The sequence below is a fragment of the Streptomyces sp. NPDC032472 genome, assembly GCF_040636955.1.
GTDB lineage: Bacteria > Actinomycetota > Actinomycetes > Streptomycetales > Streptomycetaceae > Streptomyces.
In genome coordinates this window covers 57,672-173,014 of the sequence record NZ_JBEZVK010000001.1, presented here as the reverse complement: position 1 = coordinate 173,014, position 115,343 = coordinate 57,672, and the positions used below count along the sequence as shown (strand labels likewise).

General features: G+C 72.9%; 98 protein-coding genes, 2 pseudogenes and 2 riboswitches (2 of these 102 cut by a window edge). Of the genes and pseudogenes, 41 read left to right on the top strand and 59 right to left on the bottom strand.

Annotation, left to right across the window (positions count from 1 at the left end; translation table 11 throughout):
* Positions 1-484 carry the 3' portion of a nitroreductase family protein gene (locus AB0F11_RS00720; protein ID WP_362166660.1) on the top strand. Its footprint begins 218 nt before the window's first position, so the window shows 484 of its 702 coding nt (coding positions 219-702); its start codon lies off the left edge, out of view; it ends in the stop codon at positions 482-484.
* Positions 485-560: 76 nt separating this feature from the next.
* Entirely contained in the window at positions 561-1,487 is a 927-nt protein-coding gene (locus AB0F11_RS00715; protein WP_362166658.1) for a zinc-binding dehydrogenase, read from the top strand.
* Positions 1,488-1,569: 82 nt separating this feature from the next.
* Here AB0F11_RS00715 and pruA read toward each other — a convergent pair whose 3' ends face one another.
* Together pruA and AB0F11_RS00705 are read right to left on the bottom strand one after the other, a co-directional pair.
* Positions 1,570-3,201: an L-glutamate gamma-semialdehyde dehydrogenase gene (gene pruA / locus AB0F11_RS00710; RefSeq protein ID WP_362166655.1), complete on the bottom strand. Its 1,632-nt coding sequence runs from the start codon at positions 3,199-3,201 to the stop codon at positions 1,570-1,572.
* A gap of 20 nt (positions 3,202-3,221) precedes the next feature.
* The gene (locus AB0F11_RS00705; protein ID WP_361913887.1) at positions 3,222-4,148 is read right to left on the bottom strand and encodes a proline dehydrogenase family protein; all 927 of its coding nucleotides are present in this window, start codon (positions 4,146-4,148) and stop codon (positions 3,222-3,224) included.
* A gap of 197 nt (positions 4,149-4,345) precedes the next feature.
* Here AB0F11_RS00705 and AB0F11_RS00700 point away from each other — a divergent pair, with 197 nt between their 5' ends.
* On the top strand, positions 4,346-5,752 hold the full coding sequence (locus AB0F11_RS00700) for a helix-turn-helix domain-containing protein (RefSeq protein ID WP_362166652.1): 1,407 nt from the start codon (positions 4,346-4,348) through the stop codon (positions 5,750-5,752).
* A 45-nt stretch (positions 5,753-5,797) separates the two neighbouring features.
* Here AB0F11_RS00700 and AB0F11_RS00695 read toward each other — a convergent pair whose 3' ends face one another.
* A complete protein-coding gene (locus AB0F11_RS00695) occupies positions 5,798-6,376 on the bottom strand; it encodes a TetR/AcrR family transcriptional regulator (RefSeq protein WP_362166650.1) in 579 nt (192 codons plus the stop codon).
* Positions 6,377-6,466: 90 nt separating this feature from the next.
* Here AB0F11_RS00695 and AB0F11_RS00690 point away from each other — a divergent pair, with 90 nt between their 5' ends.
* Positions 6,467-8,032 carry an MFS transporter gene (locus tag AB0F11_RS00690; protein WP_362166649.1) on the top strand — a complete coding sequence of 522 codons (1,566 nt, stop codon included), beginning with the start codon at positions 6,467-6,469 and terminating at the stop codon, positions 8,030-8,032.
* Between the two features lie 116 nt (positions 8,033-8,148).
* On the opposite strand, the gene serA is transcribed toward AB0F11_RS00690, so the two are convergent.
* The 6 genes from serA to AB0F11_RS00660 all read right to left on the bottom strand — a co-directional run bounded on the left by serA (position 8,149) and on the right by AB0F11_RS00660 (position 17,945).
* Positions 8,149-9,741, bottom strand: a complete 1,593-nt coding sequence (gene serA, locus AB0F11_RS00685; RefSeq protein WP_362166647.1) for a phosphoglycerate dehydrogenase — start codon at positions 9,739-9,741, stop codon at positions 8,149-8,151.
* Between the two features lie 273 nt (positions 9,742-10,014).
* On the bottom strand, positions 10,015-11,016 hold the full coding sequence (gene ilvC / locus AB0F11_RS00680; RefSeq protein ID WP_362166645.1) for a ketol-acid reductoisomerase: 1,002 nt from the start codon (positions 11,014-11,016) through the stop codon (positions 10,015-10,017).
* 114 nt (positions 11,017-11,130) lie between these two features.
* The gene (ilvN, locus tag AB0F11_RS00675) at positions 11,131-11,655 is read right to left on the bottom strand and encodes an acetolactate synthase small subunit (protein ID WP_114054307.1); all 525 of its coding nucleotides are present in this window, start codon (positions 11,653-11,655) and stop codon (positions 11,131-11,133) included.
* Positions 11,656-11,686: 31 nt separating this feature from the next.
* A complete protein-coding gene (locus AB0F11_RS00670) occupies positions 11,687-13,573 on the bottom strand; it encodes an acetolactate synthase large subunit (RefSeq protein WP_361913906.1) in 1,887 nt (628 codons plus the stop codon).
* A gap of 204 nt (positions 13,574-13,777) precedes the next feature.
* Positions 13,778-16,621 (bottom strand): EAL domain-containing protein, encoded by a 2,844-nt coding sequence (locus AB0F11_RS00665; protein ID WP_362166804.1) that lies wholly within the window; start codon positions 16,619-16,621, stop codon positions 13,778-13,780.
* Between the two features lie 376 nt (positions 16,622-16,997).
* Positions 16,998-17,945: a 2-hydroxyacid dehydrogenase gene (locus tag AB0F11_RS00660; RefSeq protein ID WP_362166642.1), complete on the bottom strand. Its 948-nt coding sequence runs from the start codon at positions 17,943-17,945 to the stop codon at positions 16,998-17,000.
* A gap of 74 nt (positions 17,946-18,019) precedes the next feature.
* Between AB0F11_RS00660 and AB0F11_RS00655 the strand changes: the two genes are divergently transcribed.
* From AB0F11_RS00655 to AB0F11_RS00645, 3 genes are all read left to right on the top strand, one after another.
* Positions 18,020-19,027: an aldo/keto reductase gene (locus AB0F11_RS00655; protein ID WP_362166802.1), complete on the top strand. Its 1,008-nt coding sequence runs from the start codon at positions 18,020-18,022 to the stop codon at positions 19,025-19,027.
* 256 nt (positions 19,028-19,283) lie between these two features.
* Positions 19,284-20,429: a PQQ-dependent sugar dehydrogenase gene (locus AB0F11_RS00650; RefSeq protein ID WP_362166800.1), complete on the top strand. Its 1,146-nt coding sequence runs from the start codon at positions 19,284-19,286 to the stop codon at positions 20,427-20,429.
* A 41-nt stretch (positions 20,430-20,470) separates the two neighbouring features.
* Positions 20,471-20,650 (top strand): DUF6191 domain-containing protein, encoded by a 180-nt coding sequence (locus tag AB0F11_RS00645; RefSeq protein ID WP_362166640.1) that lies wholly within the window; start codon positions 20,471-20,473, stop codon positions 20,648-20,650.
* Here AB0F11_RS00645 and AB0F11_RS00640 read toward each other — a convergent pair.
* The 6 genes from AB0F11_RS00640 to AB0F11_RS00615 form a co-directional block, all read right to left on the bottom strand.
* Complete coding sequence (locus AB0F11_RS00640) at positions 20,613-23,669, bottom strand: AAA family ATPase (protein WP_362166798.1); 3,057 nt, start codon at positions 23,667-23,669, stop codon at positions 20,613-20,615. The two genes, AB0F11_RS00645 and AB0F11_RS00640, sit on opposite strands and share 38 nt — an antisense overlap.
* A gap of 80 nt (positions 23,670-23,749) precedes the next feature.
* Entirely contained in the window at positions 23,750-23,917 is a 168-nt protein-coding gene (locus AB0F11_RS00635; RefSeq protein ID WP_362166638.1) for a hypothetical protein, read from the bottom strand.
* Between the two features lie 169 nt (positions 23,918-24,086).
* Positions 24,087-24,737, bottom strand: a complete 651-nt coding sequence (locus AB0F11_RS00630; protein WP_362166636.1) for a hypothetical protein — start codon at positions 24,735-24,737, stop codon at positions 24,087-24,089.
* 178 nt (positions 24,738-24,915) lie between these two features.
* Entirely contained in the window at positions 24,916-25,464 is a 549-nt protein-coding gene (locus AB0F11_RS00625; protein ID WP_362166634.1) for a GNAT family protein, read from the bottom strand.
* Between the two features lie 55 nt (positions 25,465-25,519).
* On the bottom strand, positions 25,520-27,769 hold the full coding sequence (locus tag AB0F11_RS00620) for an MMPL family transporter (RefSeq protein WP_362166632.1): 2,250 nt from the start codon (positions 27,767-27,769) through the stop codon (positions 25,520-25,522).
* Positions 27,770-27,946: 177 nt separating this feature from the next.
* Positions 27,947-28,342 carry a signal peptidase I gene (locus AB0F11_RS00615; protein ID WP_362166630.1) on the bottom strand — a complete coding sequence of 132 codons (396 nt, stop codon included), beginning with the start codon at positions 28,340-28,342 and terminating at the stop codon, positions 27,947-27,949.
* A gap of 55 nt (positions 28,343-28,397) precedes the next feature.
* Between AB0F11_RS00615 and AB0F11_RS00610 the strand changes: the two genes are divergently transcribed.
* The 4 genes from AB0F11_RS00610 to AB0F11_RS00595 all read left to right on the top strand — a co-directional run bounded on the left by AB0F11_RS00610 (position 28,398) and on the right by AB0F11_RS00595 (position 32,683).
* Complete coding sequence (locus AB0F11_RS00610) at positions 28,398-29,213, top strand: GNAT family N-acetyltransferase (RefSeq protein WP_362166628.1); 816 nt, start codon at positions 28,398-28,400, stop codon at positions 29,211-29,213.
* Between the two features lie 90 nt (positions 29,214-29,303).
* Entirely contained in the window at positions 29,304-29,804 is a 501-nt protein-coding gene (locus AB0F11_RS00605; protein ID WP_362166626.1) for a DinB family protein, read from the top strand.
* A 66-nt stretch (positions 29,805-29,870) separates the two neighbouring features.
* Positions 29,871-32,066, top strand: coding sequence for a penicillin acylase family protein (locus tag AB0F11_RS00600; RefSeq protein ID WP_362166624.1), 2,196 nt, complete (start codon positions 29,871-29,873; stop codon positions 32,064-32,066).
* A complete protein-coding gene (locus tag AB0F11_RS00595) occupies positions 32,063-32,683 on the top strand; it encodes a GNAT family N-acetyltransferase (protein ID WP_362166622.1) in 621 nt (206 codons plus the stop codon). Before AB0F11_RS00600 ends, AB0F11_RS00595 begins: the two co-directional genes overlap by 4 nt.
* Before the next feature lie 111 nt (positions 32,684-32,794).
* Here AB0F11_RS00595 and AB0F11_RS00590 read toward each other — a convergent pair.
* From AB0F11_RS00590 to AB0F11_RS00530, 13 genes and pseudogenes are all read right to left on the bottom strand, one after another.
* Positions 32,795-33,170, bottom strand: a pseudogene (locus AB0F11_RS00590) (type II toxin-antitoxin system VapC family toxin).
* Positions 33,170-33,412 carry a type II toxin-antitoxin system prevent-host-death family antitoxin gene (locus AB0F11_RS00585; protein ID WP_362166621.1) on the bottom strand — a complete coding sequence of 81 codons (243 nt, stop codon included), beginning with the start codon at positions 33,410-33,412 and terminating at the stop codon, positions 33,170-33,172. Before AB0F11_RS00585 ends, AB0F11_RS00590 begins: the two are co-directional and overlap by 1 nt.
* A gap of 158 nt (positions 33,413-33,570) precedes the next feature.
* Complete coding sequence (gatB, locus tag AB0F11_RS00580) at positions 33,571-35,082, bottom strand: Asp-tRNA(Asn)/Glu-tRNA(Gln) amidotransferase subunit GatB (protein ID WP_362166619.1); 1,512 nt, start codon at positions 35,080-35,082, stop codon at positions 33,571-33,573.
* 15 nt (positions 35,083-35,097) lie between these two features.
* Positions 35,098-35,337 carry a hypothetical protein gene (locus AB0F11_RS00575; RefSeq protein ID WP_361918659.1) on the bottom strand — a complete coding sequence of 80 codons (240 nt, stop codon included), beginning with the start codon at positions 35,335-35,337 and terminating at the stop codon, positions 35,098-35,100.
* Entirely contained in the window at positions 35,334-36,839 is a 1,506-nt protein-coding gene (gatA, locus tag AB0F11_RS00570; protein ID WP_362166795.1) for an Asp-tRNA(Asn)/Glu-tRNA(Gln) amidotransferase subunit GatA, read from the bottom strand. Before gatA ends, AB0F11_RS00575 begins: the two co-directional genes overlap by 4 nt.
* A complete protein-coding gene (gatC, locus tag AB0F11_RS00565) occupies positions 36,839-37,135 on the bottom strand; it encodes an Asp-tRNA(Asn)/Glu-tRNA(Gln) amidotransferase subunit GatC (protein ID WP_114054294.1) in 297 nt (98 codons plus the stop codon). The genes gatA and gatC overlap by 1 nt, the downstream gene beginning before the upstream one ends.
* Before the next feature lie 147 nt (positions 37,136-37,282).
* The gene (locus tag AB0F11_RS00560) at positions 37,283-39,319 is read right to left on the bottom strand and encodes a bifunctional diguanylate cyclase/phosphodiesterase (protein ID WP_362166793.1); all 2,037 of its coding nucleotides are present in this window, start codon (positions 39,317-39,319) and stop codon (positions 37,283-37,285) included.
* A gap of 542 nt (positions 39,320-39,861) precedes the next feature.
* Positions 39,862-42,063 (bottom strand): NAD-dependent DNA ligase LigA, encoded by a 2,202-nt coding sequence (gene ligA / locus AB0F11_RS00555; RefSeq protein ID WP_362166617.1) that lies wholly within the window; start codon positions 42,061-42,063, stop codon positions 39,862-39,864.
* A 31-nt stretch (positions 42,064-42,094) separates the two neighbouring features.
* Positions 42,095-43,078 carry a methionine synthase gene (locus AB0F11_RS00550; RefSeq protein ID WP_362166615.1) on the bottom strand — a complete coding sequence of 328 codons (984 nt, stop codon included), beginning with the start codon at positions 43,076-43,078 and terminating at the stop codon, positions 42,095-42,097.
* Entirely contained in the window at positions 43,075-43,764 is a 690-nt protein-coding gene (locus AB0F11_RS00545; RefSeq protein WP_362166613.1) for an SDR family oxidoreductase, read from the bottom strand. The genes AB0F11_RS00550 and AB0F11_RS00545 overlap by 4 nt, the downstream gene beginning before the upstream one ends.
* A 73-nt stretch (positions 43,765-43,837) precedes the next feature.
* The gene (locus tag AB0F11_RS00540) at positions 43,838-44,803 is read right to left on the bottom strand and encodes a hypothetical protein (protein WP_362166610.1); all 966 of its coding nucleotides are present in this window, start codon (positions 44,801-44,803) and stop codon (positions 43,838-43,840) included.
* Positions 44,800-45,147, bottom strand: coding sequence for a DUF1330 domain-containing protein (locus AB0F11_RS00535; RefSeq protein WP_362166608.1), 348 nt, complete (start codon positions 45,145-45,147; stop codon positions 44,800-44,802). The genes AB0F11_RS00540 and AB0F11_RS00535 overlap by 4 nt, the downstream gene beginning before the upstream one ends.
* A gap of 83 nt (positions 45,148-45,230) precedes the next feature.
* Complete coding sequence (locus AB0F11_RS00530) at positions 45,231-46,211, bottom strand: helix-turn-helix domain-containing protein (protein WP_362166606.1); 981 nt, start codon at positions 46,209-46,211, stop codon at positions 45,231-45,233.
* A gap of 124 nt (positions 46,212-46,335) precedes the next feature.
* Between AB0F11_RS00530 and AB0F11_RS00525 the strand changes: the two genes are divergently transcribed.
* Entirely contained in the window at positions 46,336-47,268 is a 933-nt protein-coding gene (locus tag AB0F11_RS00525) for an NADP-dependent oxidoreductase (RefSeq protein WP_362166604.1), read from the top strand.
* Between the two features lie 58 nt (positions 47,269-47,326).
* Here AB0F11_RS00525 and mnmA read toward each other — a convergent pair whose 3' ends face one another.
* A complete protein-coding gene (gene mnmA / locus AB0F11_RS00520) occupies positions 47,327-48,469 on the bottom strand; it encodes a tRNA 2-thiouridine(34) synthase MnmA (RefSeq protein WP_362166602.1) in 1,143 nt (380 codons plus the stop codon).
* Between the two features lie 68 nt (positions 48,470-48,537).
* Between mnmA and AB0F11_RS00515 the strand changes: the two genes are divergently transcribed.
* The gene (locus AB0F11_RS00515) at positions 48,538-49,239 is read left to right on the top strand and encodes an N-acetylmuramoyl-L-alanine amidase (RefSeq protein ID WP_362166600.1); all 702 of its coding nucleotides are present in this window, start codon (positions 48,538-48,540) and stop codon (positions 49,237-49,239) included.
* Between the two features lie 83 nt (positions 49,240-49,322).
* Positions 49,323-50,060, top strand: coding sequence for a hypothetical protein (locus AB0F11_RS00510; protein ID WP_362166598.1), 738 nt, complete (start codon positions 49,323-49,325; stop codon positions 50,058-50,060).
* Here AB0F11_RS00510 and AB0F11_RS00505 read toward each other — a convergent pair.
* From AB0F11_RS00505 to AB0F11_RS00455, 11 genes are all read right to left on the bottom strand, one after another.
* Positions 50,057-51,220, bottom strand: coding sequence for a cysteine desulfurase family protein (locus tag AB0F11_RS00505; protein ID WP_362166596.1), 1,164 nt, complete (start codon positions 51,218-51,220; stop codon positions 50,057-50,059). The genes AB0F11_RS00510 and AB0F11_RS00505 overlap by 4 nt on opposite strands.
* 157 nt (positions 51,221-51,377) lie before the next feature.
* A complete protein-coding gene (locus AB0F11_RS00500) occupies positions 51,378-52,235 on the bottom strand; it encodes a thioesterase family protein (protein WP_362166595.1) in 858 nt (285 codons plus the stop codon).
* Positions 52,236-52,293: 58 nt separating this feature from the next.
* Positions 52,294-52,950, bottom strand: coding sequence for a trimeric intracellular cation channel family protein (locus tag AB0F11_RS00495; protein ID WP_362166593.1), 657 nt, complete (start codon positions 52,948-52,950; stop codon positions 52,294-52,296).
* 606 nt (positions 52,951-53,556) lie between these two features.
* Positions 53,557-54,690, bottom strand: coding sequence for a dipeptide ABC transporter ATP-binding protein (locus AB0F11_RS00490; RefSeq protein WP_362166590.1), 1,134 nt, complete (start codon positions 54,688-54,690; stop codon positions 53,557-53,559).
* A gap of 5 nt (positions 54,691-54,695) precedes the next feature.
* A complete protein-coding gene (locus AB0F11_RS00485; protein ID WP_362166789.1) occupies positions 54,696-55,721 on the bottom strand; it encodes an ABC transporter ATP-binding protein in 1,026 nt (341 codons plus the stop codon).
* A 92-nt stretch (positions 55,722-55,813) separates the two neighbouring features.
* A complete protein-coding gene (locus tag AB0F11_RS00480) occupies positions 55,814-56,815 on the bottom strand; it encodes an ABC transporter permease (RefSeq protein ID WP_362166587.1) in 1,002 nt (333 codons plus the stop codon).
* 140 nt (positions 56,816-56,955) lie between these two features.
* The gene (locus AB0F11_RS00475; protein WP_362166585.1) at positions 56,956-58,716 is read right to left on the bottom strand and encodes an ABC transporter substrate-binding protein; all 1,761 of its coding nucleotides are present in this window, start codon (positions 58,714-58,716) and stop codon (positions 56,956-56,958) included.
* 41 nt (positions 58,717-58,757) lie between these two features.
* Entirely contained in the window at positions 58,758-59,750 is a 993-nt protein-coding gene (locus AB0F11_RS00470; protein ID WP_362166584.1) for an ABC transporter permease, read from the bottom strand.
* A gap of 584 nt (positions 59,751-60,334) precedes the next feature.
* Entirely contained in the window at positions 60,335-61,075 is a 741-nt protein-coding gene (locus AB0F11_RS00465) for an enhanced serine sensitivity protein SseB C-terminal domain-containing protein (RefSeq protein WP_362166582.1), read from the bottom strand.
* Between the two features lie 82 nt (positions 61,076-61,157).
* On the bottom strand, positions 61,158-61,892 hold the full coding sequence (locus AB0F11_RS00460) for an enhanced serine sensitivity protein SseB (RefSeq protein WP_362166786.1): 735 nt from the start codon (positions 61,890-61,892) through the stop codon (positions 61,158-61,160).
* A gap of 101 nt (positions 61,893-61,993) precedes the next feature.
* The gene (locus AB0F11_RS00455; protein ID WP_362166784.1) at positions 61,994-62,638 is read right to left on the bottom strand and encodes an AAA family ATPase; all 645 of its coding nucleotides are present in this window, start codon (positions 62,636-62,638) and stop codon (positions 61,994-61,996) included.
* A gap of 285 nt (positions 62,639-62,923) precedes the next feature.
* Positions 62,924-63,027, top strand: a riboswitch (glycine riboswitch).
* Positions 63,028-63,199: 172 nt separating this feature from the next.
* Here AB0F11_RS00455 and gcvT point away from each other — a divergent pair.
* From gcvT to AB0F11_RS00420, 7 genes are all read left to right on the top strand, one after another.
* Positions 63,200-64,315, top strand: a complete 1,116-nt coding sequence (gene gcvT / locus AB0F11_RS00450; protein ID WP_362166580.1) for a glycine cleavage system aminomethyltransferase GcvT — start codon at positions 63,200-63,202, stop codon at positions 64,313-64,315.
* Between the two features lie 80 nt (positions 64,316-64,395).
* The gene (gcvH, locus tag AB0F11_RS00445; RefSeq protein ID WP_362166577.1) at positions 64,396-64,776 is read left to right on the top strand and encodes a glycine cleavage system protein GcvH; all 381 of its coding nucleotides are present in this window, start codon (positions 64,396-64,398) and stop codon (positions 64,774-64,776) included.
* 16 nt (positions 64,777-64,792) lie between these two features.
* Positions 64,793-66,049 (top strand): serine hydroxymethyltransferase, encoded by a 1,257-nt coding sequence (gene glyA, locus AB0F11_RS00440; protein ID WP_362166575.1) that lies wholly within the window; start codon positions 64,793-64,795, stop codon positions 66,047-66,049.
* A gap of 291 nt (positions 66,050-66,340) precedes the next feature.
* Positions 66,341-67,723, top strand: coding sequence for an L-serine ammonia-lyase (locus tag AB0F11_RS00435; RefSeq protein ID WP_362166573.1), 1,383 nt, complete (start codon positions 66,341-66,343; stop codon positions 67,721-67,723).
* Between the two features lie 302 nt (positions 67,724-68,025).
* On the top strand, positions 68,026-68,337 hold the full coding sequence (locus AB0F11_RS00430) for a hypothetical protein (protein ID WP_362166570.1): 312 nt from the start codon (positions 68,026-68,028) through the stop codon (positions 68,335-68,337).
* Positions 68,338-68,540: 203 nt separating this feature from the next.
* The gene (locus AB0F11_RS00425) at positions 68,541-68,948 is read left to right on the top strand and encodes an SsgA family sporulation/cell division regulator (protein ID WP_362166568.1); all 408 of its coding nucleotides are present in this window, start codon (positions 68,541-68,543) and stop codon (positions 68,946-68,948) included.
* A gap of 94 nt (positions 68,949-69,042) precedes the next feature.
* The gene (locus tag AB0F11_RS00420) at positions 69,043-69,576 is read left to right on the top strand and encodes a hypothetical protein (protein ID WP_362166566.1); all 534 of its coding nucleotides are present in this window, start codon (positions 69,043-69,045) and stop codon (positions 69,574-69,576) included.
* A gap of 178 nt (positions 69,577-69,754) precedes the next feature.
* On the opposite strand, the gene AB0F11_RS00415 is transcribed toward AB0F11_RS00420, so the two are convergent.
* Positions 69,755-70,468 (bottom strand): flavodoxin family protein, encoded by a 714-nt coding sequence (locus AB0F11_RS00415; RefSeq protein ID WP_362166565.1) that lies wholly within the window; start codon positions 70,466-70,468, stop codon positions 69,755-69,757.
* Between the two features lie 229 nt (positions 70,469-70,697).
* A riboswitch (cobalamin riboswitch) is annotated at positions 70,698-70,917 on the top strand.
* Positions 70,918-70,944: 27 nt separating this feature from the next.
* Between AB0F11_RS00415 and AB0F11_RS00410 the strand changes: the two genes are divergently transcribed.
* From AB0F11_RS00410 to AB0F11_RS00390, 5 genes are all read left to right on the top strand, one after another.
* A complete protein-coding gene (locus AB0F11_RS00410) occupies positions 70,945-71,640 on the top strand; it encodes an energy-coupling factor ABC transporter permease (protein ID WP_362166563.1) in 696 nt (231 codons plus the stop codon).
* 5 nt (positions 71,641-71,645) lie between these two features.
* On the top strand, positions 71,646-72,011 hold the full coding sequence (locus AB0F11_RS00405) for an energy-coupling factor ABC transporter substrate-binding protein (protein ID WP_362166560.1): 366 nt from the start codon (positions 71,646-71,648) through the stop codon (positions 72,009-72,011).
* A gap of 3 nt (positions 72,012-72,014) precedes the next feature.
* The gene (gene cbiQ / locus AB0F11_RS00400) at positions 72,015-72,764 is read left to right on the top strand and encodes a cobalt ECF transporter T component CbiQ (protein ID WP_362166558.1); all 750 of its coding nucleotides are present in this window, start codon (positions 72,015-72,017) and stop codon (positions 72,762-72,764) included.
* A gap of 5 nt (positions 72,765-72,769) precedes the next feature.
* Positions 72,770-73,582, top strand: coding sequence for an ATP-binding cassette domain-containing protein (locus tag AB0F11_RS00395; protein WP_362166781.1), 813 nt, complete (start codon positions 72,770-72,772; stop codon positions 73,580-73,582).
* A gap of 86 nt (positions 73,583-73,668) precedes the next feature.
* Positions 73,669-74,244, top strand: coding sequence for a PadR family transcriptional regulator (locus AB0F11_RS00390; protein WP_362166556.1), 576 nt, complete (start codon positions 73,669-73,671; stop codon positions 74,242-74,244).
* A gap of 118 nt (positions 74,245-74,362) precedes the next feature.
* Here the strand turns inward: AB0F11_RS00390 and AB0F11_RS00385 are convergent, their stop codons facing one another.
* A complete protein-coding gene (locus AB0F11_RS00385; protein ID WP_361907957.1) occupies positions 74,363-74,575 on the bottom strand; it encodes an EF-hand domain-containing protein in 213 nt (70 codons plus the stop codon).
* Positions 74,576-74,830: 255 nt separating this feature from the next.
* Between AB0F11_RS00385 and AB0F11_RS00380 the strand changes: the two genes are divergently transcribed.
* Both AB0F11_RS00380 and AB0F11_RS00375 read left to right on the top strand, forming a co-directional pair.
* A complete protein-coding gene (locus tag AB0F11_RS00380; RefSeq protein WP_362166554.1) occupies positions 74,831-75,613 on the top strand; it encodes a tRNA-dependent cyclodipeptide synthase in 783 nt (260 codons plus the stop codon).
* Positions 75,594-76,568, top strand: a pseudogene (locus AB0F11_RS00375) (cytochrome P450); the annotation flags it as partial. The gene AB0F11_RS00380 and the pseudogene AB0F11_RS00375, both read left to right, overlap by 20 nt.
* 229 nt (positions 76,569-76,797) lie before the next feature.
* On the opposite strand, the gene AB0F11_RS00370 reads toward AB0F11_RS00375, so the two are convergent.
* From AB0F11_RS00370 to AB0F11_RS00340, 7 genes are all read right to left on the bottom strand, one after another.
* Complete coding sequence (locus AB0F11_RS00370; protein ID WP_362166551.1) at positions 76,798-77,997, bottom strand: hypothetical protein; 1,200 nt, start codon at positions 77,995-77,997, stop codon at positions 76,798-76,800.
* Complete coding sequence (locus tag AB0F11_RS00365; RefSeq protein ID WP_362166549.1) at positions 77,994-78,788, bottom strand: polysaccharide deacetylase family protein; 795 nt, start codon at positions 78,786-78,788, stop codon at positions 77,994-77,996. The genes AB0F11_RS00370 and AB0F11_RS00365 overlap by 4 nt, the downstream gene beginning before the upstream one ends.
* 374 nt (positions 78,789-79,162) lie before the next feature.
* Positions 79,163-79,771 (bottom strand): ATP-binding protein, encoded by a 609-nt coding sequence (locus AB0F11_RS00360; RefSeq protein WP_362166547.1) that lies wholly within the window; start codon positions 79,769-79,771, stop codon positions 79,163-79,165.
* Positions 79,772-79,915: 144 nt separating this feature from the next.
* A complete protein-coding gene (locus AB0F11_RS00355) occupies positions 79,916-80,683 on the bottom strand; it encodes an enoyl-CoA hydratase-related protein (RefSeq protein WP_362166545.1) in 768 nt (255 codons plus the stop codon).
* Positions 80,684-80,792: 109 nt separating this feature from the next.
* Positions 80,793-82,019 (bottom strand): Ig-like domain-containing protein, encoded by a 1,227-nt coding sequence (locus AB0F11_RS00350; protein WP_362166778.1) that lies wholly within the window; start codon positions 82,017-82,019, stop codon positions 80,793-80,795.
* A 172-nt stretch (positions 82,020-82,191) separates the two neighbouring features.
* On the bottom strand, positions 82,192-83,706 hold the full coding sequence (locus tag AB0F11_RS00345; protein ID WP_362166543.1) for a SpaA isopeptide-forming pilin-related protein: 1,515 nt from the start codon (positions 83,704-83,706) through the stop codon (positions 82,192-82,194).
* 175 nt (positions 83,707-83,881) lie between these two features.
* A complete protein-coding gene (locus tag AB0F11_RS00340) occupies positions 83,882-85,078 on the bottom strand; it encodes an Ig-like domain-containing protein (protein WP_362166541.1) in 1,197 nt (398 codons plus the stop codon).
* A gap of 205 nt (positions 85,079-85,283) precedes the next feature.
* On the opposite strand from AB0F11_RS00340, the gene glgX reads away from it, so the two are divergent.
* The gene (gene glgX, locus AB0F11_RS00335; RefSeq protein WP_362166539.1) at positions 85,284-87,668 is read left to right on the top strand and encodes a glycogen debranching protein GlgX; all 2,385 of its coding nucleotides are present in this window, start codon (positions 85,284-85,286) and stop codon (positions 87,666-87,668) included.
* A gap of 72 nt (positions 87,669-87,740) precedes the next feature.
* On the opposite strand, the gene AB0F11_RS00330 is transcribed toward glgX, so the two are convergent.
* Complete coding sequence (locus AB0F11_RS00330; RefSeq protein ID WP_362166537.1) at positions 87,741-88,244, bottom strand: MarR family transcriptional regulator; 504 nt, start codon at positions 88,242-88,244, stop codon at positions 87,741-87,743.
* Positions 88,245-88,315: 71 nt separating this feature from the next.
* On the opposite strand from AB0F11_RS00330, the gene AB0F11_RS00325 reads away from it, so the two are divergent.
* Positions 88,316-89,515 carry an MFS transporter gene (locus AB0F11_RS00325; protein ID WP_362166535.1) on the top strand — a complete coding sequence of 400 codons (1,200 nt, stop codon included), beginning with the start codon at positions 88,316-88,318 and terminating at the stop codon, positions 89,513-89,515.
* A gap of 64 nt (positions 89,516-89,579) precedes the next feature.
* Entirely contained in the window at positions 89,580-90,302 is a 723-nt protein-coding gene (locus tag AB0F11_RS00320) for a CDP-alcohol phosphatidyltransferase family protein (RefSeq protein WP_362166532.1), read from the top strand.
* Here AB0F11_RS00320 and AB0F11_RS00315 read toward each other — a convergent pair.
* The gene (locus AB0F11_RS00315) at positions 90,283-90,768 is read right to left on the bottom strand and encodes an adenylyltransferase/cytidyltransferase family protein (RefSeq protein ID WP_362166530.1); all 486 of its coding nucleotides are present in this window, start codon (positions 90,766-90,768) and stop codon (positions 90,283-90,285) included. The two genes, AB0F11_RS00320 and AB0F11_RS00315, sit on opposite strands and share 20 nt — an antisense overlap.
* A gap of 172 nt (positions 90,769-90,940) precedes the next feature.
* On the opposite strand from AB0F11_RS00315, the gene AB0F11_RS00310 reads away from it, so the two are divergent.
* The 4 genes from AB0F11_RS00310 (at position 90,941) to AB0F11_RS00295 (ending at position 95,628) form a co-directional block, all read left to right on the top strand.
* Entirely contained in the window at positions 90,941-92,146 is a 1,206-nt protein-coding gene (locus AB0F11_RS00310; RefSeq protein WP_362166776.1) for a glycosyltransferase, read from the top strand.
* Positions 92,143-93,897, top strand: a complete 1,755-nt coding sequence (locus AB0F11_RS00305) for a lipopolysaccharide biosynthesis protein (RefSeq protein ID WP_362166528.1) — start codon at positions 92,143-92,145, stop codon at positions 93,895-93,897. The genes AB0F11_RS00310 and AB0F11_RS00305 overlap by 4 nt, the downstream gene beginning before the upstream one ends.
* On the top strand, positions 93,894-95,105 hold the full coding sequence (locus AB0F11_RS00300; RefSeq protein WP_362166526.1) for a hypothetical protein: 1,212 nt from the start codon (positions 93,894-93,896) through the stop codon (positions 95,103-95,105). Before AB0F11_RS00305 ends, AB0F11_RS00300 begins: the two co-directional genes overlap by 4 nt.
* Positions 95,106-95,289: 184 nt before the next feature.
* A complete protein-coding gene (locus tag AB0F11_RS00295) occupies positions 95,290-95,628 on the top strand; it encodes a hypothetical protein (protein ID WP_362166524.1) in 339 nt (112 codons plus the stop codon).
* Between the two features lie 162 nt (positions 95,629-95,790).
* On the opposite strand, the gene AB0F11_RS00290 is transcribed toward AB0F11_RS00295, so the two are convergent.
* Entirely contained in the window at positions 95,791-97,263 is a 1,473-nt protein-coding gene (locus tag AB0F11_RS00290; protein ID WP_362166773.1) for a hypothetical protein, read from the bottom strand.
* A gap of 206 nt (positions 97,264-97,469) precedes the next feature.
* Here AB0F11_RS00290 and AB0F11_RS00285 point away from each other — a divergent pair, with 206 nt between their 5' ends.
* The 3 genes from AB0F11_RS00285 to AB0F11_RS00275 are packed head-to-tail and all read left to right on the top strand — an operon-like array spanning position 97,470 to position 99,773.
* The gene (locus AB0F11_RS00285) at positions 97,470-97,952 is read left to right on the top strand and encodes a putative colanic acid biosynthesis acetyltransferase (protein WP_362166771.1); all 483 of its coding nucleotides are present in this window, start codon (positions 97,470-97,472) and stop codon (positions 97,950-97,952) included.
* Positions 97,949-99,070, top strand: a complete 1,122-nt coding sequence (locus AB0F11_RS00280) for a glycosyltransferase (RefSeq protein WP_362166522.1) — start codon at positions 97,949-97,951, stop codon at positions 99,068-99,070. The genes AB0F11_RS00285 and AB0F11_RS00280 overlap by 4 nt, the downstream gene beginning before the upstream one ends.
* A 37-nt stretch (positions 99,071-99,107) precedes the next feature.
* Complete coding sequence (locus tag AB0F11_RS00275) at positions 99,108-99,773, top strand: hypothetical protein (protein WP_362166520.1); 666 nt, start codon at positions 99,108-99,110, stop codon at positions 99,771-99,773.
* A gap of 250 nt (positions 99,774-100,023) precedes the next feature.
* On the opposite strand, the gene AB0F11_RS00270 is transcribed toward AB0F11_RS00275, so the two are convergent.
* The 3 genes from AB0F11_RS00270 to gmd form a co-directional block, all read right to left on the bottom strand.
* On the bottom strand, positions 100,024-100,695 hold the full coding sequence (locus AB0F11_RS00270; RefSeq protein ID WP_362166518.1) for a hypothetical protein: 672 nt from the start codon (positions 100,693-100,695) through the stop codon (positions 100,024-100,026).
* A gap of 90 nt (positions 100,696-100,785) precedes the next feature.
* Complete coding sequence (locus tag AB0F11_RS00265) at positions 100,786-103,563, bottom strand: LamG-like jellyroll fold domain-containing protein (protein ID WP_362166516.1); 2,778 nt, start codon at positions 103,561-103,563, stop codon at positions 100,786-100,788.
* 218 nt (positions 103,564-103,781) lie between these two features.
* Positions 103,782-104,795 (bottom strand): GDP-mannose 4,6-dehydratase, encoded by a 1,014-nt coding sequence (gene gmd / locus AB0F11_RS00260; RefSeq protein WP_362166514.1) that lies wholly within the window; start codon positions 104,793-104,795, stop codon positions 103,782-103,784.
* 218 nt (positions 104,796-105,013) lie between these two features.
* Here gmd and AB0F11_RS00255 point away from each other — a divergent pair, with 218 nt between their 5' ends.
* Positions 105,014-105,958 carry a GDP-L-fucose synthase gene (locus AB0F11_RS00255; protein ID WP_362166512.1) on the top strand — a complete coding sequence of 315 codons (945 nt, stop codon included), beginning with the start codon at positions 105,014-105,016 and terminating at the stop codon, positions 105,956-105,958.
* A gap of 31 nt (positions 105,959-105,989) precedes the next feature.
* Here the strand turns inward: AB0F11_RS00255 and AB0F11_RS00250 are convergent, their stop codons facing one another.
* Positions 105,990-107,468, bottom strand: coding sequence for a sugar transferase (locus AB0F11_RS00250; protein ID WP_362166510.1), 1,479 nt, complete (start codon positions 107,466-107,468; stop codon positions 105,990-105,992).
* A 383-nt stretch (positions 107,469-107,851) separates the two neighbouring features.
* On the opposite strand from AB0F11_RS00250, the gene AB0F11_RS00245 reads away from it, so the two are divergent.
* Entirely contained in the window at positions 107,852-110,119 is a 2,268-nt protein-coding gene (locus AB0F11_RS00245; protein ID WP_362166508.1) for a M4 family metallopeptidase, read from the top strand.
* Positions 110,120-110,219: 100 nt separating this feature from the next.
* Here the strand turns inward: AB0F11_RS00245 and AB0F11_RS00240 are convergent, their stop codons facing one another.
* Together AB0F11_RS00240 and AB0F11_RS00235 are read right to left on the bottom strand one after the other, a co-directional pair.
* Complete coding sequence (locus tag AB0F11_RS00240; RefSeq protein ID WP_362166506.1) at positions 110,220-111,293, bottom strand: hypothetical protein; 1,074 nt, start codon at positions 111,291-111,293, stop codon at positions 110,220-110,222.
* A gap of 182 nt (positions 111,294-111,475) precedes the next feature.
* Positions 111,476-113,020: an MFS transporter gene (locus AB0F11_RS00235; RefSeq protein WP_362166504.1), complete on the bottom strand. Its 1,545-nt coding sequence runs from the start codon at positions 113,018-113,020 to the stop codon at positions 111,476-111,478.
* A 109-nt stretch (positions 113,021-113,129) separates the two neighbouring features.
* On the opposite strand from AB0F11_RS00235, the gene AB0F11_RS00230 reads away from it, so the two are divergent.
* A complete protein-coding gene (locus AB0F11_RS00230; protein WP_362166502.1) occupies positions 113,130-114,209 on the top strand; it encodes an AsnC family transcriptional regulator in 1,080 nt (359 codons plus the stop codon).
* 60 nt (positions 114,210-114,269) lie between these two features.
* Here the strand turns inward: AB0F11_RS00230 and glgP are convergent, their stop codons facing one another.
* Positions 114,270-115,343, bottom strand: partial view of an alpha-glucan family phosphorylase gene (gene glgP, locus AB0F11_RS00225; protein WP_362166499.1) — the end only. It continues 1,581 nt past the right edge of the window; the window shows 1,074 of its 2,655 coding nt (coding positions 1,582-2,655); its start codon lies off the right edge, out of view; the stop codon is at positions 114,270-114,272.

Sequence of the window (115,343 nt, the reverse complement as noted above, 5' to 3'; positions counted from 1 at the left end):
CGGGGCGCACCAGCAGCCGTGGACGTTCGTCCTGGTCAAGGACCCCGCCGTACGGCAGCAGATCCGGGCCGCGGCCGAGCAGGAGGAGGAGATCTCCTACGACGGCCGGCTGGGCGACGAGTGGCTCCAGGCCCTGCGCCCCCTCGGCACGGACGCGGTCAAGGCCCACCTCACCGACGCCCCGGCCCTGATCGTCGTCTTCCAGCAGCGGTACTGGCTGGGGCCCGACGGCACGAAGCGCAAGCACTACTACGTCGACGAGTCCGTCGGCATCGCGGTCGGCATGCTCCTGACCGCCCTGCACCTGTCCGGCCTGGCCGCCCTGATCCACACTCCGAGCCCGATGCGCTTCCTCTCCCACGTCCTCGGCCGCCCGCAGAACGAGAAGGCCTTCGCCGTCATCCCGGTCGGCTACCCGTCCGACGACTGCGAGGTCCCCGCCCTGGTCCGCAAGTCCCTGGACCAGGTCATGGTCGAGGTGTGACTTCGGGCCCCTCGGGCCGATGTGCCGCCCGCCTATCCTCGGAGGCGACCAAGATCGCCGAACAGGGGAGGTTGCCGTGCTGCGCATCCGGTACGAGGTGCCCGGCGGGCCCGAGGTGTTGTTCGCGGAGGACGTGGCGGTGCCCGTGCCGGGGCCCGGGGAGGTGCTCGTCGCCGTCGAGGCCGTCGGGGTCACGCTGCCCGTCGTGCGCAAGGTGCGGGAGGGCGGCGAGGCGATACCGCTCGGCGGGGAGGTCGCCGGGACCGTCGCCGCGCTCGGGGAGGGTGTGGCCGGCCTCGCCGTAGGGGACCGCGTCACCGGACTGTGCTTCGGGCACGGCTACGCCGAGTACGCGCTGCTCGCCGCGCCGTTCGTCTCGCCCGTGCCCGAGGGGGCCGGCGCCGTGGAGGCCGTCGCCCTGGTGCGCAGCGGGCTCGTCGCCCGCGGCGCCGTGGCGGCCGGGCGGATCCGGCCCGGCGAGTCGGTGCTGGTCACGGCCGCCGCGAGCGGGGTCGGCAGCCTCGCCGTGCAGCTTGCCCGGGCCGAGGGGGCGGGGCGCGTGGTCGCCGCCGTCTCCAGCCGGGACAAGGCGGACTTCGTGCGGGGCCTCGGCGCGGACGAGGTCGTGGTGTATGCCGAGACCGAGGGCTGGGGCGCGCCCTACGACGTCGTCCTCGACGGGGTCGGCGGCGAGCTGCTCGGCCCCGCCGTGCGGGCCCTGGCCACCGGCGGCCGGCTGGTGGCGTACAGCTCGGGCGGCGGCACCGTGGAGGCGTACGAGCTGCTGGTGCGCGGCGCCTCGGTGATCGGCTTCCAGATCCGGGCCGTCGCACAGGGCCGGCCCGAGGAGTACGAGGCCTGGCGGCGCGGGCTGTGGGAGGCCTACGCGGCGGGGACGCTGAGGCCCGCCGTGCACGGGGAGATCCCGCTCGCGGAAGCCGCCCGGGCGCACCGGCTGGTCGAGGAGCGGCGCAACCTCGGCAAGGTGGTCCTGGTGGTCTGAGCCCGCCGGGCCCGGCGCAATGGAGACCGCCCCCGCTCCGGGCTTGGGGGTACCGGAGCGGGGGCGGGGTTCGGCGGGGCGGTCAGCCCATGTGCGGGTAGCCGTACTCGGTCGGCGGGACCAGCGTCTCCTTGATGGAGCGCGTCGAGACCCAGCGGGTCAGGTTGCTGGCGGCGCCGGCCTTGTCGTTGGTGCCCGAGGCGCGGCCGCCGCCGAAGGGCTGCTGGCCGACGACGGCGCCGGTGGACTTGTCGTTGATGTAGAAGTTGCCCGCGGCGAAGCGGAGCTTGTCCATCGCGTGCGCGGCCGCGTAGCGGTCGCCGGCGATGACCGAGCCGGTCAGGGCGTAGGCCGAGACGGACTCCATCTGCGCGAGCATCTCGTCGAACTTCTCGTCCTCGTAGACGTGCACGGCGAGGATCGGGCCGAAGTACTCGGTCGTGAAGACCTCGTTCTCCGGGTCGGTGCACTCGATGACGGTGGGGCGCACGAAGTAGCCCTCGGAGTCGTCGTACGTGCCGCCGGCGACGATGGTGCAGGTCGGGTCGGCCTTGGCGCGGTCGATCGCGGCCTTGTTCTTGGCGAAGGAGCGCTCGTCGATGACGGCGCCGATGAAGTTGGTCAGGTCGCGGACGTCACCCATGGCGATGCCGTCGACCTCGGCCGCGAACTGCTCCTTGAAGCCGTCGTTCCAGATGGAGGCCGGAACGTAGGCGCGGGAGGACGCCGAGCACTTCTGGCCCTGGAACTCGAAGGAGCCGCGGGTCAGGGCGGTCTTCAGGACGGCGCGGTCCGCGGAGGGGTGCGCGACGACGAAGTCCTTGCCGCCGGTCTCGCCGACCAGGCGCGGGTAGGACTTGTACTTCTCGATGTTGTTGCCGACCGTCTTCCACAGGTACTGGAAGGTCTTGGTCGAGCCGGTGAAGTGGATGCCGGCGAGCTCGGGGTGGTTCAGGGCCACCTCGGAGACGGCGATGCCGTCGCCCGTCACCAGGTTGATGACGCCCTTGGGCAGGCCGGCCTCCTCCAGGAGCTCCATGAGGAGGACCGCGGAGTGGGTCTGCGTCGGGGACGGCTTCCAGACGACCACGTTGCCCATGAGGGCGGGGGCGGTCGGCAGGTTGCCGGCGATGGCGGTGAAGTTGAACGGGGTGATCGCGTAGACGAAGCCCTCGAGCGGGCGGTGGTCGCTGCGGTTCCACACGCCGGCGGAGTTCGCGACCGGCTGCTCGGCCAGGATCTGGCGGGCGAAGTGGACGTTGAAGCGCCAGAAGTCGACGAGCTCGCACGGGGTGTCGATCTCGGCCTGCTGGGCGGTCTTCGACTGGCCGAGCATGGTGGAGGCGGCCAGCTTCTCGCGCCACGGGCCGGCGAGCAGCTCTGCGGCGCGCAGGATGATCGCGGCGCGGTCGTCGAAGGACATGGCGCGCCAGGCGGGGGCGGCGGCCAGGGCGGCGTCGACCGCCTCCTGGGCGTCGGCCTGCGTGGCGTTGGCGTAGGTGCCGATCACCGACTTGTGGTCGTGCGGCTGGACCACGTCGAAACGCTCGCCGCCGCCCATCCGCTTGACGCCGTTGATCGTCATCGGCAGGTCGATCGGGTTCTCGGACAGCAGCTTGAGCTGCGCCTCGAGACGCGCGCGCTCGGCGCTGCCGGGGGCGTACGAGTGGACCGGCTCGTTGACCGGGGCGGGGACCTGGGTCACAGCATCCATGGGGAAGGTAACTCCTTGACCTAGTTCTTGGTGATCATCGAGCGGAGGAAGAAGAGCAGGTTCGCGGGCTTCTCCGCGAGGCGGCGCATGAAGTAGCCGTACCAGTCGGTTCCGTACGCGGTGTAGACGCGCATGCGGTGGCCCTCGGCGGCGAGGCGCAGGTGCTCCTCGCTGCGGATGCCGTACAGCATCTGGAACTCGTACTCGTCGAGCTTGCGCCCGGCCTTGCGGGCGAGCTCCTGCCCGATGGCGATCAGGCGCGGGTCGTGGGACCCGATCATCGGGTAGCCCTCGCCCTCCATCAGGACCTTCAGGATGCGGACGTAGGCCTTGTCGATCTCGCCCTTGTCCTGGTACGCGACCTCGGCGGGCTCCTTGTAGGCGCCCTTGACGATGCGGACGCGGCTGCCGGCGGCGGCCAGGCGCCGGGCGTCGGCCTCGGTGCGGAAGAGGTACGCCTGGATCACGCAGCCGGTCTGCGGGAAGTCGCGGCGCAGCTCCTCGTGGATGGCGAACATCGAGTCGAGGGTGGTGTGGTCCTCGGCGTCGAGGGTGACGGTGGTGCCGATGGCGGCGGCAGCCTCGACGACCGGGCGGACGTTGGCGAGGGCGAGCTCGTGGCCGCCCTCCAGCGCCTGGCCGAACATCGACAGCTTGACCGACATCTCGGCCTTCTCGCCCAGGCCCAGGTCCTTCAGGCGCCCGATCAGCTCGAGGTAGGCGTCGCGGGCGGCGTGGGACTGCTCCACGGTGGTGATGTCCTCGCCCACCACGTCGAGGGTGACCTCCAGGCCCTTGGCCGCGAGGTCCTCGACGATCGGGATGACCTGGTCGACCGTCTCGCCGGGGATGAAGCGGGTCACCACGGGCTTGGTCACCGGGGCGGCAGAGACGATTCGGCGCATCTTGTCGCTGCGCGAGGCGGCGAGGATCGCGGGACCCAGCACGGGGACCTCCAACAGGTGGCAGAAGCAGGCATACGGTCCACGCGGGGGTGGGCGGGGCCGTAAGGAAAACGCATGTAAAACCACCGTGAAATTTAAGGATGGCCCCGATCCTCTGCCATCGACAGCTGTCACGCATCCGTGTCCCGGATCTCATACATGTGTCTGAAGACCGGGTTTCCGGGTGGGAGAATGACCGGGTGAAGGGCGATTACCAGGACCTCGTGGACGAGATCTCGGCGCTGCTCGGCGCCCCGGCGACGCTGGAGAACCGGGACTTCCGGCTGATCGCCTTCGGCGCGCACGACAGCGACGACGACCTCGCCATGGACCCGGTGCGCACCCGCTCGATCCTGACCCGGCAGTCGACGGCCGCGGTGCGGGCCTGGTTCGAGGGCTTCGGCATCGCGCGGGCCACCGGCCCGGTACGGATCCCGGCGGCGCCCGACGCGGGGGTGTTCCGGGGGCGGCTGTGCCTGCCGGTGCGCTACCGCGGGATCGTGCACGGCTACGTGTGGCTGCTGGACCAGGAGCCCGGCCCGGGGCCGGAGGCGCTGGCCGCGGCGATGGAGGTGGCCGACCGGATCGGGGTGCTGCTGGCGCAGGAGGCGAAGGCGGGGGCCGACCTGTCGCGGGAGTTCCTCACGGCGCTCACGGCCGGGCGGGGCTGGCAGCAGGACATGGCGGTGGCCTCGCTGCGGGCGGCGCTGGGCCCGGCGGCCTCGGACGGGCTGCACGCGGTGGTGTGCGTGGCGCCGTGGACCGGGGAAGCTCCCGCGTCGGTGCCGGGTGCGGCGGCGGTGTGCGTGGTTCCGGGGGCGGGGCGCGGCGGCGGCTCCGGGTCGGGTGGCGCCGGCGCTTCCGGGGGCGACGGGCCGGGCGGCCCCGGGGCGCCCGACGGGCCGGGCGGCGCGGGCGGCGTGGGCGGCGGGGCGGCGGCCCTCGCGCTGCTGGTCAGGCTCCGCTCGGCGGACGTCCTCACCCCGGCCGAGACCCTGGCGGCCCGGCTGCTCGCGGCGGGAGGCGGCGCGGGATCCGGCGCAGCCCCCGGGCCGGGGCCGGGCTCGGGCTCCCGTACGGCGTCCGGGTCGGCGGCGACCGCTGCGGCGGGCGCGGGCTCCCGTACGGCGTCCGGGTCGGCGGCCGCCACGACGGCCCGGGCGGCGTCCCGGCCGGCAGCAGCGCGGGCGGCCGCGGGGATCGCCGAGCCGGGCCGGGGGCTCGCCCACCTCGGCGGCGCCTGGGCCCAGGCAACGGCGGCGGCGCGAGCCGCGGCGGCCCAGCCGCGGCTCGGCCCGGTGGCCCGCTGGTCGGCGATCGGCCCGTACCGGATGCTGTCGGCGCTGGCGGCCGTAGACCCGGCGCAGGACCCGGCGGCGCGCGCCCTGCTGGCCCCCGCCCAGCGGGAACTGGCCCGCACGGCCGAGGTCTTCCTGGACTGCGCGGGCCAGGCGGGCCGCGCGGCGGCGGCTCTGGGCATCCACCGGCAGACCCTGTACTACCGGCTGGCCCGGGTGGAGCAGCTGACCGGCCTGGACCTCGACGAGGGCGAGGACCGCCTGCTGCTCCACATGGCCCTCAAGGCGGCCCGCCTGCACGGAGGCTGACGGCCGCGGCGGCCGGACGGCCCCGGTCCCGCGGCGGTACGACCCTCAGCCCTCGTTCCTGCGCACTCCCTCGGCGATGCGCCGCAGGCCCTCGGTCAGCTCCTCGGCCGTGACCGCCCCTTCGGGGTTGGACAGCCACTGCGCCATCACGCCGGTCAGGAGGGCCTGGTACAGCCCGCCGAGGGTGCGGACGTCGCGCTCGTCGAGCTCCTCCTCCGGGATGCCGGTGAACAGCGAGGCCAGCCCCCGGCGTCCCTCCGGCTCCGCGGCGAGCAGCATCTCCCGCAACTGCGGCAGCCGGTCCCGGTCGAGGACGATCTCCATGCTGGCCGCCCACATGGGCGCCGACTCCGCCTGACGGCTGATCACGCCCTCCCAGACCGACCGGAACCGCTCCAGCGAGCCTCCCTCTCCCGTGACCTCCGGCCTGAAGGCGTCGCCCCATTCCCGGGCCAGCTCCACGTAGGCCTGCGTCAGCAGGGCGTCCTTCGAGCCGTAGTGATAGCCGATCGAGGCCAGGTTCGCGCCCGAGGCGGCCACGACGTCCCGCGCGGTCGTGCGCGCGAAACCCTTTTCGACCAGGCACTTCTTGGCGCCTTCGAGCAGATCTTCACGGTGTCCCATGCCCGACACAGTATCAAGACGACCGTCACAGACAACAGTTCCATACGAACGTCCTAGACAATCGTTTATGACGCCTGTACATTGCTGCCCATGACGAACTCCGCCGCTCGCCCCGCAGGCCGCCGGGAATGGATCGCCTTCACCGTTCTCCTGCTGCCCCTGCTCCTGGTCTCGATGGACGTCTCCGTCCTCTACTTCGCCATCCCGGCAATCACCCGGGAGCTCGACCCGAGCGCCACCCAGCAGCTCTGGATCTTCGACAGCTACGCCTTCGCCCTCTCCGGGCTGCTCATCACGATGGGCTCGCTCGGCGACCGCATCGGCCGCCGCAGGCTGCTGCTGATCGGAGCGGCCGCCTTCGGCCTCGCCTCCACGCTCGCCGCCTACGCCCCGAGCGCCGAACTGCTCATCCTCGCCCGCGTCGTGCTCGGCATCGGCGGCGCGACCCTGATGCCCTCCACGCTGGGCCTGGTCCGCAACCTCTTCCGGGACGACCGGCAGCGCGGCAAGGCGATCGCCATCTGGTCCGCCGCCATGACCGGCGGCATCGCGCTCGGCTCGGTGATGAGCGGGGTCATGCTGGACCACTTCTGGTGGGGCTCGGTCTTCCTGGTCAACGTGCCCGCGATGCTGCTCCTGTTGACGCTGGTGCCGGCGCTGGTGCCCGAGTTCAAGGACCCGGCGCCCGGGCGGTTCGACCTGCTGGGCGTCCCGCTCTCGACGGGCGCCGTCCTCCCCATCGTGTACGGCCTCAAGGAGATCGCCGCCGAGGGCTTCTCGACGGCCCGCGGCCTGTGGATCGCCGCCGGCCTGGTCCTCGGGTACGCCTTCGTCCGCCGCCAGCGCACCCGCGAGGACGCTCTGATCAGCCGGGCCCTCTTCCGCAGCCGCGTCTTCGGCGCGGGCATCGCCCTCAACACCGTCGCCGCCTTCGCCGTCATGGGCTCGGCGTACTTCACCACCCAGTACCTGCAGTCCGTCCTCGGCATGGGAACCCTGGAGGCCGCGCTCTGGAGCCTCGCCCCCTCGGTCGCCATCGGCGCCGCGGCCCCCGTCGCCGCAGCCCTGGCCCGCACGATCGACCGCGCCCACGTCATCGCCGGCGGCTTCGTCCTCGCCGCGGCCGGGTTCGTCCTGATCGCCCTGGTCGGCACCGACTCCCTGTGGCTGCTGCTCGGCGCCGCCGCGGTGCTGTCTTCGGGGATCGTCGTGGTGATGTCCCTGGTCTCCGACATGGCCCTGGCCTCCGCCCCCGCCGAGAAGGCCGCAGCGGCCGCCTCCCTGCTGGAGACGGGCTCGGAGTTCGGCGGCGCGCTCGGCATGGCCCTGCTCGGCAGCCTCGGCACCGCCGTGTACCGCAGCGACCTGGCCGGCGCCGACCCCGCCGTACGGGAGACCCTGGGCGGCGCGGTCGCCGCCGCCCGCCGGCTCGGCGGCCCCGCGGGCGAGCAGCTGCTGGGCCTGGCCCGCGCGGCCTTCGTCCACGGCATGCAGTACGCGGCCCTCGGCGGCGCCACCCTGCTGCTGGCCACGGCCGTGCTCGCCGCGGCGCTGCTGCGCGGGAGCGCGGGCCGCCTCCCGGCCGGCGCCCCGGCAGCGACGCCGGAGGCTGCGGCCGCGGCCGAGGCGCCCGCCCTCACCGGGGCCGACAGCTGAGCAGCCCGCCGGGCGCACCGGCGGAGCCCGTCCACACCGCGCGGACACGGCAAGGGCCCGGGGACGAAATCCCCGGGCCCTTGCCGTTGTGCCGTGTGCGTGCGGCGCGGCTGCGGTCAGCCGACCAGGTTCACCGAGCGGGCCGACGTGGCGCCGATCTCCTCCGCGATGTCCGTGAGCACGGACTGCGGGACGGTGTCGTCCACAGTGAGGACGGCCAGCGCCTCGCCGTGCTCCTCCGCACGGGCCACCTGCATGCCCGCGATGTTCAGGCCGCCCTCGCCGAGGATCCGGCCGACGGTGCCGACGACGCCGGGGCGGTCCGTGTAGCGCAGGACGACCATGTGGTCGGCGAGCGCCAGGTCCACGTCGTACTCGCCGATGCCGACGATCTTCTGGAGGTGCTTGGGGCCGGCCAGGGTGCCGGAGACCGCGACCTCCTGACCGTCCGACAGGGTGCCGCGCACGGTCACCACGTTGCGGTGGTCCGGCGACTCCGAGCTGGTGGTCAGGCGCACCTCGACCCCGCGCTCCTGCGCGAACAGCGGGGCGTTGACGTAGGAGACCGTCTCGTCGACGACGTCCTCGAAGACGCCCTTGAGGGCCGAGAGTTCCAGCACCTTGACGTCGTGCTGGGTGATCTCGCCGCAGACCTCGACGTCGAGGCGGACCGCGACCTCGCCCGCGAGGGCGGTGAAGATGCGGCCGAGCTTCTCGGCGAGCGGCAGGCCGGGGCGCACGTCCTCGGCGATGACGCCGCCCTGGACGTTCACGGCGTCCGGCACGAGCTCGCCGGCGAGCGCGAGGCGCACGGACTTGGCGACGGAGATGCCGGCCTTCTCCTGGGCCTCGTCGGTGGAAGCGCCCAGGTGCGGGGTGCAGACGACCTGGTCGAGCTCGAAGAGCGGGGAGTCCGTGCAGGGCTCCTTGGCGTACACGTCCAGGCCGGCGCCGGCGACGCGGCCCTCCTTGAGCGCCGAGTACAGCGCGGCCTCGTCGACGATCCCGCCGCGCGCGGCGTTGACGATGCGGACGGACGGCTTCACCTTGTGCAGGGCCTCGTTGCCGATGAGACCGATGGTCTCGGGCGTCTTGGGCAGGTGCACGGTGATGAAGTCGGCGACTTCCAGCAGCTCGTCCAGCGAGAGCATCTTGACGCCCATCTGGGCGGCGCGCGCGGGCTGCACGTAGGGGTCGTAGGCGACGACCTTCATCCCGAAGGCCGACATGCGCTGGGCGACCAGCACGCCGATGCGGCCGAGGCCGACGACGCCGAGGGTCTTCTCGCTGAGCTCGACGCCCGTGTACTTGCTGCGCTTCCACTCGCCGTTCTTCAGGGCGGTGTTGGCCTGCGGGATGTGGCGGGCGGTCGCGACGAGCAGGCCGCAGGCGAGCTCGGCGGCGGTGACGATGTTGGAGGTCGGGGCGTTCACGACCATCACGCCGGCCTTGGTGGCGGCGGAGACGTCGACGTTGTCGAGGCCGACACCGGCGCGGGCGACGACCTTCAGCTTGCGGGCGGCGGCGATGGCCTCCGCGTCGACCTTGGTCGCCGAGCGCACCAGGATGGCGTCGACGTCGGCGATCGCGGGGATCAGCTCCGCGCGGTCGGCGCCGTTGCAGTGCCGGATCTCGAAGTCCGGGCCGAGCGCCTCGACGGTGGCGGGCGACAGCTCTTCGGCGATGAGTACGACAGGTTTCGAGCTCACGTGGGTCCTCACAAGTCCAGTGCGGACGGCCGTCCCGACGGCCGCAGGCGGTGGAGGGGGTAGCCGCGTGGAAGACGCACGACACTGTGGGCCTGACGCGTTGTGTTGAGCAGTGTAGTGGCGGATCCGGACCGGAATTCCGCCTGTACGGAAGGATCACCCGTCCGGGGTTGGCCGGGGTGGACAAGCCGTACTACAGGGCGTCCGTATTCCGGCCCGCCGGGCGTGCGGCGCGGGGCCGGGACGCCGCCTGCGTCCCGGCCCCGCGGGCGATCAGCTCTCCTCGCTGTCGACCCAGCTCATCAGCTTGCGCAGCTTCTTGCCGGTGGTCTCCAGCAGGTGGGCCTCGTCGGCCTTCTTGTACTCGTTGTACTTCGGCAGACCGGCCTTGTACTCCGCCATCCAGGTGTTGGCGAACTCGCCGCTCTGGATCTCGGCGAGGACCTTCTTCATCTCGGCCTTGGTGGCGTCGGTGATGATGCGGGGGCCGGTGATGTAGTCGCCCCACTCGGCGGTCTCGGAGACCGACCAGCGCATCTTCTCCAGGCCGCCCTCGTACATGAGGTCCACGATGAGCTTCAGCTCGTGCAGGCACTCGAAGTACGCGATCTCCGGCTGGTAGCCGGCCTCGGTCAGGGTCTCGAAACCGGCCTTGACCAGGGCGGACGCACCACCGCAGAGGACGGCCTGCTCGCCGAACAGGTCGGTCTCGGTCTCCTCGGTGAAGGTGGTCTTGATGACGCCGGCGCGGGTGCCGCCGATGCCGGCCGCGTACGACAGGGCCAGGGCGAAGGCGCTGCCCGAGAAGTCCTGCTCGACGGCGGCGATGCACGGAACGCCGCGGCCCTCCTCGTACTGGCGGCGGACCAGGTGGCCCGGGCCCTTCGGGGCGACGAGGGCGACGTCCACGTTGGCCGGGGGCTTGATGAAGCCGTAGCGGACGTTGAAGCCGTGGCCGAAGAAGAGCGCGTCGCCCTCCTGCAGGTGGTCCTTGATGGACGCCTCGTAGATCTCGGCCTGGAGCGGGTCCGGCGTGAGGATCATGATGACGTTGGCCCAGGCGGCGGCCTCCGACACGGAGACGACCTTCAGGCCCTGCTCCTCGGCCTTGGCCTTGGAGCCGGAGCCCTCCTTCAGGCCGACGACGACGTCGACGCCGGAGTCACGCAGCGACAGCGCGTGGGCGTGGCCCTGGCTGCCGTAGCCGATGACCGCGACCTTGCGGCCCTGGATGATGGACAGGTCGGCGTCGTTCTCGTAGAACAGCTCGGCCACTGGGATATCTCCTTGGTGCGCTGGTGTTGCTCCCACCGTACGGCGGGGAACGTGGACGAAGTTTCGTGGTCTCGCGATGCGAGAGGCAAAGAGGCGCGGGCGGCGCCCGGGCGGTCAGGCGCTGCGGTCGAGCGCGCGCAGACTGCGGTCCGTGATGGACCGGCCGCCGCGCCCTATGGCGATCGTGCCCGACTGGACGAGCTCCTTGATGCCGAACGGCTCCAGCATCTTGAGCATGGCGCCGAGCTTGTCGGCGCCGCCGGTGGCCTCGATGGTGACCGCCTCCGGGGAGACGTCGACCGTCTTGGCGCGGAACAGCTGGACGATCTCGATGATCTGGGAGCGGGTCTCGTTGTCGGCGCGGACCTTCACCAGGACGAGCTCGCGCTCGATGGCGTTCGAGGGCTCCAGCTCGACGATCTTGAGCACGTTGACCAGCTTGTTGAGCTGCTTGGTCACCTGCTCCAGCGGGAGGTCCTCGACGTTCACGACGATGGTGATGCGCGAGATGTCGGGGTGCTCGGTGACGCCGACCGCGAGGGAGTCGATGTTGAACCCGCGGCGGGAGAACAGCGCGGCGATCCGGGCGAGGATGCCGGGCGTGTTCTCGACCAGGACGGAGAGCGTGTGCTTGGACATGTGAGGCGTTCTCTCTCTCGGCTCTTCCGGCTCAGTCGTCTTCGCTGTCGCCGAAGTCGGGACGGACGCCCCGGGCTGCCATGACCTCGTCGTTGGAGGTGCCGGCGGCGACCATCGGCCACACCATCGCGTCCTCGTGGACGATGAAGTCGATCACGACGGTACGGTCGTTGATCGCGTTGGCCTCGGCGATGACCTTGTCCAGGTCGGCCGGGTCCTCGCAGCGCAGCGCCACGCAGCCCATGGCCTCGGACAGCTTGACGAAGTCCGGGACGCGGGTGCCCTTGCGGGGGGCGGTGGACTCGCCGAGCTGGGAGCCGACCGTGTCGTGGCCCGTCTCGTCGGCGTGCAGGACGGTGTTGGAGTACCGCTGGTTGTAGAACAGGGTCTGCCACTGGCGGACCATGCCCAGCGCGCCGTTGTTGATGATCGCGACCTTGATCGGGATGTTGTTCAGCGCGCAGGTGACCAGCTCCTGGTTGGTCATCTGGAAGCAGCCGTCGCCGTCGATCGCCCAGACGGCCCGCTCCGGCATGCCGACCTTGGCACCCATCGCGGCGGGGACCGCGTAGCCCATGGTTCCGGCGCCGCCGGAGTTGAGCCAGGTGCGGGGCTCCTCGTAGTCGATGAAGTGCGAGGCCCACATCTGGTGCTGGCCGACGCCTGCCGCGAAGATGGTGTGGTCGGGGGCGAGTTCACCGATGCGCTGGATGACCTGCTGCGGCGAGAGCATCCCGTCCTCGGGGGTCTCGTAGCCGAGCGGGTAGGTCTCGCGCCAGCGGTTGAGGTCCTTCCACCAGGCGGAGTAGTCGCCGGCGTTGCCGTCGTTGTGCTCGGCCTGGATCGCCTGGACCAGGTCGGCGATGACCTCGCGGGCGTCGCCGACGATCGGGACGTCGACCTCGCGGTTCTTGCCGATCTCGGCCGGGTCGATGTCCGCGTGGATGACCTTGGCGAACGGGGCGAAGCTGTCGAGCTTGCCGGTGACGCGGTCGTCGAAGCGGGTGCCGAGCGCGATCAGCAGGTCCGACTTCTGCAGGGCGGTGACGGCGGTGACCGCGCCGTGCATGCCCGGCATGCCGACGTGCAGCGGGTGGCTGTCGGGGAAGGAGCCCAGCGCCATCAGCGTGGTGGTGACCGGGACGCCGGTCAGCTCGGCCAGGACCTTCAGCTCGGCCGTCGCACCGGACTTCATGACGCCGCCGCCGACGTACAGGACCGGGCGCTTGGCGGCGCAGATGAGCTTGGCGGCCTCGCGGATCTGCTTGGCGTGCGGCTTGGTGACCGGCCGGTAGCCCGGGAGGTCCTGGGTGGGCGGCCACGAGAAGGTGGTCTTCGCCTGCAGGGCGTCCTTGGCGATGTCGACCAGGACCGGGCCCGGACGGCCGGTGGCGGCGATGTGGAACGCCTCGGCGATCGTCTTCGGGATGTCCTCGGCCTTGGTGACCAGGAAGTTGTGCTTGGTGATCGGCATGGTGATGCCGACGATGTCCGCCTCCTGGAAGGCGTCGGTGCCGATCGCCTTGGAGGAGACCTGGCCGGTGATGGCGACGAGCGGCACGGAGTCCATGTGCGCGTCGGCGATCGGGGTGACCAGGTTGGTGGCGCCCGGGCCGGAGGTGGCCATACAGACGCCGACCTTGCCGGTGGCCTGCGCGTAGCCGGTCGCGGCGTGGCCGGCGCCCTGCTCGTGCCGGACCAGGATGTGGCGGACCTTGGTGCTGTCCATCATCGGGTCGTACGCCGGGAGGATGGCTCCGCCCGGAATGCCGAAGACGGTGTCGCACCCCACCTCTTCGAGAGAGCGGATGAGGGACTGGGCACCCGTGACGTGCTCAACTGCGGCGGGCTGCTGTCCGCCGGAACGGGGCCGCGGCTGCGGATGCTGGGCCCCGGAGGCCTGCTCGGTCATCGGCATTCTCTTCTCGAAGCTGAGGGTTTTACGAGGATTCGAAGGTGTGCCAGTGCAACAAAAAACCCCTCGTGCCGGATGGCAAGCGAGGGGAGCGCGTCGGGTGCACGGAGCGGGGACATGAGGGCCCCAACTTCAGCCGACGCGCTTTCCAAGTACGAGAATTCGGGTGCGCATGGCACTGACCCTCCCTCCGGCGGGAGGGGGATGTCAAGTGGGTGGGACGGGCGTCTCATTATGTGAGCCTCTCCGGATGGCCATCGAGCCCCCGGACGAACCACCGGCCAAGGCGGGCTGGACCGCCCCACCCGGTACTTGGAACGTACCGCGCACGAGCGCCCGGCGCAGCCTGTATTCGTCGAGCGGGCCGGAAAACGCCACTCCCTGGCCATGGCTGCACCCCATGGCGCGCAGGGCCATCGCCTGCTCGGGCAGATCCACCCCGTCGGCCACCGACTGCATGCCCAGATCGTTTGCAATGCGCAAGAGACCGGCGGTGATCTTGCGGAGGCGGGCGGACTCGACCACCCCCTCGACCAGGCCCCGGTCCAGCTTGAGGATGTCCGCCGGCAGCCGGCGCAGGGCCCCGATGCCCGCGTACCCGCTGCCGAGGCAGTCGAGGGCGATCAGGACGCCGAGCCGGCGCAGGGCGGCCAGGCGCCGCTCCAGCTCCTCGCAGGGGACTGCGGTGTCGCTCTCGGCCAGTTCGATCACCAGGGAGCCGGGCGGCAGCCCGTGGCGCTTGAGCAGGGCCTCCACGGAAGCCGGGGGCACGGCCCGCTCCAGCAGCCGCCGGGCGCCGATCCGGACGGCGACCGGTACGTCGTGCCCGGCCCGGTGCCGCTCGGCGGCCTGGCCGAGGGCCTCCTCCAGCAGCCGGCCCCCGAGCTCCTCTGCCCGGACGGGGCCCGCGGCGGGGCGGGGCGCCGGTACGCCCACCGGGCCCGTGGCGGGGCCCTCGCCGTACTCGGCGACCCGGAGGAACTCGGCGGGGGTGAACAGGACGCCCTGCGGCGAGCGCCAGCAGGGCTGGGCCGCCACGGCCGTGACCTCCCCGGTCTCCAGGGAGACCACGGGCTGGTGCAGCAGGGCGAACTCGCCCTCGCGCAGGGCGCTGCCCAGCCGGCCGGCCAGGTCCACCCGCCGGACGATCTCGGCCTGCATCTGGGGGGCGTACAGCTCGACGCGGTCCTTGCCGCCGGCCTTGGCCCGGTACATCGCGAAATCCGCGTTGCGCATCAGGTCCGAAGGGGTGATGCCGGGGTCGGCGAAGGCCACGCCGATGCTGGCGGCGACCCGGACCTCGCTGCCGCCGATCCGGTACGGCCGGGAGAGCGTGGTGCGCAGCCGGTCCGCGATCTCTTGGACCTGGTACTCGCGGGCGCTGCGGTCGCGGCTGCCGTCGCCGATGATCAGCGCCGCGAACTCGTCCCCGCCGAGGCGGGCGGCGGTGTCCCCGGCGCGGACGGAGTCCTGGAGCCGGCGGGCGGCCTCGATCAGCAGTTCGTCGCCGGCCTGGTGGCCGATGCTGTCGTTGACCGCCTTGAATCCGTCGAGGTCGATGAAGAGCACGGCGGTGCTGTGGTCCCCCGCGCGCCGGCCGGTCAGGGCCTGGCGCACCCGGCGGGTGAACAGGGCCCGGTTGGGCAGGTCGGTGAGCGGGTCGTGCTCGGCGCTGTGCTGGAGCTGCGCCTGGAGGCGGACCCGTTCGGTGACGTCGCGACTGTTGAGGATGAGGCCGCCCTGGTGGCGGTTGACGGTGGACTCGACGTTCAGCCATTCGCCGCTGCCGGACTTGAAGCGGCATTCGATGCGGGTGGTCGGCTCCTCGGCGGGCGGTGCGGCGAGGAAGCGGCGCACCTCGTGGACCACCCGGCCCAGGTCGTGCGGGTGGATGAGGGTGGCGAGCTCCGTCCCGACGAGCTCATCGGCCTCCCGGCCGTAGACCCCCGCGGCGGCGGGGCTGACGTAGCGCAGGGTGCCCGTGGGCGCGGCGATCATGATGACGTCGCTGGAGCCCTGGACCAGGGAGCGGAAGTGGTTCTCCTTCTGCGCCAGCTCCTGGGTGAGCGCGATGTTGTCGATGAGCATGATGCCCTGCCGGATGACGAGGGCGAGGACGACGGTGCAGCCGGTGAAGACGACGACCCGGTCGACCTTCCGGCCGTCCACCACGTTGTAGAGGATCCCCAGGGTGCAGACGGCGGCCGCGAGGTACGGCGTGAGTGCGGGCAGCGAGCCGGTGATCGGGCGGCTGACCGGGCGGTCGGGGTGGGGAAGGGGCCGGTCGGGGACGCCGGGGCCCGCTGTGATTCTCCGCGCGCCCCAGGGTGCGTACGCGAGGAGCAGCGAGCCGGCGAACCAGCCGGCGTCGAGCAGTTGCCCCGACTGGTAGCCGGCGCTCAGCAGCGGCGAGGTGAACAGGGCGTCGCTGAGCACGGTCAGGGCCAGGGCCGCGATGGCGGTGTTGACGGCCGAGCGGTTGACCTCGGAGCGCCGGAAGTGCAGGACCAGCACCATGGAGACGAGGGCGATGTCCAGCAGCGGGTAGGCGAGGGAGAAGGCGGCCCGCGGGACGCTGCCGGGGGCGCCCGACTGGGCGGTCCGCGCCGCGTTGGCCAGGGCCAGGCTCCAGGACAGGGTCAGCAGGGACCCGCCGATGAGCCAGGAGTCGAGCGCGAGGCAGACCCAGCCGGCCCGGGTGACGGGGCGTTTGGCCAGGACGAGCAGGCCGACGATGGCGGGCGGGGCGAAGCAGAGGAAGGCGAAGTCGGCGAGGGAGGGCTTGGGCATGGGCGCGCCGAGGACCACCTCGTACCAGCCCCAGATGGCGTTGCCGCAGGCGCCCATGAGGGAGGAGAAGGCGAACAGCAGCCAGGCCGGGCGCTCGCGGCTGTCGATCGCCCGTGCGTACGAGTAGCAGGAGACGGCGGCGAGCAGCGCGGCGGCGCTGAGCCCGAAATCGCCCATGACCTCGGCGAGTTCCTGGGAGCCCCAGCCGAAGGCGGCGCCGATCGCGTACCCGGCGCTGATGAGGGCGAGGAGCAGCTGCATCAGCAGCCTCCTGCCGCCCCGGCAGATGGGCGGCCGGGTCAGCAGGGCCGCCCCGTGCGCACTCACCGGTCCCCCTCGCCGGCTGATTCCGGCGCTCCCCGTCGTCGCTTCCGGCGGCTGTGCCGCAGCGGATCCTTCGTCCATTGGCCGTGCATCGCCCGTCGCCCCCCAAAGTGTCCGATCACCCCAGCGCCAGACGTTCGTGGCGCAGCCCCTTGTTCCGGACGATACACCACTTTCGTCACTCAGGGACATAGATGCTGTACTCTGCGTTACCAATTGGGGAGTTGTTGCCACTGAGTGCATCCGTGCGGATGCGGAGGGTGTGCGATCATATGCGCGGACGGGGCTGCGCAGGCGGGGCCGCGCGGGCGCGTCAGTCGGTGATCAGGACGGTGTTCTCGAGGGGGTCCCCGGCGGCGAACCGGGTCAGCTGACGGACCACCAGGCGCTTGGCGCGTGGCTCGAAGGCGCTGCTGCTGCCGCCGACGTGGGGCGTGATCAGCACATGCGGAGCATGCCACAGGGGGTGCCCGGCGGGCAGCGGTTCGGGATCGGTGACGTCGAGCGCGGCGCGCAGCCGGCCCGCTTCCAGTTCTGCGAGCAGGGCGGCGGTGTCGACCACGGGACCGCGTGCCACGTTCACGAGGAGCGCGCCGTCCTTCATGCGGCCGAGGAAGTCCGCGCCGGCCAGGCCGCGCGTCTCCTCGGTCAGCGGCGTGGAGAGGATCACCACGTCGGCCTCCGGGAGGAGGCGGGGCAGTTCGGCGAGGGAGTGGACCGGGCCGCGCGTGGTGGCGCGCGCCGAGCGTGCGACCCGCGCGACCCGCGCGCACTCGAAGGGCGCGAGCCGGTCCTCGACGGCCGCGCCGATGGATCCGTAGCCGACGATGAGGACGGACTTGTCGGCCAGGGCGTCGTAGAACCCGCCCCGCCACTGCTCGCGGTCCTGGCCTCGCACCATGCCGGGGATCCCGCGCAGCGAGGCGAGGACGAGGGTGAGCGCGAGCTCGGCGGTGCTCGCCTCGTGGACGCCGCGGGCGTTGCACAGCCGGACGCCCGGGCGCAGCAGGTCGAGGCCGCCGAGGACGTGGTCGACCCCTGCCGTGAGCGTCTGGACGACCTCCACCTCGGGCATGGCCGCCAGCGGGCGCAGCGTGACCTCGGGCGACTTCATGTACGGGGTGACGTAGAAGGCGCAGGCGGCCGGGTCGGCGGGGAAGTCGTCCTCGCCGTCCCAGTGGCGGTAGTGGAAGGAGTCGGGGAGGCCCTCGACCTCCTCGGCGGGGAACGGGAGCCAGACGTCCGCGGTCTTTGCAGTCATGATCACGAGGCTATGCCAAGGGATCCTTGATCAACCCGTTAGTTTGAGGGCCGGACGTGGAGGGGGACGCACGGGTGGAGCGCAGGTCGATCGGGGCGGGGGCGCTGTCGGTGGGCGCCGTCGGGCTCGGGTGCATGCCGATGAGCTGGGCGTACGCACCGTCGCGGCGGCGCGGCGAGGATGCGATGGCCGCGGTGCACACGGCGCTGGACCTGGGGGCGAACCTGCTCGACACGGCGGACCTGTACGGGCCGTTCACCAACGAGCTGCTGCTCGGGCGGGTGCTGCGGGAACGGCGGGCCGAGGCGTTCGTGTCGGCCAAGGTGGGGCTGCGGGCGGGCGAGCAGCACGTGGTGGCCTGCGGGCGGCCGGAGTACCTGCGGCGGGCCTGCGACGCATCGCTGCGGCGGCTGCGCACGGACGTGATCGACCTGTACCAGCTGCACCGGGTGGACCCGGAGGTCCCGGTGGAGGAGACCTGGGGTGCGATGGCGGAGCTGGTGGCCGCCGGGAAGGTGCGGGCGCTGGGGTTCTGCGCGCTGGGTGCAGGCGCCGGGCCGGGCGCGGGGCGGCGCGGGGACCGGGCGTACGGGACGACCCTGCGCCACCTGGAGCGGGTGCAGCAGGTGTTCCCGGTCAGCGCGGTGCAGGCGGAGCTGTCGGTGTGGTCGCCGGAGGCGGCGCGGCTGCTGCTGCCGTGGTGCGCGGCGCGCGGGGTGGGGTTCCTGGCGGCGATGCCGCTGGGCAGCGGGTTCCTGACCGGGACGCTGACGCCCGGCCAGGGGTTCGAGTGGGAGGACGTGCGGGCCCGGCACCCACGGTTCACGGCGGAGTCGATGGCGCAGAACCAGGTGCTGGTGGCGGGGCTGCGGCGGGTGGCCCGGCGGCACGGTCCCCGGGTGACGGCGGCGCAGGTGGCGCTGGCGTGGGTGCTGGCCCAGGGGGCGCAGGTGGTGCCGGTGCCGGGGGCCCGGCGGGCGTGCTGGGCGGCGGAGAACGCGGGTGCGGCGCAGCTGCGGCTGGCGGCGGAGGACCTGGCGGAGATCGAGGAGCTGCCGGCGGCCGTGGGGGCCTGGGACTGAGCCCGGCCGACAACCACTCGATCGAGTGTACGAGTGGCGGAACTTCGGGTGCGGCGGCAGGTGTTGAAGCGGGTGGAAGGCACCGATCGCGGAGACGGCCGCAGGACCGGAGGGGAGCAGGGCGATGCGACGGGGACGGGTGCAGGAGCAGGCGGACCGGCGGGTTCGGAGGCGGGTGCAGGAGCGGGCGGACCGGCGGATTCGGGGGCGGTCGCGCGGGGTGGTGGCGGCGGTGGCGCTGGCCGGGTGTGGGGCCCTGCTGGCGGCGGGATGCGGGCCGGCGCGGCCACCGGGTGCCGCGCCGAGCGGTTCGCCGCCGACCGCGCGGAGCGGCGCGGCGGCGTCCCCGGGCGGCCCGTCGGGATCCGCGCAGCCGTCCGGGCCGTCGGCGCCGCCCGCGCCGCCCGCCAAGGGGGCCGTGACGGTGACCGGCGAGATCGCCAAGGACCTCGAGTCGCCCTGGGGCCTGGCCCCGCTGCCGGACGGGGACCTGCTCGTCGCCTCGCGGGACCGGGGCACGATCAGCAGGGTGGCGGTCGCCACGGGGCAGGTGACGCAGATCGGGAAGGTGCCCGGGGTGGACCCGGGCGGTGAGGGCGGGCTGCTGGGGCTGGCCCTGTCGCCTTCGTTCGCCTCGGACCGGATGGTGTACGCGTACTTCACGACCGAGTCCGACAACCGGATCGCCCGGATGCGGTACGACGAGCACCGGGAGCCGGGACAGCAGCTGGGCGCACCGGACACCGTGCTGCGGGGCATCCCCAAGGGGGTCGTCCACAACGGCGGGCGGATCGCGTTCGGCCCGGACCGGATGCTGTACGCGGGCACGGGCGAGACGGGGAACACGGCGCTCGCCCAGGACCGGAAGTCGCTGGGCGGCAAGATCCTGCGGATGACCCCGGACGGGCGGCCGGCGCACGGCAATCCGGAGCCGGACTCCGTCGTCTACTCGTACGGCCACCGCAATGTGCAGGGACTGGCCTGGGACGGAGAGAAGCGGCTGTGGGCGGCCGAGTTCGGCCAGCACACCTGGGACGAGCTGAACCTGATCGAGCCCGGCGGGAACTACGGCTGGCCCGAGGCCGAGGGCACGGCGGGCAGACCCGGCTTTCGCGACCCGGTGGCGGTCTGGAGGACCGACGAGGCCTCCCCGAGCGGGATCGCCTGGGCGCAGGGCTCGGTGTGGATGGCCGCGCTCAAGGGCGAGCGGCTCTGGCGGATCCCGCTCGCCGGGACGAGGCCGGCGGCCGAGCCCGAGGCCTTCCTCCAGGGGCAGTACGGCCGGCTGCGGACGGTGGTCTCCCTCGGTGGGGACAAGCTGCTGCTGGTCACGAGCGAGACGGACGGGCGCGGATCGCCGCAGCCGGGCGACGACCGGATCCTGACCCTGACAGTGCGGTGACCGACACGGCCCCGGGGAGGGGCGGAAGGCACGGTGGCGCGGTGTTCAACATGATCGAGGAGCTGTTCAACCCGGGACGCAGGCATACGGACGAGGAGCGCAAGCGGCTGGAGCTGTCCCGGACCGACGTCGGCGACGGCGATCCGGGACGGGGCCCGATAGACCTGGACTCCGGCAAGGTGCTCATACGCCTCGAGGAGCAGCCCCCACCGCAGGAGTGACCGGCCCGAACAGGCGCAGCCGGTGGGCGAGGGCGGCCGCTTCGCCGCGGCCGGCGACGCCCAGCTTGGCCAGGATGTTGGACACGTGGACGCTGGCCGTCTTCGGGGAGATGAACAGCTCCTCGGCGATCTGGCGGTTGCTGTGGCCGGCGGAGACCAGGCGCAGGACGTCGCGCTCGCGGCTGGTCAGGCCCAGGGCCTCGGCCGGGTCGGTGTCCGGTGCGGACAGGGCCGCGGGGGTGTCGGCCACGGTGAGCGGGAGCCGGGCGCGCTGTGCCAGCAGCGCCAGGTCCTCGCGCAGCCGGCGTGCGCCGAGCTGCTCGGCGGTGGCATGGGCGTCGCGGAGCAGGGCGGCCGCGGGCTCCCGGTCGCCGCCGGCGGCCAGCATCGCCTCGGCGAGCCGGTGGCGGGCGCGGGCCAGCAGGTACGGGCGCTCCAGCGGGCGGACGGCCTCTTCCACGGCGGTCCAGTCGGGGACGGTGTCCCGGGCCTCGGCGCGCAGCAGTTCGGCGCGGAAGAACTCGGCGTGGGCGGTCCACAGCGGCGCCGGCGTGACCAGCTTCCGGGCGGCGTCGCGCAGGACGGCCAGGGCGGCCTCGCGGCCGGCGTCGGCCACCGGCAGGCCGCGGGCGTCGGCCTCGGCGCGGGCCGCGGCGAGCAGCAGCGGCCAGGCGTAGCGGTGGTGGCCGAGCGGGAAGCCGTGGTCGATCGCGGCGGCGACCTCCGTGCGGACGTCGGCGATGCGGCCCTCGCCGGCGGCCACGCCGACCGCGAGGCGGAAGAGGGGTATGCGGTGCTGGGGCTGGGGGTCGTGGGTGCCGAAGTTCTCTATCGCGGCGGCGAGCTGGGTGGCCGCCTCGGTGAGCTCCCCGCGGGCCAGGGCGAGGTAGGACAGCCGCGCGGAGGCCGCTCCGCGGGGGGCCGCGCTCTGTCCCACCTGCAGGGCGCGCCGGGCGGCTTGGGCGGCCTCGTCCCAGCGGCCGAGGCTGTACAGGCTCTCGGCCATGTTGCCCATGATCCACGCCTCGGTGTCCAGCAGGCGTGACGTCTTGACCAGCCGGGCTCCCTCTTCGGCGAGGGTCACGGCCTCCAGGGACCGGCCGATGCTTTCCAGTTGGGAGGAGAGGTTGATATGTGCACGACCGACCAGTGTGAAGAGGCCGAGTTCGCCGGCCCGCTCCTTGACCGCGTGCATCTCGGCGAAGCCGCGCTCCGGGTCGCCGGCGTCCGTGAGCATGCAGCCCACGGTGATCCGGGCGTTCAGCTCGATCTCCTCGGCGCCGACCATGCGGGCGTAGCCGACGGCGCGTTCGGCCGCGGCGAGGTTGCCGGGGCCGGGGTCGTGGAGCATGCCCCAGCCCGCGGCCCGGACCAGGACCTCCGCGTGCACCTGGGACGGGGGCAGCCCCTTGACGAGCTCCTGGGCCTTGGCGAGCTCCTCCCAGCCGTCCCCGCGGGCCAGGCTGGCGACCAGCCGCGAGCGCTCGGTCCAGAACCAGGCGGCCCGCAGCGGGTCGTCGTCCTCCTCCAGCAGGCGCAGCGCCGTCTTGGTGATCTTCAGGGCGCGTTCGCGTTCGCCGCCGAAGCGGGCGGCGACGGTGGCCTCGGCGAGCAGGTCGAGGCGCTGGAGCGGGGTGGTGGCCGGGTCGCAGCCGCAGGGCGGGTACACCTCGGTGTAGTCGGCGGGGCGCAGGACCTGGCGGACCTCTTCGGGTGCGCTCTCCCACAGGTCCAGCGCCCGGTCCAGCAGCCGCAGCTGCTCGGAGTAGGCGTGCCGGCGGCGGGCGGCCACCGAGGCGGCGAGCACGGCGGGCAGGGCCTTGGCGGTGTCGTTGGCGTAGTACCAGTAGCTGGCCAGCCGGATGATCCGCTCCTCGGCCCGGATGAGGGTGTCGTCGGCCTCCAGGGCCTCGGCGTAGCGGCGGTTGACGCGGGAGCGCTCGCCGGGCAGCAGGTCGTCGCTGACGGCCTCGCGGACGAGGGAGTGGCGGAAGCGGTAGCCGTCGCCGTCGGAGGTGGGCAGGAGGATGTTGGCGCCGACGGCGGCCCGCAGTGCCTCGATCAGCTCGTCCTCGCTGAGCCCGGCGACGGCCCGCAGGAGCGGGTACTCCACGGTGGAGCCGCCCTCGGCGACGATGCGGACCACGCGCTGGGCGGCCTCCGGGAGCACCTCGACGCGGACCAGCAGCAGGTCGCGCAGGGATTCGGTGAGTCCGGCGCGGCAGCCGCTCTCCCGGCAGGCGGCGAGTTCCTCGACGAAGAAGGCGTTGCCGTCGGAGCGGTCGAAGACGGAGGCGACGAAGGCCTCGTCGGGCTCCTCGGCGAGGATCCCGGCGAGCTGGCGGCGCACCTCGGCCCGGTTGAAGCGGGGCAGTTCGATGCGCTGGACGGTGCGCAGGCGGTCGAGTTCCGCGAGGAGCGGGCGCAGCGGGTGGCGGCGGTGGATGTCGTCGGCCCGGTAGGTGGCGACGAGGACGAGCCGGCCGCTGGTGAGGGTGCGCAGGAGGTAGGACAGCAGGTGCCGGGTGGAGGTGTCGGCCCAGTGCAGGTCCTCCAGGACCAGGACGACGGTGCGCTCGGCGGCGAGCCGCTCCAGCATCCGGACCGTCAGTTCGAAGAGCCGGGCGGTGCTCTCCTCGTCGTGGGGGCCGCGCAGGGTCTCGCCGAGCTCGGGCAGGATCCGGGCGAGCTCGTCCTCCTGTCCGGCGGCCGCGGCGGCCAACTCCTCGGGGAGCAGCCGGTGCAGGGTGCGCAGGGCCGTCGAGAACGGGGCGAAGGGAAGCCCCTCCGCCCCGATCTCCACGCATCCGCCGACGGCCACCACGGCGCCGTGCCGTGCGGCCTCGCCGAGGAACTCCTCGGTGAGGCGTGTCTTGCCGACTCCGGCCTCTCCCCCGATGAGCAGCGCCTGCGGCTCCCGGGCGGCGGCGCGCGCCAGTGCGTCGGTGAGTACGGCCAGTTCGTCGGCTCGGCCGACGAACACCGGGCTGACAGATCTGGTCTCCACGCCGCCGAGCATCGCACAGGAGGCCTGGTCGGCGGCACCGTGATTCCGTGCGCTTCTCATCACGCGTCAGTCCCCCCTGCCCGCACCGCTGTTCAGGCGGCGCGGGTGAAGCGGCTGCGGCCTTCCCTCACCGTCCCTTCGGGTTCCTGGCTGCGCGTCGGGACCCGGTGCGCCTTGCTCGCGGCCCGCGCCAGGCGGTACGCCTCGGCCTCGCGCAGGAGGTCGGCGCGGCGGAGGGTGGCCAGCTCGTACTCGAACATCTCGTTCTCCCTGGTGGTGTTTCTCGGAGCACCTCGTTCGGTGTGATCCAAGATTCGCGTCCCAGGGGGTGCCGGCACATCGGGCGCATGCCGCATGTGTCCGGGCGGGGGGTCCTTAGTCCCGGGGCCCCGGGCGGCCGGGGCGGCCCGGGGGTGCTTAGGAAAGGCCCTAGGCGGCCTTGGGGAGGGAGACGAGGAGGTCGAAGTACATGAGGCCGAAGAGCAGGATGCCGAGGGCGCCGAGGGCGACGGCGGCCCAGGCGACGGCGCGGACCCAGGCGGGCAGGGCGCGGTCGGGGGCGGTGGCGGGGGCGGCGAGGGCCGGGCGGGCCAGCACGAACACGGCGAGGAGGAGGGCGAGGGTGGACAGGACTCCGTTGACGAGGGCGGTCGTGTGCCAGGCGTCGCCGTACAGGGCGGCGATCTTCGCCTCGGTGGTGGTGGCGTTGACCGATTCGATCTGGCCGATGAGGGTCTGGCGCTCGGCCAGGACGCGGGAGACCCAGCTCCCGCTGAGCGCGACGAGGGCGAGTCCGGCGGCGACCACGGCCCCCGCGCCAGACCCGACGCCGACCGGCTCGGCGTCGTCCGACTCCCCGAGTCCGGCAACCTCGGCGTCCTCGTCCGCCCCGCCCACCTCATCGGCCTCGGCGGCCCGGTCCGCCGCCCCGTCGGCCTCCTCGGCCGCTCGGTCCGTCCCGGCGGCCTGGTCGGCCTCGGCGGGGGCGGCGGTGCGGTCGGTCGTGATGTCGGCTGCCTCGGGGGTCTCCGCCTGGTCGGCGGTGGGGGCGGTGTTACGGGCGGTCTTCGTGGTGTCCATGGGGGGCACGGTAGGCGGCTTGTCTGAGAGGGGTCTGAGAACCAGGCCGGGGGTGCGGTGCGCTGCGCGCAGCCCCTCCCCGCCCCGCCCTTTCACCGTTTCCCGGGGCTCCGCCCCCGGACCCCTCCCAGCGCTTTGCGGCCCGGGGGCCCAGGGCCGGGCGGGCCCGGGCGCGGGGTCAGGCGGTGGGGGGCCATTCGGGGGCGAGGACGGACCAGAGTTCGGTGTCCTGGCGGACGCCGCGGTGGGGGTGGTTCTGCCGCAGGACGCCCTCGCGGGTCATGCCGAGCCGCTCGGCAACGGCAAGACTCTTCTTGTTGGCCGCGGAGGCGTACCACTCGACCCGGTGCATCCCCCGCTCGTGGAAGGCCCAGTCGATCAGGACCCGGCAGGCCTTGGTCACCAGGCCCCGCCCGGCCGCCGCCGGCTCCAGCCAGCAGCCGACCTCGCAGGTGCCGCTCTGGGCGTCGAAGGTGCGGAAGAGGACGCCCCCGACGAGGGTGCCGTCGACCCTGATGCCGTAGATGCGCCCGCCGTCGGCGGCCGCCTTCTGCGCGTACGCGGACAGGAAGCTGCGCGCCGACTCCAGGTCCGTGACCACGTCCGGCAGGACGATGTGCTGCCCGATGTACTCCCGCCCGCGGTCCATGTGGATCAGGAACTCCTCGGCGTGCCGGGGCTCCAGGGGGAACAGCCGGGCGTCGTCGGCGAGGGCTGTGGAGAACATGCGGCTACGTCCTTGGGTCTCGTGCGGCGGGCTGCCGGATCCGGCGGTTGCCGGATCACCGGGAGGGGGCAGCCGGCTCGGCGCCGTCCTCGCTCGTGGCGGGCTGCGCGCCGGTCCGCTGCGCGGGCAGTGTCGCATGCACGCGGCGTTCGGGGGCCTCGATGCTGATCCTCGGCAGCCGGCGGTCCAGCCAGGCGGGCAGCCACCAGTTGGCGCCGCCGAGCAGGTGCATCAGGGCCGGGACGAGGAGGGTGCGCAGCACGAAGGCGTCGAGGGCGACGGCCGAGGCGAGCGCGATGCCGAACATCGCGATGATCCGGTCGCCGCTGAGCACGAACGCCAGGAAGACGGAGATCATGATGACGGCCGCCGAGTTGATCACCCGGCTGGTCTCGGCGAGGCCGACGCGGACGGCCCGCCGGTTGTCGCCGGTCTCCAGCCATTCCTCGTACATGCGGCTGACGAGGAAGACCTGGTAGTCCATGGAGAGCCCGAACAGGACCGAGACCATGATCACCGGCAGGAAGGGTTCGATCGGCCCGGCGCTGCCCAGGCCCAGCAGCTCGCTGCCCCAGCCCCACTGGAAGACCGCGACGACGACACCGAAGGAGGAGGCGACGGCGGCCACGTTCATGGCGGCGGCCTTGAGGGGGACGCCTATGGACCGGAAGGCGAGCAGCAGCAGGACGCAGCCGAGGGTGATGACCACGCCGACGAAGAGGGGCAGCTTGCCGATGATGACGTCGGCGAAGTCGTCGTAGCCGGCGGTCACGCCGCCGACGTGGACCTCCATCGTGCTGCCGTGCCGGGCGCGCGGGATGACGTCCTCGCGCAGGGCGGTGACCAGCTCGCTGGTGGCCCTGGACTGCGGGGAGGAGTCGGGGATGACGGTCACGACGGCGGTGTCGCCACTGCGGTTGAAGACGGCGGGGCCGGCGGAGGCGACGTGCTCGGTGGTGCGCAGCGCCTCGGCCAGGCGCCCGACGGCGAGCCGGTCGCCGGCTCCGTCGAGGCGGGCGACGACGGTGAGCGGGCCGTTCACTCCGGGGCCGAAGCCGTCGGCGAGCAGGTCGTAGGCCTGCCGCGTGGTGGCGGTCTCGGGGTTGTTGCCCTGGTCGGAGGTGCCCAGGTGGAGCGAGAGGGTGGGCAGGGCCAGGCCCGCCATGACGAGGGCGGCCAGGGCACCGAGGATCTTGGGGTGGCGCTCGACGAAGGCCGACCAGCGGGCGGCGAACCCGGTGGGCAGCTCGGGCTGCGGGCCGTCGGCGGCGAGCTTGCGGCGCTCGCGGCGCGACAGGGCGCGGCTGCCGATGTACGACAGGAGCGCGGGCAGCAGCGTGACCGAGGCGGCGACGGTGAGGACCACGGTGAGCGAGGCGGCGACGGCCACGCCGCCGAGGAAGTTCAGGCGGAGCACCAGCATGCCGAGCAGGGCGATGCAGACGGTGGCGCCGGCGAAGACGACGGCCCGGCCGGTGGTGGCGACCGCCCGCTCGGCGGCATCCTCCACGTCGAGGCCCCGTTTGAGGCCCTTGCGGTGGCGGGTGACGATGAACAGCGCGTAGTCGATGCCGACGCCGAGGCCGATGAGGGTGCCGAGCATGGGGGCGAAGTCGGCGACCGCCACGGCGTGCCCGAGCAGGGTGATGCCGAAATAGGCGGTGCCCACGCTGACCAGGGCGGTCGCGATGGGCAGCAGGCTCGCGGCGAGGGAGCCGAAGGCGAGGAAGAGGACCAGGGCCGCGACGGCCACGCCGATGACCTCGGCGAGGTGGGCGGTGGGCGCCTCGGTGAGGCCGATGGCGCGGCCGCCGAGTTCGACGCGCAGGCCGTCCGTCTCGGTGGCCGGGTTCTTCGCGGCGTCGACCACGGCCTGGGCCTGCGCCTTGGGCACGGAGTCGGCCTGCCGGTCGAAGGTGACCACGGCGTACGCGGTGCGCCCGTCGGCGCTGATCTGCGCGGCGCTCTCGGGGCCGGGGCCGTACGGGCCGGCGACGGAGCCGACGCCGGGGAGCCGGGCGACGGTGTCGAGGGCCCGGGTCATGCGCTGCTCGACCGCGGGGGTGCGGGCCGTCTGGTGCTCGGGGGTGCGCCACACGATGGTGTCGGTGTCACCGCCCTGGCCGTGGAAGCCCGCGCGCAGGAGGGCGTTGGCCCGGCTGGACTCGGTGCCGGGGACCTCGTAGTCGTTGGAGAACGCCGCTCCGGCGGTGGCGGCGGCCGCGGCGGTCCCGCCGAGGGCGAGCAGCCAGATCAGGACGGCCACCAGGCGGTGCCGCATGCACCACCGTGCGATTGCTGCCAACGGACGTGCTCCCTGGTGGTTCGGATCTTTACCGGGAGGCGGCCCGACGCAAAGAACGCTAGAACTCGTGAAGGCCGGCCGACGGCCCCGGAGGATCGCCCCGGGGCCCGGCCAAGATGGTCTGCAACCGCCACGATCGCAGCGTTTCGTGATCGTTGGCCCGTTTCGTGTGCATCGTCACAGGGACGGGTGCACGGCCCCGTCCGGTTCGCCGACCCGGTAGCCGGGGATGGAGGGCCAGCGGACCGTCAGGACGACCGACTCCTCCTCCGCGTACCAGGAGTGGTCCGTGCCGCGGCCCCAGACCACGTAGTCGCCCTGCTCGTCGAGGACGACGCTGCGGCCGGGGAACTCCATCCGGAACCGCCCGCTGATCAGGACGAGCAGGGCGGTGCGCTCCTCCCCCGTCGTCCACTGCGCCCGCTCGTCGCCCTTCGGGTGGACGCCCCACTTGATCTCCACGTCCTTGCTGTGGCGCGGGTCGCCGGAGTCCTTGAAGTGGCCGAGGAGCCAGCCGCGGTCGGTGGCGGCGTCCGGGGCGGCCTTGCCGATGTAGAGGGAGTCGTCGTTCACGGGGCGAGGCTAATGCAGTTGCGGGGGCCTCCCGTCCGGTGATCAGCTGCGGTCGATGAATACCGATGAGCTGCAGAGGATCCGGGCGGAGTACGACCGCGAGGTGCGCCGGGACGCACGGCCGGACGCGGCCGGGGCCCGGGTGGAGCGGGTGGGGGCCGTCGTCCGGCAGACCGTGCCCGGGCCCGGGTGGAACGGCGTGCTCTGGTCGGACCTGGACGGGGCCACGGCTGACGCGGAGATCGCCTCGCAGGTGGCGTACTTCGCGGGGCGCGGCGCCGACGACTTCGAGTGGAAGCTGTACGGCCACGACCGGCCGGCGGACCTCGGCGCGCGGCTGCGGGCGGCGGGCTTCGTACCGGAGCCGTCCGAGACCGTGATGGTGGGGCGGGTGGAGGAGCTCGCCGCGCTGCCGGTGGAGCCCCCGGAGGGGATCACCCTGCGCACGGTGACGGACGAGGCCGGTGTGGATCTGATGATGGAGGTCCACGCGGGCGCCTTCGGGACGCATCGGCCCCGCATCCGGCACCTGATGCTCACCCTGCTGCGGGAGGAGCCGGAGACGATCGCGGCGGTGGTGGCGATGGCCGGCGACACCCCGGTGAGCGCGGCCCGCATGGAGATGCGTCCGGGCTGCTCCTTCGCGGGACTCTGGGGCGGCGGCACGCTGCCGCAGTGGCGGGGCAGGGGCATCTACCGCCTGCTGGTGGCCCACCGGGCCCGGATCGCGGCCGAGCGCGGCATCCGCCACCTGAACGTGGACGCCTCCGAGGACAGCCGCCCGATCCTGGAGCGCCTGGGCTTCGCGGTGCTGGGCACGACGGTGCCGTACGTGTGGCAGGCGGGCGGCAGCGGGCCCGGCGCCGCGTAGCCCTCTTTCGCAACGGAGCCGTCTTCCACGGCGCACCCGTCTTCCACGACGACTCGACCCGACGCAGCCCCCAGAAGGAAGGACCACCCCATGGAGCGAACCCCTCCGCCCCTGACCGGGAACGAACGCGAGACCCTGCGCGCGTACCTCGACTACCACCGGGCCACCCTCGCCTGGAAGTGCGAGGGGCTAGGCGACGAGGAGCTGCGCCGCGCCTCGATGCCGCCGTCCACGCTGAGCCTGCTGGGCCTGGTCCGGCACATGGCCGAGGTGGAGCGCCACTGGTTCCGCCGCACCCTGGGTGGGGAGGACGTCCCCCACCTGTGGTCGGACAGCCACGACTTCCAGGCCGCCTACGACGCCACGGGCGCCACCCGCGAGGAGGCCTTCGCGGCCTGGCGGGCGGAGGTCGAGCACAGCCGGCGCGTCGAGGCCGCGGCGGCCTCGCTTGACGTGACGGTGCACGTGCCGTCGTGGAAGGAGGACGCCTCGATGCGCCTGATCATGCTCCACATGATCCACGAGTACGCCCGCCACAACGGCCACGCGGACTTCCTCCGCGAGGCCATCGACGGGACCACGGGCGCCTGACCCCACCCTCGCACCCCATATAGTTAGGGAAGCCTTACCTAAACACATGGGGACTGGGGGACGAGTGTGAGCCTTGTGACCGACGCGGACGACCGGGCGGACGACGGGCCGGACGACTGGGAGCTGTACCGGGACGATTGGGGCATCCCCCATCTCCGCGCCCCCGACGCCCTCCGCCTGGCCTACGCCCAGGGCCGCGTCACGGCCCTGGACCGCGCCTGGCAGCTCGAGGTCGAACGCCACCGCTCCCAGGGTTCCAGCGCGGCCTTCCTCGGCCCCGAGGCGGTCGCCTGGGACCGGTTCGCCCGGCAGAGCCGCCTCGACGACACGGCCCGCCGCTGCCACGAGGAGCTCGACCCGCAGACCGCCGCCTGGGTCGGCGCCTACGTGGACGGGGTCAACGACGGCCTCGCCGCCGGCGCCGCCCGCGACGAGCGCTTCGCCCGCACCGGCCACACCCCCGTCCCGTGGGAGCCGTGGGTTCCGCTCGGCATCTGGGTCGCCACCCACATCCTGTTCGCCGGCTTCGCCACGAAGCTGTGGCGGGAGCGGGTGGCCCGCGCCCTCGGGGACGAGGCCGCCACCCTCTTCGCCACCGACGGACCCGGCACCGCCGGCAGCAACGGCTGGCTCGTCCCGGGCGACCGGACCGCCAGCGGCTCGGCGATCATCGCGGGCGACCCGCACCGGTTCATCGAGGACCCGGGCGTCTACCAGCAGATCCGCCTTTCCTGCCCCGAGTACGACGTCCTCGGCCTGGCGGTGCCCGGCGTCCCCGGGCTCGGCCACTTCGGGCACACCGGCAGCGCCGCCTGGGCGATCACCAACGCGATGGCCGACTACCAGGACCTGTACGTAGAGCAGCTGCGCACCACCGCGGACGGCGCGGGCATCGAGGCGCTGGGCCCCGGCGGCACCTGGGAGCCCGTCCACCGTCACACCGAGACCATCGCCGTCGCCGGAGCCGAGCCCGTCGAGGTCGAGGTCCTGGAGACCGCCCGCGGCCCGGTGATCACCCGCGCGGGCGTCGACGGCGCCCCGGAAACCGGCGGCACGGAAACCGCCGCCGCAGAAACCGCTGCCGCAGAAACCGCCGCCCCGGACGCCGGTGCCGCCGCTCCGGACGCCTCCGAGCAGACCCTCTCCCTGCGCTACCCGCCCCGCGTCCGCCGCGACCTCGGCTTCGCCGTCCTGCCCGCCCTGCTGCGCGCCCGTACCGTCGCCGACATCGACCGCGCCCTCGACGGCTGGGTCGAGCCCGTCAACGTGGTCCACGCGGCCGACTCCGCGGGCGGCCTGCTGCACCGCGCAGCCGGCAAGGTCCCGCTGCGCGATCCGGCCAACCGGCTGCGCCCCGTGCCCGCCTGGGACGCCCGCCACGCCTGGCAGGGCTGGGCCGAGACCCCCGCCGAGCCGGTGCAGGGCTTCGCCGTCATGGCCAACGCGCGCGGGATCGCCTCCCCGCTCGGCGTGGAGTTCGCGCCCCCGCACCGCGCCGACCGCATCCGCGCGCTGCTCTCCGGCTCCGCGCAGTGGTCCCCGGAGGCGATGGCCGACGTACACCGGGACACCTACCTGGCCTCGGCCGAGCCGCTGCTCGCCCTGCTGCCCCCGCCTGCGGGCCTGACCCCCGCCGCGCAGGCGCTGCGCACCCGGCTGCTCGCCTGGGACCGGCACATGGAGTCGGACAGCGCCGAGGCGACGCTCTTCGCGGCGCTGCGCACCGCGACCGTCCGCCGCCTCGCCGCCGACCCCGCCCTCGCCGCCCTCGCGGCCGCACCGACCGGGCCCGAGGTGTTCCACCCGTGGCTGTACCTGCTCCCCCGCGTCGGCTACGCGCTGGAACACCTGCTGGCCACCGGCCTGCTGCCCGGGCTCGACCGGATGGCGCACGTACGCGCCGCCCTGGAGGAGACGGCCGCGGCGGGCGCCCCCGACACGCCGTGGTCGCAGGTGCACCGCCTCGCGCCCTGGTCGGCCCTGCCGGATCCGGAGGCCGAGTGGCCCGGCCTCGGCGGCGACCACGACTGCGTGAACGCCACCTCCTCCGTCCCCGGGTTCACCGATCGGTGCGCCCGCGCCTCCGCGGCCCGCTACGTCTGGGACCTGGCCCGCCGCGAGGACAGCCTGTGGGCGGTCCCGCTCGGCGCGGACGGCGTCACCGGATCGCCCCACCACCGCGACCAGCTCCCGCTGTGGGCGCGGTGCGCACTCGTCCCGGTCGTCACCGACTGGACCCGGCTCAGCAAGGACTCAGCATGACCACCACCGCCCCCGCTCCCGCCCCGGCCGTGTCCTCCCGGCAGCCCGTGTACACACAGGCCGTCGAGGGCTTCGGCACCCTCACCTTCACCCCCGTCGACCCCGCCGCCGACTCCGCGCTGATCCACAGCTGGGTCACCGAGGAGCGGGCCCGCTTCTGGGGCATGGCCGGGGCCGACCGCGCCCTCGTCCAGGAGATCTACGAGGACGTCGACCGCCGCACCACCCACCACGCCTTCCTGGCGCGCCGCGACGGCAGGCCGGTCGCGCTCTTCCAGACGTACGACTGCGCCGAGGACCGGGTGAGCGAGTGCTACGAGGTGCAGCCCGGCGACACCGGCGTGCACCTGCTGCTCGGCCCGGTGCAGGGCGCGGCCGAGCCCGGCTTCAGCGCCCGGCTGATCGAGGCCTTCCTGGCCTTCGTGCTCGCGGACGGGACCACGCGCCGCATCGTCGCGGAGCCCGACGCCCGCAACGACAAGGCCGTGGCCCGCCTGGAGCGGACGGGCTTCGCCCTCGGCCCGGAGGTAGAGCTCCCGGAGGTCGACCTGCCGGAGGTGTACCTCCCGGCGAAGCGCGCCCGCCTCGCGTTCCTCACCGCGCCGGGAAGTCGGTGACGAGCTCCGCACACTCGGCCGGGCGCTCCAGGAGCGGAAGGTGCCCGGTGGGCAGCTCCGCGACCTCGGTGCCCGGGCCGCCTTCGTCGGCGCACCGCCGCCCGCCGGCCGTCAGACCGCCATGACCTGTACGTCGTACTGCTCGATCCGCTCGTCGCGGGTGGCGAGCGTCAGGCCCTCGATCTGAGCCTGGGCGACGAGGAGTCGGTCGAACGGATCCCGATGGTGCTGCGGCAGTCTGCCCGCCCGCACGCCGTGCCCCGCAGTGATCGGGAGCGAGGTGAACTGGCTGTCCCTGACGCGCTCCGCCAGGTCCTCGGGGGCCCGTCAGCTTCCCGAGCGGCTGCTTGATGGCGATCTCCCACGGCGACACGGCGCTGACGTACACCGCCGGCTCTGTGTCCAGCAGGTCCTTGATCTCCCCGGACAGCTCGGCCGAGTCGGCCAGCCACCACAGGACGACCTGCGTGTCGAGGAGGAGCCTCATCACCGCATCCCGAAGGCATCGGCGATGTCGTCGGGCAGCTCGTCGAAGTCGTCCGGAATGTGGATCGCGCCCGCAAGGGACCCGCGGCCCGTTCGCCGGACCTTGGGCCGCAGGGGAACCACCTCGGCAACGGGTTCGCCCGCCTTGCTGATCACCACCTCTTCGCCGGTCGCCACCTGCTCGAGGATCCGGGAAAAATGGGTCTTGGCCTCGTGAACGTTGTACTGCCGAGCCGCTTCCACGACTGCCTCCTGTCGGAGCGACGGGTGGACTGAGCGACGGGTGGACTAACCGATGGACTAAAGGTAGCCCGTCGCGTCGCAATCCGTCGGCGGAAAGCAGAGTGGCCCGCACCGGAAGTCCCGGTGCGGGCCACTCTCATGCACAACGATCCGTCGGATCAGCCCTCGGAGACGCCGAGCTTCTCCAGGATCAGCTCCTTGACGCGGGCCGCGTCGGCCTGGCCGCGCGTGGCCTTCATGACCGCGCCGACCAGGGCGCCGACGGCGGCGACCTTGCCGCCGCGGATCTTGTCGGCGATCGCCGCGTTGCCCGCGATGGCCTCGTCCACGGCCGTGCCGAGCGCGCCCTCGTCCGAGACGACCTTCAGGCCGCGCTTCTCGACCACCTCGTCCGGGGTGCCCTCGCCGGCGAGGACGCCCTCGATGACCTGGCGGGCCAGCTTGTCGTTGAGCGAGCCGTCCGCGACCAGGGCCGCCACCCGGGCCACCTGGGCCGGGGTGATCGGCAGCTCGTCGACGGAGACGCCCTGCTCGTTGGCGTTGCGGGCCAGCTCGCCCATCCACCACTTGCGGGCGGCAGCCGAGTCGGCGCCCTCCTCGATGGTGGCGACGATGGACTCCACCGCACCCGCGTTGAGGATGGACTGCATGTCGTGCTCGCTGACGCCCCACTCCTCGCGGAGGCGGTTGCGGCGCACGCGCGGCATCTCGGGCAGGCCGGCGCGCAGCTCCTCGACCCACTCACGGGCCGGGGCCACGGGGACCAGGTCGGGCTCCGGGAAGTACCGGTAGTCCTCGGCGTTGTCCTTGATGCGGCCGGAGGTGGTGGAGCCGTCGTCCTCGTGGAAGTGACGGGTCTCCTGCACGATCGTGCCGCCGGAGGACAGCACGGCCGCGTGGCGCTGGATCTCGAAGCGGGCGGCGCGCTCGACGGACCGCAGGGAGTTGACGTTCTTCGTCTCCGAGCGGGTGCCGAACTCCTTGGTGCCGTTCGGGCGCAGCGACAGGTTCACGTCGCAGCGCATCTGGCCCTTGTCCATCCGGGCCTCGGAGACGCCGAGGGCCTTGATGACCTCGCGCAGCTCGGCGACGTACGCCTTGGCGACCTCGGGGGCCCGCTCGCCCGCGCCCTCGATGGGCTTGGTGACGATCTCGATGAGCGGGATGCCGGCGCGGTTGTAGTCCAGCAGGGAGTGGGACGCGCCGTGGATACGGCCGGTGGCGCCGCCGACGTGCAGCGACTTGCCGGTGTCCTCCTCCATGTGGGCGCGCTCGATCTCCACGCGGAAGACCTCGCCGTCCTCCAGCTGGACGTCGAGCCAGCCGTTGAAGGCGATGGGCTCGTCGTACTGGGAGGTCTGGAAGTTCTTCGGCATGTCCGGATAGAAGTAGTTCTTCCGGGCGAAGCGGCACCACTCGGCGATCTCGCAGTTCAGCGCGAGACCGATCTTGATCGCGGACTCGACGCCGATCGCGTTGACGACCGGCAGGGAGCCGGGCAGGCCGAGGCAGGTGGGGCAGGTCTGGGTGTTGGGCTCGGAGCCCAGCTCGGTGGAGCACCCGCAGAACATCTTGGTCTTGGTGCCGAGCTCGACATGGACCTCCAGGCCCATGACGGGGTCGTACGACGCGAGGGCTTCCTCGTACGACAGCAGTTCGGTGACGGTCACAGTGAAACTTCCTTCTCAGCCCAGCAGGACGTCGTCGTCACCGAAGCGCTTGAGCTCGCGGTACAGGATCGCGAGGCCGGTGACGATGGCGGCGGCGGACACAACGGCGTCGATGAGCTGAAGCGTGTCGTTCTCGGTGCGGGCCTTGCGGGCCTGCTTGATCACGCTGATGGCACCGAAGGCGGTGGTGCCGATCGACAGGTACGTACCGGACTTGGACTTCTTGAAGCCCTTGGCCTTGGTCAGTGCACTCACAGCGACGGAGCCTCCTCAAGCAGCGGGTGACCCCAGCGCTCGACGAAGGCGGCCTCGACGGCGGCACCGACCTTGTACAGGCGGTCGTCCTTCATCGCCGGGGCGATGATCTGCAGTCCGACGGGCAGGCCGTCCTCGGGCGCCAGGCCGCAGGGCAGCGACATGGCGGCGTTGCCGGCCAGGTTGGTCGGGATGGTGCACAGGTCGGCGAGGTACATCGCCAGCGGGTCGTCGGTGCGCTCGCCGATCGCGAAGGCGGTGGTCGGGGTCGTCGGGGAGACGATCACGTCGACCTGCTCGAAGGACTTCTCGAAGTCCCGGGTGATCAGCGTGCGGACCTTCTGGGCCGAGCCGTAGTACGCGTCGTAGTAGCCGGAGCTGAGCGCGTACGTGCCGAGGATGACGCGGCGCTTGACCTCGTCGCCGAAGCCGGCCTCGCGGGTGAGGGCGGTGACGTCCTCGGCGGAGCGGGTGCCGTCGTCGCCGACGCGCAGGCCGTAGCGCATGGCGTCGAAGCGGGCCAGGTTCGAGGAGCACTCGGACGGCGCGATCAGGTAGTACGCGGCCATCGCGAGGTCGAAGGACGGGCAGTCCAGCTCGACGATCTCGGCGCCCAGCTCCTTGAGGAGCTCCACGGACTCGTTGAAGCGCTGCACGACGCCGGCCTGGTAGCCCTCGCCGGCGAACTGCTTGACGACGCCGACGCGCATGCCGGCGACGGAGCCGTTGCGGGCCGCCTCGACCACCGGGGGCACCGGGGCGTCGATGGAGGTGGAGTCCAGCGGGTCGTGGCCGGCGATCACCTCGTGCAGGAGGGCCGCGTCCAGGACCGTACGGGCGCACGGGCCGCCCTGGTCGAGGGAGGACGAGAACGCCACCATGCCGTAGCGGGAGACGCCGCCGTAGGTGGGCTTGACGCCGACGGTGCCGGTGACGGCGGCGGGCTGGCGGATGGAGCCGCCGGTGTCCGTGCCGATGGCCAGGGGCGCCTGGAAGGCGGCCAGCGCGGCCGCGGAGCCGCCGCCGGAGCCGCCGGGGATGCGGGTGAGGTCCCACGGGTTGCCGGTGGGGCCGTACGCGCTGTTCTCGGTGGAGGAGCCCATGGCGAACTCGTCCATGTTGGTCTTGCCGAGGATGACGACGTCGGCTTCCTTCAGCTTGCGCGTCAGGGTGGCGTCGTACGGCGGGATCCAGCCTTCGAGGATCTTCGAACCGACGGTGGTCGGGACCCCGACGGTGGTGAAGATGTCCTTGAGGGCGAGCGGGACGCCGGCCAGCGGGCCGAGCTTCTCGCCGCGCTCGCGCTTGGCGTCGACGGCGCGCGCCTGGGCGAGGGCGCCCTCGCGGTCGACGTACAGGAAGGCGTGGACCTTCTCGTCGGTCGCGTCGATGCGGGCCAGGTGGGCCTCGGTGACCTCGACGGCCGTGAGCTCGCCGGAGGCGATCTTCTCGGCGGTCTCGGCTGCCGTGAGCTTGATGATGTGGGTGTCGGCCATGGTGATTAGTCCTCCCCCAGGATCTGCGGCACCTTGAAACGCTGCTGCTCCTGGGCAGGAGCGCCGGAGAGCGCCTGCGCGGGGGTGAGCGACGGTCGGACCTCGTCCGCGCGCATGACGTTGGTCAGCGGCAGCGGGTGCGAGGTCGGCGGGACGTCTTGGTCGGCGACCTCGGACACGCGGGCGACCGCGCCGATGATGTCGTCGAGCTGTCCGGCGAAGTGGTCGAGCTCTTCGCCGGACAGTTCCATACGCGCCAGCCGAGCGAGGTGGGCGACCTCCTCGCGCGAAATGCCAGGCATGCAGCGATCCTCTGGGGTTGGAAATTCTGGGTTGGAACCAATCCTAGAGGGAGCCGCCGCCTTGCAGCGCATCAGTATTCACCCGGGAGCACCGGGCCCGTACGGCCGACGGGCCCGGGCGCCGACCGGTTCCCCCTGCGGCCGGTGTCACGGGGTCGGGGTGTCCGAGGCCGCGGCCGACAGCTCCGCGGTGATGTCCGCGGGGCGGCGCCAGCCGCGCTCGCCGCGGGCCAGCAGCCAGGCGGTGGCCTCCTGCGGGGGCATGGCGGCGGCGACCAGCCAGCCCTGGACGGCGTCGCAGCCGAGGTCGCGCAGGCGCTCCCAGGTCTCGTCGTCCTCCACGCCCTCGGCGACGACGAGCAGGCCGAGGGAGTGGGCGAGGTCGACGGTGCAGCGGACGATCTCCGCGTCCTGGGCGTCGACCGCGAGCCGTGCCACGAACGAGCGGTCGATCTTCAGCTCGCTGACCGGGAGGCGGCGCAGGTGGACCAGGGAGGAGTAGCCGGTGCCGAAGTCGTCGAGCGACATCTTCACCCCGTGCCCGGTCAGCCCGGCCATGGTGTCGGCGGCGCGCTGCGGGTCCTCCAGCAGCACGTGTTCCGTTATCTCCAGCTGGAGCCCGCTGGCGGGGACCCCGTGCCGGGCGAGCCGGGCCGCGACCGCGCCGGCGAAGCCGGGGGTGTGGACGTCGCGCGGCGAGACGTTGACGGCGACGGGGACCTTCAGGCCCTGGGCGCGCCAGCGGGCCACCTGGGCGAGGGCGGTCTCGAGCACGTACTCGGTCAGGTGGGGCATCAGCCCGGAGGTCTCGGCGATCGCGATGAACTCGTCCGGGGAGACCCGGCCGCGCTCGGGGTGGACCCAGCGCACGAGGGCCTCCAGGCCCGCGACCTGGCCGTCGAAGCGGACCTTGGGCTGGTAGTGGAGCTCCACCTCGCCGGCGTCGAGGGCCCGGCGCAGGTCGCCGAGGAGGCCGAGCCGGTCGGGGGTGTTGCTGTCGCGCTTTGACTCGTACACCTCGACGCCCGTGCGGTCCCGCTTCGCCTGGTACATGGCGACGTCGGCGCGGCGCAGCAGCCCCTCGGCGTCCAGGGCGTGGTCGGGGAAGACGGCGAGGCCGGCGCTGGCCTCCAGGACGAGGGTGAGGCCGTCCAGGTCGAGGGGCGAGCTGAGCTCCGCGACCAGGTGGCGGGCGACGCGCTGGGCGCTGGTGGTGGAGTCGGCGACGGGCAGGAGCACGGCGAACTCGTCGCCGCCGAGGCGGGCGGCCTCGGCCTCCTCGGGCAGGGCCTGGCGCAGCCGGGCGGCGATCTGGAGCAGGAGCCGGTCGCCCGCGAGGTGGCCGAGCGTGTCGTTGACGGCGCGGAAGCGGTCCAGGTCGATCAGCACAAGAGCCGACCGGGTGCCCAAACGTTCAGCCTCGTCCAGGGCGGACCAGGCCCGCTCCAGGAGCCACTGCCGGTTCGGCAGCCCGGTCAGCGGGTCGCGCAGCTGCTCCTCGGCGCGGGCCCGGGCGATCCACAGCGTGGAGTCCAGGGCGATCAGGGGTACGGCGAACAGCGGCAGCAGCACCGGCTGCGTGACGGCGACGACGCAGATCAGCGGGGCGATGCCGAGGAGGGCGACGGCCACTAAGGCCTGCCGCAGCAGTGCGGTGCGGGCTGCGGTGGGCAGCCCGCCGCCGCGCGGGGCGAGCGAGAGCCAGAGCAGCGCCCTGGTGACCAGCAGGTAGGCGACGGCGACGAGGATGACCTCGGGGGCGGCGTCGAGCCCCCAGGCGGTGGGCTTCCACGGCGCCTCGACGGTGGGCGCCTCGCCGAACGCGGCGAGGACGAGGGCCGCCGCGCCGATGCCGAGGATGTCGGTGGCCCCGTGCAGCAGGCCCTGGCGCCAGCGGTGCCGGCGTGCGGCCCCGACCAGTGAGACCACCGCCAGCGAGACGAGCCCGGCGGGCACCCAGCCGTAGAGGATGAGCACGCCGAGGGTGAGGGCGGCGCCCGATCCGGTGCCGCCCCACCAGCGGTCGCGGCCGAGGGCGACCAGGTGGCCGACGATGATGCCGGTCAGCAGGGCGAGCGCCCAGCCGACCGCGCCGCCGGGGAACAGGGCATGACGGTCGCTCAGGGCGGAGACGATGCCGACGGCGAGGACCACGGCGGACAGGCCCACGACGGTGGCGGGCAGCACGGTGCGCTGCTTCGCCCCTCCCGGTCCCGCTCCGGTCTCGAGCGGGTGGACGTCCGGTGTCCTGGCACCCAGGACACCGAGCCGGCCCGTCCGCATGGGCGGGATCTCCCCGCCGAAATCAGGTGACGGGTCGGCGCTTTCGGTCGGTTTCATGCCCGTCCCTCTCACAGCCGGCAATGCCGATGCCACGCGATGGCCCCGATGTCATGCCATCACGGCTGGAATCGCATCACGCAGCCGTGCACGACAGGCGCACCCCTCAACAGTAGGACGCGAGAGGCTCCCAGGGGCAGCGGTCGGCGGCGGTTGCCCGAATGCGACCCAGCCATCCTCATCAGTACGGTATCCGCCGTACAGGTGAGTTTGGACCAGGACCCCCGGGTCACCCATCCGATGATCCGACAGGTCACCGCCCTGCGAACAGCCCTGTACCGGCCGTTTGCCACCCCCTGTTGCGCCCGGCGTGCGCCCGCCCGCACGACCGGACGCCACGCATCCGTTCACCGTCGCCGCGTCCGCGCCGGGCGCCCGTGCGGCTGCTATCCGGCCGCGGGCGCGCCCTCGACCGGCAGGGCCGCCTCGCGCGCCGCGTCGGGGCCCTGCTCCAGCAGGACCGCGAAGCCCGCGTCGTCGAGGATCGGCAGCTTCAGCTGCACCGCCTTGTCGTACTTCGAGCCGGGGTTGTCGCCGACCACGACGAACGAGGTCTTCTTGGAGACGGAACCCGTCACCTTGGCGCCGCGGCTCTGCAGGGCCTCCTTCGCGCCGTCCCGGGTGTGGCTCTGCAGCGTCCCGGTGACGACGACGGTGAGGCCCTCCAGCGGCCGCTCGCCCTCCGCCTCGCCGGAACCCTCCTCCTCCATCCGGACGCCGGCCTCCCGCCACTTGCGCAGGATCTCCTGGTGCCAGTCGACGGCGAACCACTCCTTGACCGCCGCCGCGATGATCGGGCCGACGCCCTCGGTCGCGGCCAGCTCCTCCTCGGTGGCCTGTTCGATCCGCTCGACGGAGCGGAAGGCGCGCGCGAGGGTCTCGGCCGCGACGGGGCCGACGTGGCGGATGGACAGGCCGTTGATGAAGCGGGCCAGCGGCCGCTCCTTGGCGGCGGCGATGTTCTCCAGCATGGCCAGGGCGTTCTTCTTCGGCTCGCCCTTCTGGTTGGCGAAGACCCGGACGATCTTCTCCTCGCCGGTCTTCGGGTCGCGCTTGGGCAGCCCGCTGTCGGCGTCCAGGACGTACGCCTTGATCGGCAGCAGCTGCTCGATGGTCAGCCCGAACAGATCGCCCTCGTCGCGCATCGGCGGCTCGGCCGGCTCCAGCGGGTTGGTGAGCGCGGCCGCCGCGACGGCGCCGAAGTTCTCGATGTCCAGGCACTGGCGGCCGGCCAGGTAGAACAGCCGCTCGCGCAACTGGGCGGGGCAGGTCCGCCCGTTGGGGCAGCGCAGGTCGATGTCCCCCTCCTTCATCGCCCGCAGCGGCGTGCCGCACTCGGGGCACTCGGACGGCATCACGAACTCCCGCTCGCTGCCGTCGCGCAGGTCCACGACCGGGCCGAGGATCTCCGGGATGACGTCGCCGGCCTTGCGCAGGACGACGGTGTCGCCGATGAGGACGCCCTTGGCCCTGACGACCTCCTGGTTGTGCAGGGTCGCGAACTCGACCTCGGACCCGGCCACCGTCACCGGCTCCACCTGCGCGTACGGGGTCACGCGCCCGGTGCGGCCGACGCCGACCTTGATGTCCACCAGCTTGGTGTTGACCTCTTCGGGGGCGTACTTCCAGGCGATGGCCCAGCGGGGGGCGCGTGCCGTGGAGCCCAGCCGGCCCTGCAGCGGGATCTCGTCGAGCTTGACGACCACGCCGTCGATCTCGTGCTCCACGGAGTGGCGGTTCTCGCCGAAGTAGGCGATGAACTCGCGGACCTCGCCGAGCGAGGACACCACCTTGTTGTGCCGGGCGGTGGGCATGCCCCACTCGCGGAGCAGCTCGTACGCCTGCGACAGCTTGCCGATCTCGAAGCCCTCGCGGGCGCCGATGCCGTGCACCACCATGTGCAGCGGTCGGGTCGCGGTGACCTTGGGGTCCTTCTGGCGCAGCGAACCGGCCGCCGCGTTGCGCGGGTTGGCGAAGGGCTTGTCGCCCGCCGCGACGAGCCGGGCGTTGAGCTCCTCGAACTTCTCCATCGGGAAGAAGACCTCGCCGCGGATCTCGACCAGGTCCGGGATCCGGTCGCCGGCCAGGCGGTCCGGGATCTCGGCGATGGTGCGGACGTTGGGCGTGATGTCCTCGCCGGTGCGGCCGTCGCCGCGGGTGGCGGCCCGGGTCAGCCGGCCCTTCTCGTAGGTGAGGTTGACCGCGAGCCCGTCCACCTTCAGCTCGCACAGGTAGTGGAAGTCGGGGGTGTTCACGTCCCGGGCCACCCGGTCGGCCCAGGCGGACAGCTCCTCGTCGTCGAAGGCGTTGTCCAGGGAGAGCATGCGCTCGCGGTGCTCGACGGACGCGAAGTCCGTCTCGTACGCCCCGGCCACCTTCTGGGTGGGCGAATCGGGCGTGCGCAGCTCCGGGTACTGCTCCTCGAGCGCCTCCAGCGAGCGCAGCAGCGTGTCGAACTCGGCGTCGCTGACGACCGGCTGGTCGTTCACGTAGTACCGGAAGCGGTGCTCCTCGACCTGCTCGGCCAGCAGCGCGTGCTGCTCGCGCACCGCCGCCGGTACTGCCGTGTCCTGCTGTTCGGCTGCCATGCCGTGTCCTCCCGTGGCCCCGTCTCACACATCACTCAGGGTTGTCGGCGAGCGACCTCGCCGCCCTGACGCAGTGCGCCTGCACCGCTCGGGCGTACGCGGGCGAAGCGCCCGCCAGGCCGCACGACGGGGTGACCACGACGGACTCCGCCAGAGTCCCCGGGGCCAGCCCCAGCCTGCGCCAAAGCTTCCTGACACCCATGACGCTACCGCCCGGGTCCGACAACGGGGCATCGGTGCCCGGCACCACTCCGGCGAAGAGCTTCACCCCGGACTCGACGGCCTCGCCGAGGGCGTCGTCCTCGCGCTCCGTGAGCAGGGAGAAATCGAACGACACGCCCGCGGCACCGGCGCGCCGCAGCATCCCGAAGGGGACCTCGGGCGCGCAGGAGTGCACGATCACGTCCCCGTCGTGTACGGCGAACAGCTCGCGCAGCGTCCCCTCGACCACCTGCCGGTCCACGGCCCGGTAGGTCCGGTAGCCGCTGGCGGTGCGGACGCGGCCGCGCAGCACCGCGGTCAGCGACGGCTCGTCGAACTGGAGCACGATCTCGGCGCCGGGTACGCGCTTCTTCACCTCGGCCAGGTGCCCGCGCAGCCCCTCGGCGAGGGATCCGGCCAGGTCGCGGCAGGCGCCGGCGTCCTGGAGCATCGCCTCGCCGCCGTGCAGCTCCAGGGCGGCGGCCAGGGTCCACGGGCCGACGGCCTGGACCTTGAGCCTGCCCTCGTAGCCCTGCGTGAACTCCTCCAGGGCGTCGAGGTCCTCGCCGAGCCAGGAGCGGGCGCGGCGCGTGTCGCGGCCGGGGCGGTCGCTGATCCGCCAGCCGCTGGGCTCGACGTGGGCGTACATCTCGACGAGCAGCCCGAGGGAGCGGCCGATCATGTCCGCGCCGGGCCCCCGGGCGGGCAGCTCGGCGAGGTACGGGAACTCCTCGAAGGAGCCGGTGACGGTCTTGGCGGCCTCGCGGGCGTCGCCGCCGGGCAGGGATCCGACCCCGGTGGCGCCGGCGGTCACCGGCCCGGCCTCACCGTCAGGTCGTTGACCTCGGCGTCACGGGGCAGGTCGACGGCCATCAGGATGGTGGTCGCCACGGACTCGGGGTCGATCCAGGCGGAGGGGTCGTACTCCTTGCCCTCCTGGGAGTGCACCTTGGCCTGCATCGCGGTGGCGGTGCGGCCCGGGTAGACGGAGGTGACCCGGATGCCGTGCTGCTTCTCCTCGGCGCGCAGCGAGTCGGCGAGGGCCTTCAGCCCGTGCTTGGAGGCGGCGTACGCACTCCAGTCGGCGTGGGCCTGCAGGCCGGCGCCGGAGTTCACGAAGACGACGGTGGCCTTGGAGGCGCGCAGCGTGGGCAGCAGCAGCCGGGTGACCTCGGCCGGGGCGACGAGGTTCACGTTGAGCTGCTGGTGCCAGGTCTTGGGCCGCAGCTCCCCGACCGGCCCGAGGTCGACGACCCCGGCGATGTGCAGGAGCGAGTCGATCCGGTCGGGCATGGCCTGCTTGTCGAAGGCCCAGGAGAGCCGGTCGGGGTCGGCGAGGTCCCCGACGAGGGTCCGCGCGCCGGGGTAGCGCTCGACGAGCTGCCGGGCGCGGGCGGCGTCGCGGGCGAGCAGGATCAGGTCGTCCCCACGGGCGTGCAGCCGGGCGGCGACGGCGGCGCCGATGCCGGCACCGGCCCCGGTGATCAGATGAGTAGGCATACCGCCCATGCTCGCACCCCGCAGGGTCCCTCCTGCGCGGCCGGTCCCCGCCGGCCCCGCCCGGGCAGCCGGATCAGCGTCCGGCGGCGGCCAGGTACGCGGCCTCGACCACCCGGCGGGCGGCCGCGGCCCGTGCGGTGGTGACGGCGGGCGGGAAGCCGAGGCCGACGAGGTCGCCGGGGGCCGCCGCGACGACCGCACCGCGTGCGTCGCGGCGCGGTCCCGCCCAGCGCTCCAGCGCCGCGTCGCGTACGGCGGCCAGCGCGGCCGCGCGGTCCGCCGCCGGGGGGTCGAAGAGGCCGCCGCAGGCGCGGACGTGCTCGCTCCAGCGGTCCGCCCAGAACTCCACCGTCCAGCCGGGCCACCGGGAGGCCATGCGGTCGGCGTGCTCCTGGGCTCCGACCAGCCACCAGCCGATCCGCCGCCGGTCGGGATCGACGTGGATCCCGCCTTCGGCGGCCGCGCGGTGGACCCGGTGGCGGGGGGCGTCGCGGAGCCGCTCGACCAGGGCGGGCCCCTCGGACAGGGGGTGGTCGCCGGTGGCGGCCAGCACGTGGCAGCGGTCCGCACCGACGGTCACGACGTGCGCGAGCGGGTCCGTCTCCGCGGTCTCCTCGTCGTCGGGGCCCAGCGGCGGGCAGGCCAGGGGCGGCCCCTGGAAGCTGTGGTCGTCCTGCGGATCCAGGCCGAGGCAGGTGCGCAGTCCGGTCTGGCCGTCGTAGGACCAGCGCACCTCCCAGCCCGGCCAGGCGAGCTGCAGCAGTTCCAGCGCAGCCGCGCGGGTGTGCATCGACGTGCAGGCGGCCTCCCAGGCGAAGGCGAGGAGGACCTTGCGGCGGGGGTCCACCAGCACGCCCGCCTCGACCGAGTCGTCCGCGCAGGGGAAGCCGGCGGCCGGGGCCGTGCGCTGCTCAAGCAGGGGCACCAGGACGTCGGGCCCCGCGAGGAGGTCGAGGTCCAGGCTGATGGCGCCCCAGGACTCGGTGGTGCTCCGGTAGCCGTGCGGGCCGCCGAGGACGTACGTGACGCGGTGGCTCACCGCAGTCCTGCGGCTTCGCCGATCTTCGCGGCGGTCCGGGCCGCGTCGTAGTCGGCCGGGACGCCGTCGACCAGGAGGATGTCGGCCTCGATGTGGCGGGTGCGCAGGGGGAGGATCTCCTGGTAGGCCTCGGAGGCGTACCAGGCGCGGGCGCGCTCGATGTCCGGGAAGGCGATGATCACGAGGTCGCTGCGGAAGGCGCCCTCCAGGACCTCGACCGGGTTGCCGTGGACGAGGAAGCGGCCCTCGAAGGGGTCCATGGTGGCCTGGATGGTCTCGATGTAGCGGAGGATGTCCTCGTTCATCGTCTCCGGGCGTATGTGGCCGATGGCGTACGCGGTCATGGCCGGCTCCAATTCGCTGCGGCGGTCTGGCTGTTGGGGCCATCCTTGCAGGCCCGCGCGGGCGCGGTCGATGACCTCCGGGGTCATGCCGTGGCGGCCGCCGGGATGCCGGGGCCGAACGTGCGGCGGTAGGCGATCGGGGAGATGCCGAGCGCGCTGCGCATGTGCTGGCGCAGAGAGTTGGCGGAGCCGAAGCCGGAGCGGTGGGCGACCAGGTCCACGGGGAGGTCGCTGGACTCCAGCAGGTGCCGGGCGACCTCCAGGCGCTGGGCGGTGAGCCACTGGACCGGGGTCATGCCGACCTCGTCGCGGAAGCGCCGGGTGAAGGTGCGCAGGCTCATCCGCGCGTGGGCGGCCAGCTCGGCGAGGGTCAGGGGCTCGGCGAGCCGCTCCAGGGCCCAGGCGCGCGTGGCGGTGGTGGTGGCGGCAGTGGGTTCGGGGACGGGCCGGTCGATGTACTGGGCCTGCCCGCCGTCGCGCCACGGCGGTACGACGCACAGCCGGGCGGCGCGGTTGGCGACGGCGGTGCCGTGGTCGGCCCGCACCAGGTAGAGGCACAGGTCGATGCCGGCGGCCACGCCGGCCGAGGTGAGGATGTCGCCGTCGTCGACGAAGAGCACGCCCTCGTCGAGCCTGACCCGGGGGAAGGCCCGCCGGAACTCCGGCGCGTGCATCCAGTGGGTGGTGGCGGCCCGCCCGTCGAGCAGTCCGGCGGCGGCGAGCACCTCCGACCCGGTGCAGATCGACACGATCCGGGTGCCGGGGCGGATCGCCGCGAGGGCGTCGGCGATCGGCCGCGGGAGCGGCTCCCCGTGCAGCAGCCCGCTCATGGCGTGGGTGGGCGGGACGATCACGGTGTCGGCCGCGGCGAGCGCCTCGGGGCCTGCGCCGACCCCCACGGTGAAGCCCGCGTCGCTGGTCACGGGCAGACCGTCCGCGGTGCAGACGGTGACCTCGTACAGCCGGGCGCCGTCCTCGTCCCGGGCGTTGCCGAAGACGCGCGAGGGCATGCCGAGCTCGAACGGGGCGACGCCTTCGAGGGCGAGGACGGCTACGCGGTGCATGGCCAGATTCTGTCACATGGTGGCCGTCCGGCCACCCCCATGCGGTCGCGCGGGCCGCCAAGCTGGTGCCATCGGCCGGGAAAACCCGGCCGAAGCACTGCACAGCACTACGAAGGAGACATCCATGCGCGCCGTCGTCATCAGCCAGTGGGGCGGACCCGAGGTCCTCACCGAGGTCGAGACGGACCGGCCCGAGCCGGGCCTGAACGAGATCCTGGTACGGGTCCACGCGGCAGGCGTGAACCCGGTGGACTGGAAGACCCGGGCCAGCGGCGCCCTGGTCGACTGGGCCGAGGTCCCGATCAGCGGCTGGGACGTGTCGGGCACCGTCGAGGCGGTCGGGCCGGGCGTGACGCTGTACCGCCCGGGCGACGAGGTGTACGGCATGCCGCTCTTCCCGCGGCAGGCGGGCGGCTACGCCGAGTACGTGGTCGGCCCCGCCCGGCACTTCGCCCGCAAGCCCGCCTCCCTGGACCACGTCCAGGCGGCCGCGCTGCCGCTGGCGGCCCTGACCGCCTGGCAGGCGCTGGTGGACGGCGCGGACGTGCAGCCGGGCGAGCGGGTGCTGGTCCACGCGGCGGCCGGCGGCGTCGGCCACCTGGCCGTGCAGATCGCCAAGGCGCGCGGGGCGTACGTGATCGGCACCGCGAGCACGGCCAAGCACGGGCTGCTGCGCGAGCTGGGCGCCGATGAGGTCGTCGACTACCGGTCGCAGGACTTCGCCGAGGTGGTCGCGGACGTGGACGTGGTGCTGGACGCCCTGGGCGGCGAGGTCGCCCGGCGGTCGCTGGAGGTGCTGAAGCCCGGCGGGCGCCTGGTGACGCTGCCCGGGCCGGACGACGTCCCGGCCGCCGAGGCCGCGGAGCGGGGGGTGTACGCGGCCTGGACGCTGGTCGAGCCGGACCGCAAGGGGCTGGAGGAGATCGCCGCCCTGGCCGACCGGGGGCAGCTCAAGCCGCTGGTCGACACGGTCCTGCCGCTGTCCGAGGCCGCGAAGGCCCACGAGATCGGCGAGCTGGGCCGCACCACCGGCAAGATCGTCCTGACGGTGGTCTGAGCCCGGGCCTGAGCCTGCGCCCCGGATCCGAGCCGCTGCCGCCCTGTGCCGGGGCGGCTCAGCGGGCGGCGGCCGCCCCGGCGCGGGTGGTCGTGGCGATGGTGGCGGAGCCGACGACGCGGGTGCCGTCGTAGAGGACGATCGCCTGGCCGGGGGCCACGCCGCGGACGGGCTCGGTGAAGGTGACCTTGAGCTCCCCGTCGACCAGCTCCGCCGAGACCTCCGTCTCGCCGCCGTGGGCGCGCAGCTGCGCGGTGTACCTCGCGGGGCCGCCGGCGGGGGCGGTGCCGCACCAGCGGGGGCGGATGGCGGTGAGGGCCTCGACGTCGAGGGAGGAGGCCGGGCCGACGGTGACGGTGTTGTTCACCGGGGAGATGTCCAGGACGTAGCGCGGCTTGCCGTCGGGGGCGGGGTGGCCTATGCGCAGGCCCTTGCGCTGGCCGATGGTGAAGCCGTAGGCGCCGTCGTGGGTGCCGACCTTCTCGCCGGTGGCCTCGTCGACGATGTCGCCCTCGGCCTTGCCGAGGCGCTTGGCCAGGAAGCCCTGGGTGTCGCCGTCGGCGATGAAGCAGATGTCGTGGCTGTCGGGCTTCTTCGCGACGGCCAGGCCCCGGGCCTCGGCCTCGGCGCGGATCTCCTCCTTGGTGGTGATCGTGTCGCCGAGCGGGAAGAGGGCGTGGGCCAGCTGCTTCTCGTCGAGGACGCCGAGCACGTACGACTGGTCCTTGGCCATGTCGGAGGCGCGGTGCAGCTCGCGGGAGCCGTCCTCGTTCTCGACGACGGTGGCGTAGTGGCCGGTGCAGACGGCGTCGAAGCCGAGGGCGAGGGCCTTGTCGAGCAGCGCCGCGAACTTGATCTTCTCGTTGCAGCGCAGGCAGGGGTTCGGGGTGCGCCCGGCCTCGTACTCGGCGATGAAGTCCTCCACCACGTCCTCGCGGAAGCGGTCGGCGAGGTCCCAGCAGTAGAAGGGGATGCCGATGACGTCGGCCGCGCGGCGGGCGTCGCGGGAGTCCTCGATGGTGCAGCAGCCGCGCGCGCCGGTCCGGAAGGACTGCGGACTGGCGGAGAGCGCCAGGTGGACGCCGGTCACGTCGTGCCCGGCTTCGACGGCGCGGGCGGCTGCGACGGCGGAGTCCACGCCGCCGGACATGGCGGCCAGGACGCGAAGGGGGCGGGAGCTGCGCGGCAGGTTCTGAGTCATAGCGCCTTCCAGGGTACGGGGGAACCGGCCGGGGCCCCAGCGCGTTCTGGCTACGGGGGGTGGATCACATGGGGAGCACGGAGGGGAACGGCCAGGGGACCGGGAAGGGAACCGGCAGGCGGACCGGGCGGAGGCGGATCCGCAGGGCCGTGCTGTTCGGCGTGCTCGCGGTCTTCGCGGTGGCGGCGATCGCCGGGCGCGACGAGGTGGGGCGCGCCTGGTGGATGCTGCCCGGGGTGTCCAAGCCGCGCGTGGAGGGCGCGCTGGACCACGAGGGCGCGAGCTGGACGGCGGCCTCGCCGGCGAACTGGCGGCTGGCGGACCGGCCGGACGACTACCGGGTGGACCGGATCGTCGTCCACGTCACCGAGGGCAGCTTCGCCTCGTCGGTGGACGCGTTCAAGAACCCGTGGCACAAGGCGTCCGCGCACTACATAGTCCGCCAGGACGGCCACGTCGAGCAGATGGTGCGCGAGCTGGACGTCGCGTTCCACTCGGGGAACCGGTCGATGAACGAGCGCAGCGTGGGCATCGAGCACGAGGGGTACGTGGAGCGCCCGCAGGACTTCACGGACGCGATGTACGCGGCCTCGGCCCGGCTGGCCGCCGACATCTGCCGGAGGTACCGCATACCGGTCGACCGCAAGCACATCCTCGGCCACTCCGAGGTGCCGGGCGCCGACCACACGGACCCGGGCCCGCACTGGGACTGGGACCGCTACCTGCGCCTGGTCCGGGCCGAGCTGGACGGGCGGCCCGGCACCGGCTGAGACGTACCGGGCCGGAGCTGCGGAGCCGGTCCCCCGGGCCTACGCTGATCTTGCGGCCTGCCCCGCGTTCCGGAGGTGAGGCGATGTCCAGGCTCGCACACGTGGCGGCAGGGCTCGGTGCAGGCGTCCTGCTGGTGGGGACGGCGGCGGCGTCGGGCGGGAACGGCATCGAGGACGAGCCGGCCGACGTGATCGCGCAGAAGGGGCGGCAGTCGCTCCTGGAGGCCCGGTCCCTGCGCTGGGAGGGCCGGACCAAGGACGCGTCGGGCAGCTACGTCGTGGACTTCCGCCTCGACCGCGAGGGCAACTGCACCGGCACCGTCGAGCTGGCCCCGCACAAGGGCCGTATCGAGATCGTCAAACGCGGACAGGACGTCTGGATGAAACCGGACGCCACGTTCTGGAAGACGCAGGTCCCGGAGAAGGCCGAGGCGCTGATCCAGCTGCTGAACGGGCGGTGGATGCACGGCCACGCCGACGACCCCGAACTGCGCCAGCTGTCCTCCTCGTGCGACGTGTCCCACCTCCAGCGCGAGTACCTGCCGGGACCCTTCGCGACGGAGGACGTGAAGAAGGGCGGGAAGGCCCTCGTCAAGGAGACTCCCGCGATCACGGTCACCGGCCGTTCCGGGGCCGACTGGGCCACGCTCTACGTCGCCACCGAGGGCAAGCCCCTCCTGCTGCGGATCCAGGGGCAGACCGACGGGACGCAGGGCGAGGCCGACTTCTCCGAGTACGACAAGCCCGTACCGTCGAAGACGCCGACGCCGGCCGAGAGCGTCGACGTGTCCGAGCTGCAGCGGACGGGAGCGGGAGGCTAGCTCAGGCCGGCCGTGCGGGCGCGCTCGACCGCCGGGCCGATGGCCGCGGCCACGGCGGCGACGTCCTCACGGGTGGAGGTGTGGCCGAGGGAGAAGCGCAGGGTGCCGCGGGCCAGCTGCGGGTCGGTGCCGGTGGCCAGCAGGACGTGGCTGGGCTGGGCCACGCCGGCGGTGCAGGCGGATCCGGTGGAGCACTCGATGCCCTGGGCGTCCAGCAGGAGCAGCAGCGAGTCGCCCTCGCAGCCGGGGAAGCTGAAGTGGGCGTTGGCCGGGAGCCGGCGGTCGGGGTCCCCGCCGAGGACGGCGTCGGGCACGGCCGCGCGGACGGCGCGGATCAGCTCGTCCCGCAGTGCGCCGACCTCGGCGGCGAACCGCTCGCGCCGCTCCGCGGCGAGGACGGCGGCCACTGCGAAGGCGGCGATGGCGGGCACGTCGAGGGTGCCCGAGCGGACGTGGCGCTCCTGGCCGCCGCCGTGCAGAACGGGTACGGGGCTCTGGTCGCGGCCGAGGAGCAGTGCGCCGATGCCGTACGGGCCGCCGATCTTGTGGCCGCTCACGGTCATCGCGGCGAGGCCGCTGTCGCCGAAGCGGACGTCGAGCTGTCCGACGGCCTGGACGGCGTCGGAGTGCAGCGGGACGCCGAACTCGGCGGCGGCCGCGGCCAGTTCGCGGACCGGCATGACGGTGCCGATCTCGTTGTTGGCCCACATCACGGTGGCCAGGGCGACGTCAGCAGGGTTGCGGGCGATGGCCGCGCGCAGGTCGTCGGGGTCGACCCGGCCGTGGCGGTCCACCGGCAGGTACTCGACCTCGGCGCCCTCGTGCTCGGCGAGCCAGTGCACGGCGTCGAGGACGGCGTGGTGCTCGACGGGGCTGGCGAGCACCCGGGTGCGGGCCGGGTCCTGGTCGCGGCGGGCCCAGTACAGGCCCTTGACGGCGAGGTTGTCGGCCTCGGTGCCGCCGGCGGTGAAGACCACCTCGCTCGGGCGGGCCCCGAGCGCCTCGGCGAGGGCCTCGCGGGCCTCCTCGACGGTACGGCGGGCGCGGCGGCCGGCGGCGTGCAGGGAGGACGCGTTACCCGTGACGGCGAACTGCGCGGTCATCGCCGCGACGGCCTCCGGGAGCATCGGAGTGGTGGCGGCGTGGTCGAGGTAGGCCATGATCCCCTGATTCTACGAGGCTGCGGGCGCCCCGGACCTACGGCGTCCCCCGGCCGCGGCCCCGGGCACCGCCCGCCGCACGCGGACCGGCCCCGGCCCCCTCGCACAGGGGCCGGGGCCGGGGTCGGGTGGCGCGGCCGCGGGCCGCGGCCCCGGGTCAGCCGCGCGGGGCGCGGGCCAGCTGGCGGGACTGGGCGACCAGGCGGCCGGCGGAGTCCCAGACCTCGGCGTCCTCCTCGAGGAAGCCGCCGGCCAGGTTCCGGGTGGTGATGGAGATCCGCAGCGGGCCGGGCGCCGGGCGGTGGCGGACGTGCGCGGTCAGCTCCACGGTCGGGCTCCAGCCCATCAGCCCCAGGTCGAAGCAGGTCGGGGGCAGCGCGTCGACCGCGAGCAGCAGCGACAGCGGGTCCGCGTCCCGGCCGTCGGCCAGCTCGAACCAGGCCCGCATCTCGCCCTTCCCGGACGGCGCGCCGAGCGCCCAGCCCGCGGTCGCCGGGTCCAGCCGCAGCCGGAGCCGGTCGACGATGGCGTTGCTGCCGGGGATCGGGGCGGCCGGTCCGGCCTCCGGCCCGAGGCAGTCCTCGTACGCGGGGATCGCGGGCGGGACGGCGGTGGTGCGGACGTCGTCCGGGAGGGCGGCGAGGTCGCCGTAGGAGGCGACGACGCGGATCCGCTCGACCTCGTTGCCGTCCGCGTGGAACTGGAACAGGGAGGCCTGTCCGGTGGACAGGGTGCGCCCGACTCGCACGACCTCGGTGCGGATCACGGCGGGGCCGGGTTCGGAGGAGGTCAGGTAGTGGGCGGAGACGGTGAAGGGGTCCGGGTGCGGCAGGGCCGCCGACAGGGCCCGGCCGACCAGGGCCAGCAGGTAGCCGCCGTTGACGGCGGTGATGATCGTCCATCCGGCGGAGAGCTCCGCGTCGTACACGCCGGGCTCGCCCACGCGGGCGGTGACGGTGGTGTCGCGGTCGAACTCGCTGTCGCCAATGGAGGCCTGGGCCGCTGCGTATGCCATGCGATCGAGCCTACAACGCAAGGCTACTAAGCGGTAGCTTTTCTTTGTGGCCTGCAGGTTACGGTTCCTCGGCCACCGAGGAGCGGCGGTTCCAGGCCAGCGGGGCCCGCCAGTGGAACTGCATGGCGAGCAGCCGCAGCACGAAGGTGGTGGCGATCGCGAAGGCGGTGGTCACGGCCCCCAGCACCCCGAAGGCGATGAACACGGCGATCATCGAGGCGCCGACGACGGCGGGCACGGCGTACATCTCGCGGTCGCGCAGCAGCGAGGGCACCTCGTTGGCGATGACGTCGCGCAGCACGCCGCCGCCGACGGCCGTGGCCGTGCCCAGCGCGGCGGACGCGGTGAGCCCGAGGCCGTACTCGTACGCCTTGGTGGTGCCGGTCACGCAGAACAGGGCGAGGCCGGCCGCGTCGAAGACGTTGATCGCGCGGTTGATCCGCTGCACCTCGGGGTGGAGGAAGAAGACGAGGGCCGCGGCGACCAGCGGGGTCACGAAGAAGCTGAGCTCGCCGAAGGCGGCGGGCGGGACGGCGCCGATGACGAGGTCGCGGAAGAGGCCGCCGCCGAGGGCGGTGACCTCGGCGAGGACGGCGATGCCGAAGACGTCGAAGTTCTTGCGGACGGCGAGCAGGGCGCCCGCGGTGGCGAAGACAAAGATGCCCGCGAGGTCCAGGGCGTGCTGGATGCCGGGCGGGAAGAGATCGTGGAACACCGCCCCATTGTGCCGCCCGCCTGGCCGGCGCCTCACGGGACCGCGCCCCCGCCCCGCCCGTACCGGCCGACCCGGCCCCCACCACGTCGACTCGGCCGACGCCTGAGCCGGGGGCCGGCCAATCCAGCCCCGCCGGCGTTTGAGGCGCGGGGGCTGGGGCAGCGCCCCAGAAGCTCGGCCGGCTCCGCCGACGCCTGAGCCGGGAACCTGGGACATCCCGCCCCGCCGGCCTCCGAAGCCGGGGTCGGGCATTTTCAGCCTCGCCGGCGTTTGAGTGGGGGTCCCCCCGGACGAAATCTGGGGGAGGGTCCGGGCGGAGCCCGGTGCCCGGCGGAGCCGGGTTCCTGGGGCTCCGCCCCAGACCCCGCGCCTCAAACGCCGGCGAGGCTGGATTTTGCCGGCCCTCGGCTTCGAAAGCCGGCGAGCGGGCCCGGATGGGCCGGACCCTCGGCTTCGGAAGCGGAGAGGGATGGCCGGCGGCCCGGTCGCCGACCGCTACTCGGTGACCGGGCCGTCGGACGGCGGTGCCCCCGGGCTACAGCGTCCGGCGGCCCGGTCGCCGACCGCTACTCGGTGACCGGGCCGTCGGACGGCGGTGCCCCCGGGCTACAGCGCGGCCGGGGCGTCCTGCGCGTCCGGCAGGGCCGGGTCGCCGGGGGCCAGGTCGGGGGCGTTCTCGGGGTGGTGGCAGGCGACCTGGTGCCCCGCCTCCGGCGTCACCGTCGGCGGCTCCTGCACCGCACAGATCTGCGTGGCCTTCCAGCACCGCGTGTGGAACCGGCACCCGGCCGGCGGCGAGATCGGCGAGGGCACGTCGCCCTTGAGCAGGATGCGCCCGCTCTTGGCCCCGCGCCGCCGAGGATCCGGCACCGGCACGGCCGACAGCAGCGCCTTGGTGTACGGGTGCATCGGCTTCTCGTACAGCGAGGTGCGGTCCGCCAGCTCCACGATCTTGCCGAGGTACATCACCGCGATGCGGTCCGACACGTGCCGGATGACCGACAGGTCGTGCGCGATGATCACGTACGTGAGGCCGAGCTCCTGCTGGAGGTCGTCCAGCAGGTTGACCACTTGGGCCTGGATCGACACGTCCAGCGCCGAGACCGGCTCGTCCGCGACGACCAGCTTCGGCTTCAGGGCCAGCGCGCGGGCGATGCCGATGCGCTGGCGCTGGCCGCCGGAGAACTCGTGCGGGTAGCGGTTGTAGTGCTCCGGGTTGAGGCCGACCAGCGACAGCAGCCGCTGCACCTCCGCCTTGAGCCCGCCCTCCGGCTCGACGCCCTGCAGCTTGAAGGGGGCGCTGACGATGGTGCCGACCGTGTGCCGGGGGTTCAGGGAGCCGTACGGATCCTGGAAGATCATCTGCACGTCGCGGCGCAGCGGCCGCATCCCGGCGACGCCGAGGTGCGTGATGTCGCGCCCCTCGAACTCGACCGTGCCGCCCGTCGGCTCCAGCAGGCGGGTGATGAGCCGGCCCATCGTGGACTTGCCGCAGCCGGACTCGCCGACGACGCCGAGGGTCTCACCGCGCCGGACGTCGAAGTCGATCCCGTCGACGGCCTTGACGGCCCCGGCCTGCCGGCGCAGCAGCCCCTTGTTGATGGGGAAGTGCTTGACCAGGCCGGTCACCTTCAGCAGCGGCTGCTCCTCGGCGGCCGCGGCCGTCTGCGCAGCCGCCTGCGCGGTGGACTGCGCGCCGGACTGTGCGGTGGCCTGCGGGGCGCCGTCCTTCTTCTTCATGTCGGTCACAGCTTCGGCGCAATCTCTTCGGTCCAGATCCGGGTCCGCTCCTCGGAGGACATGTGGCAGGCGGACCAGTGCCCGCCGCCGTCCTCGGTGAGCTCCGGCCGCCGGGTGCGGGTGATGCCGCCCTTGGGGACGTCGGCGTACGGGCAGCGCGGGTTGAAGGCGCATCCGCTCGGGATGTTGATGAGGCTGGGCGGCGAGCCCTTGACCGGGATCAGGCGCTCGGTCTGCTCGCGGTCGATGCGCGGCATGGAGCCGAGCAGCCCCCAGGTGTAGGGGTGGCGGGGCTCGTAGAAGACCTTCTCGGCGCTGCCGCGCTCGACGCACCGGCCGCCGTACATCACGAGGATGTCGTCGGCCATCTCGGCGACCACGCCGAGGTCGTGCGTGATCATGATGACCGCGGAGCCGAACTCCTTCTGCAGGTCGCGGATCAGGTCGAGGATCTGCGCCTGGACGGTGACGTCCAAGGCGGTGGTCGGCTCGTCCGCGATCAGCAGCTCGGGGTTGTTGACCAGCGCCATCGCGATCATCGCGCGCTGGCGCATGCCGCCGGAGAACTCGTGGGGGTAGGCGTCCACGCGCCGGTGCGGCTCGGGGATGCCGACCCGATCGAGCATCTCCACGGCCCGCCTGCGGGCGGCCTTCTTGTCGCCGCCGCCCTGGTGGGTCAGGTACGCCTCGACGATCTGCTTGCCGACCGTGTAGTACGGGTGCATCGCGGACAGCGGGTCCTGGAAGACCATGGCCATCTTGCGGCCGCGGAGCTTGCGCACGTGGTCGGCGTCGGCCGAGACGAGGTCCTCGCCGTCGAGCACGACCTGTCCGGAGATGTGCGGGCGGCTGCGCGCGTTGCCGGTGCGGTGCAGGCCCATGATGGCCAGCGAGGTGACCGACTTGCCGGAGCCGGACTCGCCGACGATGCCGAGCGTCTTGCCGCGCTCGAGGTCGAAGGAGAGCCCGTCGACGGACTTGACCAGGCCGTCGTCGGTCGGGAAGTGCACCTTGAGGTCGCGCACCGACAGGAAGGCGCCGTCGCGCGGGCCGGCCTGCTCGGGTACGAACGCGGGGCCCTGGGCCGGGGCCTCACCGGGGCGGGAGGTGGGGTTGTTCTCGGTCACGTCAGCCTCACGCGCGGGTCGATGACGGCGTACAGCAGGTCCACGATCAGGTTGGCCAGCACCACGAAGAGCGCGGCGAGCAGGGTGACGCCCATGATCACGGGCAGGTCGCCCTGGCCGATGGCGGCGACGGCCGCCGTTCCCAGACCCTGGAAGTTGAAGGTCGTCTCGGTGAGCACCGCGCCGCCGAGGAGTCCGCCGAGGTCGAGGCCGAACATCGTGACGATCGGGGTGAGGGTGGAGCGCAGGGCGTGCTTGCGGATGACCACGCCCTCCTTGAGGCCCTTGGCCCGGGCGGTGCGGATGTAGTCCTCGCCGAGGACCTCCAGCATCGTGGCGCGGGTGATGCGGGCGTAGGTGGCGGCGAAGAGGAAGGCCAGGGTGACCCAGGGCAGGATCATGGCGTTGAGCCACGCCAACGGATCCTCGGTCAGGGGTTTGTAGTTGGAGACGTCCAGCCAGCCGAGGCTGTAGACGAAGATGGCGGGGGCGACCATGCCGGTGAAGAAGATCGGCAGGGAGACGCCGGCGAGTGCGCCGACCATGACCGTTCGGTCGATGGCCGTGCGGCGTTTGAGTGCCGAGACCACGCCGGTGGCGACGCCCGCGAGCACCCAGATGACCGCCGCGCCGAGGGCGAGCGAGAGGGTGACCGGCATGCGGTCGACCATGGTCTCCCAGACGGGTGCCTCGGTCTTGAAGGAGTAGCCGAAGCAGGGCGCGCTGCAGTGGGTGATCTCGGTGCCGCCGTTGTAGTCGCGGCCGGCGAAGATGCCCTTGACGAAGGTCAGGTACTGCTCGGAGATGGGCTTGTCGAAGCCCATCTTCACGCGGATGCCCGCCAGGGCGGTCTCGTTGGTCTCGCGGCCGGCGTACATGAGCGCCGGATCGCTGCCCGTGATCTTGGGGACCGCGAAGAAGATGCCGAAGGTGACCACGGAGACCACCAGCAGCGTGGCGACGACGTTGAACAGCCGCCGTATGAGGTAGACGAGCACTGCAGTCGGCCGCCCGGGGCGGGCGGCTGCCGTCCCTCGTGGGGACGCCAGCCGCCGCCTGCGGCCTTCACCTGCCCTTCGGACTAGCGCATGTGCGGTGAAGGCACTTGCCTGTTGTTACGTGACGACTCGGGCTGTGGCTACTGCTTGATGCCGACGGTGGCCAGGTCGATCTTGCCCATGGAGTCGTTGAAGTAGACGTTCGTCAGACGCGGGTTGTGGTAGACGAAGGCCTTGTCGAAGTTGATGGGGAGGTACAGCGCCTTCTCCATCACCTTCTGGTTGATCTGGGTGTAGAACGGGGCGGCGGCGTCCGGAGTCGCGGCGGCGGCGGCCGACTTGAACAGCTGGTTGATCTCCGGGTCGTTCGTCATCGTGTAGTTGTTGTTGGCGTTCGGCTGGATGAACGAGCCGTCGACCAGCGGCTGGAGGAAGCCGGCGCCGGAGTTGTAGTCGGCACCCCAGCCCATCACGATGATGCCGTAGTTCTTCTTCTTCACGTTCTCGGGCGAACCGATCGTGGAGGAGGAGAGCTTGCCGTCGTACTGGTCGATGGTGGCCTTGATGCCGACCTTGGCCAGCGACGCCTGGAGCGACTCGGCGGTCTTCACCTCGGGGGCGCGGTTGTTACGCACCGCGATGGTGGTCTCGAAGCCGTCCGGCTTGCCGCAGGCCTTGAGGGCCTCCTTGGCCTTGGCCTCCTGCGGCTCGCCCTTGGTCAGGTTCCACGGGTCGTACTTCTTGTCCGAACCGGGGATGCCGGGCGGCAGCATGTTCGCGCCGAGGTCACCGCTGGTCGGGCCGCCGCGGGCGGTCTGCAGGGACTTCGGGTCGGCCGCGTAGATGACGGCCTTGCGGCACTCGATGTTGTCGAAGGGCGCGACCGTGGTCGGGAAGGCGAAGTAGCGGATGTAGCCCGTGAAGGGGTTGTCCGCGTTCTTCTTGAGGTTCTCGTCCTTCAGGATCTTGTTCTTCGCGGCCTGCTGCACGCCGGTGCCGTCGATCGCGAGGTCGATGTCACCCGACAGCAGACGCGCGTCCATGTCGTCCGGGTTGGTGGTGACCGTGAAGGAGACCTTGTCCGGCAGACCCTTGCGGATCGTGTCGGTCTTCGGGTCCCAGTTCTCGTTGCGGACGAAGGTGGCGCCCTTGCTCGCGGTGAAGCTCTCGATCTTGTAGGGGCCGGTGGAGACGGGCTTGTTGGTGTACGTCGCACCCGTGTCCTTGGCCGCCGGGACCGGCGAGGAGGACGGCATGGCCAGCAGGTAGCTGAAGTCGGAGTCCGGGTTCGCCAGGTTGAAGACGATCGTCTTGTCGTCCGGCGTCTGGACGGACTGCAGACCCATCTTGTTGGGGTCGGTGTCCTTGTACGGGCCGGGGTACTTCTGGCCCTGGTCGAGCTTGTCGATCAGGTAGGTCGGGCCGCCGGAGAGGACGTCCTGGGCGAAGACGCGCTCGATGCCGTACTTGATGTCCTTCGAGGTGATCGGCGTGCCGTCCTCGAACTTCACGCCGTCCTTGAGCTTGACGGTGTACGTCTTGCCGTCGTTGCTCAGGACCGGCAGGGCCTCGGCGAGGTCCGGGACGAGCTTGCTGCCGGCCTCGCCGGGCTTGCTGTCGTACGCGAGCAGCTGGCGGACGTAGAGGCGCTGGATGTCCCAGACGAAGCCGTAGTAGGCACGCGCCGGGTCGAGGTAGTCGACGTCCTGCGGCGACCAGAGCTTGAGCTCGCCGCCCTTGGCGTCCGAGGGGTTCACCATGGTGGTGGTGGCGAGGTTGAAGGCGGCATTGCCGCCGCCCTTGCCCTCGGTCTTCTTGTCGCCGTCGCCACCGCACGCGGCGGTCAGGGACAGGGCGGCGATCACGGCGGTGATCGCGAGTGCCTGCTTTCTGCGGATCACGGTGGTCCAACCTCCAGAGGTGGGTGAAGCGGTGAATCGGTTCAGCTGCCCTTGGGGTCGAGTGCGTCACGCAGCCCGTCCCCGAAGAGGTTGAACGCCAGGACGGTGATGAAGATCGTGATACCGGGAACCACCATGTACATGGGGTCGTCCTGGTAGATGGGGACGGCGTCGGAAAGCATCTTTCCCCAGGACGCGGTCGGCGGCTTGACGCCGGCGCCGAGGAAGCTGAGGGCCGCCTCCGTCAGGATGTTGGTCGGGATGATCAGCGTCGAGTAGACGAGGATCGGCGCGACCAGGTTGGGCAGCAACTCCTTGACCAGGATGTAGCCGCGGCCCGCCCCGAGGCTGCGGGCGGCCTCGACGTACTCGCGCTCCCTGAGGGAGATCGTCTGGCCGCGGACGATACGGCCGATGTACGGCCATCCGAAGAAGCCGATCACGATGATCAGGACGCCCATGCGGACGCCCGAACCCTCGAACCCCCACAGGGAGTTGGGGACGACCGAGACCAGCGCGATGGTGAACAGCAGCTGGGGGAAGGCCAGCAGCAGGTCCATCAGGCGGCTGATGATGCCGTCGACCCAGCCGCCGAGGAACCCGGCGAGCGCGCCGAGCAGGCTGCCGATGACGACGGAGACGAAGGCCGCCAGGAAGGCGACGACCAGGGAGATGCGGGCTCCGTAGACGATCCGGCTGAAGACGTCGCGGCCGTTGGTCGGTTCGACGCCCAGCAGGAAGTCGGAGCTGATGCCGCCCAGGGAGCCGGTCGGCGTGCCGAGATCCGGGTCGATCAGGTCCTCGTGGAACTCGTTGGGCGGGTGGCCCAGCAGGCTCACGATCTGCGGTGCGAAGACCGCCACCAGGATCAGCAGGATCACGATCACGCCGCCGGTCAGCGCGATCTTGTCGCGCTTGAGCCGCATCCAGGCGATGCGGCCGGGCGAGCGGCCTTCGATGGCCTTCGCAGGGACGTCGGCTACGGACACGGGTGCGGGTGATTCCGCGCTCGTGTCGTGCAGTGGTGCCGTCATCGTGGTGGGGACCCCTCTCGGCCGACGGGTTGCCGGCCCATGCCCGCCGCTGTGGCGGCGTTGGTGCGGAGTGGCGCTCGAGTGCGTGGTGACACGCCAGGACGCGTGCTGAGGTGCAGGAAGTGCGTGAAGTGCGGTGCGGTTGCGGTGCATTTGCGGTGCGCACGGCGGTGCCGGGCGCGGTGCAGGAGTGGTGCAGCAGTGGTGCAGAAGTTGTGCAGAGAACTGTGCGGAACAACAAGCGCGGTGCATATGCCGGACCCGCCCTTGGAGGACTGACCGGCTCTTGGGTGGGGAGTCTTCATCGGGGCTGCGATCAGCCGCCAGACCCGCAGATGAATGGATGCGCAACCGTGATGTGAGGGTCCGATTCCCGTTATCCGGACTCCGCTGTCACCTCAGCGGAGCAACACCATCCAGTCGGTACGCAAACGGACATGGCGCCCAACTGACGCCAGGGCCATGCCTTTTGGACCCGCAACAGCGGCGAAATCCGGACAAGCCGAAGGCCGCGGGGAACCGGTGTTCCCCGCGGCCTCCGGCTCGCGCGATGTGGAAAGTCTCAGGGATCGAACGACCCCGGATCAGTAGACCGGGGCCTGGCCCTCACGGTCGTAGAACGGCCGCGTCTGTGACCGGAGCCACATCGCGACGGGGTCGTGCTCGTCGGCCAGCGCCACCGTGCACACCGGCACGCCCTCGGGCACCGCGCCGACGGACTGGCGCATCATCTCCCGTACGGATTCCAGCGCGGGCGCGGAGGCGTCGTACAGGTCGAGCCCCACCGCGAGGTACGGCGAGCCCAGCGCCGGCTGCACCCAGGCGCGGCGCAGCGAGCGCACGGCGGGCGTGCGGTGGGCGTGCTGGGTCAGCAGCCCGTAGAACTGCGGGAGCTCCAGGGCAGGCTCGGACAGCCGCAGCGGGCCGGCGGGCATCCGGTCCAGCCCGGTGGCGATCCTGCGCAGGTCGGCCCAGGGGATGCCGAGGCCGCCGCCCTGGGCGTGCGGGTTGAGCCACAGGCCCCAGCGGTCCGGGTACAGGGCGCGGGCGATGTCCCGGCCGGTGACGACCTCGTAGCCCCGGTTCCAGCCGCTGGCGGCCAGTTCCTGGGGGGAGGTCACGCAGGGCGCGTACCCGAGGCCGTCGAGCTCCATGCCGCCGTACTGGGCGTCCGGCGAGCCGGGGCTGCCGTGCCAGAGCAGCATCCACAGCCGGCCCTCGGCGAGGGCGTGCAGCAGTGACTCGTAGTTCTCGTAGCGCCCGGGAGTCACTTGGCGCATCATGTGCTCGACCTGCCCGGCCGCGGCCGTGCCTGATGCACTCACCCGGTACCCCTCCTCGTCCGCCACGTCGTCCGCCGTGTCCGGGCCGCCCGTGCGGCCCGGAGATGTAACAGCTTAAGCGGCCCTAGGGCAGGTAGAAGGGGCGTACGCGCGTAACGATGAAGTCGACCACCGGGTCCTCGGCGGCGTCGAGCAGGATCAACTGCACCGGCCAGGGCGCCGGGACGCGGGCCAGGGCCCGGCCGAGGGCCTCGAGCGGGGCGCTTCGCATCGCGGCATCCCGTCCCGACAGCCGGACGCCGATGTACAGCTCGGGCGCGCCGCCCTCGACGCTGGCGAGGCAGCGGTGCGCGGCGGTGACGACGCCGGTGGCCCGGAACTCCTCGGCCGCGGCGGCGAGGAAGTCCACCGGATCGTCCTGCCAGTCGGGCTCGAAGAGCCGGACGCGGCCGCCGGTGGCGGGCCCGTCGAGCTCGGTCCGGCCGACCCGGCACAGCTGGGCGACGGCGGCCGGGGGCAGCGGGACGCCGACGGCGCCCTCGGGGTTCACGGCGATGCCGAGCTGCGGGGGCAGTCCGCGGGCGAACTCCACGGCCGGGGCCACGGCGAAGTCCATGCCGGGGCCGACGCAGGCGCGGAACTGGCCCTCGGAGCTGTAGACGGGGACGTACGGCGCGCCGCCGATCTCCATGGTGGGCAGGGTCAGGGACGCGCTGTCCGGGCCCCCGCCGCCGGGCAGCGGCACCCACACGCTGCTGCGGCCGAGCGCCTCGACGATCCGCGCGCCGGCCTCCGGCACGCCCAGGGCCGCCCCGAGCACCTGCTCCAGCTCGTTCTCCGGCCACCCGCCGCCCTGCATGCCCGCCTCCGCTTCCCGTTCCCGCACGTGGTGTCGCCCGAAGGGTAGCCCCCCGGGCGGCACCCTCCGTCCCGCCCCCGGCCGCGGGGCCGGATCCGCGTTCAGGCGGCGCCGCGCGCGGCGGGGCGGAAGGCTATGCGGTCCAGGCGGGCGGCCGCCGCCCGGTCGAGCAGCACCACCGAGGCGCAGCCCGCCGGGAGGGGGCCCGCCTCGGCGGCCCGCAGCAGGCGGTCCACCGCCGCCCGGTGCCGGGAGAAGGCGTACGAGGAGACCCCGCGGCCGCGGGCCTCCTGCCCGGCCAGGGCCTCCTCGGGGGAGGTGTCCAGCAGCAGCAGGTGCAGGGCGCGGCCGCGCCGCCGGGCGGTCGCGGCCAGCAGGGCGCGCACCCAGCTCTGCGTGCCGCAGTCGTGGACGACCACCGAGGCGCCGGTGCGCAGGGCCCGCCACAGCCCCCAGTAGTGCGCGATCCGCACCAGCGGCCGGTACGCGGCGTAGGGCAGCGCCGCGGGCATCCGCCGCTCCCAGCGCTCGCGCACGTCCTGCGAGTCGATCCCGCCCCCGTGCGCGGCCCGCTTGATCAGGGTGCTCTTCCCGCCGCCGGGCAGGCCGGAGACCACGACGATGTCCCCCTCGGCGAAACCGAGCCACTGCGGTCCGCTCACGCCCCGCCCCCGCAGGTCGCGCACGGGCCCGCCGGCGGCGCCGGGACGGGCTGCCCGCCGCGGTTGCACGGGCAGCCCGTCCACGGCACCGGCCCTGACCCCGCCCGTCGCCAGCGCTCCGAATCTCCGCACGGTGATCGCCTCCCCCCGAATCGGGTCCCAGGACCCCTTGCCCACTGAATGTAAAGAGACGGTAATCCGGCGGCCCCGGTTGCGGCCGGGCCGTCCGACCACCGGGACGGGCGTACGCGCACGGCCGCACGAACCCGGCCGTACCGCGAATCACACAGTCTTTCGGGCCCGCCCGCCCGATTCCCGGCAGGGCGTGCAATGATGTGCGCCATCTGGACCAACTGCATACCGGCCGCTTGAATCCGCGCGGGAGAGTCCCGGCAGGCCCCACGGCCTCGCCCGGGCGCCGAAGGAGCAAGTACCTCCCTTGAATCTCTCAGGCCCCGTACCGCGTGGATGAGGCAGATCTGAAAAGCGAGCCGCTCCCCCTCCGCCGCGGCGGAACGGGGTGTGCTCCACCCAAGGTGCAAGTCGGTGTTCCCCCGGGACTCTCGGCGAACCTCTCAGGTTCCGATGACAGATGGGGAGGAACGTCCTCGTCATGTCATGCCCTGGGACCCGGGAGCCACACCCATGAGCACTGCACCCCGCCTGACCGCACTCGATGCGCTGCACCGTTCGCTCGGTGCGACCATGACCGACTTCGCGGGCTGGGACATGCCGCTGCGGTACGGCAGCGAGCGCGACGAACACAACGCCGTGCGCACCAAGGCCGGCCTCTTCGACCTGTCCCACATGGGCGAGATCACTCTGACCGGCCCCGAGGCCGTCAAGGCCCTCGACTACGCGCTGGTCGGCAACATCTCCACGGTCGGCGTGGGCCGCGCCCGCTACACGCACATCTGCCGGGAGGACGGCGGCATCCTCGACGACCTGATCGTCTACCGCCTGGCCGACACCGAGTACATGGTGGTCGCCAACGCCTCCAACGCCCAGGTCGTCCTGGACGCCCTGACCGAGCGCGCGGCCGGCTTCGACACCGAGGTCCGCGACGACCGCGACGCGTACGCGCTGATCGCGGTGCAGGGCCCGGAGTCCCCCGGCATCCTGGCCTCCCTCACCGACGCCGACCTGGACGGGCTGAAGTACTACGCCGGCCTGCCGGGCACGGTCGCCGGCGTCCCGGCGCTGATCGCCCGCACCGGCTACACCGGCGAGGACGGCTTCGAGCTGTTCGTCTCCCCCGAGCACGCCGTGGAGCTGTGGCAGGCGCTGACCAAGGCCGGCGAGGGCGCCGGGCTGGTCCCGTGCGGCCTGTCCTGCCGCGACACCCTGCGCCTGGAGGCGGGCATGCCGCTGTACGGGCACGAGCTGACCACCGCCCTGACCCCGTTCGACGCGGGCCTGGGCCGGGTCGTGAAGTTCGAGAAGGAGGGCGACTTCGTGGGCCGCGCCGCCCTGGAGGCCGCCGCCGAGCAGGCCGCCACGAAGGCCCCGCGCAAGCTCGTCGGCCTGGTCGCCGAGGGCCGCCGCGTCCCGCGCGCCGGGTTCCCGGTCGTGGCGGGCGGCGAGGTGATCGGCGAGGTCACCTCCGGCGCCCCGTCCCCGACGCTCGGCAAGCCGATCGCGATGGCGTACGTCGACGCGGCACACGCCGAACCCGGCACCTCCGGCGTCGGCGTGGACATTCGCGGTACGCATGAGCCGTACGAGGTCGTCGCCCTGCCGTTCTACAAGCGGCAGAAGTAACCCTCGTCCGCCGGCCGAGCCGTCTCGGTACGCAAGACCACTGTTCGTTCGCACTCCCCCGCATCCAGGAGAATCAGGCCATGAGCAACCCCCAGCAGCTGCGTTACAGCAAGGAGCACGAGTGGCTGTCGGCCGCCGAGGACGGCGTCGCGACGGTCGGCATCACGGAGTTCGCGGCCAACGCGCTCGGTGACGTCGTCTACGCCCAGCTCCCCGAGGTCGGCGACACGGTGACCGCGGGCGAGACCTGCGGCGAGCTGGAGTCGACCAAGTCGGTCAGCGACCTGTACTCCCCCGTCACCGGTGAGGTCGTCGAGTCCAACCAGGACGTCGTGGACGACCCGGCGCTCGTGAACACCGCTCCGTTCGAGGGCGGCTGGCTGTTCAAGGTACGCGTCACGGAGGAGCCGGCCGACCTGCTCTCCGCGACGGAGTACGACGCGCTCACCGCCGGAAACTGACCCACAGGGGATCGAGATGTCCGTTCTGAACACCCCTCTCCACGAGCTTGACCCGGACGTCGCCGCCGCCGTCGACGCCGAGCTCGTGCGCCAGCAGTCCACCCTGGAGATGATCGCGTCGGAGAACTTCGCTCCGGTCGCCGTCATGGAGGCCCAGGGCTCGGTCCTGACCAACAAGTACGCCGAGGGCTACCCGGGCCGCCGCTACTACGGCGGCTGCGAGCACGTCGACGTCGTCGAGCAGATCGCGATCGACCGGATCAAGGCGCTGTTCGGCGCCGAGGCCGCGAACGTCCAGCCGCACTCCGGTGCGCAGGCCAACGCCGCCGCGATGTTCGCGCTGCTCAAGCCGGGCGACACGATCATGGGCCTGAACCTGGCCCACGGCGGTCACCTGACCCACGGCATGAAGATCAACTTCTCCGGCAAGCTCTACAACGTGGTCCCGTACCACGTCGGCGAGGACGGCCAGGTCGACATGGCCGAGGTCGAGCGCCTGGCCAAGGAGTCCAAGCCGCAGCTGATCGTCGCCGGCTGGTCCGCCTACCCGCGCCAGCTGGACTTCGCCGCCTTCCGCCGCATCGCGGACGAGGTCGGCGCGTACCTGATGGTCGACATGGCGCACTTCGCCGGCCTGGTGGCCGCGGGCCTGCACCCGAACCCGGTGCCGCACGCCCACGTCGTCACCACCACCACGCACAAGACCCTCGGCGGTCCGCGCGGCGGTGTCATCCTGTCGACGCAGGAGCTGGCCAAGAAGATCAACTCCGCGGTCTTCCCCGGTCAGCAGGGCGGTCCGCTGGAGCACGTGATCGCGGCCAAGGCGGTCTCCTTCAAGGTGGCGGCCACGCCCGAGTTCAAGGAGCGCCAGGAGCGCACCCTGGCCGGCGCGAAGATCATCGCCGAACGCCTGGTCCAGGACGACGTCAAGGCCGTGGGCGTGGACGTGCTGTCCGGCGGCACCGACGTGCACCTGGTCCTGGTGGACCTGCGCAACTCGGAGCTGGACGGCCAGCAGGCCGAGGACCGCCTCCACGAGATCGGCATCACGGTCAACCGCAACGCCATCCCGAACGACCCGCGGCCCCCGATGGTCACCTCGGGTCTGCGGATCGGCACGCCGGCGCTGGCCACCCGCGGTTTCGGCGCCGAGGACTTCACCGAGGTCGCCGACATCATCGCGGAGGCGCTGAAGCCGGCGTACGACGGCGAGGCCCTCAAGGCGCGCGTCTCGGCGCTCGCCGCGAAGTTCCCGCTGTACCCGTCGCTGTAAGGCCACGGCTAGGGGGCCCGGCTTTGTGTCACACAGGGCCGGGCCTTTCCCATGGCCCGGGGACGCGGTCCTGGACGTCGGGACCGCGAAAGCCGCCGTACAGGTCGGCGTAACCGACCCCCCTACGAACTGACGTACGCTGATTAACCGGGCAGGGGCGCCCACGAGGTGATCTTTGCCCGCAATCCCTGCAGAGTCCGCCCCCTCCGTCGGCCGCCCGCTACGCTGCGTGAGCGACTGGACGGGTCCGTTCCCCACCACCATGGGGATGTCCCCCGGGAGTCCACCAAAGTGGCCATTTCCGTTTTCGATCTCTTCTCGATCGGTATCGGTCCGTCCAGCTCGCACACCGTCGGCCCGATGCGGGCCGCCCGCATGTTCGTGAACCGGCTGAAGAAGGACGGCGTCCTCGCCCAGACCGCCTCGGTCCGCGCGGAGCTGTACGGCTCGCTCGGTGCGACCGGACACGGCCACGGCACCCCCAAGGCGGTCCTGCTCGGCCTGGAGGGCCACTCCCCCCGCACGGTGGACGTGGAGACCGCCGACGACGAGGTGGAGCGCATCCGCCAGACGGGCCGGCTGCGGCTGCTGGGCACCGAGATAGGAAGCGCCCACGAGATCGCCTTCGACGAGCCGAGCCAGCTGATCCTGCACCGGCGCCGGGCCCTGCCGTACCACGCGAACGGCATGACCCTCTTCGCGTACGACGCCTCCGGCGCCCCGCTGCTGGAGAAGACGTACTACTCGGTCGGCGGCGGCTTCGTGGTGGACGAGGACGCGGTCGGCGAGGACCGGATCAAGCTCGACGACACCGTGCTGAAGTACCCCTTCCGCTCGGGCGACGAGATGCTGCGCCTGGCCAAGGAGACCGGCCTGTCGATCTCCTCCCTGATGCTGGAGAACGAGAAGGCCTGGCGGACCGAGGAGGAGATCCGCGCCGGCCTGCTGGAGATCTGGCGCGTCATGCAGGCCTGCGTCGCCCGCGGCATGTCCCGCGAGGGCATCCTCCCCGGCGGCCTGCGGGTCAAGCGCCGGGCCGCCTCGACGGCGCGGCAGCTGCGCACCGAGGGCGACCCGATGATGCACCGCAGCGAGTGGACGACGATCTACGCGATGGCGGTCAACGAGGAGAACGCGGCGGGCGGCCGCGTCGTGACGGCCCCGACGAACGGCGCCGCCGGCGTCCTGCCCGCGGTCCTGCACTACTACATGAACTTCGTGCCCGGCGCGGACGAGGACGGCGTGGTCCGCTTCCTCCTCGCCGCGGGCGCCATCGGCATGCTGTTCAAGGAGAACGCCTCGATCTCCGGCGCCGAGGTCGGCTGCCAGGGCGAGGTCGGCTCGGCCTGCTCGATGGCGGCCGGCGCCCTCGCGGAGGTCCTCGGGGGCACCCCCGAGCAGGTCGAGAACGCGGCCGAGATCGGCATGGAGCACAACCTGGGCCTGACCTGCGACCCGGTCGGCGGCCTGGTGCAGATCCCCTGCATCGAGCGCAACGGCATGGCGGCGGTCAAGGCCGTCACCGCGGCCAAGATGGCCATGCGCGGCGACGGCTCCCACAAGGTCTCCCTGGACAAGGTCATCAAGACCATGAAGGAGACCGGCGCCGACATGAAGATCAAGTACAAGGAGACCGCCCGCGGCGGCCTCGCGGTCAACGTCATCGAGTGCTGATCGGCTCGCGGGACTGACCCGGCTCGGCTCGGAGGGGCCCGGCGCACACACAGTGCGCCGGGCCCTTGTGTTTTGCCGCTGCAACGAGCTCGGCGGAGACGCTGATGCGGCAATCGCCGGGGATTGTCCGGGCGTTGAGGTTTGGGCTGGGGTTGGTCACGCTTCAGGGCGAACCGTGCGGGCAGGGCTGGTTGCGCGGTGATCTTCTGCGCCATGGTGATCACGTGACGTCGCGGCCACACCCCCGGCGGCCGGCCAACCGCCGTGGACCGCAGCCTTTTTGTGTACTGGAGGACTTCACCATGGCAAGCATCCGCACCGCCCGTGTGATCGCCGCGCTCGCAGCGCTTCCCCTCGCCGTCGCGCTCTGCGCCGGCACCGCCCAGGCCGACAACGGGGCCGCGGCGGGGACGGCGTCGAACGCCTCGGTCGGCGAGATCTTCGCCGGCGGCGTGGCCGGCTGCAACGCCGGCAACTCCGCCACGACGCAGCAGGTGGCCACCGGCTCCGGGGCCTCGAACCAGGGCAACGGCTCCCAGGTCAACGGCGCGGGCGCCACGGTCATCGGACAGGGCAACGGGCACGGGGTGTTCACCTTCGGGCCCCTGCCGTAGCCGTGCGGTGACGCAGCGGGCCCGTCTCTCCCCCGGGAGGCGAGCCCGTGCGCGTGCCTGTGGGAAGAGGGCCTACGGGCCCCCGGAGTGGGGACCTTCGGCCCGGCGGTCCGGGGCGCGCGTGGACTAGCTTCCGGGGGTGGGGCCTCCACTCCCTCCGCCCCCTCCGTTCCCCCTCCCCCGCCGCAGGAGGCGCACCGCCCATGACCGGCATCGAGCACCGCGTCCTTCCGATCCGGCTGGAGGGCGCCGCGCGGCCCCTCCCCCTGCTGGCGGCCTTCACGTACCGCTGCGAGCGGCCGTACGAGCTCACCCTCGACTTCCAGGGCGGCGGCAGGCGCCTCGCCCGGTGGGTGTTCTCCAGGGACCTGCTGCTCGACGGCGAGAGTCGCGCCACCGGCGAGGGCGACATCCGCGTGTGGCCGGGGCGGCGCGGCAGCGAGCCGCGGGTGTGCCTCTCCTTCGAGGGCGGCGGCCGCAGCTGCGTGGTCTCCGCCCGCGCGAAGGACGTGCGGGCGCTGTGTCGGCGGCTGGTCGAACTGGTGCCGCGGGGCGAGGAGCAGCGGCACTACGACCTCGACGCGGGGCTCAGCGGGCTTCTGTCCCGTTAGTCTGATTTATTTGGATTTGCCGGAACCATGTGTGCGCCGGGTGTGTCTTCGGCAGTGACAGCAGTCCCCGTCTCAGGAGAAACAGGGGGACGTCATGAACCACCTCCGCCGCCGGCAGACCGTGGCCCTGGCCACGGGGGCCCTGCTCGCCGCCGGGATCACCCTCGCCGCACCGGCCTCCACCGCCGCCGTCCCGGCCGCGGCCGGCGCCGCACGCACCACCGCGTCGACCCCGCTCGTCGTCAATGCCCGGTGGGCCGGGCACTGCTCGTACGACCGGATCGTCATCGACCTCAAGGGCCGGGTGCCCGACGTCACCGTCACCCGCGTCCCGAGGCTGGTCCACGACGGGTCCGGGAAGCCGGTCCCGCTGGCCGGGAGGTACTTCCTGCAGATCCGCCTGCACCCCGCCGCCGCCCACCTGGACGACGGCAGGAGCAGCTACCGCGGGCCCACGCTCGTCAGGACCCACCTGACGGCGCTGCGGGGCCTGGCGCTGACCGGCGACTTCGAGGGGTACGTGACCTTCGGCGCCGCCTTCGACAGCAAGCCCTCCTTCACCTCGTTCAAGCTGCACGCGCCCGAGCGGTTCGTCCTCGACGTCGCGCACCGCAACGTGTGCTGCTGACGCGGACACCGGCCGGTGCAGGCCGCCCGGCGGTCACGCCGCCGGGCGGTCAGGTCAGACGGTCGGCGGTCACGCCGCCGGGCGGATCCGCATGGTGCTCGGGCCGCCGTTGCCGAACCAGTCCTGGATGCAGGCGTACCGGCCCGGGGCGGCCGCGCCCGCGGCCCGTGGCCGCGGGTCAGCGGTGTTCGGGGTTGGGGAAGTCGAAGCGGCAGCCTGCGTCCCATCGGGAGCGCTGGTTGCCGTGGGCCGGGATGCCGCCGGAGCGCTTGAGCAGGGCCGCCAGGTGCATCAGGTTCCACGACATGAAGGTCGTGTTGCGGTTGGTGAAGTCGTTCTCGGGACCGCCCGAACCCGGGTCGAGGTACGAGGGTCCGGGGCCGGCCTCGCCGATCCAGCCGGCGTCGGCCTGCGGGGGGATCGTGTAGCCGAGGTGCTGGAGGCTGTAGAGGATGTTCATGGCGCAGTGCTTCACGCCGTCCTCGTTGCCGGTGACGATGGCGCCGCCGACCCGCCCGTAGTAGGCGTACTGGCCCTGCTCGTTCAGGAGCGAGGAGCAGGCGTAGAGCCGTTCGATGACCTGCTTCATCACCGAGCTGTTGTCGCCGAGCCAGATGGGCCCGCACAGGACGAGGATGTCGGCGGCCATGACCTCGCTGTAGAGGACCGGCCACTGGTCGCTCTCCCAGCCGTGCTCGGTCATGTCCGGCCAGACGCCGGTGGCGATGTCGTGGTCGACGGCGCGGATCAGGGAGGTGCGGGCGCCGGCCGACTCCATGACGGCGCGGCTCCTGGAGATCAGGCCCTCGGTGTTGCTGGTCTCGGGCGAGCGCTTGAGCGTGCAGTTGACGTACACGGCGCTCAGATCGGAGTAGTCGTGTTCGGTGGCCACGGGGACAGCCTGTGCAGCCGTGGGCCGCCCCGCCACCGGGGCGCGGCCGTACGGGCCTCTCGGCCCGTCGGGGTGCGGGAGCGGAAGGGCGCCGGGACGTGCGCCGGTCGTGCGCCGAGGCGGGGAACTTCCGTGGCCCGGGCACCGGTTCGCGTGCGCCGCGGGCACCGCGGCGCGGCCCGGCGGCCGCAAGCGGAACGGGCGGCGGCTGCCGGAGGCCGGAAGCCGGGTTGTTTCGGGTCCATGCGGCCGAATAGGGTCAGCGGGCCTTGGTGTACGGGAAACCGGTGCAAGACCGGTGCGGCCCTCGCCACTGTGAACGGGAAGTCCGGCTCTACTCCTGCGGGAAGCCACTGGGCGGCGCGGGGGGATCCGCATCGCCCGGGAAGGCGGAGCCAGGGCATCAGCACCCGTGAGCCAGGAGACCGGCCGGGGCGCGTTGTCCATCCACGAGGTGCTGGAGAGGTCTCCCACTCATGCATATAGCCGAGGGCTTCCTGCCCCCCTGGCACGCGGTCGCCTGGGGCGCCGCGTCCGCTCCCTTCGTCGTCCACGGCGTGCGGGCGCTCACCCGCGAGGTGAAGGCCAACCCGGAGAGCACGCTGCTGCTCGGCGCATCCGGAGCGTTCACCTTCGTCCTGTCCGCCCTGAAGATCCCCTCGGTGACGGGCAGTTGTTCCCACCCCACGGGGACCGGGCTCGGTGCGATCCTGTTCCGGCCGCCGATCATGGCGGTGCTCGGCACGATCACCCTGCTCTTCCAGGCGCTGCTGCTGGCGCACGGCGGGCTGACGACCCTCGGCGCGAACGTCTTCTCCATGGCGATCGCCGGACCCTGGGCGGGCTACGGGATCTACGCGCTGCTGCGGCGCTTCGACGCCCCGCTGATGGTGTCGGTGTTCCTGGGCGCGTTCTTCGCCGACCTGGTCACCTACTGCGTGACCTCGGTGCAGCTGGCGCTGGCCTTCCCGGACCCGGGCACCGGCTTCCTCGGCGCGCTCGGCAAGTTCGGCGGCATCTTCGCGGTCACGCAGATCCCGCTGGCCGTGAGCGAGGGCCTGCTCACCGTCCTGGTGATGCGGCTGCTGATGCAGTCCAGCAAGTCCGACCTGGTCCGGCTGGGCGTCGCCAGGCTCACCGCGGGCCGCAGCGAGCAGAAGGCGACGGTGTGACGGGCATGAGCCGGAACGCGAAGATCAACGGACTGCTGCTGCTCCTGGTGGCGGCCCTCGCCGTGCTGCCGATCGCGCTGGGGCTCGGCGAGGGGAAGGAGGAGCCGTTCGCGGGCGCCGACAACCAGGCCGAGGCGGCCATCACCGAACTCAAGCCGGACTACGAGCCGTGGTTCTCGCCGCTGTACGAACCGCCCTCGGCCGAGGTGGAGTCGGCGCTGTTCGCCCTGCAGGCGGCGCTGGGCGCGGGGGTGCTCGCGTACTACTTCGGCGTCCGCAAGGGCCGCCGCCAGGGCGCGGCCGCCGCGGCGGCCGCCGCCACCGCCGCCCCGGCCGATGCCGCAGCCACCCCCGCGGCCTCGGAGTCGTAGGCGGTGCTGCCGATCGACGTGGCCGCGCACAGCAGTCGCTGGCGCGGCCGCCACCCGCTGGAGAAGGCCCTGCTGGGGCTCGGCCTGACGGTCACCGCCGTGTGCCTGCCGCCCTGGCCCGGCGGCCCCCTGGTGGCCGCCGCAACCCTCGCCGTGCTGCTCGGTCCGGCCGGGGTCGCCGGGCGGCAGCTGTGGCGGGCCTTCCGGATCCCGCTCGGCTTCTGCTTCACCGGGGCGGTGCCGCTGCTGTTCGCGGTGGGCGGGGCGGCGGGACCCGTCTCGCTGGCCCCGGACGGCCCCCGGCACGCCGCCGAGCTGCTGCTGCGTACGTCGGCGGCCTCGCTCGGCGTGCTGCTGTTCGCGTTCACCACCCCCGTCTCGGACGTGCTGCCCCGGCTGGCCAGGGCCGGCGTCCCCGCGCCCGTGGTGGACGTGGCCCTGGTCATGTACCGGATCGGGTTCCTGCTGCTGGACTCCCTCGACCGGGTCAAGCGCGCCCAGGCGGCCCGCCTGGGGCACACGGGCCGGGCGGCGGTGTGGCGGTCCCTCGCCGGGCTCGCCGCGACCTCCTTCGTCCGGGCCTTCGACCGCGCGGCGCGGCTCCAGTCGGGCCTGGCCGGGCGCGGCTACGACGGCACGCTGCGGGTCCTCGTCCCCGAGGCGGCGCTGTCGTGGCGCTTCCTCGCGGCCTCGGCGGCCCTGCTGGCCGGCCTGGTCGCGCTGACTCTCACCCTGAAGGGCTTGTACCTGTGAACCCGATGGTGGAACTGGCCGGCGCCGGCTACGCGTACGAGGACGGCCCCGCGGTGCTGAGCGGTGTGGACTTCGCCATCGCCGAGGGGCGGGCGCTGGTCCTGCTGGGCCGCAACGGCAGCGGCAAGACCACGCTGATGCGGCTGCTCAGCGGCGGCCTGCGGCCCGCCTCGGGCGAGCTGCGCCTCGACGGCAGCCCGGTCTCGTACGACCGGGCGGGCCTGACCAGGCTGCGCACCGCGGTCCAGCTGGTCGTCCAGGACCCGGACGACCAGCTGTTCGCCGCCTCCGTCGAGCAGGACGTGTCCTTCGGCCCGATGAACCTGGGCCTGCCCGTGGACGAGGTGCGGGCCCGGGTGGACTCGGCACTGGCGGCGCTCGACATCACGGCGCTGCGGGACCGCCCGACGCACCTGCTCTCGTACGGGCAGCGCAAGCGCGCGGCGATCGCGGGCGCGGTGGCGATGGCCCCGCGGGTGCTGATCCTGGACGAGCCGACGGCCGGCCTCGACCCCGAGGGCCAGGAACGGCTGCTGGACACCCTGGCCGGGCTCCGCTCGCGCGGGACGACGGTGGTCATGGCCACGCACGACGTCGACCTGGCCGTGCGCTGGGCCGATGACGCGGCGGTGCTGACCCCGTCCGGGATCCGCTTCGGCCCGGCGCCGCGGCTGCTGGCGGACCCGGAGCTCCTGGCGGGGGCGGGCCTGCGCCAGGCGTGGGCCCCGGCAGTGACGGCGCTGCTGCGGGCCCGGGACCTGCTGGGGGCGCAGGCGCCGGGGCCGAAGACCCCGGAGGCACTGGCCTCCTGGCACTGACGGGCGGCCCGGGCCGGCGGCGTCGGGACTGGTGCCCCGGCGCCGGTGCCCGCGGCCCCCGTCCCGGGGCTCCCTAGGATGACGGCATGTCGCTGCCCCACGCCATCCTCACCGCCCTGCTCGAGAAGCCCTCGTCGGGGCTGGAGCTGACCCGGCGGTTCGACAGGTCGATCGGATACTTCTGGTCCGCGACGCACCAGCAGATCTACCGGGAGCTCGGCCGGCTGGAGGAGGCCGGGCTGATCCGGGCGCTGCCCGGCGAGGTGCCCGTACGGGGGCAGAAGAAGGAGTACGAGGTGCTGCCGGCCGGCGGCGCGGAGCTCGCCCGGTGGGTCGGCGAGAGCCAGGACCCGAAGGCGATCCGGGATCCGTTGCTGCTGCGGATCCGGGCGGCGGCCGTCGTGGGGCCGCAGGGGCTGGCCGCGGAGCTGCGGCGCCACCTGGAGCTGCACCGCAGGCAGCTGGCGGTGTACGAGGCCATCGAGGCCAAGGACTTCCCGCCGGAGCGGGACTCCGACGAGGACAGGCTGCGCCGGCTCGTGCTGCACGGCGGGACCGGCCTGGAGACGTTCTGGCTGCGATGGCTGGAGGAGGCCCTCGCCGAGGTCGAGGACATGACGGAGCCCGGCCCGGAGCCGGACCGGCTCGCCGCGACGGGCTGACGTACGGGGCTGACGTACGGGGCTGACGCGGCCGGGCCGAGGCCGGGCAGGCCGACGCGGGCAGGCCGACGCCCCCGTCCCGCCCCGGCAGGGGCGGAACGGGGGCGTCGCACGGGGCTTACTTGTTCAGGGAGGCCCAGAACTCGTCGAAGCTCATCAGGCCGTCGCCGTTCGTGTCCTTGGCGGCGATGACGGCGTCCGCGACCGGGCCGGTGACGAACGGGTCGCCCATCTCCGCCATGGCCTGCCGGAACTCGTCGGCCGTGACGAAGCCGTCGCCGTCCACGTCGAACCGGCCGAACGTCGTCCGCGCGCTCTCGATGTCCGCCACTGGGATCCACCCCTTCTTGGTGCTCGTTGACCGGCTCAGGGTAGCGCCAGTGGGGCGCCGCCCCGTCCCCGGGGCCCGTTCGGACGGCAGAAAGAAATTCAATTACCCCTCCAGAATGCGGAACACATAATTCCGCCCAAGAAATCGGAACTGGACTTGTCGCGTTCCGGGGTCACGGCATAACGTACCGGCATCGCCGCCACACCAGGAGCGCAGGGCTCCCAGGGACAAGTGGCATAAAGGGCGATCACACAGGTGACGATCACAACTGACGCATCATTCGAAGTTCTGCCCTTCACCCGCACCTGCCGACATGTCTGGGAAGACGGCGACCATGTGCTCATCGGGGTGAGTCCCGGAAACAGCTACTTCAGCTCCGAGCGCATCCGCAGTCTCGCCCGGTGGGCGGCTCCCCGATTCGCGCAGATCGACTTCGTCTACGCCGACCTCCACGTGGACCGCATGTTCGCCGCCTTCGGACACAGCCCGGAGCACGCGGCCCGGCGCGCCGCGAAAGAGATCAAGGCGGTCCGGCGCCGGATCGTCAAGGGCGTCGAGGAATCCGGGCACCCGCCTGCCCGGATCCGCGTGCGGGCCCTTTCCGACTTCCAGTCGAACCCCGTCTACCAACTACTGCACCGGCGCGTGCTCCATTTCCTGGAGACCGGCCCGGAATTCCGCAAGGGCTGCGAGGAGATGGCCCTGCACTTTATCGGCCCGAAGTTGCCGGAGGGTGAATCCTTCACGGCAGAGCAGTTGCAGGTGTGTTTCGACTACCTGGCGGCCGAACTCCCGTTCTTCGTGGACACCCCGAGCATTCTCGACGTGCCGTCGTCCGTGGCGGCCTACCACGTCCGGATGCCGATGACCGACGTCCTCTTCGGGCGCGGCGGGGGCCTGCGCGCCACCCGCAACCAGGCGTACGCCGTCGTACGGCCCGAGCCGGAGCCCGGGACCGGAAACAGGACCCGCACCCGAACCGGGCGCGAGACCGGGACCGAGGCCGAGAGGGGCGTCGATGAGCGTCGAGCAGCATGAGGCCGGCCGGGACCGGGCCGAGCCCCTGCTCGACTTCCCGCTGTCGCGCCGCGGCGACGTGCTGCCCGAGGAGTGCGCGTGGCTGCGGGAGAAGGCGCCGGTCGCGCGGGTCCGCACGCTCACCGGGGACCCGGCCTGGCTGGTGAGCAGCTACGCGCTGGCCAAGCAGGTCCTGGAGGACGAGCGGTTCAGCCTCAAGGACACGGCCCGGCCCGGCGTGCCGCGCCAGTACGCGCTGACGATCCCGCCCGAACTCGTCAACAACATGGGCAACATCAACAGCGCCGGCCTGCGCAGCGCGGTGATGAAGGCGCTGAACCCGCGCCGACCCGGGCTCCGGGACGCGCTGCACGCCGCCGCGCACGGCCTCGTGGACGCCCTCGTGGCCGAGGGCGGGCCCGCAGACCTCCGGGCGGGGTTCGCCGACCCCTTCTCGGCGGCGCTGCACTGCCGGGTGCTGGGGGTGCCGTTCGAGGACCGGCGGCGCCTGATGTCGGGGCTGGACGTCGCGTTCATGACCGCACGCGAGCCGTTCGCCGACTCTGCGCTCAACTGGTACAAGGACATCGGCTACTTCGCCGACCGGCTGCGGGAGCAGCTCGCGCTGCCCGCCGAGCAGCGTACGGGGCTGCTCGGCACGTTCGCGGGGCTGAGGGAGGCCGACCCGGAGTCGGCGCACCTGACCGACGAGATGTTCGCGACGGTCGCGGTGTCCCTGTTCGGGGCGGGCGCGGTGTCCACCTCGGCGTTCCTGGTCCTCGCGGTGCTGGCGCTGCTCCAGCGGCCGGAGCTCATCGGCCACCTGCGCCGGCATCCCGAGCGCATGGGGAAGGCGGTCGAGGAGCTGCTGCGCTGGAACCCGTCCGTGGGCGACGGCCTGCCGCGCATCGCGCTGGCCGACGTCCGGGTCGGGGACGGGCTCGTCCGGGAGGGCGAGCTCGTGCTGGTCCTGCTGGAGGGGGCCAACTTCGACCCGGAGGCCTTCGCCGACCCGGGCCGGCTGGACCTGGAGCGCGAGAGCCCCCAGCCGCACCTGGCGTACGGGCTTCATCAAGCGGCTGCCGGAGCGTCTCCCGGTCGCCTGGTGAGGAGGCGGCGGCGCCCCGGGGGTCGTGCGAGCTCCCGGGGCGCCGCTGCCGGCCGGCTGCAGGCCGACCGCCGGTCCTCACCCGACCGGCTGCCGGCTAACGGAAAATGCCGGTGTGGCCGAGCGAGTACCGGCCGGGCTGCGGGTAGACGGCCAGGCCGTGCGGGCCGCTGCCCACCGGGATGCGGGCCAGCTGCCGGCCGGTGGCGGTGTCGATGGCGTACACCTCGGAGTTGTAGCGGCCCGAGAGCCACAGGACCTTGCCGTCGGCGGAGACGCCGCCCATGTCGGGGCTGCCGCCGTTGGGGAGGTCCCATTTCTTGGTGAGCCTGTTCTGCCGGAAGTCGAAGACCGAGATGGTGCCCTCGCCGCGGTTGGAGATGTACATCTCGCGGGAGTCGCGGCTGATGTACAGGCCGTGGCAGCCCTTTCCGGTGGGCAGCAGCCTGGGCGTGTCGAACGCGTCTCCGCTGAACACCCACATGCCGTGCGCCATCATGTCCGCGACGTAGAAGGTCCTGCCGTCCGGGGAGATCTTGACGTCCTGCGGCATGGCCCCCTCGAAGGGCAGCTTCTGCTTGGCGATGACCGCCATCTTCTCGGTGTCGACCTTGAGGAGTTCGCCGGAGAACTCGCACGAGACGATGAAGTAGCGGCCGTCCGCGGAGAAGTCGGCGTGGTTGACGCCGAGGCACTTGACGGGCAGCGACTTGACCCGGTCCATCGTGTGCGCGTCGCGGAAGACGAGCTCCTTGTCCATCGAGGCCATGACGACCGCGTACTTGCCGTTCGGCGTGAAGTACAGGTTGTACGGGTCGTGCACCTCGACGGGCTCGCCGGCCTCGCCGGTGGCGGGGTCGATGGGCGTGAGGGTGTGGCCGCGGTTGTTGTTGACCCACAGCGTCTTCATGTCCCAGGACGGGACCACGTGCTGCGGCTGGATGCCGACCGGGATGGTGTCGATCACCTTGTACGTCTTCGGGTCGATCACCGACACCGTGTTGGAGGCGGTGTTCGGCACGTACACGCGCGAGGGGAAGTCCTTGACCACCGGGGAGAGCCGGTTCGGCCGGTCGGCCGCGTACACGTCCTTCGGGTCGAGGAGCGGCGGCATCCCGGCCAGGCCGGGCGGCGCCACCGGGACCGCCTTGACGGGCGGCTTGGGCGGGTCGGCCGGCGCCTTGGAGCCGAGCGCCTCGGCGGGGCCCTTGCTCGCGGATCCGCAGCCGGCCAGGGCGGCGAGGACCAGACCGGCCAGCAGCACGGTGGCCTTCCGGGGAAGGCGGGTGGTGGTCATGGGGTCAGCAGCTCCGTGGTGGTCACCGCGCGCAGGTTGCGGCGCGCGAGTTCTTCGAGGAGGGGCGGCATCGCGTCGACCGTGTCCGCGTAGCCGAAGTGCAGGCTCACCACCGATCCGCTGCGGATCGTCCCGGTGACCGTGCGGATGACGGCCGCGGCGCCGGGCGAGGTGAAGTCGAGGGAGTCCACGTCGTACGACAGGACGTGCGGGTAGCCCGCCCGCCGGGCCAGCTTCTTGACGAGCGCGGTGGCGTACTGGGCCTGCGAGGGGCGGAACCAGGTGCCGATGGAGCCGGTGAGCCGCTTGAGGCGCTCGGCGCAGCCGGTGATCTCGGCGTAGGCCTCCGCCTCGGGCAGCGCGTTGACCGCGAGGTGGCGCTGGGTGTGGTTGCCGAGTTCGTGGCCGCCGTCGAGGACCCGGCGGGCGAGCTCCGGGTGGGCGTCGAGCCAGCTGCCGATGGCCAGTACGGTGACCCGAGCGCCGGCGCGTTCGGCCTCGGCGAGGACGGCCCGGGCGGTGGCGGGGTCCCCGTTGCCGTGGAAGGTGAGGGCGACGCGGGGGCGGTCGCGGGGGCCGTGCGCGATCTCGTCGGGCTGGCCGGGGAAGCGGCGCGGGGCCGGGGCGCGGCCGGACTCGGCGGGGGCGTGCCCGGCGGCCTGCCCGGCGGGGGCCGCGGAGCGGGCGGGGGCCGGGTCGCCCGGACCCGCCCCACAGGCGGTGGCGAGGGCGCCGACGGCGGCGGCCGCGCCGGCGCGGAGGGCTGTTCGGCGGTCCGGAGAGCAGGGCACGCGCCCATTTAAGGGGCGGATGACCTGAAAAATAACGATTGACCCAATTCGGGGCGTTCACCGAAGTGGACCCGTTCGGAGGACCGTCCGCTATCCGATCAACGAATCACGCAGATCGGCGCATTGTTATTCATGGATTACGAGGTGAGTGGCCGACCTCACCTAGGATTTAGGTAGAAACTCTTAGGATTTACACACTTATGTCCGAGTTGGGACTTTTGGCATTCGGTCCCCCGTCTGCCATAGTCGGAACCACGGCTTCCCCATTGACCCGAGCGAAGTCGCCACGCCGAGGATCACACCCCCTTCGATCCTCGGCGCACCCATGAAGCCCCCACCCGCCCCACCACGGCGACCCGGGGGCTTCAGGCGTATCAGCGGTCGGCCACCCTCATCTCGAACCACGTGATCTTGCCGCGCGGCAGCAGGTCGGCACCCCAGCGGTCGGAGAGCTTGTCCACGAGGAAGAGCCCGCGGCCGGTGGTGTCCAGCTCGTGGACCGGCATCAGGCAGGGCAGCCCGCGCGAGGGGTCGCGCACCTCGACGCGGATCCAGCCGCGCCGGCGCAGCATCCGTAAGCCGAAGGAGCGGGCGCCGGTGTGCCGGACGGCGTTGCCGACGAGCTCCGAGACCAGCAGGACGGTGTGCTCGGAGACCTGCGGCGAGAACCCCCAGAAGCGGATGACCACGTACTGGGCGAGCCGGCGGGCGGTGCTCGCCGACTCCGGCATGGACGGCAGCGTCACTTCCGCCTCGGCCGGATTGCCGTACAGGTCCAGCGCCTTGAGGCCCTGTTCGTCCTCCACCGCCGCCATCGGCCGCACAGCGGAAGCGCTGCTGCGCTGCCGCGGCTGTTCCACACCCTCCAGGCCCGCCATGAACCCATCATGGACGGCCGACACGCCCGTCCGGGCCGTTCCGCAGGAAAACACCCCCCGCAGCACGCGGCTCCAAGGGGGTGCCCTGTCATATGCGTTGGGCATCCGGCAGCCCGCACAACCACTCTGATCTGCGGTGACACACAGCGCACCGACGATCACGACGAGTGGATCAACGGACTCCCTTAACCCTGCCTTAAGGCCTGGCTAATCCACTCCCAGGGAGGACCGACGAGTTCTCGATCCGGCCTAGAGGAACTTGGCCTTGCCCGGCCCCTCCTCGACGAAGCTGCGCATCCCGCGCTCGCGGTCCTCGGTGGCGAACAGGCCCGCGAACCAGTTGCGTTCGATGGTCAGACCGGTGTCGATGTCCGCCTCCAGCCCGGCGTCCACGCACTCCTTCGCGGCGCGCAGCGCGATGGCCGGACCCTGGGCGAGCTTCGCGGCCCAGGCGCGGGCCTGCTCGTACACCTCGGCGGCGGGCACCACGCGGTCCACGAGGCCGAGGGTGAGCGCCTCGTCGGCCTTGACCATGCGCCCGGTGAAGATGAGGTCCTTGGCCTTGGAGGGGCCGATCAGGCGGGACAGGCGCTGGGTGCCGCCCGCGCCGGGGATGAGGCCGAGCAGGATCTCGGGCTGGCCGAGCTTGGCGTCGTCGGCGGCGATGCGGTAGTCGGCGCACAGCGCCAGCTCGCAGCCGCCGCCGAGGGCGTAGCCGGTGACGGCGGCGACGACCGGCTTGGGGATGCGGGCCACGGCGGTGAAGGCGTCCTGCAGCGCACGGGACCGGGCGACCATCGCCGCGTGGTCCATCGTCTGCATCTCCTTGATGTCCGCGCCCGCCGCGAACACCTTCTCGCCGCCGTAGAGGATCACGGCGCGAACGTCGGCCCGGTCGGTGGCCTCCGCCGCGAGCTCGCGCAGCCGGTCCTGGGTGGCGATGTCCAGGGCGTTCATGGGCGGCCGGTCCAGGCGGAGGGTGCCGACGCCTTCGGAGACTTCGAGAGAGAGGGTCATACGGGGAAGGTTAGCGCCGGTTAACACGAAGTGGCCCGGTGCTGTGGGTCACAGCACCGGGCCACCCGGGTCCGCGCTCGGCGCCGCTAGGGCGCGGCGGCGGGGAGGACTACTTGATCCACTCCGCCCAGTCCATGTTCCAGCCGTTGAGGCCGTTGTCCGGGGCGATCTGCTTGTCCTTGGAGTTCTTCACGACGACGACGTCACCGATGAGCGACTCGTTGAAGAACCAGGCGGCGGGCTGGTTGCCGTCGCCGGCGCCGCGGACGTCCTTCAGGCCGACGCAGCCGTGGCTGACGTTCTCCGAGCCGAACGTGCCGGAGGAGGCCCAGTAGTTGCCGTGGACGAAGGTGCCCGAGTTCGACAGGCGCATCGCGTGCGGAACGTCCGAGATGTCGTACTCGCCGCCGAAGCCGACGGTGGCGCCGTTCATCCGGGTCACCTTGTACTTCTCGCTGATGACCATCTGCCCGTTGTACGTGGTCGTCGACGGGGCGCCCGCGGTGATGGGGAGGTTCTTGATGACCTGGCCGTCGCGGACGACCTGCATGGTGTGCTCGCTCGCGTCGACCGTGGAGACCTGCGAGCGGCCGATGGTGAAGGTGACCGTACGGGTCTGCTTGCCGTAGACGCCGGGCCGGCCCTCGACGCCGTCGAGCGCGATCTTGACCGTGACCTTGGTGCCCGCGGCCCAGTACTTCTCCGGGCGGAAGTCGAGGCGGTCGTTGCCGAACCAGTGGCCCTCGATCGGCACGGACGGCTCGGCCGTCACCGTGATGGCCTTCTCCACGGCCTCGGTGTTGGTGATGCCGCGGGTGAAGTTGAACGACACCGGCATGCCCACGCCGACGGTCTCGCCGTCCTCGGGCATGTAGTGGCCGACGAAGGTGTTCGTCGGGGTGAGGGTGGTGAAGGTGGTGTCCTTGGCGGACTCCCGGCCGGCCTCGTCCTTGGCGACCGCGTGCACCTTGTACTCGGTGGCGGAGGCCAGGTTGCGCGCCGGCTCCCAGCTCGCACCGTCCGCGGCGATCTTGCCTTCGACGGCGTTGCCCTTGGTGTCGGCGACGGTCACCGTGGTGAGCTTGCCGCCGGTGCTGGTTATCTTCAGGACGCCGCTGGTCGCGACTTCCTTGGACCCGTCGTCCGGCTTGACGTTGACGACGGCCTTCGACGCCTCGTTGCCGGGCTTGGCCGCCCCGCCGGCGCCGCCGTTGCTGCCGCCGCCTCCGCCGCCGTTGGTTCCGCCGCCGCTGCACGCGCTGGTGAACAGCAGGGCCGCCCCCAGCAGGAGGGCCGGCAGGCCGGTGCGGCGGACGCGGCCGCGTATCGGCTGCAGGTTCACTCTTCTCTTCTCCCCATGTCCCCCGCGCGCGGACAGTCGCGCGCTTGCCGACAGGAAATCACATGGAGGCATCACGAAGAGAAACGGTCATGTCACCGTTCCGTCCCAAGTCGCGCCCCGGACGGTACGGACGACGGGCCCGCTGCGCGCGGGCCCTGGGGGTGGGTCAGACGTGCGGGACGCCGTCAGGGCGGTCGTCCTTGGCGCGGTCGTCCTTGCCGTGGTCGTCCTTCCCGTGCTCCTTGTCCTTGTCCTTCTCCTTGTCCTTGTCCTTGTCCTTGTGGTGCTCGCGCTTGTTGTCGAGCCTCACGACGATCCGGTGGCCCGGGGTGTCGTCGCCGAGGACCAGCGGCCCCGTCACGGGGTTCGCCGGCAGCACGTAGCCCTCGGGGACGTCCGTCTCCCGCAGGTAGTACGTGCCGTTCTCCAGGTGCGCGAAGGTGCAGCGGCCCCAGTCGTCCGTGGCGCAGCCCGGCCGGACGAGGAGGTCGGAGTCCTCTCCCCGCGGCTGCAGGCCCTCGGTTCCGTTGGTCTCCTTCCACACTTCGAACACCGCACCGCGCAGCGGCTGCTTCGTCTTGGCGTCCTTCTTCAGGACCTCCAGCTCGCCCGCGTGCCCCTGCCGGTCGTTGTCCAGCACCGCCGTGACGCCCCGCCCGGCGTTCTGCTCCGTCAGGACCAGCGTGGCCACGGCCCGTCCGGGCAGCACGTAGCCGTCGGGGGCCTCTGTCTCGCGCCAGTAGTAGGTGCCGACCGGGACGGTCCGCTCGCACACGCCGTCGGGGCCGGTCACGCACACGGGCGGGAGCTGGTCGTCGGGGTTGGGGTCGGTGCCGGTGGTCTGCAGGCCCGGGACGCGGTTGGTCTCCCGCCACAGCTCGAAGCGGGCTCCGCCCAGCGGCCGGCCGTTCTGGTCGGCGTCGACGTTGAAGACCTGGAGGCGGGAGGTGTTGTCGCCGGTGAAGAGGGTCTCGAAGCCGCTGTTGACGACGGTTCCGGTGGCGGGGCGGAGCCGGCCCCCGGGGCGGGCGTAGCAGCGGCTGGCGTCGGTGAGGCGGTCGCGCAGGCCCGCGTACGGGGCGGTCGCGCCGGTGTCGTGGACCAGGGTGCCGCTGACCGTGCCGGTGAGTCGGCCCGCGTGGCGCACGACGCCGGTGTCGGCCATCAGGCGCTCGCCTTCGGCGACGGTGACGCTGCCGCCGGTGGTGAGGAAGTCCGCCCCGGCGGGCGGGGGGACGAGGGAGCCGGCGCCGACGACGCCGACGTTGTAGCGGCTGTCGAAGCCGGCCGCCTTGTCCTGGTCGAAGTCGCAAGGACGACGACGCGGCCCTCGGCCTCGGAGGCGCGCTCGCGGACGCGGAAGTCGCCGCCGACGAAGACGTTGACGGCGTTGTCCCGGCCGCGGGCGGTCCCGTCGCTGCCGATCGGCGGGAAGGGGTCGGGGCAGCGGCCCGGGACGCACGGACCGAGGCCGCCCGGCAGCGGGGCCCGCCGTACGCCCGGTGCACGGACGCCCGGCGCCGGGGAGCCCGCGTCCGGCGCGGACCGGACCTGCGCGGGTCCGGTCCCGGCCCCGCCGGGGACGGCCGCGAGGGCCGTGGAGGCCGCCGGGGCCCCGGCGGCCAGGGCGGCGATGGGCGACGGTGACCGCGAGTCCGAGGGGCCATTTCCTTGCTGACATGACGCTCCGTCCGTGTCCTGGCGCGCGTGCGCCGCTGGGCTGGGGCCAGCCCAGCGCCGGCGGCGGCGCGGCGGACGGACGACACTCCAGGCCCGCGGAATTCCGGTAGGACGATCACCCGGGTGGTGTGGCCCCTGGTCCCGTGCAGTCCGTGCGGTCCGTGCAGTCCGTGCGGTCAGCTGATGGCGGAGCCCGCGACCCAGTCGGCCCAGGACATGTTCCAGCCGCCCAGCCCGTTGTTCGGGGCGACCGTCTTGTCCTGCGAGTTGACGACCTCCACCACGTCCCCGACCAGGGTCCGGTCGAAGAACCAGCCGGCGGGGGTGTCCGAGCCGCCGCCCTTGTCGTCGCGCAGGCCCACGCAGCCGTGGCTGGTGTTGGTGGAGCCGAAGGTGTCGGGGCTGGCCCAGTAGTTCCCGTGCAGGAAGGTCCCGGAGGTGGTCAGGCGCATGGCGTGCGGGACGTCCGGGATGTCGTACTCGCCGCCGAAGCCGACCGTCTGGCCGTTCATCCGGGTGACGTCGAACATCTCCATCACCACCATCTTCCCGTTGTAGGTGGTGTTCTTCGGTGCGCCGGCGCTGATCGGGAGGGTCTGGACGAGCCGGCCGTCGCGGCGGACCTCCATGGTGTGCGCGGCCGCGTCCACGGTGGAGACCTGGGAGCGGCCGACGGTGAACTTGATCGTCTTGTCCTGGATGCCGTACGAGCCGGGCGCGCCCTGTACGTCGCGCAGGTTCACCCGCACGGTGACCTCGGTGCCGGGCTCCCAGTACTGCTTGGGCCGGAAGTCGAGGCGCTCGCGGCCGAACCAGTGGCCGACGATGTCGACGGCGGGGTCGGCGGTGACGGTGATGGCCCGTTCGACGTCGGCCTTGTTCGCGATGGACCGGCTGAAGTTGAAGGAGACGATCATTCCGGTGCCGACGGTGGAGCGGTTCTCGGGCTTGAAGTAGCCGATGAACCGTTCCGCGGGCACATAGGTGGTGAAGCTGGTGTGCCGGGCCTGGCGGCGGTTGTGGCCGTCGAGGGCGACCGCGTCCACGGTGTACTTGGCGGCGAGCGCGAGCCTGCCGGCCTCCGGGTCGGGGCTCCAGCTGAGGCCGTCGGGGGCGATGGAGCCGGGGACGCGTTCCTCCTGGGCGTCCTCGACCTTGGTGACGACGACCCGCTCCAGGCGGCCCTCGGGGACCCGGACGGTCAGCGGGCCCTCGGCCGGCACCCCCCTGGCGTTGTCGTCGGGGGTGATCCGGATGGCGTCCTCGGGCGCCTTCGGTTTGCCGGGCAGCTCGATCTCGACCGGGGGACGGCCGTCGTCGGTGCACCCGGCCAGCCCGCCCAGCAGGGCCGCCCATGCCGCCACGGCGGCCAAGCCCGCCCCTGCCCGCCTCGTCAGAAGTGTCACGAACCGTCCAACGACCGGGCTCCCCGGGGGAAACGTCGGTACGGCCCACGTTCCGGGCGGAACTGTCCGGGCAGAACAGTGGGAAGGACCAGACGGGGGCGGGCCCGGGCCGGGACGCCCGGGGCCGCACACCCCTGCCCCCGCCGGTACCCGTGAGCCGTGGAGGCGGGCAGTGTCGAGCGCAGCCGAGTACGAGGCGGTGGATGCCACCGCCATGGGGGCAGTGGAGGCCGGAGCGGCGCGGGCCGCGGACGCGGCGCCGGGCGGGCGCATCGGGGTGCAGGGCGCCCCTGTCCCCGCGCCGGCGCACGTACCCGCGCCGGCGGCCGATCCCGGGCCCGCGGCCCCGCCGGCGACGGCGGTGGCGCCGGGTCCGGAGCCGGCCCTGCGGGCGGCGCGGGCAGCGGCGGGGCCCCCGGTGTGGCCGGGGTCCTCGCACCCGCTGGGAGCCCGGTTTCGCACCGGTCCGGACGGCACGGCCGGCACCAACTTCGCGCTGTGGGCGCAGGGCGCGGAGGCGGTGGAGGTGTGCCTGTTCGACGCCGACGGCGCGGAGACCCGCTGCGCGCTGACCGAGCTCACGCACGAGATCTGGCACGGCTTCCTGCCCGGTGTGCGGCCCGGGCAGCGGTACGGGTTCCGGGTGCACGGCCGCTGGGACCCCTGGACGGGGGCCCGGTTCAATCCGGCGAAGCTGCTGCTGGACCCGTACGCGCGGGCCGTCGACGGTGAGTTCTCGCTGCCCCCCGAGGTGTACGGACACGTCCGCGACTGGCCGCAGCAGTACATCGCGGACACCGTGCGCGACGACCGCGACTCGGCCCCGTTCGTGCCGAAGGGGGTCGTGGTCCACGATGACGACGACTGGGCGGACGACGTCCGGCCGAAGACGCCGTGGGCGGACTCGGTCATCTACGAGCTGCACGTGCGCGGGTTCACGATGCGCCACCCGGGGGTGCCCGAGGAGCTGCGCGGGACGTACGCGGGCCTGGCCCATCCGGCGGCCGTCGAGCACCTGGTCCGGCTGGGGGTGACGGCGGTCGAGCTGCTGCCGGTGCACCAGTTCGCGCACGAGGACCACCTGCTGCGCCGGGGCCTGCGCAACTACTGGGGCTACAACTCGATCGGCTACTTCGCCCCGCACGCGGGGTACTCCTCGTCCGGTACGGCCGGGCAGCAGGTCGGCGAGTTCAAGCGGATGGTGCGGGCCCTGCACGCGGCCGGGATCGAGGTCATCCTCGACGTGGTCTACAACCACACGGCGGAGGCGGGCGAGCTGGGCCCGACGCTGTCGCTGCGCGGGACCGACAACCGGGGCTACTACCGGCTCCAGTCCGACCAGCGGCGCTACGCCGACTACACGGGCTGCGGGAACACCCTGCACGCGGGGCGGCCGCACGTGCTGCGGCTGATCACCGACTCGCTGCGGTACTGGGTGACCGAGATGGGGGTCGACGGCTTCCGCTTCGACCTGGCGGCGGCGCTGGCCCGGTCGATGCACGACGTGGACATGCTCTCGCCGTTCCTGGCGGTGATCGCGCAGGACCCGGTGCTGCGGCGGGTGAAGCTGATCGCCGAGCCGTGGGACGTGGGCTCGGGCGGCTACCAGGTGGGGGCCTTCCCCCCGCTGTGGACGGAGTGGAACGACCGCTACCGGGATGCCGTGCGGGACTTCTGGCGGGGCGCGCTGCCCGACGTACGGGACCTGGGGTACCGGCTGTCGGGGTCGAGCGACCTGTACGCGTGGGGTGGGCGGCGGCCGTACGCCTCGGTGAACTTCGTGACCGCCCACGACGGCTTCACGCTGCGGGACCTGGTGAGCTACGAGCGCAAGCACAACGAGGCCAACGGGGAGGCGGGCCGGGACGGGACGAACGACAACCGGTCGTGGAACTGCGGGGCCGAGGGCGAGACGGACGACGCCCGGATCGGGGCGCTGCGGCGGCGGCAGCTGCGGAACCTGCTGACGACGCTGCTGCTGTCGACCGGGGTGCCGATGCTGGTGGCGGGCGACGAGTTCGGGCGGACGCAAGGGGGCAACAACAACGCGTACTGCCAGGACAACGAGACGGGTTGGGTGGACTGGTCGCTGCTGGGCGATCCGGCGTGGCGGGAGCTGTGCACGCTGACCGCGCGGCTGGTGGCGCTGCGCCAGGAGCATCCGGTGCTGCGCCGGCGGGCGTTCTTCTCGGGGCGGCCGCAGGGCGCCGACGGGCTGCGGGACCTGGCCTGGTTCACCCCGGCGGGCACGGAGATGACGGAGCGGGACTGGTACGCGCCGGCCGCCGCGCTGGGGATGTACCTCTCGGGGCGGGACATCCCGGGCCGCGACGAGCAGGGGCGTCAGGTGACCGACGACAGCTTCCTCGCGCTGCTGCACGCCGGGGACCGGCCGCTGGCGTGGGTGCTGCCGGGGCCGCCGTGGGCGGCGGAGTACGAACTGGTGCTGGACACCGCCCGGGAGGACCAGGCCGCGGCGCCGGGGACCCGGTACCGCGGCGGGGAGACGGTGACGGTGCCGGCGCGGTCGGTGCTGCTGCTGCGGGTGGCGGGCTGAGGGGGCCGGGCCGTGGCCGCCGCGGGCGGGCGGATCGAGCGGGCGGGCGGGCGGATCGGGCGGGCGGGGCCGCTACGCCTGTTCCACGTGCAGCAGCATCCGCTTCAGCAGGGCGGACAGGGCGGCGCGTTCGGTGTCGTCGAGGGGCTCGATCATCTCCGCCTCGGCTATGCCGCGCCAGCGCATGGCCTCGATCCACCGCTTGTGGCCCTCTTCGGTGAGCTCGACGTCGACCCGGCGGCGGTCCCCCGCCGCGCGCACCCGGCGGATCAGCCCGGACTTCTCCAGGGTGTCGAGGCGGCCGGTCATGCCGGCCGGGGAGAGCAGCAGTTCGGCGGCGAGTTCGGCCGAGGGGGCCCGCCAGGGCGTGCCTCGGGAGGCGAGGCGGTGCATGGTCTCGAACTCGAACTCCTGGAGCCCGGTCTCGGCCAGGGCCCGCTCCTTGCCGTACTTGACGTGCTTGGCCAGCAGCTGGATCCGGGTGATGACCTGCTCGGTGGGCACGTCGAAGGGCACCTTGCCGCTCCAGCGGGCGATGTGCCGGTCGACCGAGTCCTCGGGGTCCACTGCGTCCATGCGGGAAGTATCGCACCCCGCACCAGATATTTCGTTGACGAATGATTCGCTGGCGAAATACTCTCGCTGGCATGACCTCGCCGATCCGGCGGCTGCTCGTCGGCCGCACCTTCGCCGCGCTCGCCTCCGCCCTCATCCCCACCACCCTCACCCTGGCCGTCGTCGGCACCGGCTCCGCCGGCGACCTGGGCATCGTGCTCGCGAGCGAGCTGCTGCCGATGCTGCTCCTGCTCCCCGTCGCCGGCGTCGCCGCCGACCGCTTCCCCGCCCGGCGGGTCGTGCTCGCCGCCGACCTGGTGCGCGCGGCCGCGCAGGCCGCGACCGGGCTCCTGCTGCTGGCCGGCCCGGTGCACATCGGTGCGCTCGCGGCGCTGGCCGCGGTCACCGGGGCCGGCGTCGCCTTCGGCAACCCCTCGGCCCGCACCCTCGTCGCCGCCGTCGTCCCCGCGCCGGACCGGCTGAAGGTCAACGCCCGGCTCGGGGTGGCGGGCGGCCTCGCCCAGATCGCGGGACCGGCCGCCGCGGGCGCGATGATGCTGGCCCTCGGGGCCGGCTGGTCCTCCCTGCTCACCGCCGCGCTGTTCGCCGGCTCCGCGCTCACCCTGGGCGGGCTGCGCACCGCGCCAGCGCCCGGCGGCCGCATCCGGGCCGGCTTCGGCGCCGAACTGCGCGAGGGCTGGGCCGAGGCCCGGCGGCACCCCTGGTTCCTGGCCAACGTGCTCGCCCACGGGGTCTGGCACCTGGCGGCCGGGCTGCTACTGACCCTCGGGCCGCTGATCGCCGTCGAGAGCCTGGGCGGGGCGACCTCCTGGGTGGTCATCGCCCAGGTGGGCACGGCCGGTCTGCTGGCCGGGGTGTGGGCGGCCGGCCGGCTGCCGATCCGCCGCCCGCTGCACGGCGTGGCCGTCGGGGCTGCGGCGCAGGCCCTGCCGCTCGCCGCGTTCGCCCTGCGGCTGCCGGTGGGGGTGACGGCGGCCGCGTACTTCGCCGCGATGTTCGGCCTCGGGGTGCTCAGCCCGCTGTGGGAGACCGAGATGCAGCGCCGGATCCCGCTGGAGGCGCTCGGCCGGGTCGGCTCCTTCGACACCCTCATCTCCTTCGCCGCCCGCCCGCTCGGGCTCGCGGTGGCCGCGCCGCTCGCCGCGGCGACCGGGACCGCGGCGCCGCTGCTGGTCGCGGCCGTCCTCAGCGCCGCCGCCAACCTCGGGGTGCTGCTGCTTCCGGACGTCCGCCGGCAAGCGAAACGGGAGCCCGTCCCCGTCCTGCAATGATGTGGCCTTCGTACACACGTGCATCACCCGTGCACGTGTGCCCTCGTACGGATCAGGGGTACGCATGGCGAGTGTCGGAGTCGCGCTGCGGGAGCTGCGCGGGGCGCAGAAGTCGGCGAAGGGGGTCTCGCTCTACTCGCGCTACGTCAACCGGCCCGCCGGGCGGTACCTGGCGGCCGGCTCGTACGGGCTCGGGCTGACGCCGAACCAGGTGACGCTGGTCAGCGCCCTCTTCAGCTTCGCCGCCGTGGCCGCCGTGGCCCTCGCCGCGCCCTCCTGGGGGCTGGGGGCCGCGGTGTGGGCCGCGCTCGCCGTCGGCTTCGCCTTCGACTCCGCCGACGGGCAGCTGGCGCGGCTGCGCGGGGGCGGCAGTGCGGCCGGCGAGTGGCTCGACCACGTCGTGGACTGCGCGAAGCTGACCGCCCTGCACACCTGCGTGCTGATCGCCTTCCACCGCTTCCCCGAGGCGTACGGGACGGGCTCGGACGGCTGGCTGCTGGTGCCGCTGGGCTTCCAGTTCGCCGCGGTCGTCACCTTCTTCGGAGGGTTGCTGACCGAGAAGCTCAAGCCCAGGCCCGCTCCGGGGAGCCCGGCCGCCGCTCCGTCGACGCTGCGCGCGGTGGCGCTGCTGCCCGTGGACTACGGGGTGTTCTGCCTGGTGTTCCTGCTGCTGGGCGGCGGCGGGCTGTTCCGCTGGGCGTACGCGGGCCTGGGGGCGGTCGCCGCGCTGTTCCTGGTGGCGTTCCTCGTGAAGTGGTTCCGGGAGCTCAGCGCCGTTCCGCGGTGAGCGGCTGCTCCGCGGGCGGCGCGGCCAGTGCGTCCAGCGCCCGGCGCAGCTGGGTGCTGGAGGTGTGCACGGTGTACGGGAAGTAGACGACGTCGACGCCGACGGCGGCGAAGTCCCGCTCCAGCTTGTCGCCCTTGGCGGTGCCCCGCCAGTCGTCGCCCTTGAAGATGACGTCGAAGCGGACCTGCTTCCAGGTCTCCACCTTGTCGGGGACCGTCTCGACGAACGCGGCGTCGACGTACTTCACGCTGCGGACGATCTCCAGCCGCTCGACGAGCGGGATCATCGGGCGGCGCTCCTTGGCGAGTTCGGCCATCTCGTCGGAGACGACTCCGGCCACCAGGTAGTCGCACTGGCTGCGGGCGTGCCGAAGGATGTTGAGGTGTCCGATGTGGAACAGGTCGTAGGCGCCGGGCGCATAGCCCACCCGGTACGGTCTGCGCGGCCGCGCGGCGAGCTCGGTCAAGTCCCGCTCCGTCATGTGTTACCCCCCAGCAACCACACCCCCCGGTGTGGTGGATTAGCAGACAATAGCGTGCACGTTCACTGGCGTGCCGGTGAACGAATAGGGTGACGTGCGCATCATCCTGGGGAGAAGGGGACCTCACGTGTCCACATCCGGCCACCGGCGCTTGCTGCTGGTTTCCACCAATTACGCTCCCGAGCACGCGGGGATCGGCCCGTACGCCACCCAGATCGCGGAGCACTGGGCGGAACTCGGCCATGAGACGCACGTCCTCGCCGGCATGCCGCACTACCCGTCGTGGTCGCTGGAGCCGGAGTACAGGGGGGCGCTGCAGCGCACGGAACGGCGCGCGGGGGTCATCGTGCACCGGCGTGCGCACACGGTGCCGCCCCGCCAGACCGCGGTGAAGCGGGCCCTGTTCGAAGGATCGATTCTGCTGCACGGCGCCGTCGCACCGCCCCGGATGCGGCGCCCCCACGCGGTCATGGCGCAGATGCCCAGCCTGGCCGGCGGGGTCCTCGCCGCCCGCCTCGCGGCCAAGTGGAAGGTGCCCTTCATCCCGGTCGTGCAGGACCTGATGGGCGCCGCCGCCGCACAGAGCGGCATCAGCGGCGGCGACAAGGCGGCCGTCATCGCCGGGCGCGCGGAGGCCTACGCCCTCAAGCGCGCCGCCCTCGTCGGCGTCATCCACGAGACCTTCGTCGACCGCGTCGTCGGCATGGGCGTCGACCCGAAGCGCATCCGCCTCGTGCCCAACTGGTCCCACGTGCCCCAGCCGACGCGGCCGCGCGGCGAGACCCGGCGCCACCTCGGCTGGGCCCCCGGCCAGACCGTCGTGCTGCACTCCGGCAACATGGGCCTCAAGCAGGGCCTGGAGGTGATCGTCGGCGCCGCCCGGCTCGACCCGGCCGTCCGCTTCGTCCTCATGGGCGACGGCAGCCAGCGCACCGCGCTGGAGTCCCTGTCCGCGGACGTGCCGAACCTGGACATCATCCCCCCTGCCGCCGACGGAGAGTTCCCGGATATCCTCGCGGCGGCGGACGTCCTCGCCGTGACGCAGCACGCGGCCGTGCTCGACATGAGCGTGCCGTCCAAGCTGACCTCCTACTTCCAGGCCGGCCGGCCCGTCGTCGCCTCCGTCGCGGCGGAAGGCGGCACCGCCCAGGAGGTGGAACGTTCGGGCGCGGGGGTGCTCGTACCGCCGGAGGACCCCGAGGCGCTGCTGAAGGCCGTGCGGATCCTGGCCGAGGACCCCGAGGGCGCGGACGCGCTGGGGGCGGCCGGGCCCCGCCACGTGGCGGCCCACCTGAGCCGCGACGCGGGCCTGGCCCGCATCGACGCACTGATAGACGAAGCACTTGGGGGTCCGCAGCCGTGATCGAGACGAACCGCCCCGCAGCGGTCCCGGCCGAGGACGAACCCGACCTCCTGCGGGACCAGTTCCGCCAGCTCCTGCGCTACCGACGGCTCCTCGGCGCAGGCATCGGAATCGGCCTGCTGGGCGGTGTCTACCTCGGCATCGACACGGCCGACACCTATGTGGCGACCGCGGACGTCGTGCTGCGCGCACCCACCGACGACCCCTTCAACCCCAGCCTCGCCCCCGACAAGGCCATCAACATCGGCTCCGAGCGGCAGGTCGCCCTCTCCAGCTCCACAGCCGAGGAGGCCGCCAAGAAGCTCGGCGTCCCCGCGAAGGACCTCGCCGGCCTGCGCAGCGGCCTGCAGGTGACCAACCCGCCGCAGACCATGGTGCTCCGCTTCACCTACACCGCCTCCTCGCCCGGCCAGGCCGCGAAGCGCGCCAACGCCATGACCGACGCCTACCTGCTCAAGCGGCAGGAGTCCCTCGACGTCACCCGCGACAAGATGGTCAAGGGCTACCAGGAGCAGCGCGACCCCGTCGCCAAGAACCTCGACGAACTGGTCAAGCAGATCAACGCGATGCCGGCCGGTACGGCGCGCGACGCCGCGTACAACTCCAAGACCGACCTCCAGGGCAAGGTCAACTCCCTCAACAGCAACATCGCCAAGCTCCAGGCCCTGGACATGACCCCGGGCCGGGTCACCAGCGCCGCCACCCCGCCGAGCCACGCGGACGGCCCCGGCATCCCGATGTCGCTCGCGCTCGGCGCTGCCGTGGGCCTCGCGCTCGGCCTGCTCGCCGCCTGGGTCCGGCTCGTCTTCGACCCCGCCCCGCGCTCCGAGGGCGACGTCGCCCGGGCCCTGCGCGCCCCCGTGCTCGGCTCGCTGCCGCGGGACAAGAGCGCCGGCGGTCCGCTGCTCGCGGCGGGCGAGGAGGACCCGCGGCTCGCCGAGGAGTTCCGCTCGGTCGCCTTCCGGCTCGCCTACGACTCCCGCTTCGCCGACCGGCGCCGGCTGCTCGTGGTCGCCCCGCGCGGCAGCAGCGAGATCGCCGCCGCCGTGGCCGTGAACCTGGCCGCCTCCTTCGCGGAGACCGGCAAGGACGTCCTGCTCATCGAGGCCGACCTGCGCACGCCGGTGCTGGCCAGCCAGCTGCCCACCGACGCGGGCGGACGGCCGCGGTGGAGCCGTACGGCGGGGGCCGCGGGGCACGAGGGCCCGGCGGCCGGCGCCCCCGGCGGCGAGTCCGACTGGCCGGACGGGCGCCAGCTCGTCGTGGACGCCGGGGAGTCCGGCGCCTTCGACCTGATCCCCGGCGACCGGGTCCGCAACGTGGCACGGGCGCTGACCTCGCCGCGCGCCACCCGGCTGATCTCCGAGGCCGACTCCCCCAACTCCACCGTCGTGGTGCTCGCCCCGCCGGTGCTCTCGTACGCAGACGCGCTCGCGCTCGTCGACCGCGTCGACGGCGTCCTCGTCGTCTGCGACCCGCGCGCCGTCCACCGCACCGACCTGTCCCGGATCCGCGAGCTGATCACCGGCGCCGGGGGCACCGTGCTGGGTGCGGTGGTGCACGGGCCGCTGCCGGACGGGAAGCCGGGCCGCGGCAAGGCCAGGAGCAAGGGCGGGGGCGGAGCCGCCGCCCCGGCGCCGGTGGCAGAGCAGCCGGATGTGCACCGTCCGGTCCCGCCGCCGCAGCAGCACATACCGGGTGACGGCACCGACACCGTCGCGCTGCGCACGGTCCGCACGGGCCGCAGGTGAGCCGGCGCGGTCTCGCCGCCGTCGCCTCGGTCCTGGACCAGGCCGCCTCCAGCGCCACCAACATCCTGGTGCTGGTGCTGGCCGCCCGGCTGTCCACGGCGGCCGGGTTCGCCGACTTCTCGATGGTGTACGTGGCCTTCAGCGTGCTGCTCGGGCTGAACATCGCGTACGTCGGCCAGACGGTGGTGCTGGAGAAGGACGGGGCCCGGCTGGGCGGCGTGTGCCGCTCGGCGCTCGCCTTCACCGCGGCCGCCTCCGCGGTCGCCGGGGCCGGCCTGGCCGTCGTCGGCCTGGTCCTGCCCGGGGCCGGCGGATGGGCCTTCCTCGCGCTGGGGCTCGTACTGCCGCCGGTGCTCGTCCAGGACGGGCTGCGGTACTGCTTCTCCGCGCTGCGCCGGCCCGAGCGGGCGCTGGCCGCCGACGCGCTGCGGCTCGCGTGCGGGGTCGCTGCGCTCGCCGTGCAGCCCCAAGGGGCCGCGCCCGGGCGGCTGGTGCTGGTGTGGGGGCTCTCCGCGGTGCCCGCGATCGCGCTGGGCCTGGTGCTGCTGCGGCCGTACACGGCCGGAGCGCGGGCCGAGCTGGGGCCGTACCTGCGGCGGGGGCACCTCGGGCAGCGGTTCGTGGTGGAGTTCGCCGTCGGCAACGGCTCCAGCCAGCTGGCCGTGCTCGGGCTCGGCGTCTTCGCGACGCCCCTCGCGGTCGGTGCGCTGCGCGGTGCGACCACGGTGTTCGGGCCGCTGAACGTGCTATTCAACTCCGCAAACGCGTTCGGGCCGCCGGTGGTGGGGCGGGCCGGCGGCAAGCGGGGGGTCGTCCGGCTGACGGCCGCGATGGGCGCGGCGCTGGCGGTGGTCGGCGGGACGTGGGCGGCGGTGCTGTACGCGCTGCCGGCCGGCGCGGGCCGGGCCCTGCTGGGGGACACCTGGGAGGCCGTGACGGCGCTGCTGCCGGCCACGGGGGCGCAGTACGCGGTGATGGGCCTGGGCACCTGCGCCCTGCTCACCCTGCGGGTGCTGGCCCCGAAGGCCACCCTCTCCCTCCAACTCGCCTTCTCGCTGCTCTCGGTGGCCTTCCTGCTGGGCGGCTACGCCCTGTGCGGTGTCGGGGGCGCGGCCTGGGGCCTGGCCCTGGGCTCGGCCCTGAAGGCCGCCGCCGCCTGGACCCGCGTGGCCCGCCTCCCTGCTCCCGCGCAGCAGCCCGCGGTCTGAGGCCCCGCTGCGCCGAGCCCTCCCCGCCCCGCCCTTCTCCGCATACCGGAGCCTGCGGCCCCGGCCCCCTCGCCTCGAACGCCGGCGGGGCTGGAATCCCGACGGGCCCTCCTCGAAGTCACGGCGCTCACGAATACGCTCGGTTGTTCGACGGAAACCTGGACGACGCGGGGAGAGTGTTGCGGTGAATGACACGAGGAACGTGAGCCGGCAGCGCGGCGGAGGCGCCTCTCATCGGATCGGCGCCGTCGTGTGCGCCCTCTTTCTGGCTTCGGGCAACCTGGCGACCGGCTATCTGGCCCTGCTCGCCTATGCGGCGGAACCAGCGGGTCCCTGGGACAGTGAGACCGTCGCCCACTCCGGCTTCGCGGCCGGCCTGGCGCTCGCCCTGGCCTTCGTGACCGCCGTACTCACGTGGGTGTCCGTGAAGGCTGAGTGGCTGGACAGGTGGTGGTTCACCGTGCCTGCGGTGCCGGCCCTTGCCGCGCTCCTGCGTCTGACTCTGCTCGCGCCTGCCCTTTGAGGGCCGAGCCGGCCTGCGTCCCACAGTGGGTGGGGCCACCCCTCGGACGCCGCCGGGCCCATTCAGCCCCGCCGGCGATTGATCCCCGCCGGCGTTTGAGGCGCGGGGGCGCGGGGCGGAGCCGCCCCAGCGGAGCGTACCCGCCCCGCGGCCCGGGCGGGGTCAGCGGAGGGTGGTGGAGGTGTCCGTGCGGTGGGTGGCTATCAGGGCCAGGCAGAGGGCGGCTATCGCCACGCGGCCGGAGGCCTGGAGCAGCGGGCCGCGCAGGAGGATGAACGAGTAGCCGGCCACCAGCGGGACGACCACCGAGATCAGGCTGCCGGGAGGCGAGCGGCGGGTGGCGCGCTTGGCGTAGCGGCGGTCGACGCGGGCCGACGCGTAGCCGATGGCCAGGAGGCCGGCCCCCATGCCCAGCGGGCCGAAGTCGAGCCACAGTTCGGCCCAGACCGGGGACGAGAGGTTGGTGTTGACCGTGCCCATCCACTGGCCCACCATCACGCCCGTGTCCCGCGGCTTGCCCGGCCATACCGAGCGCGGCACCGCGAAGAGCACGGATCCGGCCAGCTGGCGGCCGTAGAAGTGGCCGGGGCCGGAGTTCGAGAAGGTGATGGTGTTGGCGAACATGCCGATCTGGTCGTAGTCCTTCAGAGCCAGCGGCTCCAGGAACGACGTGGTCTCCACCGGCTTGTAGTTCTTCTCGTCGTAGCGGAAGCGGTCCGCGAAGGGGAAGACGAGCAGCGCGACCACCACGGCCATCGACAGGGCCACCCGGTACATCGCCGCGCTCACCGGGAAGACGGTGAACAGCATCGCGAACATGACCGTCAGGAACCAGTAGCGGGGGTTCGAGATCGGGTTGTTGACCACCAGGTTCAGCCCGCACAGCGCCGCCCACGTGAGCAGGATCGACACCTTGCGCCGGGCGTACTTCGAGGTGATCAGCCACCGTGTGTACAGCAGCCAGGCGAGCAGCGCCGGCACGGTGCCGAAGCCGCGCAGGAGGGCCTGGCCGGCCTGGCCGTCGCCGTTGGAGACGCCCGCCTCCTGGATGCCCGCGATGATCTCCTGCCGGCTGGAGAAGAACACCGCCGGGCCGCCGAGCTTCACGATGAACGCCGCGCTGCACAAGAAGGCCAGCACCGTGAGGAGTTGCAGGCGGCGCCGGTGCGCCATGACGGGCCGGCGCTCCTTGCGGGAGCCCCCGGCGCGCCCGGCCGGCCGGTGGCGGGCCAGCAGCACGCCGACGTCGTACGCGGTGCAGCCGAGCAGGACCAGCCCGATGGCGACGGTGAGGTCGGAGCGGGGGCCGACCACCGGGGTCGGGACCCGCCCCAACACGGCCTGGGCGAGCGGGGCGACGCCCATCGCCATGTAGACGAACAGCCAGAAGGACCCCTGCAGGAGTTTGCGGCGGCTGGTCAGCACCATCGCGGAGAGCCGGGCGCCCGCGTACATGGTGAGCAGCAGCTGCAGCCAGAAGGCGGCGTCGCGCTGGCCGTCGCCGGACTGGCCGGCGACGAACAGCGGCAGGAAGACGGTGAATCCGAGGATCAGCGGGACGGACAGGGCCCGCGAGAGCAGGGTGCGCGGGGTGGTGACCCGGCCCCAGCGGTCGGGGTCGTCGCCGTCGGGCAGTTCGGGCCGGAAGGCGGCGGCGAGGGGTTTGCGTATGTCCGTTGCCACTGCAGCCCCCACCCCTGTGCCTGATCCGCGCGCAGTCTAGTCTGAGCGGGCGGCCCCCGGGGAGGCGCGGCCGGGGGCGAACGACGAGGGGCGAGCGAGCGTTGCGTGATCTTCCTTCCTTCACGCTGGCCGGGTACGACAAGGGGCGCGGACTGCTGATGCAGGCGCTCTGGTTCGCGGTGATGAACACGCTCTTCATGGCGTGGTTCTGCCCGGCCCGGCTGCGGGTGGCGCTGCTGCGGGCGTTCGGCGCGCGGATCGGCGAGGGCGTGCTGATCCGGCACCGGGTGCGGGTGTTGTGGCCGTGGAAGCTGACCGTCGGCGACCACACGTGGATCGGCGAGGGCGCCTGGCTGCTGAACCTGGAGCCGGTGACCATCGGTTCCCACGTGTGCATCTCGCAGGAGGCCATGCTGTGCACGGGCTCCCACGACCACCGGGCCGCCGACTTCCGCTACCGCAACGCCCCGGTCACCGTCGAGGACGGGGCGTGGGTGGCGGCCCGGGCGACGGTGCTGGCCGGGGTGACGGTGGGCCGGTGCGCGGTGGCGGGCGCCGGCGCCGTGGTCCACAGAAACCTTCCTGCACTGACCCTGCAGACCATGGACGGGCAGCGCCGCCCCGTCGAGGAGCCCACGTGAGAGTCCTGCACGCGGTCACGCTGCACTCCCCCTCGCACGCGTTCGGCGGGCCGGTGCGGGTCGCGCTCAACCTGGCGAAGGGGCTGCGGGCCCGCGGCCACGAGGCGGGCCTGCTGGCCCTCGGGGAGGGCTTCGGCGAGCCGTGGCCGACCTCCGTCGAAGGGGTCCCGGCGAAGCTGTTCCCGGCCCGCCGGCTGCTCCCTCTGGGCTTCAGCGGCATCACCTCGCCGGCCCTGCTGGCCTCGGCGGGCCGGCTCGTACGGGAGGCGGACGTGGTCCACGTCCACCTGGCCCGGGACTTGGTGACCCTGCCGGTGGCCCTGGCCGCGCTGCGGGCCGGCCGGCCCCTGGTGCTCCAGACCCACGGCATGGTGGACCCCAGCGAGAAGCTGCTGGCCAAGGTGCTCGACGCGGTGGCCGTACGCCGGCTGCTGCGCGGCGCGGACCGCGTGCTGTACCTGACGCCGCACGAGCGCGAGGGCCTCGACGCCGTCGTGGGCGCCCCGCTGCCGGGGGCGGTCCGGCTGGTCAACGGCACCCCGGCGGTGGAGGGCGGGCGCCCGGACGTGGCCGGCCCGCCGCGGATCCTGTACTCGGCGCGGCTCCAGGCCCGCAAGCGCCCGGTGGACTTCGTGGACGCGGCCCCGGCGGTCCTGGCGGCGCACCCGGACGCGCAGTTCGTGGTGGCCGGGCCCGACGAGGGCGAACGGGCCGCGGTCCTGGCCCGGATCGCGGAACTGGGGCTGGCGGACCGCTTCACCGTCCCCGGCCCCCTGTCGGGCGACGGGGTGCAGGAGGAGCTGCGGCGGGCCCACGTGTACGTACTGCCGTCGGTGGACGAGCCGTTCCCGATGTCGGTGCTGGAGGCCCTCGCGGTGGGCGTGCCGTCGGTGGTGACCCACTCCAACGGCCTGGCCCGGGACATCGCCGCCGCCGGGGCCGGCCGGGCCGTCGAGCCGGGGGCGGCGGGGGTGGCCGCGGCCGTCCTGGAGCTGCTGGACCCCAAGGCCAACGCGGCCGCGTCCGAGGCGGCGCGCGCCCTGGCCGCGCAGTCCTTCTCGATGGACGCCGTCCTCGACACCCTGCTGCCCGTCTACGAGGCGGCCCTGCGCCGCTGAACCGGCCGCTGTCAGTGGGCCGCCGTAGCCTCGGTGCATGGGGATCTACGTGGTCGACGTGGCGGCCGAGGACTGGGCCGACGGCGAGGTCTGCGCGCCGCTCGCCGCCGCGCTCGGGGAGGAGCTGGCCCGGCGGGGGCTCGGCGGGTTCACGCCGCCGGCGCGGCAGGCCGCCCGGGGTGGGGACCGGCCGGTCCTCCGGTCCGGGTGGTCCGCGCCGTTCGGGCGGCTCGGCTGCCCCGTCGCCCGGCCCGAGGCGCCTGGGGCTGCCGAAGCGTTCGAGGAGAAGGTGAACCGGCCGTACGACGCCTTCGAGGCGCTGTGCCGGGACCAGGCCGACGGGCAGCAGTGCCACGACGCCCTGCTCGACTGGGATGTGCTGATACCCGTCGACTTCGACGGCGTGCTCGTCCTGCCCGTGTCCGCCGTGCTCGGCGGGGACCCGGCCCGGGTCCGCAGCGCACACCGCGCCGCCGAGGCGGGCCGGCGGCTGGCCGCCGTGATCGGCCTGCCGGACGCGGTGCCCCGGGACGGCGGCAACCTCGCCCTCACGAACTGGTTCTCCGGGCCGGCCGTGCGGGAGGCCGCGCAGCGGTGGCCGGGGGCGTGGCGGGAGCAGCCGGACGCGGCGTACTTCACCGCGCTGTACCTGGGCGCCGCCGAGCACGCCCTGCGCCGCGGCTGCGCCATCGCGTACAGCTGATGCCGCGGCGCGGCCGCCTCCCGCTGCGCGGAGCCGTTCCCCTCCCCGCCCCTTCCCGAAACCGGGGCTCCGCCCCCGGACCCCGTCCGCCTCAAGCGCCGGCGGGGCTGGGTGAGGCGCGGCTCAAAGATCGGGGCTCCGCCCCGGACCCCGCGCCTCACACGTCGGCGAGGCTGAAGGATGCCGGCGGGGCCGTATGCGGAACGCCCCCGGCGGCGGGGCGGCCGTCGGGGGCGTTCTGGGGTCGGGGTTACGCCGGGAGCCAGGCGTAGCAGCCCGTGGAGGTGAAGTCCGTGGTGCCTGCGGGGATCGTGGCCGTGATCTTGTCGCCCGGCTTCGGCGGGGATTCCGGGCCCGAGGCCAGGACTGCGCCGTCCTTGCCCTTGGCCTCCCACGTACAGGCGGGGCTCTGGGTCAGCGCCCGGTAGGTGCCCGGGGCGGGGGCCGGGCGGGGGCCGTCGGGGAACCCCTTCGCCGCCGCGTCCAGGATCGGCTTCTGCTCCGGGCACAGGTACGGGACGGCGTCCTTCGCGCCCGGGATCTCCCCGGCGATGACGGCCCCCGTGGCCGCGTCCTTGTCCCGCTTGGCGGTGCGCTCCACCCGCTGGCAGGACTCCTGCCCGGTCTGCAGGACCGCCGCCGGGTCCATCTTCTCCGGGACCCGCCCGCTGAGGTACTGCTTCTCGTTCGGCTTGAAGCTGCCCGTCTTCGGGGTGAGCTTCGCGTCCGGGAGGACGGGGCCGGTCGGCTTCGCCGCGGGCGCCGTGGGCGCCGCGGTGGCGTCCGCCGGGTCCGGGGCCGAGGACGAGGCCGGCGGCTTCGGCTTGGCGGCGGCGGCGGACGGGCCGCCGCCCGAGCTGCAGGCGGTGAGGGTCAGGGCTGCGGCCAGCAGGACAGCAGCCGCGGCGGGGCGTCGGTACATCAGTGGGGCTCCCGTACGGGCCGGTGGGGTGACGGCGGTGCGGGGCCCGGCCCGGTCCGGGCGGCCGGGCCCCGCAGTGCCGTCGGGCGGTTACTTCGGGCCGAAGGTGAGGACGAGCTGCGGGGCCGCGTCCGCCGCCGTCGCCTCCGCGGACCAGATCCACAGCGGGTCGGTGCCCGTGCTGGTCAGGGCCATGCTGTAGCTCCCGCCCAGGACCGCGGAGAGCGCGGCCGTGTCGAGCTGGGTGCTCTGGACCGCCGAGCCGTCCGGGATGGCCGCGAACGTGCCGAGCGGCGTGGTGCCCAGCGTCGGCTTGGTGGTGAAGGACGTGGCCGTACCGCTCCAGGTGCCGGTGACCGGGACCACGGACACGGTGTCGGCGGTGCCGGCGCCCGTCTGGGTGGTGGTCTTGACCTGGAGGGCGACGGACTTCAGGACCTGGCCGGCCGGCGCGGCCGGCAGGTCGAAGCGCAGGTACGTCTCGTACGCCGGGTTGCCGCGGACCGCGAGCGAGGTGGTGGCGCCGTTGGCGGCGCTCGGGGCGCCCTGGTTGACGTAGGTGTCCTCGGTCGCGGAAACCTTGGAGACCGTGTCGGCGGGGGCCTTGGCCAGGTCGAAGTGGTTCTTGACCTGGGCCGCGGTCAGCGCCTTGCCGTAGACGGCGGTCTCGTCGATCTGCCCGGCGAAGAAGTTGCTGGTGGGCTTGGTCGGCCAGGTGCTGAGGTTGTCGCCGCCGACGTGCCAGTAGCCCGCGTACGACGCCGAGTCGGTGTAGCCGGCCGTGCCCTTGCTCTGGCCGTCGACGTACAGCGCCATGCCGGCCGGGCCCTGGGTGGCGACGACGTGGTGCCACTTGTTGTCGTTGTACGTGTCGAGCAGGCCCGTGGAGACGGTCCGGGTCGAGCCGTTGTACACGCCGAACACCAGACGGCCGGTGTTGGTCATGTAGATCTGCTTGTCGTACGAGGTGCTGTTGCGCGTGGTGTTGTTGCCGAAGCCGACCAGCTTGCCGCCGCGCGTGGTGTTCGTCTTGAACCAGGTCTCGATGGTGTAGCTGCTGCTCACCGTCTGGCGGTGGTCGCTGTAGACCTGCTGGCTGGTGCCGTTGAAGCCCATGGCCGTGCTGGCGCCGGTGACCGCGCCGGGCGTCTGGCGCAGCGCCGGGGCGTTCACCTGGACGCCACTGGTGTTGCCGCCGTCCGAAGAGTCGGCCACGTACGGGCTGGAGGTGTCGTCGTAGCGCCAGTACAGCTGGGCGCCGTCCGCGCGGACCTGGTTCGGGTACGCCTGCGCCGAGGCCGGCACCGTCACGGAGGCGGTGGCCGACAGGGCGCTGGTGTTGCCCGCGCCGTCGGTGGCCGTCACCCGGTAGGTGTAGGTCTGGCCGGCCTTGACCGTGGTGTCGGTCCAGGAGGCCTGCGGACGCTCGAACTCCAGGGAGTCGGCGGTCATCGTCTGGATCGGCGTGGACGAGCCGTTGCGGTAGATGCGGTACGTCAGCTTGCTGTCGTCCGCGTCGTAGCTGGTGCGCCAGCGCACCTGGACCTCGCCGGGCTTGACGCTGGCGGCGCTGGCGACCGGGGTGGTCGGGGCGCCGACGTCGCCGCTGGAGGCGAAGCGGGTCAGGGCCTGCTGCTCGACGCCGTTGACGGTGGTGAACTCACCGCCGACCCACATGTACTTCGTGTCGCCCTTCTCCGCGACGGCCATGACGCGCGGGCCGATGCCCTCGCCGAGGCCGTCGTTGGTGTCGGGGAACCAGCCGAGCTTGCGCGGGCCGCGCACGAAGCCGTCCACGGGGGCGGGGGCGGCGCCGGTGTGGTCGGTCGGCTGCGCCAGCAGGTGGTGGCGCTTGCCGTCGGGGTACTCCAGCTCGGTGGAGCAGTCGTGCGCGTGCGAGGAGCTGTAGAGCACCCCGTCGTACGGCAGGACGAACTGGGTGGCGCCGAGGCAGCGGTCGCGCCACTTCTCGGTGAAGTCGCTCAGGCGCAGGCCGATGCGGCCGTCGAAGACGCCGCCGCCGGAGCCCTCGTTGGCCGTGTAGAAGCCATCGGCGTCGGTGGCGATCGACTTGACGACCGAGTTCGACGGGATGGTGGCGTAGGTTTTGGCGACCTTGCCGGTGGCGGCGTCCACCACGGCGAGCGCGTGGGTGTTGGAGCCGTTGACGGAGAAGAAGTCGCCGCCGAGCAGGACGTTCTTGCCGTCCGGGGTGAGCGTGACCGCGCGGCCCGGCTCGTCGGCGTTGGCGGTGAAGGGCTTGACCGCGCCGGTGGCGGCGTCGACCGCGGCGAACCGTTCGCGGGTCTGGCCCTCGACGGTGCCGAAGTCGCCGGCCGCGTACAGGGTGTCGTCGGAGACGGCGAGCGCCCGTACGGTGGCGGGGAAGGCCGGGTGGAAGGAGGCCTTGGGGGTGCAGCTCTCGATGTCGATCGCGGCGACGCTGGAGACCGGGGTGCCGTTGACGGCGCCGAAGTAGCCGCCTGCGTAGAGGGTCTTCTTGTCCTTCGACACGGCCAGCGCGCGCACGGTGGCGGTGCCGTCGCCGATGGTGAAGGCGAGCTTGCACGCCGTCGGGTTGCCCGTCGCGGCGTCGAGCGCGACGAAGTTGACCGCCTCCTGCTCGGTGCCGGATCCGCCGGCCGGCGGGCGGACCGCCGAGAACGTGCCGCCCGCGAAGACGGTCCCGCCCGCCTGGGCCATCGCCCAGACGACCCCGTTGGGCTGCCAGGTGGGCAGGCTGTCGGCGGTGAACGCCACGGGCGGGGTGATGGCGGAGGCCTGCGGCATCAGCACCACGCCCAGCCCGGTGCCCGCACCGGCCAGTGACAGGACGAGGGCAGCTGTCAGCCCTCTGGATCTACGCATGAACCCCCCAGGGCTGTCGCCCGGTTCTGATGGCTGGAACTATCCGAACAGCCATATGTACTGGCGCGCAGACTACGGCTCACGCGAAGCCCGGTCACCTCCCCCGTCCCCGGCAGGGAGGGCGCACTGCGGACATACGGCAGGTTTGACCCGGTCACGCACGCGAAGACCTGTGACGATGACCGGGGCACGGCAAATCGTAGGCGAAATATAAGGCCTCAGCGGTCGATACGGACGGTTGCACCGGCCAGTTGGTCCTCGACCTGGCGGATGTCGGCGTCGACCATGATCCGGGCCAGCTCGGCCACCAACACCGTCGGCTTCCAGCCAAGCAGCTCCTGTGCCTTGGAGGCGTCGCCGATGAGGGCGTCGACCTCGCTGGGGCGCTCGTACTTGGCGTCGTAGCGCACGTGCTCGGTCCAGTCCAGGCCCGCGTGGGCGAAGGAGGACTCGACGAACTCGCGCACGGTGGCGGCGACGCCGGTGGCGACGACGTAGTCCGTCGGCTCGTCCTGCTGGAGCATCCGCCACATGGCGTCCACGTACTCGGGCGCGTAGCCCCAGTCGCGGACGGCGTCGAGGTTGCCGAGGTAGAGGTGCTCCTGGAGGCCGGCCTTGATCCGGGCGACCGCGCGGGTGATCTTGCGGGTCACGAAGGTCTCGCCGCGGCGCGGGGACTCGTGGTTGAACAGGATCCCGTTGACGGCGAACATGTCGTACGCCTCGCGGTAGTTGACCGTGGTCCAGTACGCGAAGACCTTCGCGGCGCCGTACGGGCTGCGCGGGTGGAACGGGGTGTCCTCGTTCTGCGGGGGCGGGGTGGAGCCGAACATCTCCGAGGACGAGGCCTGGTAGATACGGGTGTTCACACCGCTCGCCCGGATGGCCTCCAGCAGCCGCAGCGCGCCGAGGCCGGTCACGTCGCCCGTGTAGAGGGGGGCGTCGAAGGAGACGCGCACGTGCGACTGGGCGCCCAGGTTGTAGACCTCGTCGGGCTGTATCTCCCGGAGCAGGTTCACGAGCGCGACGCCGTCGGACAGGTCGGCGTGGTGCAGGACGAAGGACCGGTTGGCCGTGTGCGGGTCCTGGTAGATGTGGTCGATCCGCTCGGTGTTGAAGCTGGAGGACCGCCGCACGAGCCCGTGCACCGTGTAGCCCTTGGACAGCAGGAGCTCGGAGAGGTAGGAGCCGTCCTGCCCGGTGACGCCGGTGATCAGTGCGGTCTTGCCCATGTGGGGTCCCCCTGGATTTCGTTGCGGTGTGCGGTTCTTGGGGCTGCCGCGGCCCGTGGTCTGCGGTCCGCCCCCGCCCGGCCGGCCGAGCGCCGGGCCGCGCGGACCCGGCCCGGAGGGCTGGATGCGTACCGTACACGCGATCGGCCGTGCGGCACCGGTGCGGGGCGTCGCACCTCGCCCCCGTGCGGCGGCGGCGGGCTGGCATCATCGGCGGTATGACAAGTTCGCTGCCGCTGCTGCCCCCGAACGCCCGCGTCTTCGTCGCGGGCCACCGCGGCCTCGTGGGGTCCGCGGTCGCCCGCCGCCTGACCGCCGACGGGCACGAGGTGCTCACCCGGGGCCGCGCCGACCTCGACCTGCGCGACGCCGCCGCGACCGGGGCGTACCTGAGGGACGTCCGCCCCGACGCCGTGGTGCTGGCCGCCGCCAAGGTCGGCGGGATCATGGCCAACAGCACGTATCCGGTGCAGTTCCTGGAGGACAACCTCAAGATCCAGCTCAGCGTCATCGGCGGCGCGCACGCCGCCGGGGTCGGCCGGCTGCTGTTCCTCGGCTCCTCCTGCATCTACCCCAAGCACGCGCCGCAGCCCATCACCGAGGACGCCCTGCTGACCGGACCGCTGGAGCCGACCAACGAGGCGTACGCGCTGGCGAAGATCGCCGGCATCGTCCAGGTCCAGTCGTACCGCAAGCAGTACGGGGCCTCGTACATCTCGGCGATGCCCACGAACCTCTACGGCCCGGGCGACAACTTCGACCTCGAGTCCTCGCACGTGCTGCCCGCGCTGATCCGGCGCTTCCACGAGGCGGCCGCCGAGGGGCGCGAGGAGGTCACCCTGTGGGGCAGCGGCACCCCGCGCCGCGAGTTCCTGCACGTGGACGACCTGGCGGACGCCTGCGCGGTGCTCCTGAACGGCTACGACGGCGACGAGCCGGTCAACATCGGCTGCGGCGAGGACCTGACGATCCGGGAGCTGGCCGAGACCGTCGCCGAGGTGACCGGCTTCGCGGGGCGCCTGGCCTGGGACACCTCCAAGCCGGACGGCACCCCGCGCAAGCTCCTGGACGTCGGCCGCCTCACCGCGCTGGGCTGGAAGCCGCGGATCGCACTGCGGGACGGCATCGCCGCCACCTACCGGTGGTGGCGCGAGCAGGGCTGAGCGCGGGGCGGGACGCACCGGGCGGTGGCCCTCAGTACGCTCCGCGTCCGTCGACGACGGCGCGGATCGTACGGCCCATGACGTCCATGTCGCTGGTGAAGGACCAGTTGTCGACGTACTGCAGGTCGAGCTGGATCGTCTCGTCCCAGGACAGGTCGGAGCGGCCGCTGATCTGCCACAGCCCGGTCATGCCCGGCCGGACGGTGAGCCGGCGCAGCTCGACCTCGTCGTAGCGGGCCACCTCCTCCGGCAGCGGCGGGCGGGGCCCGACCAGCGACATGTGCCCCGTCAGCACGTTGAGCAGTTGGGGCAGTTCGTCCAGGGAGGTGCGGCGCAGGAGCCGGCCGACCCGGGTCACCCGGGGGTCGCGCCGGATCTTGAACATCAGGCCGTCGTTCTCGTTGGCCCCGGTGAGCTCGTCCTTGAGCCGGTCCGCGTCGACGACCATGGTGCGGAACTTCCACATGGTGAACGGGGTGCCGTCGCGGCCGATGCGCTGCTGGCGGTAGAACGCCGGGCCGCGGGAGCCGAAGCGGATGGCGAGCACGATCGCGAGGAAGAGCGGGGAGAGCAGCAGCAGTCCGAGGGCGGCTCCGACGCGGTCCAGGGCGGACTTGAGCACGGTTTGGACGCCGCGGCTGACCGGCGGCGCCACGCGCAGGACGGCGAGCCCGCCCGCGGAGAGGGTCTCCAGGCGCTTGACGGAGACCTCCACCAGGCCGGGGAAGACGGCCAGGTCCAGTCCCGCGTCGTGCAGCGCCCAGGCCACCCGGCGCAGCCGCTCCCCCGCGAGCCGCGCGCCGGGCGCCACGAGGACGAGGTCGGCGTGGTGGCTGCGGACGGCGCCGAGCACGGCGTCGGTGTCGGCGGCCGGGGCATCGGGCGCCTCGGCGTCGAGCCGGGCCGCGACGGGCACGCCGCTGTCGAGGGGGCCGGCGCCGACCGGGACGACGCCGACGACGACGTACGGGTGGTCGGTGCGCGCGGCGAGGTGGGAGATGACGGATCCGGCGGCCGCGGGCTCCCCTATCACCAGCACCCGGCTGACGGCCTGGGCCTCGCGGCGGGCTGCGGAGAGGTGGCGGTAGGTCAGTTTGTGGCAGGCCACGGTGATGAGCAGGGCGGGCACGAGGGCGCCGAGGGCGGCCAGCCGTGGCGTGCTCTCGCCGGTGACCACGCGGGCGACGGCCAGGACACCGATCAGAATCAGCCAGTCGTGGAGGACGGGGAGCACCCCGCGGGACTCGCCGAGCGCCCGGTTCGCGTAGCGGCGGCGCACGGTCTGCACACCGGTCCACGCCAGGGCGGCGCCGAGGGCGCAGTACAACGGCCGGACCTGCTGCGCCGCCTGGAAGACGAGCCCCACGGGAACGGCTGCGCCTAGGATGTCGGCGGCGACGGCGGCGGGCAGGTACCAGCGGGCTTTGTCGCCGATTCGCCGCACCGGGGCAGCAGCAGGCTCAGCCGCCGCTCCGGCCACTCTTTGCGCAGGAAAATGGACATGCCTCATGGGCCCCCCTGGCACGTGGTCATGTGACGGTGGCGCATGCCCGTGGCTTCCCCTGGCCCGGGCGGATGGCGCACCGGGAAACAGTACGACAAACAGACTTACGCCATGTACCGATTGCCGGAACGGGTGCTCCTGTTACTCAGGCGTTAGCAACCGGTGTCAGCTGTTCCGGATTTGGCCGGCGGACCCTCCCACGCGAAGGTGAATGGTTCGGATACCGGATACGTCTGCACGGTCAACGAACCCTTTCCGGCCAATCTTTTGACGCGGCCCTGACATCGCAGCCGACAGGTGGCACTCTTCGATCCGTTCATCGCACCAGCCCTGCTCTGCCCGGAGGCCCACCCAGCCGTCCGGAACCCCCCTTGCAGAAGGAGTCTGCGTTGAGTCCCACCCCCCACAGGCGTGCCCAGGCGGCCGGCGCACTCGTCGCCGCGGCCGCGCTGCTCGCCGTCGGCATCCAGGCCGGCACCGCCTCCGCCGACGCCACCGCGTCGCAGGGCCTGACCTCCGCCAAGTCCAACCCGGGCGCGGCGCCGTACCAGCTGAGCCCCTCCGAGCGTGCGACGCTCATCACCGAGGCGAACTCGACGACCGCCGCAGCGGCCAAGGCGCTCGGCCTCGGCGGCCAGGAGAAGCTCGTCGTGCGCGACGTGGTCAAGGACGCGGACGGCACCACGCACACCACGTACGAGCGGACCTACGCCGGCCTGCCCGTACTCGGCGGCGACCTGACGGTCCACGCCAAGGGCGGCGTGACCAAGAGCGTCACCAAGGCCACCCAGCACGAGATCAAGGTCGCCGACACCGACGCCTCGGTCACCGCGGCCTCGGCCGAGGGCCAGGCGGTCTCCGCGGCGAACGACGCCGGCTCCAAGCAGTCCAAGCCCGCCAAGGGCGCCCGCAAGGTGATCTGGGCGGCCGAGGGCGCGCCCGTCCTCGCCTACGAGACCGTCGTGAGCGGCCTCCAGGACGACGGCACCCCGAGCGAGCTGCACGTGGTCACCAACGCCAAGACCGGCGCGAAGATCACCCAGTGGCAGGCCATCGAGACCGGCACCGGCAACACCATGTACAGCGGCCAGGTCCAGATGGGCACCTCCGGCTCGGGCAGCAGCTTCACGCTGACCGACGCCGGCCGCGGCGGCCACAAGACGTACAACCTCAACGGAGGTTCCTCCGGCACCGGCACGCTGTTCACCAACAGCACCGACGTCTGGGGCAACGGCAGCGCCTCCAACAAGGAGACCGCCGGCGCGGACGCCCACTACGGCGCCCAGCTGACGTGGGACTACTACAAGAACGTCCACGGCCGCAACGGCCTGCGCAACGACGGCGTGGCCCCCTACAGTCGGGTCCACTACGGCAACGCCTACGTCAACGCGTTCTGGGACGACTCCTGCTTCTGCATGACGTACGGCGACGGCACGAGCAACACGCACCCGCTGACATCCATCGACGTGGCCGCCCACGAGATGACGCACGGCCTGACCTCGGTCACCGGCAACATGACCTACAGCGGTGAGCCCGGCGGCCTGAACGAGGCGACCTCCGACATCATGGCGGCGGCCGTCGAGTTCTACGCCAACAACCCGCAGGACGTCGGCGACTACCTCGTCGGCGAGAAGATCGACATCAACGGCGACGGCACCCCGCTGCGCTACATGGACAAGCCGAGCAAGGACGGCGGGTCGAAGGACTCGTGGTACTCCGGCATCGGCAACGTCGACGTCCACTACTCCTCGGGCCCGGCCAACCACTGGTTCTACCTGGCCTCCGAGGGCTCCGGCGCCAAGGTCATCAACGGCGTGAGCTACAACTCGCCGACCTCCGACGGCCTGCCGGTCACCGGGATAGGCCGCGACGCCGCCGCAAAGATCTGGTTCCGCGCGCTGACGGTGGGCTACTTCAAGTCCAACACCAACTACGCGGCCGCCCGTACGGCGACCCTCCAGGCCGCCGCCGACCTGTACGGCGCCGGCTCGGCCACGTACAACAACGCGGCGAACGCGTGGGCGGCCATCGCCGTCGGCCCGCGCATCAACGACGGCGTCACGGTCACCCAGATCGCCAACCAGACCACCAAGGTCAACACCGCGGTGAGCCTGCAGGTCCAGGCGACCAGCACCAACCCGGGCGCCCTGAGCTACGCGGCGAGCGGCCTGCCGGCCGGCCTGTCCATCAACTCCTCGACGGGCCTGATCTCGGGCACGCCGACCACCACGGGCACGTCCAACGTGACCGTGACGGTGACCGACTCCGCCGGCAAGTCCGGTACCTCGTCCTTCACCTGGACGGTCAGCACCAACGAGCAGAACGTGTTCGAGAACACGAACGACTACACGATCAACGACAACTCCACCGTCGAGTCGCCGATCACCGTGTCGCGTTCGGGCAACGCCCCGAGCACCCTCAAGGTGGACGTGAACATCGTCCACACCTACGTCGGTGACCTCCGGGTCGACCTCGTCGCCCCCGACGGCACCGTCTACAACCTGCGCAACCGCTCCGGCGGCAGCGCGGACAACATCGTCCAGAGCTTCACCGTGAACGCCTCCTCCGAGGTCGCCAGCGGCGTCTGGAAGCTGCGGGTGGCGGACCTCGCCAGCCTGGACACCGGCTACATCAACAGCTGGAAGCTCACCTTCTGACCCCTTCGGGGCTGGTGAGGCCTGACGGCTGACACAACGCGGGGCCGTCCGGGAGGTAACCTCCCGGACGGCCCTGTTCCATGCGGTGCGAGGCCGACCGTCAGGGGATCGCCTTGAAGATCGCGTCGTACATGTCGCCCTCGTGCTCCCCCTCAGGACCCTGCTGCTGGTCGTCGACCATCTGCTCCTCGGGAGCCTGCTGCTCGTCCTGGCCCTGCTGCTCCTCCTGGCCCTGCTGGTCCTCCGGGGCCTGCTGCTCGTCCTGGCCCTGCTGCTCCTCCTGGCCCTGCTGCTCCTCCTGGCCCTGCTGGTCCTCCGGGGCCTGCTGCTCGTCCCGGCCCTGCTGCTCCTCCGGACCCTGCTGCTCGTCCGGGCGCATCTGCTCGTCCCGGCCCTGCTGCTCGTCCCGGCCCTGCTGCTCGTCCCGGCCCTGCTGCTCCTCGGGAGCCTGCTGCTCGTCCTGACGCTGCTGGTCCTCCGGGCGCATCTGCTCGTCCCGGCCCTGCTGCTCCTCCGGGGCCTGCTGCTCGTCCCGGCCCTGCTGCTCGTCCCGGCCCTGCTGCTCGTCCCGGCCCTGCTGCTCGTCCCGGCCCTGCTGCTCGTCCGGGCGCATCTGCTCGTCCCGGCCCTGCTGCTCGTCCTGGCGCTGCTGCTCCTCGCCCGGCTGGTCGTCGTCGTCCTTCGCGACGATCGTGGTCGCCTGGCTCGCGGGGCGGTGGTCCGGGCTCACCCGGGCGAGGCGGCTGCGGTCACCGTCGTAGTAGTAGTCGTCGCGCCGATCGTCGCCGCGGTCGTCCCAGCGGTAGTCGTCGCGGTCGACGTGGCGCGGCTGGAAGAACACCGAGCGGACCGACACGTTGTGCACCTCGTCGCCCGGCTCCAGCGTCCGCGTCGACCTCTCGTTGCAGCCGCGCTCCCGGTAGAGCACCGCGATCGCGTTCGTGTCGTTGCGCACGGCCGTGGCGGGGTGCTCGCGCGAGGTGCCGTTCAGCTCGTAGCAGGTGTCGTGGTCCGCCGGACGGAGCTCCCGGTATTCCCGGAACCCGTCGTCGACGATGTACTCCAGCCGGCCCTCGATGCGGCCGTCGTCGCCACCGGCCAGGGCGGTGCCGGCGGTGGGAAGGACGAGGCTGAGGGCTCCGATGAACGCAACGGCAGTAGGGCGAAGGCGCATGGGGAGGCGATCCGTTCTGTGGGCACTGGATGCCGGTCCGGTGGCATCCAGCGGGCAGCGTAGGAGCGCGGCCCACCGCGGAATCGGTTCGGCATGCGCAGGCGTTCGCAGGTTCACCCGCCCGGCGCGCCCCATGGGCCCATACGGCAGCCCGGGGCGCGACCGAACGGCCGTACGGCCCGTCAGACGGCGGCGCGTCCACCCGCCGGAGCCGCCGCTTCCCGCGCCCCGGATCCGGCACCCCCGGCGCCCGGCGCCGCCCCGGCAGCGGCCGCCGGCCGCGGGCGGACCAGCAGGACCACGGCCAGCGCACCGAGCAGACCCATCACGCCCGAGGCCGTGAAGGTGTCCCGCAGCCCGGATGCGAAGGCCTCCTCGATCCAGGCCCGGGCGGCGGGGGCCGCCGCCAGCAGCCGGCCCGCCCCGCCCGAGGCCAGCACCTCGGCGGTGCCGTCGGCCTGGCCGGAGCCCGCGAGCCCGTCGGCCAGCCCGGCGTGGAACAGCGAGCCGAGGACCGCGACGCCGAAGGCCATGCCGAGCTGGCGCGCGGCGTTCAGCGCACCGCCGGCCATGCCCGCCCGGGCCGGGGCCACGGAGCCCATGACGGTGGCGGCCAGCGGCGGGAGCGCCGCCCCGACCCCGACGCCGGTCACGACCAGACCCGGGACCAGGGCCGGCCAGCCGTCGCCCGCGTCCAGCATCCAGGCCTGGAGCAGTGCGCCCGCGCCGATGAGGAGCAGCCCGCCGCCGATCGTCAGCCGGGCCGGGACCCCCTGCAGCAGCCGCCCGGCCGCCGCGGAGACGAGGAACGCGGCCAGGCTCAGCGGCACCAGCACCAGCCCGGCGCCCACAGGGCCCATCCCCTCCACGGACTGCAGCCACAGGGACACGTACATGAGGTACGAGAACGCGGCGCCGGACAGCAGCAGGGCCGCGGCCATGACCCCGGTGAAGGTCCGGTCGCGGAACAGCGAGAGGTCCAGCATCGGGTGGGAGCTGCGCAGTTCGGCCACGGTGAAGACGGCGAAGGCTGCGGCGCCCAGGCCGAACAGGACGAGCGTGACGGGAGCGCTCCAGCCGTCCTCCCCGGCCCGGATCAGCGCGTACGTGACCAGGCCCGCGCCCGCGGTGAAGGCGGCCATGCCCGGCAGGTCCAGGCCCTTGGTGTGCGGGGCGCGGGACTCGGCGACCGCCTTGAGGGTGACGTACACGGCGAGCGCGCAGACGGGGAGGTTGACGAAGAAGATCCAGCGCCAGCCGAACTGCTCGGTCAGCAGCCCGCCGAGGATCGGCCCGGCCGCAGCGGCCGCGCCGCTGACCGCGCCCCAGACGCCGAAGGCGACGCCGCGGTCACGGCCCTGGTAGGCCTGGCTGAGCAGGGCCATGGTGGTGGCGAACATCGCGGCGGCGCCGACGCCCTGGACGGCGCGGAAGGCGATCAGCGCGCCGGGCCCGTCGGCCAGTCCGCAGGCGAGCGAGGAGACGGCGAACAGCGCGAGCCCGCCGAGGTAGACGGCGCGCCGGCCGATCCGGTCGGCGAGGGAGCCGGCGCCGAGCAGGAGGGCGGCGAGGGCCAGGGCGTAGCCGTCCATGACCCATTGCAGGGCGGCGAAGCCGGTGTCCATGTCGGAGGCCATGTCGGGCAGGGCGACGGTGACGATCGTGACGTCGACCAGGAGCATGAACGCTCCGAGGCACACCGCCGCCAGGGGCAGCCATTTGCGCATGCGGAATCTCCTCGGGTGGGACGGGAAGGACTCCATCCTCGCGACGCCGCCCCGGATCACCCACCCGCAGCCCGCCCGCCGGCGGATTTCACGCACGAGGAGCCCTGTCATGATGGAAACCATGAATCCCGTGCCGTCCGCCCTGCAGGCCCACGCCCGCGCGCAAACCCCCGCGCAGGCCCCCGCGCAGGCCTCCCTGCAGTTCGATGCCCTCGACCGGGCAGTGATCCAGGCCCTGATGGTGGACGGCCGGGCCTCCTTCCGCCGGATCGCCCGGGTGCTGGAGGTCTCCGACCAGACGGTGGTGCGCCGCTACCGCCGGCTGCGGACGTCCGGCCTGATCCGGGTGGTGGGGCTGCCCGTGGGCCGCCGCGTCGGGCTGTTCGAGTCCTGGCTGCGGGTGCAGTGCGCGCCCGACGCCGCGGTCGCCGTCGCCGAGGCGCTGGCCCGGCGGCCGGACAGCGCCTGGGTGAAGCTCACCTCCGGCGGCACCGAGATCCACTGCCTCACCAAGGCGCGGACCAGCCAGGACCGCGATCTGCTGCTGCTGGAGAAGCTGCCGCGCACCCGGCGGGTGACCGGGGTCAGCGCCCAGACCATCCTGCGCGTCTTCCGCGGCGGGGCCTCGTGCTGGAAGGGCCTGGACGTGCTGCGGCCCGACCAGGTCGCCGCGCTGGAGCCGCCCGCCCCGCAGCCCTCGCCCGGGCGGTACGCCCTGGACGCGGAGGAGCTCGCGCTGCTGGCCGTCCTGGGCCAGGACGGCCGGACGGGCCACGCCGAACTGGCGCGCGCCACCGGCCTGTCGGAGTCGACCGTGCGGCGCCGGCTGGAGCGGCTGCGGGAGGAGGGCGCGCTGTACCTGGACGTGGAGCTGGTCCCGGCGGTGTTCGGGTACGAGACCGAGGCCGCGCTGATGCTGACCGCGGCCCCGGCCCGGCTGGCGGAGGTGGGCGCGGCCCTCGCCGGGCACCCGGAGGTGGCGTTCGCCGCGGCCGTGACGGGGGCGACGAACCTGAAGGTCTCGCTGGTGTGCCGGGACACCGACGCGCTGTACACGTACCTGACCGAGCGGATCGGCTCGGTGCCCGGCATCCAGCAGGTGGAGGTGATCCCGACCCTGCGGACGGTCAAGCGGGCCGGGATGCTGGTGGAGGGCGGGCGGCTGGTGGACCCACCGCCCGCCCCCTGACACCGCGGCCCCGGCCGCAGCCGGAGCCGCAGCCGGTGCCGCAGCCGGTGCCGACGCCGGCTAGCGCAGCAGTACGCCGTCCTGCGCGCCCGCGTCACCGGCCGCGCCGGCGTCCGCCGGGGCGGCGACCAGTCCCAGTTCGGCCGGGGAGGCCAGCAGCGGGTGGGCGGGCAGGATCCGGACGGTGTAGCCGAAGGGCCCGGTGCGGTCGAGGGCGAGCGGGCCCTCGTACGTCCAGCGGCCCTCCAGGTCCGGTCCGGCGGCCGGCTTGAGCGGGAACGGCCGCCCGCCCTGGATCACGTCCTGTGCGTCCACCCGGCCGGCGACGGCCTGCACCTCCACGTCCTCGGGCGCCAGCGCGTCGAGCGCCACCCGCACCCGCAGCGTGAGGGTGGCGCCGAGTTCGGCGGTGCCGTTCACGGGAGCCGCGGCCAGCGCCTCCACGTGCTCTACGGCGACCTGCGGCCAGGCCGCCCGGACCCGCCCCTTCCACCAGGCCAGGTCCCGGGCCGCCTCCGGGTTCAGCGCCCGGTGGGCGCGCGCGGCCGGCGCGTACAGCCGCTCCACGTACTCGCGCACCATCCGCCCCGCGAGCACCTTGGGGCCGAGGGAGGCCAGGGTGCGCCGGACCATCTCGATCCAGCGCACGGGCAGTCCGGTGCGGCCGGTGCGGTCGTAGAACCGGGGCGCGACCCGGTCCTCGATCAGCTCGTAGAGGGCGGCCGCCTCCAGGTCGTCGCGCCGGTCCTCGTCGTGGCCGAGTCCGTCGGCGGTGGGGATGGCCCAGCCGAAGTCCGGCTCGAACCACTCGTCCCACCAGCCGTCCAGCACCGAGAGGTTGAGGCAGCCGTTGAGGGCGGCCTTCATCCCGCTCGTGCCGCAGGCCTCCAGCGGGCGCAGCGGGTTGTTGAGCCAGACGTCGCAGCCCGGGTAGAGCTTCTGCGCCATGGCCATGCCGTAGTCGGGCAGGAAGACGATGCGGTGGCGCACCCGCGGGTCGTCGGCGAAGCGGACCAGCTCCTGCACCAGCCGCTTGCCGCCGTCGTCGGCCGGGTGCGCCTTGCCCGCGACGACGATCTGCACGGGCCGGTCGGGGTCGAGCAGCAGGCCGCGCAGCCGCTCGGCGTCGCGCAG

Excerpts from the sequence above, each read along its gene's own strand:
- pruA (WP_362166655.1), bottom strand. The coding sequence starts at position 3,201 with ATGGATGCTGTGACCCAGGTCCCCGCCCCGGTCAACGAGCCGGTCCAC.
- AB0F11_RS00695 (WP_362166650.1), bottom strand. The coding sequence starts at position 6,376 with ATGGGACACCGTGAAGATCTGCTCGAAGGCGCCAAGAAGTGCCTGGTC.
- AB0F11_RS00690 (WP_362166649.1), top strand. The coding sequence starts at position 6,467 with ATGACGAACTCCGCCGCTCGCCCCGCAGGCCGCCGGGAATGGATCGCC.
- ilvN (WP_114054307.1), bottom strand. The coding sequence starts at position 11,655 with ATGTCCAAGCACACGCTCTCCGTCCTGGTCGAGAACACGCCCGGCATC.
- AB0F11_RS00670 (WP_361913906.1), bottom strand. The coding sequence starts at position 13,573 with ATGCCGATGACCGAGCAGGCCTCCGGGGCCCAGCATCCGCAGCCGCGG.
- AB0F11_RS00665 (WP_362166804.1), bottom strand. The coding sequence starts at position 16,621 with ATGCAGCTGCTCCTCGCCCTCATCAGCGCCGGGTACGCGATCGGCGCC.
- AB0F11_RS00660 (WP_362166642.1), bottom strand. The coding sequence starts at position 17,945 with ATGACTGCAAAGACCGCGGACGTCTGGCTCCCGTTCCCCGCCGAGGAG.
- AB0F11_RS00640 (WP_362166798.1), bottom strand. The coding sequence starts at position 23,669 with ATGCTCGGCGGCGTGGAGACCAGATCTGTCAGCCCGGTGTTCGTCGGC.
- AB0F11_RS00635 (WP_362166638.1), bottom strand. The coding sequence starts at position 23,917 with ATGTTCGAGTACGAGCTGGCCACCCTCCGCCGCGCCGACCTCCTGCGC.
- AB0F11_RS00630 (WP_362166636.1), bottom strand. The coding sequence starts at position 24,737 with ATGGACACCACGAAGACCGCCCGTAACACCGCCCCCACCGCCGACCAG.
- AB0F11_RS00625 (WP_362166634.1), bottom strand. The coding sequence starts at position 25,464 with ATGTTCTCCACAGCCCTCGCCGACGACGCCCGGCTGTTCCCCCTGGAG.
- AB0F11_RS00610 (WP_362166628.1), top strand. The coding sequence starts at position 28,398 with ATGAATACCGATGAGCTGCAGAGGATCCGGGCGGAGTACGACCGCGAG.
- AB0F11_RS00605 (WP_362166626.1), top strand. The coding sequence starts at position 29,304 with ATGGAGCGAACCCCTCCGCCCCTGACCGGGAACGAACGCGAGACCCTG.
- AB0F11_RS00595 (WP_362166622.1), top strand. The coding sequence starts at position 32,063 with ATGACCACCACCGCCCCCGCTCCCGCCCCGGCCGTGTCCTCCCGGCAG.
- gatC (WP_114054294.1), bottom strand. The coding sequence starts at position 37,135 with ATGCCTGGCATTTCGCGCGAGGAGGTCGCCCACCTCGCTCGGCTGGCG.
- ligA (WP_362166617.1), bottom strand. The coding sequence starts at position 42,063 with ATGGCAGCCGAACAGCAGGACACGGCAGTACCGGCGGCGGTGCGCGAG.
- AB0F11_RS00545 (WP_362166613.1), bottom strand. The coding sequence starts at position 43,764 with ATGCCTACTCATCTGATCACCGGGGCCGGTGCCGGCATCGGCGCCGCC.
- AB0F11_RS00535 (WP_362166608.1), bottom strand. The coding sequence starts at position 45,147 with ATGACCGCGTACGCCATCGGCCACATACGCCCGGAGACGATGAACGAG.
- AB0F11_RS00530 (WP_362166606.1), bottom strand. The coding sequence starts at position 46,211 with ATGCACCGCGTAGCCGTCCTCGCCCTCGAAGGCGTCGCCCCGTTCGAG.
- AB0F11_RS00525 (WP_362166604.1), top strand. The coding sequence starts at position 46,336 with ATGCGCGCCGTCGTCATCAGCCAGTGGGGCGGACCCGAGGTCCTCACC.
- mnmA (WP_362166602.1), bottom strand. The coding sequence starts at position 48,469 with ATGACTCAGAACCTGCCGCGCAGCTCCCGCCCCCTTCGCGTCCTGGCC.
- AB0F11_RS00515 (WP_362166600.1), top strand. The coding sequence starts at position 48,538 with ATGGGGAGCACGGAGGGGAACGGCCAGGGGACCGGGAAGGGAACCGGC.
- AB0F11_RS00510 (WP_362166598.1), top strand. The coding sequence starts at position 49,323 with ATGTCCAGGCTCGCACACGTGGCGGCAGGGCTCGGTGCAGGCGTCCTG.
- AB0F11_RS00505 (WP_362166596.1), bottom strand. The coding sequence starts at position 51,220 with ATGGCCTACCTCGACCACGCCGCCACCACTCCGATGCTCCCGGAGGCC.
- AB0F11_RS00500 (WP_362166595.1), bottom strand. The coding sequence starts at position 52,235 with ATGGCATACGCAGCGGCCCAGGCCTCCATTGGCGACAGCGAGTTCGAC.
- AB0F11_RS00490 (WP_362166590.1), bottom strand. The coding sequence starts at position 54,690 with ATGAAGAAGAAGGACGGCGCCCCGCAGGCCACCGCACAGTCCGGCGCG.
- AB0F11_RS00470 (WP_362166584.1), bottom strand. The coding sequence starts at position 59,750 with ATGACGGCACCACTGCACGACACGAGCGCGGAATCACCCGCACCCGTG.
- AB0F11_RS00460 (WP_362166786.1), bottom strand. The coding sequence starts at position 61,892 with ATGCAGGGCGGCGGGTGGCCGGAGAACGAGCTGGAGCAGGTGCTCGGG.
- gcvT (WP_362166580.1), top strand. The coding sequence starts at position 63,200 with ATGAGCACTGCACCCCGCCTGACCGCACTCGATGCGCTGCACCGTTCG.
- gcvH (WP_362166577.1), top strand. The coding sequence starts at position 64,396 with ATGAGCAACCCCCAGCAGCTGCGTTACAGCAAGGAGCACGAGTGGCTG.
- glyA (WP_362166575.1), top strand. The coding sequence starts at position 64,793 with ATGTCCGTTCTGAACACCCCTCTCCACGAGCTTGACCCGGACGTCGCC.
- AB0F11_RS00430 (WP_362166570.1), top strand. The coding sequence starts at position 68,026 with ATGGCAAGCATCCGCACCGCCCGTGTGATCGCCGCGCTCGCAGCGCTT.
- AB0F11_RS00425 (WP_362166568.1), top strand. The coding sequence starts at position 68,541 with ATGACCGGCATCGAGCACCGCGTCCTTCCGATCCGGCTGGAGGGCGCC.
- AB0F11_RS00420 (WP_362166566.1), top strand. The coding sequence starts at position 69,043 with ATGAACCACCTCCGCCGCCGGCAGACCGTGGCCCTGGCCACGGGGGCC.
- AB0F11_RS00410 (WP_362166563.1), top strand. The coding sequence starts at position 70,945 with ATGCATATAGCCGAGGGCTTCCTGCCCCCCTGGCACGCGGTCGCCTGG.
- AB0F11_RS00405 (WP_362166560.1), top strand. The coding sequence starts at position 71,646 with ATGAGCCGGAACGCGAAGATCAACGGACTGCTGCTGCTCCTGGTGGCG.
- AB0F11_RS00395 (WP_362166781.1), top strand. The coding sequence starts at position 72,770 with ATGGTGGAACTGGCCGGCGCCGGCTACGCGTACGAGGACGGCCCCGCG.
- AB0F11_RS00390 (WP_362166556.1), top strand. The coding sequence starts at position 73,669 with ATGTCGCTGCCCCACGCCATCCTCACCGCCCTGCTCGAGAAGCCCTCG.
- AB0F11_RS00370 (WP_362166551.1), bottom strand. The coding sequence starts at position 77,997 with ATGACCACCACCCGCCTTCCCCGGAAGGCCACCGTGCTGCTGGCCGGT.
- AB0F11_RS00360 (WP_362166547.1), bottom strand. The coding sequence starts at position 79,771 with ATGCCCAACGCATATGACAGGGCACCCCCTTGGAGCCGCGTGCTGCGG.
- AB0F11_RS00355 (WP_362166545.1), bottom strand. The coding sequence starts at position 80,683 with ATGACCCTCTCTCTCGAAGTCTCCGAAGGCGTCGGCACCCTCCGCCTG.
- AB0F11_RS00345 (WP_362166543.1), bottom strand. The coding sequence starts at position 83,706 with ATGTCAGCAAGGAAATGGCCCCTCGGACTCGCGGTCACCGTCGCCCAT.
- AB0F11_RS00330 (WP_362166537.1), bottom strand. The coding sequence starts at position 88,244 with ATGGACGCAGTGGACCCCGAGGACTCGGTCGACCGGCACATCGCCCGC.
- AB0F11_RS00325 (WP_362166535.1), top strand. The coding sequence starts at position 88,316 with ATGACCTCGCCGATCCGGCGGCTGCTCGTCGGCCGCACCTTCGCCGCG.
- AB0F11_RS00320 (WP_362166532.1), top strand. The coding sequence starts at position 89,580 with ATGGCGAGTGTCGGAGTCGCGCTGCGGGAGCTGCGCGGGGCGCAGAAG.
- AB0F11_RS00285 (WP_362166771.1), top strand. The coding sequence starts at position 97,470 with ATGCAGGCGCTCTGGTTCGCGGTGATGAACACGCTCTTCATGGCGTGG.
- AB0F11_RS00275 (WP_362166520.1), top strand. The coding sequence starts at position 99,108 with ATGGGGATCTACGTGGTCGACGTGGCGGCCGAGGACTGGGCCGACGGC.
- AB0F11_RS00270 (WP_362166518.1), bottom strand. The coding sequence starts at position 100,695 with ATGTACCGACGCCCCGCCGCGGCTGCTGTCCTGCTGGCCGCAGCCCTG.
- AB0F11_RS00265 (WP_362166516.1), bottom strand. The coding sequence starts at position 103,563 with ATGCGTAGATCCAGAGGGCTGACAGCTGCCCTCGTCCTGTCACTGGCC.
- gmd (WP_362166514.1), bottom strand. The coding sequence starts at position 104,795 with ATGGGCAAGACCGCACTGATCACCGGCGTCACCGGGCAGGACGGCTCC.
- AB0F11_RS00255 (WP_362166512.1), top strand. The coding sequence starts at position 105,014 with ATGACAAGTTCGCTGCCGCTGCTGCCCCCGAACGCCCGCGTCTTCGTC.
- AB0F11_RS00250 (WP_362166510.1), bottom strand. The coding sequence starts at position 107,468 with ATGAGGCATGTCCATTTTCCTGCGCAAAGAGTGGCCGGAGCGGCGGCT.
- AB0F11_RS00240 (WP_362166506.1), bottom strand. The coding sequence starts at position 111,293 with ATGCGCCTTCGCCCTACTGCCGTTGCGTTCATCGGAGCCCTCAGCCTC.
- AB0F11_RS00235 (WP_362166504.1), bottom strand. The coding sequence starts at position 113,020 with ATGCGCAAATGGCTGCCCCTGGCGGCGGTGTGCCTCGGAGCGTTCATG.
- AB0F11_RS00230 (WP_362166502.1), top strand. The coding sequence starts at position 113,130 with ATGATGGAAACCATGAATCCCGTGCCGTCCGCCCTGCAGGCCCACGCC.